This is a genomic window from Paraciimarium castrense LEGE 11436 (assembly GCF_056633055.1).
Genome location: NZ_JBSJOW010000003.1, coordinates 55,574 through 163,738, shown reverse-complemented (window position 1 = coordinate 163,738; position 108,165 = coordinate 55,574). Strand labels below are relative to the sequence as shown.

General features: G+C 69.6%; 113 protein-coding genes, 5 tRNA genes, 1 other RNA gene and 2 pseudogenes (2 of these 121 only partly in view). 66 read left to right on the top strand and 55 right to left on the bottom strand.

Annotated elements, in window-relative coordinates; all coding sequences use genetic code 11:
• Positions 1-517 carry the 3' portion of an ABC transporter ATP-binding protein gene (locus ACWJIO_RS06560; protein WP_480312220.1) on the top strand. It extends 197 nt beyond the left edge of the window, so only the last 517 of its 714 coding nucleotides appear in the window; its start codon lies off the left edge, out of view; its stop codon occupies positions 515-517.
• Here ACWJIO_RS06560 and ACWJIO_RS06555 read toward each other — a convergent pair.
• The 5 genes from ACWJIO_RS06555 to ACWJIO_RS06535 all read right to left on the bottom strand — a co-directional run bounded on the left by ACWJIO_RS06555 (position 514) and on the right by ACWJIO_RS06535 (position 5,101).
• Positions 514-1,767: a M23 family metallopeptidase gene (locus tag ACWJIO_RS06555; protein WP_480312218.1), complete on the bottom strand. Its 1,254-nt coding sequence runs from the start codon at positions 1,765-1,767 to the stop codon at positions 514-516. The genes ACWJIO_RS06560 and ACWJIO_RS06555 overlap by 4 nt on opposite strands.
• A gap of 131 nt (positions 1,768-1,898) precedes the next feature.
• Positions 1,899-2,633 carry a biotin--[acetyl-CoA-carboxylase] ligase gene (locus ACWJIO_RS06550; protein WP_480312217.1) on the bottom strand — a complete coding sequence of 245 codons (735 nt, stop codon included), beginning with the start codon at positions 2,631-2,633 and terminating at the stop codon, positions 1,899-1,901.
• A complete protein-coding gene (locus tag ACWJIO_RS06545) occupies positions 2,630-3,841 on the bottom strand; it encodes an aminotransferase class I/II-fold pyridoxal phosphate-dependent enzyme (protein WP_480312215.1) in 1,212 nt (403 codons plus the stop codon). The genes ACWJIO_RS06550 and ACWJIO_RS06545 overlap by 4 nt, the downstream gene beginning before the upstream one ends.
• Positions 3,828-4,160 (bottom strand): thioredoxin family protein, encoded by a 333-nt coding sequence (locus ACWJIO_RS06540; RefSeq protein WP_480312213.1) that lies wholly within the window; start codon positions 4,158-4,160, stop codon positions 3,828-3,830. Before ACWJIO_RS06540 ends, ACWJIO_RS06545 begins: the two co-directional genes overlap by 14 nt.
• Positions 4,161-4,321: 161 nt before the next feature.
• Positions 4,322-5,101, bottom strand: coding sequence for a PspA/IM30 family protein (locus tag ACWJIO_RS06535; protein ID WP_480312212.1), 780 nt, complete (start codon positions 5,099-5,101; stop codon positions 4,322-4,324).
• A 262-nt stretch (positions 5,102-5,363) separates the two neighbouring features.
• Between ACWJIO_RS06535 and ACWJIO_RS06530 the strand changes: the two genes are divergently transcribed.
• Positions 5,364-5,960: a DciA family protein gene (locus tag ACWJIO_RS06530; RefSeq protein ID WP_480312210.1), complete on the top strand. Its 597-nt coding sequence runs from the start codon at positions 5,364-5,366 to the stop codon at positions 5,958-5,960.
• Here ACWJIO_RS06530 and ACWJIO_RS06525 read toward each other — a convergent pair.
• Genes ACWJIO_RS06525 through ACWJIO_RS06515 form a run of 3 tightly spaced genes read right to left on the bottom strand, consistent with a single transcriptional unit; the run spans position 5,954 to position 9,870 of the window.
• On the bottom strand, positions 5,954-7,786 hold the full coding sequence (locus ACWJIO_RS06525) for an ArnT family glycosyltransferase (RefSeq protein WP_480312209.1): 1,833 nt from the start codon (positions 7,784-7,786) through the stop codon (positions 5,954-5,956). The two genes, ACWJIO_RS06530 and ACWJIO_RS06525, sit on opposite strands and share 7 nt — an antisense overlap.
• A gap of 24 nt (positions 7,787-7,810) precedes the next feature.
• The gene (locus ACWJIO_RS06520) at positions 7,811-8,935 is read right to left on the bottom strand and encodes a glycosyltransferase (RefSeq protein ID WP_480312208.1); all 1,125 of its coding nucleotides are present in this window, start codon (positions 8,933-8,935) and stop codon (positions 7,811-7,813) included.
• Complete coding sequence (locus tag ACWJIO_RS06515) at positions 8,935-9,870, bottom strand: DMT family transporter (protein ID WP_480312420.1); 936 nt, start codon at positions 9,868-9,870, stop codon at positions 8,935-8,937. Before ACWJIO_RS06515 ends, ACWJIO_RS06520 begins: the two co-directional genes overlap by 1 nt.
• Positions 9,871-9,933: 63 nt before the next feature.
• Here ACWJIO_RS06515 and sppA point away from each other — a divergent pair, with 63 nt between their 5' ends.
• From sppA to ACWJIO_RS06455, 12 genes are all read left to right on the top strand, one after another.
• Positions 9,934-10,746, top strand: a complete 813-nt coding sequence (sppA, locus tag ACWJIO_RS06510; protein ID WP_480312207.1) for a signal peptide peptidase SppA — start codon at positions 9,934-9,936, stop codon at positions 10,744-10,746.
• Positions 10,743-11,117, top strand: a complete 375-nt coding sequence (gene aroH, locus ACWJIO_RS06505) for a chorismate mutase (protein ID WP_480312205.1) — start codon at positions 10,743-10,745, stop codon at positions 11,115-11,117. The genes sppA and aroH overlap by 4 nt, the downstream gene beginning before the upstream one ends.
• 72 nt (positions 11,118-11,189) lie before the next feature.
• Positions 11,190-11,792 (top strand): DUF2808 domain-containing protein, encoded by a 603-nt coding sequence (locus ACWJIO_RS06500; protein ID WP_480312204.1) that lies wholly within the window; start codon positions 11,190-11,192, stop codon positions 11,790-11,792.
• 82 nt (positions 11,793-11,874) lie between these two features.
• A complete protein-coding gene (rpmH, locus tag ACWJIO_RS06495; protein WP_186697062.1) occupies positions 11,875-12,012 on the top strand; it encodes a 50S ribosomal protein L34 in 138 nt (45 codons plus the stop codon).
• 4 nt (positions 12,013-12,016) lie between these two features.
• Positions 12,017-12,400 (top strand): ribonuclease P protein component, encoded by a 384-nt coding sequence (rnpA, locus tag ACWJIO_RS06490; protein WP_480312203.1) that lies wholly within the window; start codon positions 12,017-12,019, stop codon positions 12,398-12,400.
• Positions 12,397-12,807, top strand: a complete 411-nt coding sequence (locus tag ACWJIO_RS06485) for a PH domain-containing protein (protein ID WP_480312202.1) — start codon at positions 12,397-12,399, stop codon at positions 12,805-12,807. Before rnpA ends, ACWJIO_RS06485 begins: the two co-directional genes overlap by 4 nt.
• A 61-nt stretch (positions 12,808-12,868) precedes the next feature.
• The gene (gene yidC, locus ACWJIO_RS06480) at positions 12,869-14,011 is read left to right on the top strand and encodes a membrane protein insertase YidC (protein ID WP_480312201.1); all 1,143 of its coding nucleotides are present in this window, start codon (positions 12,869-12,871) and stop codon (positions 14,009-14,011) included.
• Between the two features lie 82 nt (positions 14,012-14,093).
• The gene (locus ACWJIO_RS06475) at positions 14,094-14,720 is read left to right on the top strand and encodes a YceD family protein (protein ID WP_480312200.1); all 627 of its coding nucleotides are present in this window, start codon (positions 14,094-14,096) and stop codon (positions 14,718-14,720) included.
• The gene (locus ACWJIO_RS06470; RefSeq protein WP_480312199.1) at positions 14,717-16,234 is read left to right on the top strand and encodes an AAA family ATPase; all 1,518 of its coding nucleotides are present in this window, start codon (positions 14,717-14,719) and stop codon (positions 16,232-16,234) included. The genes ACWJIO_RS06475 and ACWJIO_RS06470 overlap by 4 nt, the downstream gene beginning before the upstream one ends.
• 70 nt (positions 16,235-16,304) lie before the next feature.
• Complete coding sequence (locus tag ACWJIO_RS06465; RefSeq protein WP_186697068.1) at positions 16,305-16,484, top strand: hypothetical protein; 180 nt, start codon at positions 16,305-16,307, stop codon at positions 16,482-16,484.
• Positions 16,485-16,700: 216 nt separating this feature from the next.
• Entirely contained in the window at positions 16,701-17,798 is a 1,098-nt protein-coding gene (locus ACWJIO_RS06460) for a hypothetical protein (protein WP_480312197.1), read from the top strand.
• Positions 17,799-18,962 carry an aminotransferase class V-fold PLP-dependent enzyme gene (locus ACWJIO_RS06455; protein WP_480312195.1) on the top strand — a complete coding sequence of 388 codons (1,164 nt, stop codon included), beginning with the start codon at positions 17,799-17,801 and terminating at the stop codon, positions 18,960-18,962.
• Here ACWJIO_RS06455 and aqpZ read toward each other — a convergent pair whose 3' ends face one another.
• The 4 genes from aqpZ to yidD all read right to left on the bottom strand — a co-directional run bounded on the left by aqpZ (position 18,963) and on the right by yidD (position 21,978).
• Entirely contained in the window at positions 18,963-19,706 is a 744-nt protein-coding gene (gene aqpZ / locus ACWJIO_RS06450; RefSeq protein WP_193912828.1) for an aquaporin Z, read from the bottom strand.
• Between the two features lie 108 nt (positions 19,707-19,814).
• Positions 19,815-21,338, bottom strand: a complete 1,524-nt coding sequence (locus tag ACWJIO_RS06445) for a UDP-N-acetylmuramoyl-L-alanyl-D-glutamate--2,6-diaminopimelate ligase (RefSeq protein WP_480312194.1) — start codon at positions 21,336-21,338, stop codon at positions 19,815-19,817.
• Positions 21,339-21,367: 29 nt separating this feature from the next.
• Positions 21,368-21,643 carry a glutaredoxin family protein gene (locus ACWJIO_RS06440; RefSeq protein WP_480312193.1) on the bottom strand — a complete coding sequence of 92 codons (276 nt, stop codon included), beginning with the start codon at positions 21,641-21,643 and terminating at the stop codon, positions 21,368-21,370.
• 74 nt (positions 21,644-21,717) lie between these two features.
• Positions 21,718-21,978, bottom strand: coding sequence for a membrane protein insertion efficiency factor YidD (gene yidD, locus ACWJIO_RS06435; protein WP_480312418.1), 261 nt, complete (start codon positions 21,976-21,978; stop codon positions 21,718-21,720).
• Between the two features lie 139 nt (positions 21,979-22,117).
• Between yidD and rpsD the strand changes: the two genes are divergently transcribed.
• Positions 22,118-22,726 carry a 30S ribosomal protein S4 gene (gene rpsD / locus ACWJIO_RS06430; protein WP_186697074.1) on the top strand — a complete coding sequence of 203 codons (609 nt, stop codon included), beginning with the start codon at positions 22,118-22,120 and terminating at the stop codon, positions 22,724-22,726.
• A gap of 289 nt (positions 22,727-23,015) precedes the next feature.
• Here rpsD and ACWJIO_RS06425 read toward each other — a convergent pair whose 3' ends face one another.
• The 7 genes from ACWJIO_RS06425 to ACWJIO_RS06395 all read right to left on the bottom strand — a co-directional run bounded on the left by ACWJIO_RS06425 (position 23,016) and on the right by ACWJIO_RS06395 (position 28,648).
• Positions 23,016-23,750 (bottom strand): sulfotransferase family protein, encoded by a 735-nt coding sequence (locus ACWJIO_RS06425; protein WP_480312191.1) that lies wholly within the window; start codon positions 23,748-23,750, stop codon positions 23,016-23,018.
• A 273-nt stretch (positions 23,751-24,023) separates the two neighbouring features.
• Positions 24,024-24,989: an amidohydrolase family protein gene (locus ACWJIO_RS06420; RefSeq protein ID WP_480312190.1), complete on the bottom strand. Its 966-nt coding sequence runs from the start codon at positions 24,987-24,989 to the stop codon at positions 24,024-24,026.
• 36 nt (positions 24,990-25,025) lie between these two features.
• Entirely contained in the window at positions 25,026-25,910 is an 885-nt protein-coding gene (trpC, locus tag ACWJIO_RS06415) for an indole-3-glycerol phosphate synthase TrpC (RefSeq protein ID WP_480312188.1), read from the bottom strand.
• Positions 25,911-25,950: 40 nt separating this feature from the next.
• On the bottom strand, positions 25,951-27,405 hold the full coding sequence (locus ACWJIO_RS06410) for a dihydrolipoyl dehydrogenase (RefSeq protein WP_480312187.1): 1,455 nt from the start codon (positions 27,403-27,405) through the stop codon (positions 25,951-25,953).
• A 64-nt stretch (positions 27,406-27,469) separates the two neighbouring features.
• The gene (locus tag ACWJIO_RS06405) at positions 27,470-28,294 is read right to left on the bottom strand and encodes a TrmH family RNA methyltransferase (protein WP_480312186.1); all 825 of its coding nucleotides are present in this window, start codon (positions 28,292-28,294) and stop codon (positions 27,470-27,472) included.
• Positions 28,295-28,304: 10 nt separating this feature from the next.
• Complete coding sequence (locus ACWJIO_RS06400; protein WP_480312184.1) at positions 28,305-28,553, bottom strand: hypothetical protein; 249 nt, start codon at positions 28,551-28,553, stop codon at positions 28,305-28,307.
• Positions 28,554-28,564: 11 nt separating this feature from the next.
• Positions 28,565-28,648, bottom strand: a tRNA-Leu gene (locus ACWJIO_RS06395).
• Between the two features lie 324 nt (positions 28,649-28,972).
• Here ACWJIO_RS06395 and murA point away from each other — a divergent pair.
• The 5 genes from murA (at position 28,973) to ACWJIO_RS06370 (ending at position 33,565) form a co-directional block, all read left to right on the top strand.
• Positions 28,973-30,334 (top strand): UDP-N-acetylglucosamine 1-carboxyvinyltransferase, encoded by a 1,362-nt coding sequence (gene murA / locus ACWJIO_RS06390; protein ID WP_480312183.1) that lies wholly within the window; start codon positions 28,973-28,975, stop codon positions 30,332-30,334.
• 12 nt (positions 30,335-30,346) lie between these two features.
• Positions 30,347-30,428: transfer RNA gene (locus ACWJIO_RS06385), tRNA-Leu, on the top strand.
• A 32-nt stretch (positions 30,429-30,460) separates the two neighbouring features.
• Positions 30,461-31,654 (top strand): acetylornithine/succinylornithine family transaminase, encoded by a 1,194-nt coding sequence (locus tag ACWJIO_RS06380; RefSeq protein WP_480312182.1) that lies wholly within the window; start codon positions 30,461-30,463, stop codon positions 31,652-31,654.
• Positions 31,647-32,915 (top strand): bifunctional folylpolyglutamate synthase/dihydrofolate synthase, encoded by a 1,269-nt coding sequence (locus ACWJIO_RS06375; RefSeq protein WP_480312180.1) that lies wholly within the window; start codon positions 31,647-31,649, stop codon positions 32,913-32,915. Before ACWJIO_RS06380 ends, ACWJIO_RS06375 begins: the two co-directional genes overlap by 8 nt.
• A 185-nt stretch (positions 32,916-33,100) precedes the next feature.
• Complete coding sequence (locus ACWJIO_RS06370) at positions 33,101-33,565, top strand: pentapeptide repeat-containing protein (RefSeq protein WP_225875945.1); 465 nt, start codon at positions 33,101-33,103, stop codon at positions 33,563-33,565.
• On the opposite strand, the gene ACWJIO_RS06365 is transcribed toward ACWJIO_RS06370, so the two are convergent.
• From ACWJIO_RS06365 to ACWJIO_RS06355, 3 genes are read right to left on the bottom strand one after another with little or no spacing between them, the layout of a single operon-like run.
• Entirely contained in the window at positions 33,562-35,028 is a 1,467-nt protein-coding gene (locus ACWJIO_RS06365; RefSeq protein WP_480312179.1) for an FAD-binding oxidoreductase, read from the bottom strand. The genes ACWJIO_RS06370 and ACWJIO_RS06365 overlap by 4 nt on opposite strands.
• Before the next feature lie 42 nt (positions 35,029-35,070).
• Positions 35,071-36,381, bottom strand: coding sequence for an amidohydrolase family protein (locus ACWJIO_RS06360; RefSeq protein WP_480312178.1), 1,311 nt, complete (start codon positions 36,379-36,381; stop codon positions 35,071-35,073).
• Positions 36,378-36,755, bottom strand: a complete 378-nt coding sequence (locus tag ACWJIO_RS06355; protein WP_480312177.1) for a DUF4359 domain-containing protein — start codon at positions 36,753-36,755, stop codon at positions 36,378-36,380. The genes ACWJIO_RS06360 and ACWJIO_RS06355 overlap by 4 nt, the downstream gene beginning before the upstream one ends.
• A 158-nt stretch (positions 36,756-36,913) precedes the next feature.
• Between ACWJIO_RS06355 and ACWJIO_RS06350 the strand changes: the two genes are divergently transcribed.
• A tRNA-His gene (locus ACWJIO_RS06350) sits at positions 36,914-36,986 on the top strand.
• A gap of 41 nt (positions 36,987-37,027) precedes the next feature.
• Here ACWJIO_RS06350 and ACWJIO_RS06345 read toward each other — a convergent pair.
• Together ACWJIO_RS06345 and ACWJIO_RS06340 are read right to left on the bottom strand one after the other, a co-directional pair.
• A pseudogene (locus tag ACWJIO_RS06345) lies at positions 37,028-37,957 on the bottom strand (DUF1611 domain-containing protein); the annotation flags it as partial.
• A 177-nt stretch (positions 37,958-38,134) separates the two neighbouring features.
• A pseudogene (locus tag ACWJIO_RS06340) lies at positions 38,135-39,196 on the bottom strand (dipeptide epimerase); the annotation flags it as partial.
• A 157-nt stretch (positions 39,197-39,353) separates the two neighbouring features.
• On the opposite strand from ACWJIO_RS06340, the gene glsA reads away from it, so the two are divergent.
• From glsA to ftsZ, 6 genes are all read left to right on the top strand, one after another.
• A complete protein-coding gene (gene glsA / locus ACWJIO_RS06335) occupies positions 39,354-41,195 on the top strand; it encodes a glutaminase A (RefSeq protein WP_480312176.1) in 1,842 nt (613 codons plus the stop codon).
• 61 nt (positions 41,196-41,256) lie between these two features.
• Positions 41,257-42,681 (top strand): tRNA (N6-isopentenyl adenosine(37)-C2)-methylthiotransferase MiaB, encoded by a 1,425-nt coding sequence (gene miaB / locus ACWJIO_RS06330; protein ID WP_480312175.1) that lies wholly within the window; start codon positions 41,257-41,259, stop codon positions 42,679-42,681.
• 29 nt (positions 42,682-42,710) lie between these two features.
• Positions 42,711-43,850 (top strand): D-alanine--D-alanine ligase family protein, encoded by a 1,140-nt coding sequence (locus ACWJIO_RS06325; RefSeq protein ID WP_480312174.1) that lies wholly within the window; start codon positions 42,711-42,713, stop codon positions 43,848-43,850.
• Positions 43,847-44,257 (top strand): hypothetical protein, encoded by a 411-nt coding sequence (locus ACWJIO_RS06320; RefSeq protein WP_480312172.1) that lies wholly within the window; start codon positions 43,847-43,849, stop codon positions 44,255-44,257. Before ACWJIO_RS06325 ends, ACWJIO_RS06320 begins: the two co-directional genes overlap by 4 nt.
• A complete protein-coding gene (locus tag ACWJIO_RS06315; RefSeq protein WP_480312171.1) occupies positions 44,254-45,069 on the top strand; it encodes a cell division protein FtsQ/DivIB in 816 nt (271 codons plus the stop codon). Before ACWJIO_RS06320 ends, ACWJIO_RS06315 begins: the two co-directional genes overlap by 4 nt.
• 266 nt (positions 45,070-45,335) lie before the next feature.
• Entirely contained in the window at positions 45,336-46,448 is a 1,113-nt protein-coding gene (ftsZ, locus tag ACWJIO_RS06310; RefSeq protein ID WP_480312417.1) for a cell division protein FtsZ, read from the top strand.
• Positions 46,449-46,546: 98 nt separating this feature from the next.
• Here ftsZ and ffs read toward each other — a convergent pair.
• Positions 46,547-46,643: signal recognition particle sRNA small type (ffs, locus tag ACWJIO_RS06305), an RNA gene on the bottom strand.
• A 52-nt stretch (positions 46,644-46,695) separates the two neighbouring features.
• On the opposite strand from ffs, the gene panB reads away from it, so the two are divergent.
• Positions 46,696-47,508 carry a 3-methyl-2-oxobutanoate hydroxymethyltransferase gene (gene panB, locus ACWJIO_RS06300; protein WP_480312415.1) on the top strand — a complete coding sequence of 271 codons (813 nt, stop codon included), beginning with the start codon at positions 46,696-46,698 and terminating at the stop codon, positions 47,506-47,508.
• Here panB and hemW read toward each other — a convergent pair.
• Positions 47,396-48,745 (bottom strand): radical SAM family heme chaperone HemW, encoded by a 1,350-nt coding sequence (gene hemW / locus ACWJIO_RS06295; RefSeq protein ID WP_480312169.1) that lies wholly within the window; start codon positions 48,743-48,745, stop codon positions 47,396-47,398. The genes panB and hemW overlap by 113 nt on opposite strands.
• 82 nt (positions 48,746-48,827) lie before the next feature.
• On the opposite strand from hemW, the gene ACWJIO_RS06290 reads away from it, so the two are divergent.
• From ACWJIO_RS06290 to ACWJIO_RS06260, 7 genes are all read left to right on the top strand, one after another.
• On the top strand, positions 48,828-49,994 hold the full coding sequence (locus ACWJIO_RS06290) for a PIN/TRAM domain-containing protein (RefSeq protein ID WP_480312168.1): 1,167 nt from the start codon (positions 48,828-48,830) through the stop codon (positions 49,992-49,994).
• A gap of 31 nt (positions 49,995-50,025) precedes the next feature.
• Positions 50,026-50,724, top strand: coding sequence for an ATP-dependent Clp protease proteolytic subunit (locus ACWJIO_RS06285; RefSeq protein ID WP_480312166.1), 699 nt, complete (start codon positions 50,026-50,028; stop codon positions 50,722-50,724).
• 61 nt (positions 50,725-50,785) lie between these two features.
• Complete coding sequence (locus tag ACWJIO_RS06280) at positions 50,786-51,388, top strand: ATP-dependent Clp protease proteolytic subunit (protein WP_480312164.1); 603 nt, start codon at positions 50,786-50,788, stop codon at positions 51,386-51,388.
• Positions 51,389-51,452: 64 nt separating this feature from the next.
• Positions 51,453-52,448: a ketol-acid reductoisomerase gene (gene ilvC, locus ACWJIO_RS06275; protein WP_480312163.1), complete on the top strand. Its 996-nt coding sequence runs from the start codon at positions 51,453-51,455 to the stop codon at positions 52,446-52,448.
• Between the two features lie 71 nt (positions 52,449-52,519).
• Complete coding sequence (locus tag ACWJIO_RS06270; protein ID WP_480312161.1) at positions 52,520-53,521, top strand: hypothetical protein; 1,002 nt, start codon at positions 52,520-52,522, stop codon at positions 53,519-53,521.
• 20 nt (positions 53,522-53,541) lie between these two features.
• Positions 53,542-54,555 (top strand): adenosylcobinamide-phosphate synthase CbiB, encoded by a 1,014-nt coding sequence (gene cbiB, locus ACWJIO_RS06265; RefSeq protein ID WP_480312414.1) that lies wholly within the window; start codon positions 53,542-53,544, stop codon positions 54,553-54,555.
• A 49-nt stretch (positions 54,556-54,604) separates the two neighbouring features.
• Entirely contained in the window at positions 54,605-54,847 is a 243-nt protein-coding gene (locus tag ACWJIO_RS06260; protein WP_480312160.1) for a hypothetical protein, read from the top strand.
• Here ACWJIO_RS06260 and ACWJIO_RS06255 read toward each other — a convergent pair.
• The 7 genes from ACWJIO_RS06255 to glyQ form a co-directional block, all read right to left on the bottom strand.
• Complete coding sequence (locus ACWJIO_RS06255) at positions 54,818-55,165, bottom strand: YciI family protein (RefSeq protein ID WP_480312158.1); 348 nt, start codon at positions 55,163-55,165, stop codon at positions 54,818-54,820. The two genes, ACWJIO_RS06260 and ACWJIO_RS06255, sit on opposite strands and share 30 nt — an antisense overlap.
• An 87-nt stretch (positions 55,166-55,252) precedes the next feature.
• On the bottom strand, positions 55,253-55,486 hold the full coding sequence (locus tag ACWJIO_RS06250; RefSeq protein ID WP_480312155.1) for a hypothetical protein: 234 nt from the start codon (positions 55,484-55,486) through the stop codon (positions 55,253-55,255).
• 265 nt (positions 55,487-55,751) lie between these two features.
• Positions 55,752-57,200: a YbaY family lipoprotein gene (locus ACWJIO_RS06245; protein WP_480312153.1), complete on the bottom strand. Its 1,449-nt coding sequence runs from the start codon at positions 57,198-57,200 to the stop codon at positions 55,752-55,754.
• Between the two features lie 94 nt (positions 57,201-57,294).
• Positions 57,295-57,379 (bottom strand) — tRNA-Ser (locus ACWJIO_RS06240).
• A 41-nt stretch (positions 57,380-57,420) separates the two neighbouring features.
• On the bottom strand, positions 57,421-59,493 hold the full coding sequence (locus ACWJIO_RS06235) for a ComEC/Rec2 family competence protein (RefSeq protein ID WP_480312151.1): 2,073 nt from the start codon (positions 59,491-59,493) through the stop codon (positions 57,421-57,423).
• 54 nt (positions 59,494-59,547) lie between these two features.
• Positions 59,548-59,739 carry a hypothetical protein gene (locus ACWJIO_RS06230; RefSeq protein ID WP_480312150.1) on the bottom strand — a complete coding sequence of 64 codons (192 nt, stop codon included), beginning with the start codon at positions 59,737-59,739 and terminating at the stop codon, positions 59,548-59,550.
• The gene (gene glyQ / locus ACWJIO_RS06225) at positions 59,736-60,656 is read right to left on the bottom strand and encodes a glycine--tRNA ligase subunit alpha (protein ID WP_480312149.1); all 921 of its coding nucleotides are present in this window, start codon (positions 60,654-60,656) and stop codon (positions 59,736-59,738) included. Before glyQ ends, ACWJIO_RS06230 begins: the two co-directional genes overlap by 4 nt.
• A gap of 174 nt (positions 60,657-60,830) precedes the next feature.
• Here glyQ and ACWJIO_RS06220 point away from each other — a divergent pair, with 174 nt between their 5' ends.
• On the top strand, positions 60,831-61,538 hold the full coding sequence (locus ACWJIO_RS06220; protein ID WP_480312147.1) for a hypothetical protein: 708 nt from the start codon (positions 60,831-60,833) through the stop codon (positions 61,536-61,538).
• A gap of 22 nt (positions 61,539-61,560) precedes the next feature.
• Here ACWJIO_RS06220 and ubiE read toward each other — a convergent pair whose 3' ends face one another.
• The 3 genes from ubiE to hisF form a co-directional block, all read right to left on the bottom strand.
• Positions 61,561-62,283, bottom strand: a complete 723-nt coding sequence (gene ubiE / locus ACWJIO_RS06215; RefSeq protein WP_480312146.1) for a bifunctional demethylmenaquinone methyltransferase/2-methoxy-6-polyprenyl-1,4-benzoquinol methylase UbiE — start codon at positions 62,281-62,283, stop codon at positions 61,561-61,563.
• Entirely contained in the window at positions 62,270-62,581 is a 312-nt protein-coding gene (locus ACWJIO_RS06210; protein ID WP_480312145.1) for a hypothetical protein, read from the bottom strand. Before ACWJIO_RS06210 ends, ubiE begins: the two co-directional genes overlap by 14 nt.
• 131 nt (positions 62,582-62,712) lie before the next feature.
• Entirely contained in the window at positions 62,713-63,516 is an 804-nt protein-coding gene (hisF, locus tag ACWJIO_RS06205) for an imidazole glycerol phosphate synthase subunit HisF (protein WP_480312144.1), read from the bottom strand.
• Between the two features lie 113 nt (positions 63,517-63,629).
• Here hisF and petP point away from each other — a divergent pair, with 113 nt between their 5' ends.
• Genes petP through ACWJIO_RS06190 form a run of 3 tightly spaced genes read left to right on the top strand, consistent with a single transcriptional unit; the run spans position 63,630 to position 67,049 of the window.
• Entirely contained in the window at positions 63,630-63,845 is a 216-nt protein-coding gene (petP, locus tag ACWJIO_RS06200) for a cytochrome b6f subunit PetP (RefSeq protein ID WP_193815085.1), read from the top strand.
• A gap of 8 nt (positions 63,846-63,853) precedes the next feature.
• The gene (chlG, locus tag ACWJIO_RS06195; RefSeq protein WP_480312141.1) at positions 63,854-64,834 is read left to right on the top strand and encodes a chlorophyll synthase ChlG; all 981 of its coding nucleotides are present in this window, start codon (positions 63,854-63,856) and stop codon (positions 64,832-64,834) included.
• Position 64,835: 1 nt separating this feature from the next.
• Positions 64,836-67,049, top strand: coding sequence for a transglycosylase domain-containing protein (locus ACWJIO_RS06190; protein ID WP_480312139.1), 2,214 nt, complete (start codon positions 64,836-64,838; stop codon positions 67,047-67,049).
• A gap of 39 nt (positions 67,050-67,088) precedes the next feature.
• Here ACWJIO_RS06190 and ACWJIO_RS06185 read toward each other — a convergent pair whose 3' ends face one another.
• Positions 67,089-68,609: a 16S rRNA (cytosine(967)-C(5))-methyltransferase gene (locus ACWJIO_RS06185; RefSeq protein WP_480312137.1), complete on the bottom strand. Its 1,521-nt coding sequence runs from the start codon at positions 68,607-68,609 to the stop codon at positions 67,089-67,091.
• A complete protein-coding gene (locus ACWJIO_RS06180; protein ID WP_480312136.1) occupies positions 68,539-68,880 on the bottom strand; it encodes an MGMT family protein in 342 nt (113 codons plus the stop codon). Before ACWJIO_RS06180 ends, ACWJIO_RS06185 begins: the two co-directional genes overlap by 71 nt.
• A 15-nt stretch (positions 68,881-68,895) precedes the next feature.
• On the opposite strand from ACWJIO_RS06180, the gene trmH reads away from it, so the two are divergent.
• The 3 genes from trmH (at position 68,896) to ACWJIO_RS06165 (ending at position 71,124) form a co-directional block, all read left to right on the top strand.
• Entirely contained in the window at positions 68,896-69,585 is a 690-nt protein-coding gene (gene trmH, locus ACWJIO_RS06175) for a tRNA (guanosine(18)-2'-O)-methyltransferase TrmH (RefSeq protein WP_480312135.1), read from the top strand.
• A gap of 413 nt (positions 69,586-69,998) precedes the next feature.
• Positions 69,999-70,349: a sll1863 family stress response protein gene (locus tag ACWJIO_RS06170; protein ID WP_480312134.1), complete on the top strand. Its 351-nt coding sequence runs from the start codon at positions 69,999-70,001 to the stop codon at positions 70,347-70,349.
• Positions 70,350-70,431: 82 nt separating this feature from the next.
• Positions 70,432-71,124: a fructokinase gene (locus tag ACWJIO_RS06165; RefSeq protein ID WP_480312133.1), complete on the top strand. Its 693-nt coding sequence runs from the start codon at positions 70,432-70,434 to the stop codon at positions 71,122-71,124.
• Here the strand turns inward: ACWJIO_RS06165 and ACWJIO_RS06160 are convergent.
• Positions 71,111-71,359, bottom strand: coding sequence for a hypothetical protein (locus ACWJIO_RS06160; RefSeq protein ID WP_480312131.1), 249 nt, complete (start codon positions 71,357-71,359; stop codon positions 71,111-71,113). The genes ACWJIO_RS06165 and ACWJIO_RS06160 overlap by 14 nt on opposite strands.
• Before the next feature lie 110 nt (positions 71,360-71,469).
• The gene (locus ACWJIO_RS06155; RefSeq protein ID WP_480312413.1) at positions 71,470-72,294 is read right to left on the bottom strand and encodes an ABC transporter permease; all 825 of its coding nucleotides are present in this window, start codon (positions 72,292-72,294) and stop codon (positions 71,470-71,472) included.
• 145 nt (positions 72,295-72,439) lie between these two features.
• On the opposite strand from ACWJIO_RS06155, the gene ACWJIO_RS06150 reads away from it, so the two are divergent.
• The gene (locus ACWJIO_RS06150) at positions 72,440-73,147 is read left to right on the top strand and encodes a response regulator transcription factor (RefSeq protein WP_480312130.1); all 708 of its coding nucleotides are present in this window, start codon (positions 72,440-72,442) and stop codon (positions 73,145-73,147) included.
• Here ACWJIO_RS06150 and ACWJIO_RS06145 read toward each other — a convergent pair.
• Positions 73,122-74,477, bottom strand: coding sequence for a sensor histidine kinase (locus ACWJIO_RS06145; protein WP_480312129.1), 1,356 nt, complete (start codon positions 74,475-74,477; stop codon positions 73,122-73,124). The two genes, ACWJIO_RS06150 and ACWJIO_RS06145, sit on opposite strands and share 26 nt — an antisense overlap.
• A gap of 143 nt (positions 74,478-74,620) precedes the next feature.
• Here ACWJIO_RS06145 and ACWJIO_RS06140 point away from each other — a divergent pair, with 143 nt between their 5' ends.
• Complete coding sequence (locus ACWJIO_RS06140; RefSeq protein WP_480312127.1) at positions 74,621-75,097, top strand: prepilin-type N-terminal cleavage/methylation domain-containing protein; 477 nt, start codon at positions 74,621-74,623, stop codon at positions 75,095-75,097.
• A gap of 168 nt (positions 75,098-75,265) precedes the next feature.
• Here ACWJIO_RS06140 and ACWJIO_RS06135 read toward each other — a convergent pair whose 3' ends face one another.
• The 6 genes from ACWJIO_RS06135 to lepA all read right to left on the bottom strand — a co-directional run bounded on the left by ACWJIO_RS06135 (position 75,266) and on the right by lepA (position 80,076).
• On the bottom strand, positions 75,266-75,865 hold the full coding sequence (locus tag ACWJIO_RS06135; protein WP_480312125.1) for a prepilin-type N-terminal cleavage/methylation domain-containing protein: 600 nt from the start codon (positions 75,863-75,865) through the stop codon (positions 75,266-75,268).
• Positions 75,866-75,874: 9 nt separating this feature from the next.
• Entirely contained in the window at positions 75,875-76,375 is a 501-nt protein-coding gene (locus tag ACWJIO_RS06130; RefSeq protein WP_480312124.1) for a prepilin-type N-terminal cleavage/methylation domain-containing protein, read from the bottom strand.
• A complete protein-coding gene (locus ACWJIO_RS06125) occupies positions 76,372-76,818 on the bottom strand; it encodes a hypothetical protein (RefSeq protein ID WP_480312121.1) in 447 nt (148 codons plus the stop codon). The genes ACWJIO_RS06130 and ACWJIO_RS06125 overlap by 4 nt, the downstream gene beginning before the upstream one ends.
• Positions 76,815-77,522, bottom strand: coding sequence for a hypothetical protein (locus ACWJIO_RS06120; RefSeq protein ID WP_480312119.1), 708 nt, complete (start codon positions 77,520-77,522; stop codon positions 76,815-76,817). The genes ACWJIO_RS06125 and ACWJIO_RS06120 overlap by 4 nt, the downstream gene beginning before the upstream one ends.
• 64 nt (positions 77,523-77,586) lie before the next feature.
• Positions 77,587-78,159: a hypothetical protein gene (locus ACWJIO_RS06115; protein ID WP_480312118.1), complete on the bottom strand. Its 573-nt coding sequence runs from the start codon at positions 78,157-78,159 to the stop codon at positions 77,587-77,589.
• Between the two features lie 108 nt (positions 78,160-78,267).
• A complete protein-coding gene (gene lepA / locus ACWJIO_RS06110; protein WP_480312117.1) occupies positions 78,268-80,076 on the bottom strand; it encodes a translation elongation factor 4 in 1,809 nt (602 codons plus the stop codon).
• Between the two features lie 209 nt (positions 80,077-80,285).
• Between lepA and ACWJIO_RS06105 the strand changes: the two genes are divergently transcribed.
• From ACWJIO_RS06105 to ACWJIO_RS06050, 12 genes are all read left to right on the top strand, one after another.
• Positions 80,286-80,867, top strand: coding sequence for a hypothetical protein (locus ACWJIO_RS06105; protein ID WP_480312116.1), 582 nt, complete (start codon positions 80,286-80,288; stop codon positions 80,865-80,867).
• Positions 80,868-80,957: 90 nt separating this feature from the next.
• Positions 80,958-81,218: a NifU family protein gene (locus ACWJIO_RS06100; protein WP_186697118.1), complete on the top strand. Its 261-nt coding sequence runs from the start codon at positions 80,958-80,960 to the stop codon at positions 81,216-81,218.
• 261 nt (positions 81,219-81,479) lie between these two features.
• Positions 81,480-84,329 (top strand): hypothetical protein, encoded by a 2,850-nt coding sequence (locus tag ACWJIO_RS06095; protein WP_480312114.1) that lies wholly within the window; start codon positions 81,480-81,482, stop codon positions 84,327-84,329.
• A complete protein-coding gene (locus tag ACWJIO_RS06090) occupies positions 84,329-84,970 on the top strand; it encodes a hypothetical protein (RefSeq protein ID WP_480312113.1) in 642 nt (213 codons plus the stop codon). Before ACWJIO_RS06095 ends, ACWJIO_RS06090 begins: the two co-directional genes overlap by 1 nt.
• A 14-nt stretch (positions 84,971-84,984) precedes the next feature.
• Positions 84,985-85,542, top strand: a complete 558-nt coding sequence (locus tag ACWJIO_RS06085) for a type II secretion system protein (RefSeq protein ID WP_480312112.1) — start codon at positions 84,985-84,987, stop codon at positions 85,540-85,542.
• A 1-nt stretch (position 85,543) separates the two neighbouring features.
• A complete protein-coding gene (locus ACWJIO_RS06080) occupies positions 85,544-86,179 on the top strand; it encodes a hypothetical protein (protein WP_480312111.1) in 636 nt (211 codons plus the stop codon).
• A gap of 76 nt (positions 86,180-86,255) precedes the next feature.
• On the top strand, positions 86,256-87,527 hold the full coding sequence (gene serS / locus ACWJIO_RS06075; RefSeq protein WP_480312110.1) for a serine--tRNA ligase: 1,272 nt from the start codon (positions 86,256-86,258) through the stop codon (positions 87,525-87,527).
• A 30-nt stretch (positions 87,528-87,557) separates the two neighbouring features.
• Positions 87,558-88,319, top strand: coding sequence for a pentapeptide repeat-containing protein (locus tag ACWJIO_RS06070; RefSeq protein WP_480312109.1), 762 nt, complete (start codon positions 87,558-87,560; stop codon positions 88,317-88,319).
• Positions 88,320-89,408 carry an RIP metalloprotease RseP gene (gene rseP, locus ACWJIO_RS06065; protein WP_480312108.1) on the top strand — a complete coding sequence of 363 codons (1,089 nt, stop codon included), beginning with the start codon at positions 88,320-88,322 and terminating at the stop codon, positions 89,406-89,408.
• Between the two features lie 12 nt (positions 89,409-89,420).
• Positions 89,421-90,074, top strand: coding sequence for an endonuclease III (gene nth / locus ACWJIO_RS06060; RefSeq protein WP_480312106.1), 654 nt, complete (start codon positions 89,421-89,423; stop codon positions 90,072-90,074).
• A 36-nt stretch (positions 90,075-90,110) separates the two neighbouring features.
• A complete protein-coding gene (gene rpsN / locus ACWJIO_RS06055) occupies positions 90,111-90,413 on the top strand; it encodes a 30S ribosomal protein S14 (RefSeq protein ID WP_480312105.1) in 303 nt (100 codons plus the stop codon).
• Between the two features lie 90 nt (positions 90,414-90,503).
• Complete coding sequence (locus ACWJIO_RS06050) at positions 90,504-92,630, top strand: polyribonucleotide nucleotidyltransferase (protein ID WP_480312104.1); 2,127 nt, start codon at positions 90,504-90,506, stop codon at positions 92,628-92,630.
• Between the two features lie 18 nt (positions 92,631-92,648).
• On the opposite strand, the gene ACWJIO_RS06045 is transcribed toward ACWJIO_RS06050, so the two are convergent.
• Together ACWJIO_RS06045 and ACWJIO_RS06040 are read right to left on the bottom strand one after the other, a co-directional pair.
• The gene (locus tag ACWJIO_RS06045; protein ID WP_480312102.1) at positions 92,649-94,091 is read right to left on the bottom strand and encodes a hypothetical protein; all 1,443 of its coding nucleotides are present in this window, start codon (positions 94,089-94,091) and stop codon (positions 92,649-92,651) included.
• Positions 94,092-94,139: 48 nt separating this feature from the next.
• Complete coding sequence (locus ACWJIO_RS06040; protein ID WP_480312101.1) at positions 94,140-95,066, bottom strand: 3'(2'),5'-bisphosphate nucleotidase CysQ family protein; 927 nt, start codon at positions 95,064-95,066, stop codon at positions 94,140-94,142.
• Positions 95,067-95,128: 62 nt separating this feature from the next.
• On the opposite strand from ACWJIO_RS06040, the gene rsmI reads away from it, so the two are divergent.
• The gene (gene rsmI, locus ACWJIO_RS06035) at positions 95,129-95,995 is read left to right on the top strand and encodes a 16S rRNA (cytidine(1402)-2'-O)-methyltransferase (protein WP_480312100.1); all 867 of its coding nucleotides are present in this window, start codon (positions 95,129-95,131) and stop codon (positions 95,993-95,995) included.
• A gap of 35 nt (positions 95,996-96,030) precedes the next feature.
• Positions 96,031-96,273 (top strand): hypothetical protein, encoded by a 243-nt coding sequence (locus tag ACWJIO_RS06030; RefSeq protein ID WP_480312099.1) that lies wholly within the window; start codon positions 96,031-96,033, stop codon positions 96,271-96,273.
• A gap of 16 nt (positions 96,274-96,289) precedes the next feature.
• Here ACWJIO_RS06030 and ACWJIO_RS06025 read toward each other — a convergent pair whose 3' ends face one another.
• The gene (locus ACWJIO_RS06025; protein ID WP_480312098.1) at positions 96,290-97,210 is read right to left on the bottom strand and encodes a hypothetical protein; all 921 of its coding nucleotides are present in this window, start codon (positions 97,208-97,210) and stop codon (positions 96,290-96,292) included.
• A gap of 92 nt (positions 97,211-97,302) precedes the next feature.
• Here ACWJIO_RS06025 and ACWJIO_RS06020 point away from each other — a divergent pair.
• Positions 97,303-97,376: transfer RNA gene (locus ACWJIO_RS06020), tRNA-Arg, on the top strand.
• Positions 97,377-97,458: 82 nt separating this feature from the next.
• On the top strand, positions 97,459-98,154 hold the full coding sequence (locus ACWJIO_RS06015; protein ID WP_480312411.1) for a putative 2OG-Fe(II) oxygenase: 696 nt from the start codon (positions 97,459-97,461) through the stop codon (positions 98,152-98,154).
• A 20-nt stretch (positions 98,155-98,174) separates the two neighbouring features.
• Here the strand turns inward: ACWJIO_RS06015 and ACWJIO_RS06010 are convergent, their stop codons facing one another.
• Positions 98,175-99,014 carry an MOSC domain-containing protein gene (locus ACWJIO_RS06010; protein ID WP_480312097.1) on the bottom strand — a complete coding sequence of 280 codons (840 nt, stop codon included), beginning with the start codon at positions 99,012-99,014 and terminating at the stop codon, positions 98,175-98,177.
• Between the two features lie 170 nt (positions 99,015-99,184).
• Here ACWJIO_RS06010 and ACWJIO_RS06005 point away from each other — a divergent pair, with 170 nt between their 5' ends.
• The gene (locus tag ACWJIO_RS06005) at positions 99,185-99,850 is read left to right on the top strand and encodes an SDR family oxidoreductase (RefSeq protein WP_480312409.1); all 666 of its coding nucleotides are present in this window, start codon (positions 99,185-99,187) and stop codon (positions 99,848-99,850) included.
• A 3-nt stretch (positions 99,851-99,853) separates the two neighbouring features.
• On the opposite strand, the gene ACWJIO_RS06000 is transcribed toward ACWJIO_RS06005, so the two are convergent.
• Entirely contained in the window at positions 99,854-101,071 is a 1,218-nt protein-coding gene (locus ACWJIO_RS06000; RefSeq protein WP_480312096.1) for a S8 family peptidase, read from the bottom strand.
• A gap of 416 nt (positions 101,072-101,487) precedes the next feature.
• Between ACWJIO_RS06000 and ACWJIO_RS05995 the strand changes: the two genes are divergently transcribed.
• On the top strand, positions 101,488-101,673 hold the full coding sequence (locus tag ACWJIO_RS05995) for a hypothetical protein (protein WP_480312094.1): 186 nt from the start codon (positions 101,488-101,490) through the stop codon (positions 101,671-101,673).
• On the opposite strand, the gene ACWJIO_RS05990 is transcribed toward ACWJIO_RS05995, so the two are convergent.
• The 3 genes from ACWJIO_RS05990 to ACWJIO_RS05980 form a co-directional block, all read right to left on the bottom strand.
• Positions 101,670-103,187, bottom strand: a complete 1,518-nt coding sequence (locus ACWJIO_RS05990) for a glycosyl hydrolase family 57 (RefSeq protein WP_480312093.1) — start codon at positions 103,185-103,187, stop codon at positions 101,670-101,672. The genes ACWJIO_RS05995 and ACWJIO_RS05990 overlap by 4 nt on opposite strands.
• A gap of 137 nt (positions 103,188-103,324) precedes the next feature.
• Positions 103,325-103,696: a hypothetical protein gene (locus ACWJIO_RS05985; protein WP_480312091.1), complete on the bottom strand. Its 372-nt coding sequence runs from the start codon at positions 103,694-103,696 to the stop codon at positions 103,325-103,327.
• 90 nt (positions 103,697-103,786) lie between these two features.
• Positions 103,787-103,960 carry a hypothetical protein gene (locus ACWJIO_RS05980; protein WP_480312089.1) on the bottom strand — a complete coding sequence of 58 codons (174 nt, stop codon included), beginning with the start codon at positions 103,958-103,960 and terminating at the stop codon, positions 103,787-103,789.
• A 103-nt stretch (positions 103,961-104,063) separates the two neighbouring features.
• On the opposite strand from ACWJIO_RS05980, the gene ACWJIO_RS05975 reads away from it, so the two are divergent.
• The 4 genes from ACWJIO_RS05975 to ACWJIO_RS05960 form a co-directional block, all read left to right on the top strand.
• Entirely contained in the window at positions 104,064-105,602 is a 1,539-nt protein-coding gene (locus ACWJIO_RS05975; RefSeq protein ID WP_480312088.1) for a class I adenylate-forming enzyme family protein, read from the top strand.
• A gap of 396 nt (positions 105,603-105,998) precedes the next feature.
• The gene (locus tag ACWJIO_RS05970; protein WP_480312087.1) at positions 105,999-107,030 is read left to right on the top strand and encodes a 2-hydroxyacid dehydrogenase; all 1,032 of its coding nucleotides are present in this window, start codon (positions 105,999-106,001) and stop codon (positions 107,028-107,030) included.
• A 102-nt stretch (positions 107,031-107,132) separates the two neighbouring features.
• The gene (locus ACWJIO_RS05965) at positions 107,133-107,426 is read left to right on the top strand and encodes a hypothetical protein (RefSeq protein ID WP_480312085.1); all 294 of its coding nucleotides are present in this window, start codon (positions 107,133-107,135) and stop codon (positions 107,424-107,426) included.
• 76 nt (positions 107,427-107,502) lie between these two features.
• Positions 107,503-108,165 carry the beginning of an FAD-dependent oxidoreductase gene (locus ACWJIO_RS05960; protein WP_480312084.1) on the top strand. Its footprint extends 1,578 nt past the window's final position, so the window shows 663 of its 2,241 coding nt (coding positions 1-663); the start codon lies at positions 107,503-107,505; its stop codon lies beyond the right edge, outside the window.

Genomic DNA, 108,165 nt, shown 5'->3' with positions numbered 1-108,165 from the left:
CAGCTACCGGCTCAACGGCACTCTGGTGAATCAGCTCAACGACGACCAGCTGGCCGATCTGCGCAACCGCGATCTGGGATTCGTGTTCCAGCAGTTCCACCTGCTGCCCCAGCTCTCGGCCCTGGACAACGTGATGCTGCCGATGGTCTACGCCGGGGTGTCGGCCCCCGAACGGCGGCGGCGCTCCGCAGAGGCCCTGGGGCGGGTGGGGTTGACCGATCGCCTGCAGAACAAGCCCAACCAGCTCTCCGGCGGCCAGCAGCAGCGGGTGGCGATCGCCCGGGCGATCATCAACCAACCCGCCCTGCTGCTGGCCGACGAACCCACGGGCGCCCTGGATTCCCGCACCACCGAGGAGGTGCTGGCCATCTTCGATGAACTGCACCGCGGCGGCATGACCGTGGTGATGGTGACCCATGAAGACGATGTGGCCGCCCGCGCCGACCGGGTGGTCCATTTCCGCGATGGCCGAATCACCGAGACGACCAGCCAGGCGCCGGCCCTGGCCGCCCCCTAGCCCGCTGGAGGGGCAGGGCTCAGGGGCGCGATCGGCCGCTCCAGGCTCTGCAGCAGCTGGCCCATCAGCAGGGCGATGGCATCGCTGCCGCCGGCCGCCTGGCCGGGGTCGAGATCGCCGGGATCAACCGCCATCCAGCCGCCATCGCCGGGCAGCCGCAGCTCGAAATGCAGGTGGGGGCCTGTGCTGAGGCCCGTGCTGCCCACCCGGCCGATCACCTCCCCCTGGCGCACCCGGTCGCCGGCCTTCACGTAGAGCTCGCTGAGGTGGCCGTAGAGCGTGCGCCGCCTGGGGCGCTCGTGCTCGATCTCGATGGCCAGCCCGTAGCCGCCCGCCACGCCGCTGCTGATCACCCGGCCGCTGAGGGAGGCCACCACCGGGGTGCCCTCCGGTGCCGCCAGGTCGCGGCCGGCATGCATGAGCCAGCTGCCGAGCACGGGGTGCATGCGGAAGCCGAAGCCACTGCTGGTCACGGCCGAGCCGATCAGGGGAAAGAGCAGCCTGCGGTTGCCGTTGCCACCGATCGGCGAGGGGCGAGGCGTGACCGCGAAGACATCGGCGAGCCGGAAGCCGCCTCCGCCTCCGGCCAGCAGGGCCGCCACGGGAACCGTGAGCGGGGTGGAGAGCGGGGCCCCGCCGATCAGCTGCTGTCCAGGGCCAGCCAGGCCGTTCTCGGCGCCGCCAAGCAGGCCACCAGAGCCCGAGAAGGCATGGCCAGGGCGGCCCCAGCCCCGCACCACCACGCCCCTGCGGCACTCCTGAGCCGAGAGGGCGCCGCTGCTGCAGGCCTGAACATTCGCCGGGCTGCTGAAGGGAATGGCACGGCTGCCGGAGCGCAAGCGCTCCCGTTCCGCCGGGGTGACAACACCCTCTCGCACCAGGGCGTCGAGGGAGGAATCAAAGCTGGCTGGTGGCCGGGAATCTTGGGCTGTGGCTGGTGGCGCCGAGCGGGGGGCCGGGGCCGTGGCGGCTGGCGTGCGCTCCGGGCGCAGCGGTTGGGCCGGGCGCAGCGGTTGGGCCGGGCGGGGGTTCACCCGGACACCGCCGCTGCTGGCCTCAGGTGCGGGGTCGTCGCCGCCGCCAGCAGGGAGGCCAGAAGCCTCGGCCGGCGCCGAGGGCTGAAGCGGCGGCGACGCTGCCGTGCTGGCCGGTGGGCGCTCCTGGGCGAGCCCTAGGCCCGCCAGGCCGAGCAAAGCCCCACCCGTCACCAGGACGGCAGGCAGAAAGTGGTGAGGGTACAAACGCGCCATGGAGCGGATCGAGCAGGCAGTGGGGCGAGCGTCGGTGCAGGCGAGAGCGGATCCCAGCAGCCCCTGGGAGCGCCCATTCTCACCCGTCAGCCGTCCTGGTGCCGCTGTGGGGTGTCGCCTGGAAGACGCGTTCAGAAGCTGCGGCTCAGCCAGGTAAGCGCCGAGCCCCGCTGCAGCCGCAGGCGACCATCGGGCTCCAGGCCGGCCACCTGCCAGGACTCCGCCCCCAGCAGCACCCCCTCGGCCGGTCGCCAGAGCCGCTGTTCGGCCTCGGCCCGCACCAGCTCAGCAGCAGCGGCCTGGGCCATCGCCCAGCCGAGTGCCCGCCGCACCCTGGCCTCCAGACGCCGGGGAGAGGCCTGGGGATGCCAGCGGCCCCTGCCGGGGAGGGGCCGCCGCCCGGGACGGGCCAGGGCCTGAGCCACGGAGATCGCGCCCGGCGGCACCCGGTTGGTGCCATTCAGACCGATGCCGGCCTGGGCCCAGAGCAGCCTGTCGCCGCGCCAGCGCAGGCGCGGCAGCAGGCCCGCCAGCTTGCGGCCATGCAGCAGCAGATCGTTCGGCCACTTGATCCGCACCGGCAGATCCAGGGCTTCCAATTCCCTGGCCAGCCCCACGGCCACGGCCAGGGCCAGGCTGGCCTGGGACTCCGCCGGCCAGGGGAAGGCGCAGCTGAGCCACACCCCACCGGGGGGCGCACTCCAGGGCCGCCCCCTCTGACCCCGGCCGTGGCGCTGCCGCCTGGCCACCACGGCCCGGCATGGATCGGGGCCCTGGGGGCCGGGAGGGATGTGGCGCAGCCAGCGATCGAGCTCCCACTCGGTGCTGGCGCACACGGGCAACCGCCGGATCTGCCAGCCGCTCACCGGGGCGCCCCGGCGGCCAGCCAGGTGCCGATGCGGGCGGCTCCCTGCTGCAGCCGCTCGGTGGGGTGGACCAGGGCCAGGCGGGCCCAGCCCTCGCCGCCGGGACCAAAGCCGTTGCCGGGAGTGAGAGCCACCCCGGTGGCCTGCAGCAGGGCGGCGCAGAAAGCTTCGGAGCCCTCGCCCTGCTGGCCCTGCCATTGGGGTGGGAGAGCCAGCCACAGATACAGCGCCATGCTGGGGCGCCGCACCGGCCAGCCCACCGCCTCCAGGGCCACGGTCATGTGGTCGCGCCGCTGCCGATAGGTCTGGCCCAGCTGAGCCGGCCAGTGGGAAGCCTGCTCCAGGGCCGCGATCGCCCCGGCCTGGAGGGCGAGGGACTGGTTGAAATCGACCACCCCCTTGAGCTGCCTCAGGGCGGTGATCAACCACTCAGCGCCGATGGCGAAGGCCAGCCTGAAGCCACCGAGGCACCAGCTCTTGGAGAGGGAAAAGAACTCGATGCCGTGGCTGCGCCAACCCGGGTGGCGCAGCAGGGCCGGGGCCTCGCCCTCCAGGGCCAGGTCCACGTAGGGATTGTCGTGGGCCAGCACCAGGTCGTGGCGCAGGGCCTTGTGCATGGCCGCATCCACCCAGGCCTGCTCGCCGGTGGTGGCGGTGGGGTTGTGGGGGAAGCCCAGCACCATCAGCTTGAGGGCCTCCCACTCGGCGGTGGACACCCGCTCGAAATCCGGCCGCCAGCCGCTTGCCGCATCGAGGCGCAACAGCTGGGGCCGGGCCGAGGCGAGCTGCAGGCCCCCCAGGTGGGAGGGGTAGTAGGGGTCGAGCAGCAGGGCGGCATCGCCGGGATTCAGCACCGCCAGCGGCAGGTGGGCCGTGCCCTCCTGAGAGCCCACCAGCAGCAGCACTTCGCGCTGCGGATCAACGGCCACCCCGAAGCGCCGCTGGGCCCAGGCCGCCGCGGCCTCCCGGAAGGGCAGCGTGGCGTTGTGGAGGCAGTAGGCCGCACTCGCGGGGGCAGGGAGGGCGCGCGCCATCGCCGCGATCGCCTCGGGCGGCGGCAGAAGATCGGTGGAGCCCAGGGAGAGATCGAGCAGGGGGTCCAGGCCGCTGTCGGCACCAGCGGCGCGCAGGCTGTAGGCGCTCTTGCGGCGATCGTTGCGGGCAAAGACGCCGCTGCCCAACTGGGCCAGGCGCTCAGAGATGGGCATCCAAAATGGCCTTGAGCTGGGCCTTGGCCATGGCGCCCTCGTGGCGAGCCACCGGGGCTCCGGCCTTGAAGAGCACCAGGGTGGGGAGGCCCTGCACCTGGAGGCGGTCGCGGCTGACAGGATTGGGATCGGCCTCGAGCTTGCCCACCTTGAGGCGGCCGGCGTAATCGCTGGCGGCCCAGTCCATCAGCGGTGCCATCAGTCGGCAGGGGCCACACCACTCAGCCCAGACATCCACCAGCACGGCTTCGCTGCAGGCGATCACCTCAGCCTCGAAGTTGGCATCGGTGAGATGGACGACGGACACAGCAGCAGCCACGGGAACAGCAGGAGGGGGAACGGGGGAAGTTGGGGGGCGGGCAACGCCCTGGAACCAGGGCTTCAAGCTAAGGGCACGCCTGCTCCCGACCGGGAACGGAACGCTGAGGGCATGGGAGCCGGGTGGGCCTGGCCCATGGCCCATCGCCCACAGGGCCCCGCTCAGAGCTTGTCGATTGAGCGCTTGAGCTCTTCGAGTTCGGCATCCACCTCGGCCACCTTCACCGGCTCCAACTGGGGCACGGGGTCGCTGTCTTTCGGCAGGGCCACCGGAGCGGGGCCGGCGGCGCCGGAGAGCCGGTTCTTGAGGGCGGCGAGCTCATCGTCCACATCGCTGCTCTCGAGGGCGGCGAACTGGCTCTCCAGGTCGGCACCGGCCAACTCGGCAGCGGCCTGGCTGCGGGCCTCCAGGTTCTGCACCTTTTCTTCCATGCGCTCAAAGGCCGCCATCGAGGAGTTGGTGCCGAGGTTGCCCACGGCGCTCTGCAGCTGCTCCTGGGCCTGGGCGGCCTGGGCCCGGGCCTTGAGCATGTCCTTCTTGGTCTTGGCCTCGGCGATCTTGGCCTCCAGGGACACCAGGGTCTTCTTGAGCGCGTCCACCTGGCCGGCCTGGCTCTTGAGCTGGGTGTTGAGGGCGGTGGCGGTGTCGTCGTAGGTCTTGCGGCGGGTGAGGGCCTCGCGGGCGAGGTCGTCCTCCCCCTTCTGCAGGGCCAGTTCGGCGCGCTGATACCAGGTCTTGGACTGGCTCTCAGCCTGTTCGGCCTGGTTGGCGATCCGCTTCTGACTGGCAATGGCCGTGGCCACAGCCTGGCGGAGCTTGATCAGGTCGGACTGCATGTCCGCGACGGACTGGTCAAGGATCTTGGAGGGATCCTCCATGCTGCCGATCGCCGCATTGGCGTTGGCACGGAGCAGTCGGCTGAGGCGGTCAAAAAAGCCCATGGCGCAGCTGGGGGCAAGGCCAGAGGCTAACCATGAACGCCACCAGCGTCTGATCGGCCCAGCACCAAGGCGCTCTGCATCGCCCGGGCGGCTCACGGCGTGAGGGCACTGGGGACCACCACTGAGGTGCTCCGGGACCAGGGGCGGCGGCGCGGAGCTGGTGGCAAGGGCGGTTGGTCAGCGGGATCTGGTTGCTGGCACGGTCAAGCGGGTGCCAGGTTCAGAGTGGTCAAGCGCTCCGGCTGATGGCAGGTTCAGGCTGATGGCACAAGAAGGCTCGAAGCGGAACCGGAACCGCAGCAGCGGCCAGGCCATGGGGCAGCGCCGCATTGGCAGCATCACGGTGATGGTGCCGGCCAGCCAGCCGCCGGCCACGGCCCTGGGCCAGTGCCTCGCTTCCCTCCAGCAGCAGTGGCAACGCCAGGGCAACCTGGGTGCGCTGTGGCAGCGCTGGCCCAGCCTGGCCGGCCCCCAGCTGGCCCCCCACTGCCGCCCCCTGCGCCTGCAGGGCTCCGTGCTCACGGTGGGGGCCGCCCCCGGCCCCTGGCTCCAGGCCCTGCAGTACAACCGCCACCAGCTGCTCGGCAGCCTGCGGGCCGCCGGCTTTGCCGTGCGGGAGGTACGCCTCACCCAGCACCATCCGGCCACCAAACCGGAGCTGGCCGGCGAGGAGACAGCGGGCAGCTGGGCCCGCCACCCCAGTCGGGTGGACGTGCATGGCATGGCCACCTGCCCGGCCTGCCACTGCCCTGCCCCAGCCGGCGAGATGGCCCGCTGGGGCAGCTGCAGCTTCTGCCGCCGTCGGATCCTCGCCGACAGCCCTGACGCCGACAGCCCCGACAGCGTCAGCTCTCAGTAGCGCTCGGGCCGCGGATCCTGCCAGTCGGGCCCCACGCCGGCGGCACGCAGCTGCGCAGCCCTGCGCTCCAGCCGCTGGCGATCCAGGCGCCAGAGCCGATAGATCCCGGCGGAGGCCAGCAGCTCGGGCTGCAGATCGCGCCAGTGGGGCCGCTGAGCCGTTTCGGCATCGATCACCAGCAACAGCGTGGGCTGCTCCTCCACTCCGCTTGGCTCCTGGCTGCGGCGTCGCTCCCGGGCCAGGCGATCGGCCAGGTTCACCAGCCCCGTGGCCGGTGCCCCCTCGTAGATCACCACGCGGCGGCTGTAGTAGTGAAGCGAGGGCTTCAACATGCCCACCATCGCCAGGGGCTGGGCTGGCGTCTGGTGCTGCCGCACGGCGCTGGCCATGGCCCGCACCGGCAGGCCCCGCAGCCGATCCCCCAGCTGCCAGCTGGGCAGCAGCACCAGCGGCACGAACAGCAGCAGCGGAACCTGCAGCGCCGCCAGCCCCGGTAGCGGGTTCAGCTGACGCCTCCACCACAACAGCGCCCCCACCAGGGCCGCCAGGCCATAGCAGGCGGCGGCGAGGGCCAGCAGGCCCGACGCCAGCAGCTCCTGGGGCAGCGAAGGCATCTCCGGCGTGATCACCAGGGGCAGCCACAGGGGGGCGGCGGCGAAAGCAAGGGCCATCGCCAGGCTCAGCAGCACTGTGGTGGCTGCAGCCCAAGTCCAGGCCCGGCGCTGGGGCTGGGCCCGCTGGGCCGCCAGGGCCACCAGCACCCCCGCCGCAGGCGTGGCGGGCAGCCAGTAACTGGGCAGTTTGGTGGCCGCCAGGGTGAAGAACAGCAGCACCGCCAGCAGCCAGCAGGCGCTGTAGCGCTGCAGCGACAGGGCCGGTGCCAACGGCGCCACCGGAACCCAGTGCCGGCGCCAGGGCCTGGGGCCCCTGAGGCCCTGCAGCAGGCCCAGCAGCAACACGGGGCTCCAGGGCAGGCTGGCCAGCAGCAGCACCGGCCCGAAAAACCACCAGGGCTGGGAGTGGTTGTTCACCGCAGCCGTGAAGCGCTGCAGGTTGTGGTAACCGAAGAAGCTGCGCCAGAACGGCTCCCCTTCCACCGCCAGGGCCAGGCCGTACCAGGGCAGGCTCAGGGCTGCCGTGATCGCCAGGCCCGGCAGCGGCCTCAGCCGGCACCAGAGCCGCGCCAGGTCACCCTGCAGCCAGCCGAACAGCAGCTGGGTGAGGCCGAGCAACAGCACCGCCACCGGCCCCTTGGTGAGCACCGCCAGGCCCAGCCAGAGCCAGCCCCACCACCAGCCGCGGCCGCCCGCGGCGTAGCAGCGCCAGCAGAGCAGCAGGCTGAGGCCCAGGCAACCGGTAAAGAGGCCGTCGCTCACCGCGATCCGTCCCCACAGCAGCACCAGGGGCGAGAGGGCGAAGGCCACGGCTGCCGTCAGGGCAGCCAGGGCGGCACGGCGGCCGTGCTGGGGCCAGCGCAGCAGGGTGTCGGCCAGGGCCAGCATCAGCCCGATCGAGGCCAGGGCTGAGGGCAGCCGGGCCGCCCAGGTGCCCAGGGGGTTCCACCACCCCTGGCCGGGAAGGGCATAGACCAGGCCCATCCCCCAGTACACCAGGGGCGGCTTGTCGTAGCGCGGCAGGCCGTTGACCCACGGAATCAGCCAGTCGCCGGCCTCGGCCATCGCCCGGGCCGAGGCGGCGAACAGCGGCGGCGTCTCGTCCACCAGGCCGCTGACCCCCAGCTGCCACAGAAACAGCACCACCCCCAGGCCAAGACAGAGCAGCAGCACCCGGCGACGCTGGCAGGTGGGAACTGGAGCAGGGGTCACAGGGCCCAGGGAACTGGGGCGACCCTATCTGCGCCGGCCGGGGCCACCCGCCGCTGCAGCACCTCCCCCCTGCAGCCCTGCCTCCCGCCACACCTCCTCCAGCCAGCCCTCGATCCGCTCGGCGAACACCGCCCGGGAGCAGTGGCGCTCCGCCCAGCGTCGGCAGGCCGCCCGCTCCACCCCCAGCGCCCGCTCGGTGGCCAGCGCCAGGGCCGCCCGGTCATCGGCAGCGGCCAGGGCGCCGTTGAGCCCCTCCTGCACCAATTCCCCCGGGCCACCTCGGGCATAGGCCGCCACCGGCACACCACAGGCCATGGCCTCCACCACCACGTTGCCGAAGGCCTCGTTCCACTTCGGGGTGTTGAGCAGCACCGCACAGCGCCCCAGCTCGCGCTGCAACTGCTCGGTGGGCAGAAACCCCCGCCACTGCAGTGTGCCGGGGGGCACGGAGCTCTCCACCCAGCGGGCATAGGCCGGATCCTGGGGCAGACCCCACACCGCCAGGGGAATCTGCAGCTGGGCCGCCACGGCCGCCGCATCCTCCAGGCCCTTCTCGGGGGCGATGCGGCCGGCCCAGCCCAGCAGCCGCTCCGGCTGGGAATTGAAGCCGTACTGATCCAGATCGAAACCGTTGCCCACCAGCCGCGGCGCTGCCGGCAGGCTGAAATCGGCGGCCTGGGCGGCGGTGTGAAAGGCCAGGCGCCCCGGCTGGCGGGCCGCCACCTCGGCGATCACCGCATCCATCGCCTCGCCCACCGATCCCATGCTGATCAGGTGGGCCAGGGGCGTGGACAGGTGGGGCGTGAGCCAGAGCGGCAGCCAGTCGTAGGCGAGGTTCAGGATCACATCGGCGCGATGCTGCTCGCTCAGGGCCCGTCGCCAGAGCCGGGGCAGCAGGCCATCGGCCGGGATCAGCACCGGGCTGTGGCGCTCCTGGTGCTGGCAGCTGGGCTGGGCCTCGCCCCGCTCCAGCCAGAGCTCAGCGCCGCCGCAGCTGGACGGCAGCCGGGAGCCCTCGGCGGCCAGCACCATCAGCTGGTGGCCGCGCTGCAGCAGCCCCGCCACCAGGGAGAGGGCCGTGAGCTCCACACCGCCACCGGCGCCGCTGCCCAGGGGGCCCATCGGGGTGTTCACCACCAGGATGCGCATCAGAGCGGTCCTCCCCAGAGCTGCTGGCGGCGGTTGATCAGCAGCACCGACACCATCGCCAGGCCGGCCCCCAGCCACTGCAGCGGCGAGAGCCGCTCCTGCAGCCACACCACCCCACAGAGCACGGCAAACACGGGAGTCAGGAAGGTGAGAGCGGTGAAGCCGGTGAGATCACCGCTGCTGGCAAACCAGAAGAACAACCCGTAGGCCAGGGCGCTGCCCAGCAGGCTGGCGTAGGCCATCAGGCCCCACTGCAGCGACGACCAGCCCGGCAGCCAGGGGCCACCCGAGGCCAGCAGCGGCGCCCCGTGGAGCGCCAGCAGCGGCACCCCTCCCAACAGCATGTGCCAGCCGGTGACCGCCACCGGGTCGCTGTGGCGCACGGCATAGCGGCAGAGCACCGTGCCCACCGCCATCGCCACCGCCGCAGCCAGCATCCAGAGCTCGCCATGGCTCCAGGCCCGCTCATCCAGCACCGGGGGGCCCTCCAGCCACCAGTGCCGCAGCACGGCGGCCGGCAGGCCCAGGCAGAGGATGCCCAGCAACCCCAGCACCAGCCCCAGCCAGCCCACCGGGTTGATCGCCTCGCCGAACAGGCTGCGGGCCATCAGGGCCACCAACAGGGGCTGCGAGTCGATCAGCACCGAGCCCAGGCCAGCCCCGGTCTGCACCAGGCCCCGGGCCAGCAAGCCCTGGAACAGGGCCCCGTCCACCAGGGCGAAGGCGAGCAGCCAGGGCCAGTCGGCGCGGTGAATGGCGAGGGGACGGCCCAGCAGCCGGGCCGCCAGCAGCAGCAGCAGGCCCGCCGGCAGCAGCCGCAGGGTGGCCACCAGCAGGGGGCTGCCGTCGCTGAGCAGGGGTCGCATCGCCGCCATGGCCGTGCCCCAGAGGGCAAACGGCAACAGCATCAGCAGCCAGCGCAGGGCCTGGGGCATGGGGGCAGTTTTCAAGGCCGGTGGGGGCTTCTTTTTAAGATCCGGCAACCACACAAGAGTTCCATGGTCTGGCCCTGGCGCCGCAAGACACGCCGCACCATGGCGCGAATCGCCATCGAAGGCCCCATCGGCGGGGGCACACGCACCAGGGTGCTCAAGGCCCTGCGCCAGGTGGAGCAACGGGAGTGCCCGGCCCTGCTGCTGCGGATCGACAGTCCCGGCGGCACGGTGGGCGACAGCCAGGAGATCCATGCCGCCCTGCTGCGGCTGCGTCAGAAGGGCTGCCGGGTGGTGGCCAGTTTCGGCAACATCTCCGCCTCCGGAGGCGTGTACGTCGGCGTGGCGGCGGAGAAGATCGTGGCCAACCCCGGCAGCATCACCGGCTCGATCGGCGTGATCCTGCGGGGCAACAACCTCTCGAAGCTGCTCAAGCGGATCGGCGTGAGCTTCGAAACGGTGAAGAGCGGCCTCTACAAGGACATCCTCTCGCCGGATCGGGCCCTCAGCGAGGCGGAACGGGAGCTGCTGCAGAGCCTGATCGACTCCAGCTACCAGCAATTCGTGGATGCCGTGGCCGCAGGGCGCCAGCTCGAGACCAAGGCGGTGCGGGCCTTCGCCGATGGGCGCGTGTTCAGTGGGGCCCAGGCCCTGGAGCTGGGTCTGGTGGATGTTCTCGGGGACGAGGAGGCGGCCCGCCGCCTGGCGGCCGACCTGGCCGGGCTGGATGCGGACAAGACCCGGCCGGTCCCCTTCGGCACCCCGCCCAAGCGCTTCGGCGGCCTGATCCCCGGCCGCGGCCAGGTGGAGCGCGTGCAGCAGCTGCTCAGCCTCGAACTGGGCTGGTGCGGCCAGCCCCTGTGGCTGTTCCGCCCATGAGCGGCGGGCTGCAGCTGAGGGCCCTGCGAGGGGCCACCACCAGCGAGGCGAACACGGTGGCCGCGATCGATGAGGCCGTGGCTGAACTGATGCAGGCGCTGGTGGAGCGCAACGGTCTGGAGGGAGATCAGGTGCTCTCGGTGACCTTCTCGGTGACCACCGATCTCGACGCCTGCTTCCCGGCCGCGATCGCCCGGCGCAGGCCTGGCTGGGAGCGCGTAGCTCTGCTCGACTGCCAGCAGATGGCGGTGGCGGGTGATCTGGAGCACTGCATCCGCCTGCTGGCCCACGCCTGGATGGATCCCGATCGCCAGCCCTGCCATCCCTATCTGCGGGGCGCGAGCCGGCTGCGTCCCGACCGCGCCAGCTAGCCCGCCGACCACCCCACCCCGCAGCACCGCGTCTGCTCTGCTGGGATGAAGAGATTGATCGGAGCAGGCCCCATGGGTTTCCACCCACCACGCCGCCCCCTGGCCCTCGCCCTGGCAGCGGGTCTCGGTACCGCCGCCCTCAGCGCCCTGAGCCTGCTGAGCCCAGCAGCCCTGCAGCCAGCGGCCCTGGCCCAGGGCACCCCTGGCCTGCTGGAGTTCCGCTGGGAGAACAACCGCGACTACCGCAAGCTCTACTTTTTCATGACCAACACCCAGCGCCTGCAGCGCTCGGAGTACTACCTGGTCTTGCGCCCGAAGGACCGCAAGACCGCCATCCTCAAGCTGAGCATCACGATCCCCGATCACTTTGACGCCAAGATCGATCCCAGCCGGGTGGAACTCTGCAGGATGAGCAAGGGCGGCATGCTGTCGCGCACGCGCTGCCTGGAGACCATCCCGGCCACGATCGAGATCGCCGAAAACGGCGGTGCCATCGAGATTTTTCCTGACACGCCGGTGTCCGACACCGACACCATTGGTGTGTACATGCGGCTGTTCAACCCCTTTGATGTGGGGATGTACCAGTTCAATGCCCTGGCCCAGGCCCCCGGCGAGGTGCCGATCTCGGGCTACCTGGGCAGCTGGCTGATCCAGATCGATCCCCCCAGCAACTGAGCTGCGGTCAGGCACCGCAGGGTGGCCTGATAACTTGATCCATCACCAGTAACCACGCGACGGAAGGAGCGATCAGAGAGCCATGACCAAGCGAACCCTGGGAGGCACGAGCCGCAAGCGCAAGCGAGTGTCGGGTTTCCGAGTGCGCATGCGCAGCCACACCGGCCGCCGTGTGATCCGCACCCGTCGTCGTCGCGGCCGCTCACGCCTGGCCGTCTGAGCCCATGGCCCTGCCCCGCCGCCACAGGCTCAAGGGGCAGCGGGTCTTTGACGCCCTCTACCGCCGGGGCCGCCAGCTGCACAGCCCCCACCTCTCGCTGCGTTGGCATCCGGCCAAGGCCCCGCTGGAGACCAAGGCCGACCGCGGCCACGCCCCGAGTTCCTGGCGCTGCGGCGTGGTGATCAGCTCCAAGGTGCACAAGCGGGCGGTGCGGCGCAACCGCCTGCGACGCCTGTTGCACAACCACCTGATCGGTGAGCAGATCGCCTCGCCCCAGGGGCCGGTGTGGCTGCTGCTCAGCCTCAAGCCCGGCAGTGCCGATCGCGGCGACGACGCCCTGCTGGAAGAATGTGAGCAGCTTCTGCAACGGGCAGGTCTGAGACGATGAGCAAGCAGAGCCCCACCGAGATCCAGGAAACGGTGTTCTACGAAGGGGGCCCGGCCAAGGGCGACCTGATCACCAACCTGCTCTTCGGCCTCACCGTGATTGGCCTGCCCTTTGCCGTGGGGGCCCTGGTGCGCGCCCTGTGGCTGCGCTTTCGCATCACCAGCCGCCGCATCGAGATCAATGGCGGCTGGCTGGGCCGCGACCGCACCCAGGTGGTGTACAGCCAGATCCGGGAGGTGCGCAGCGTGCCCCGGGGCTTCGGCGCCTGGGGCGACATGGTGCTGGTGCTCAACGACGGCGCCAAGCTCGAAATGCGCTCCATGCCCCGTTTTCGCGAGCTGGAGGCCTACATCGAGGAACGCCGTCAGGCCAGGCGTCCGGCAGCTCCCAAGGGCATGGCCGCCTGAACCCCCGCCTGCTCAGGCACACTGAGCCACGCCCTCCCTCCACCCCCAGGCCCCCTCCGCTGTGATCGGCTACATCTCCGACAACCTGCTCCTCCCGATCCTCGATTTCTTCTACGGATTGGTGCCGAGCTACGGGCTGGCGATCATTGCCCTCACGGTGGTGATCCGGCTCGCCCTGTTTCCGCTCAGCGCCGGCTCGATCCGCAACGCCCGCCGCATGCGCATCGCCCAGCCGGTGATGCAGAAGCGCCAGGCCGAGATCAAGGCCCGCCACGCCAGCAACCCCCAGAAGCAACAGGAAGAGCTGGGCAAGTTGATGAAGGAGTTCGGCAGCCCCCTGGCGGGCTGTCTGCCCCTGCTGGTGCAGATGCCGATCCTGTTCGCCCTGTTCGCCACCCTGCGGGGCTCACCCTTCGCGGATGTGCCCTACACCGTGAACCTCAAAGTGCTGCCCGCAGACCAGGTGGCCGCCATCGAGACCAAGCCCTTCAACACCGCCAGCCACTCGATCTTCGTCACCAGCACCAGCCATGTGCCCGTGATCGCCAGCCTCGAGGCCGGCAACAAGCTGGCGGTGGGCAGCAGCGAAACCGTGACGCTGCACACCAAGACCAACGAGAGCTTTGCCTCGGTACTGGCCGGGGTGGAGAACGGCGACGCCTTCCGGCCCACCTGGAGCGTCTCCAAGGGGGACGAGGTGGTGCGGGTGGATCAGAACGGCACCATCACCGCCCTGGCCCCAGGTGACGCCACGGTGGAGGCCAAGATCCCCGGCCTGGCGGCCCGCAGCGGCTTCCTGTTCATCAAGGCCCTGGGCCAGGTGGGCTTCATGAGCGACGGCCAGGTGAACTGGGACATCGCCGGCCTGGTGGCCGGCTTCGGCGCCACCCTGTTCATCTCCCAGATCCTCTCGGGGATGGGCATGCCGGCCAATCCGCAGCAGTCCACGGCCAACAAGATCACGCCGGTGATGATCACGGCCATGTTCCTGTTCTTCCCGCTGCCGGCAGGGGTGCTGCTCTACATGGTGGTGGCCAACATCTTCCAGGCGCTGCAGACCTTCCTGCTCAGCCGCGAGGCCCTGCCCGACAACCTGCAGGCCATCCTCGATCAGCAGAGGTCCCAGCAGGCCGTCACCGTGACGGCCGGCGGCATCGGCGAGCGGGGCGGCCGGCTTCCGTTCGAGCCCAAGGGCAAGAAATGATCCCGCGCCGGTGATGCCAGCGGGTCCCCTGCAGCGGCATGGGTGGCTGCGGCCGCCGGTGCTCCCCGCCCCACCACCCCCCATGGACTCTCCCCACACCATCCCCCCAGCCCCGGCACGGCTGCGGCCCGTGCCGATCCGTGAGCTCCAGGCCGTCAAGGGCGGCCTGGAATGGCGTCTGGAGCAGCATCTCGAGGGCTTGGACAGCCTCACGCCGGTGAGGGGCCTGGTGAGGGCCGTGCACCGGGGCGAAGCCCTGGAGGTGGAGGGGGAGGCCAGCACGATCGTGACCCTCTGCTGCGACCGCTGCCTGGGCCACTACAACCACGGACTGGAGGCCCAGGCCAGGGAGCTGATCTGGCTCGGGTCGGCAGACCCCCAGAGCCTGGAAGCGACCCTGGCCATGGCGCAGGAGGTGAATCAGCGCCTCGATCTCGACACCGACAGCCTCGGCGAATCGCTTGATCCCCGTGGCGATTTCGACCCGGCCCACTGGATCTTCGAGCAGCTGAGTCTGCAGCTGCCGCTGGTGAACCGCTGCGGTGCCGACTGCCGGGGCCCGGCCCACTGGGGCAGCAGCCCACCCCTGGGGGAGCCAGGTGGCGAAGTGGCTGGCGAGCCAGCAGGCGGCGACCCCCGCTGGGCGGCCCTGGCCGCCCTGCGCCAGAACCCCGCCCAGGCATCCAGCGCAGCCGAGCCCCAGCCATGAGCGAAACCAGCTGGGCTGACCACCTCGACCTGATGATCCGGGCCCGCACCCCGATCCTCTGGATCCGCAGCCTTGAGGAGCAGCGGGTCGAGGCCCTGCTGGAGCAGGCGGCGCGGCGGCTGGGCAACCGCACCCTGCTGCGCTGGGACTTCGTGGACGGCCTGCGCGGTGCCCCGAACCGGGAGGGCGAGGCCAGCCGCAATCCGATGGCGGCCCTGAGCTGCCTGGATTCCCTGCCCGCTGAGCAGGGCGCGATCCTGCTGCTGCGCGACTTCCACCGCTATGGCGAGGATGCCGGCATCTGCCGCCGCCTGCGCAACCTGGCCGGCAGCCTGCGCCAGACCCCCCGCACGCTGATCATCACGGCGCCGGAGTGGAAGGTGCCGCTGGACCTCGATGACTGCATCACCCTGCTGGATCTGCCCCTGCCGGACGCCGACGAGATCGGCCAGCTGCTGAGCTCGATCGCCGCCGCCAGTGGCCGGGCGCTCGATCCGCCGGTACTGCGCCAGCTCACGGCAGCCTGCCATGGGCTCAGCGAACAGCGGGTGCGCCAGCTGGCAGCCCGGGCTCTGGCCCGCCGCGGCCAGCTGGGGGCTGACGACCTGGCCGAGGTACTGGAGGAAAAGCGCCAGGCGATCGCCAAGAGCGACCTGCTGGAGTACTGCCCCAGCAGCTCGAGCCCCGCCGACATCGGCGGACTCGAATCGCTCAAGCACTGGCTGGAGCAGCGGCGCCGGGCCTTCAGCGAGGAGGCGCGGGCCTATGGGTTGCCCCTGCCCCGCGGGGTGCTTCTGGTGGGACCTCAGGGAACGGGCAAGTCGCTCACGGCCAAGGCCATTGCCCACAGCTGGTCCATGCCCCTGCTGCGGCTGGATGTGGGGCGGCTGTTCGCCGGGCTGGTGGGCGCCTCGGAGGCCCGCACCCGCGACATGATCCAGAGGGTGGAGGCGATGGCCCCCTGCGTGCTCTGGATCGACGAGGTGGACAAGGGCTTCGGCCTCGGGGCCAGCAGCGACGGCCGCAGTGATGGCGGCACCAGCCAGCGGGTGCTGGGGACCGTGCTCACCTGGATGGCGGAGAAGACCAGCCCGGTGTTCGTGGTGGCCACGGCCAACGCGGCCGAGCGGCTGCCCCCGGAATTGCTGCGCAAGGGACGCTTCGATGAGATTTTTCTGCTGGCACTGCCGGGGCCGGAGGAACGGCGCGCCATCCTCGACCTGCAATTGCGCCAGCGCCGGCCCGGCCACAGCCTGCCGCTGGAGGTGCTGGTGGATCGAACCGCGGGCTTCTCCGGGGCTGAACTGGAGCAGACGGTGATCGAGGCGATGCACCTGGCCTTTGCCGAGCAGCGGGAGTTCGGCGAGGCCGACCTGATCGCCGCCGCCAGCCAGGTGGTTCCCCTCAGCCGCACGGCCCGGGAGCAGCTGGAAGCCCTGGAACAGTGGGCCAGCACGGGGCGAGCCCGCCTCGCCTCCAGGTTGCGGGGCGTAACGAACTCCGACGCCAGGTAACAAGCCCGTGGCCACGGCTGGGTGGGCCAGTCCACCCCCCCTACGGTCTGCTCACGACCTAGGCACCGCCATGACCCCCAGCCCCACGCCTCGTGACCGCGGTGAACTGTTCACCCAGCTGGCCGTGGCTTGCATCGGTGCAGGGGTGGTGACCACGGTGGCGGTGGCCCAGGGCCAGAACCCGATCACCGCCCTGGGCATCACCCTGTTCTCGGCCATCGCGGCCGTGGCCCTCGGCCAGGTGCTCTGAGGCCGAACGCCGCTGAGTGGTGGGCCTCTGCGGCTGCCACGCAGCAGCGTTACTTCAGGACACAATCAGCACCACCTTGAGAACTGGAAAGCCGCGGTTGTCAAGCCCTCACCAGGCTGTCCATAGTGACTTCATCGCCAATTGGACCTTGGCATGACACTCCGCTCAAAACACAGGACTGGTCTCAGCCTGCCCGCCATCAGCATGGCGTTGGTAATGGCCTGCGGCACCGCCCTGCCCTCCATGGCTGCACTGCGGCAGTCCCAACAGCAACCCGCTGCCCAACGGGCCAACCCTGCCATGGTGGCTGGTGGCGATAGCGGACCAGTGCTGATCGCCAAGGAGAAAGACAAGGACAAAGACCGAGACAAGAAAAAGAAGAAGAACCGCGATCAGAAGTCTGAGAAGCGCCAGAAGAACGACCGCAAGACAAGCGACAGGAATCAGAAAAACAACGGCAATCGAAAGACCAGCAACAACCAAAAGAACGATCGCAAGGAGCGAGCCGAGCGCAAAGAGCGAGCCGAGCGCAAGGAGCGAGCCGAACGGAAGCAGAAAAACGATCGAGCCAGGGATCGGAACGCCCAAAACAACAACAACGGCAACAACAAAAAAGACAGAACCCCAAGATCTGATCGCACCCTCACCAAGGCGGAACGGGATCGCATTTATCGCCAGGGTCTGCGCGAAGGCAAGGACCGTGGCTACAACAAGGGCGTCAAGACCGGCTACCGCGAGGGGGTCGACAAGGGCCGCAAGCGCGGCTACGACCGGGGCTATGACCGCGGCTACCGCAAGGCCGAAAACCGCTACAGGGACTGGGACAGCAACCGCTGGCGCAGCTACAACCGCAGCAGGCGGAACCAATGGAGCCGCCCGGTGGTGGTCAACAACTACTACGGACGCGGCGGCTGGGCCCGTAACCGCAGCTGGTACAACTACCGCCCCTGGGGCGGTGGCTGGTACGGCGGCTGGTCCAGTTCCCCACCGTGGGGCTGGTGGGTTGGTCAATCCGTGGTATGGGGCGTTACTGCCCTCACCACTGCGGCGATCATCAACAACTCCATTGATCGGGCCATCGAGCGCCGTCAGCCCACCGTGCTTGTGCCCGATACCAATTGGCAGCTCTATTACGGCAGCGTTGAACCTGTGGAAGACACGGGAGTCACGTTTGCCGTCTACAACGGTTCGGGCACCTATGAGATGGAGGCCGACTGCGAAGAGGGGCTGCTGAACGGCGAGGTGCCCACCACACCGGCGGAAGCCCAGCTGATCAATGCGGCCTGCCAGGTGACCTTCGGCACCCAGGCCTGAATGGGCAGCGGGTTTCGCGACCAGCTGCCGGCCCTGGCCAACAAGACCTACTTCAACTACGGCGGCCAGGGCCCCCTGCCGACCGCGAGTCTGGAGGCCATGGTGGCGGCCTGGGCCCGGCTGCAGGAGCTGGGGCCGTTCACCGGGGATGTGTGGCCCTTCGTGGAGGCCACGGTGACGGGCCTGCGCAGGCGCCTGGGCCGCTGGCTCGGGGTGGCGCCGCAGCGCCTGGCCTTCACCGAGAACGTGACCAGCGGCTGCGTGCTGCCCCTCTGGGGCTTGCCCTGGCAGCCCGGGGATGTGCTGCTGCTGAGCGATTGCGAACACCCCGGGGTGGTGGCGGCCTGCCAGGAGCTGGCCCGACGCCAGCAACTCACGATTGAGCGCTTCAAGGTTGCTGACCTGCGGCAGGCCCCGGCGGCCACCGACGCCGCAGTGCTGCAGCGGCTGGAGAACGCCCTCCGCCCCCGCACGCGGCTGGTGGTGCTCTCCCACCTGCTCTGGAATACTGGACAGGTGATGCCGATCGCTGCCGTGGCCAGCCGGCTAGGCCAGCACCCACAGCAGCCTTGGCTGCTGGTGGATGCGGCCCAGTCGCTCGGCAGCATCCCGGTGGAGGAGGCGGCCCAGGCGGCCGACATCTACGCCTGCACGGGTCACAAGTGGTGCTGCGGGCCGGAGGGCCTGGGCGTGGTGGCCCTCTCTGAGCGGCTGCTGGCGGAAGCCCAGCCCACCCTGATCGGCTGGCGCAGCCTCAGCCATGAGGGCAGCGCCACCAGTGGCTTTCACACCGACGGGCGCCGCTTTGAGGTGGCCACCTCCTGCATCCCCCTGTTCGCCGGCCTGGATCGCTCCCTGGAACTGCTGGAGGCGGAGGGGTCGCCGGAGCAGCGGCTGCAGCGGATCGGCCTGCAGGCTCGCCGCCTCTGGGAGTCCCTGGCCGCCCTGCCAAACCTGAAGACCGCCCTGCAGACACCGCCTCCTGCCGGCATTGTGAGCTTCACGCTGGAAGGGGAACAGCCTGGCGATGTGGTGCGATGGCTGGGGGAGCGGAGCCTCTGGATCCGCAGCCTCGATCAACCGGCTTGCCTGCGGGCTTGCACCCACGTCTGCACCCTTGAACAGGACGGCGACAGGCTGGTCGCCGCCCTGAGAGAACGGTGATCAGTCGGCAGCTGGGTCGCTGAGCATGGTGCTGTAGACCCAGCCGGCGAGCAGGGCACCGACGATCGGGGCCACCCAGAACAGCCAGAGCTGACCAACGGCGGCTCCGCCCACCCAAACGGCAACGCCAGTGCTGCGGGCCGGGTTCACCGAGGTGTTGGTGACCGGGATGCTGATGAGGTGAATCAGGGTGAGTGCCAGGCCGATGGGCACCCCGGCAAAGCCGGCGGGGGACAGCTTGTCGGTGGCACCGAGGATCACGAGCAGGAAGAAGAAGGTGAGCACCACTTCCACCACCAGGGCGGCGAAGAAGCTGTAGCCACCTGGGGAGTTGGCGCCGAAACCGTTGGTCGCAAGGGCGTTGGCACCCTCCACCACGAAGCCGGCGCGGCCGCTCGCCACCAGCTTGATGACGCCGCCGGCAATGACGGCACCGACCACTTGGGCCGCGATGTAGGGGAGGAGTTCAGCCTGCTTGAAGCGCCCGCCGGCCCAGAGGCCGAAGCTCACCGCGGGGTTGATGTGACAGCCCGAGATATGACCAATGGTGTAGACCATGGTCAGCAAGGTGAGTCCGAAGGCCAGGGACACCCCCAGGAAGCCCAGTCCCAGTGGGTTCGCTGCAGCGTTGTCATAGGGGAAGTTGGCCGCCAGCACGGCACTGCCGCATCCGCCCAGCACAAGCCAGAACGTGCCGAACATCTCGGCGAGACATTTTCTAGACAGTGGAATGGCTCGGGCCATTGCATCAAAAGTTACAACTCTGAAAACTTACCGGTCCATGGGTCATTTGCGCTCACTCTGTGATCAATCAACGATCAATCAACACCATGCCGTAACAGGCACCCCGACCTAAGCCTCAGCAAGATGCTCCGCCGCCAGCCTGGAGCCAAGGGCCTTCTGGGCCTCCTCCCTGTCATCGAAGTGGATCTTGGTGGTGCCCAGAATCTGGTAATCCTCATGGCCCTTGCCAGCGATCAGCACCAGATCCTCGGGCTGCGCTGCCCTGACCGCCGCGGCGATCGCCCGGGCCCGGTCGCCTTCCACCTCCAGGTCGGTGCCTGCGGGGATGCCGGCCACCACGTCGTCGAGGATGGCCTGGGGATCCTCCGTGCGCGGATTGTCGGAGGTCACCACGACGCGATCGGCCAGGCGAGCGGCGATGGCGCCCATCTGGGGCCGCTTGCTGCGGTCGCGGTCACCACCGCAGCCGAACACGCAGATCAGCTGCCCCCTGGTAAAGGGGCGGCTGGCCTGCAGGGCATTGTCCAGGCCATCGGGCGTATGGGCATAGTCCACCAACACCACCGGCTGGGGCTGGCTGCCGGCGGCGCTCACCCGCTCCATGCGTCCGGGCACCCCGCGGAAACTGGCCAGTCCAGGCAGCAGCAGGTCGAGGGGGATCCCCTGCTGCACCAGGGCTCCCACGGCCTGCAACAGGTTCATCAGGTTGAAGCGGCCCAGCAGCGGCGACTGGAAGCGGCCCTCCCCCAGGGGCGTCACCAGCCGGCCGCGCACGCCGCTGCTCTCCATCTCGAGGGAATCGATGAACAGCTCGGCGCCGGGGTCGAGCAGGGAGCTGCGCCAGCAGCGCTGCCCCAGCTGGCGGGCCAGCTGGGCGCCCCAGGGGTCGTCGCCATTGACCACCACCGTGGGGCTGGCACTGGCCTTGAGCAGGGGGGAGGCGAACAGCAGCGCCTTGGCGGCGAAGTAGGCCTCCATCGAGGCGTGGTAGTCGAGGTGGTCCTGGGTGAGGTTGGTGAACACCGCCCCGGCGAACTGGCAGCCGGCCACCCGCTGCTGATCGAGGGCGTGGGAGCTCACCTCCATGGCACCGATCCGGGCGCCGGCCTCGACTGCGCGGGCCAGCTGGGCCTGCAGCAGATCCGCGAAGGCGGTGGTGTGCTGGGCCGTGACGCTGTAACCGGGCCAGCGGTTCTCCAGGGTGCCGAACAGGGCGGTCGGCAGACCCGCCGCCCCCGCCAGGTGCTCGATCAGATGGGTGGTGGTGGTCTTGCCATTGGTGCCGGTGACCCCGATCAGGCCCAGGCGGGCGCTGGGCTGCCCCCAATAGGCGGCCGCCAGGGCTCCGGCCCAGCGGGCCACGGGTTCCTCCACCACCAGCACCGGATCGCCGTCGCCGGGGCGGTCGTCGAGGATCGCCCCGGGGCCCACCACCGCCAGACAGGCCCCCGCTTCCAGGGCGGCGCGCCAGTAGCGGCCACCATCCACCTGGGTGCCGGGCAGACCGATGAACAGGGTGGCGGCACCCACCCGGCGCGAGTCACAGCTGATCGAGCGCACGCTGGCGTCGGGAAGCCCCTCGGGCACCTGCAGTCCCACTTCGCTCAGCAGGGGGTGAAGCAGGGTGGGCATGGCGGGGCAACGGGTGGGGTGGCGCCGTTCTAGACGCTTCCCCCAGGAAAACCGTTCTTGCCCAACCAAACCAGCAGGGCCGTGTCCACCAGCCGAGGCGGCACCCGGGGCAGCAGCTGCTCGCCCGTGGCCGTGCGCCAGCCCAGCACCGGCACCTCCAGCCCGAAGCGGGCCTGCAGGGAAGGATCGTCGTCCACATTCACCACCGCCAGGGGTGGTGGCGGCGTCAGCCGGCGCAGCTTCTCCTCCAACCCCTCACACAGGCAGCAGCCCGGGCGGGAGTAGAGCACCAGGAGATCGGCCATGGGGGACGCAGGGCGAGACAGGAAGGGCGAAACAGGAAGGGGAGAGCAGGGTTGGGAGGAGCCCTCGGGCCGGTTCAGTCGGGTACCGGATCACAGCCGCAGGGCGTGAACGGGTGGCAGCGCAGCAGCCGCCGCAGGGTGAGCCAGCCGCCGCGCCAGGGCCCATGGCGGCTGATCGCCTCCAGGCCATAGGCACTGCAGCTGGGAATGAAGCGGCAACGGGGGCCCAGCAGGGGGGAGAGAAAGCGGCGGTAGAGGCCGATCAGCCCCAGCAGCAGCCAGGCCAGCCAGCGGGAGGGGCCCGCAGGCGCAGGCAGCTCAGGGGATGGGTCCAGTCCGAGGGCCACGGGGCCAACCGATAGGATCGATCGTTGGCGCGTCAAGGCGCGGGCAGCGGACTTGATCCAGCATGCCCGAGCTGCGGCCGCCATGGGCCCCACCTGGGTTCCCGTTCCGTCCCACCACCTTGTTTTCATGTCTCGTTACCGCGGCCCTCGTCTGAGGATCACGCGGCGCTTGGGAGACCTTCCCGGTCTCACCCGTAAGTCCGCCAAGCGGTCTTATCCCCCCGGTCAGCACGGCCAAGCCCGTCGCAAGCGCTCCGAATACGCCATCCGCCTGGAAGAGAAGCAGAAGCTTCGCTTCAACTACGGCATCTCCGAGCGCCAGCTGGTGCGCTACGTCAAGAAAGCGCGAGCCCAGGGAGGCTCCAGCGGCACCAACCTGCTCAAGCTGCTCGAGAGCCGTCTCGACAACATCTGTTTCCGCCTCGGCTTCGGGCCCACCGTGCCCGGCGCCCGCCAGTTCGTGAACCATGGCCACGTGACCGTCAACGGCCGGGTCGTGGACATTGCCAGCTTCCAGTGCAAGCCCGGCGACGTGGTCGCCGTGCGCGAGCGCAAGCAGAGCCGCAAGCTGGCGGAGGGCAACCTGGAATTCCCGGGCCTGGCCAACATCCCGCCCCACCTGGAACTCGACAAGGGCAAGTTCACCGCCAAGGTGATCAGCCGCTGCGAGCGTGAGTGGGTCGCCCTTGAAATCAACGAACTGCTGGTGGTTGAGTTCTATTCCCGCAAGGTGTAAGGCTCTCCCAGTCCCAGTCACTGAAAGGGTTCTGGGAGCTGTGGTCAGCCTGCTCATCGGGCAGCGCTGACCATGGCTCCTCGGCCCTGTCGCATGGATCAGGTGCCAGTTTCTCCACAGAACCACTGCATCGACCGAGGCGTGAGCAAGTCCGGCTGGTTCTTCTCCTGACCTCGAGAGCAGACAACCCTGCGGCCACCAGCGCCAAGGCACTGCTTAGGAGTTGCCTCCCGCTTGTTGCCCTCTGCAGCCGGGCGAGCTGCAGTTGGGGTTGAGGTGGATCTCCAGATCACCACTTCCAATAATCCTTTGGCTTACCGATGTAGGGGAGAAAGGCTTCCGCATCAGGACGGAGCCGTTGAATCACTGATGCACGCATCGGGCTCGGCCAGTCGGGCTCCGATACATGGGCACGGCCCTTTTGTCCCACCTTGTTGAGCTTGGGCAACTCTCCTGCTTCCAGAATGCTGTGCGTCTGAGGCGGAAGCCCCAGAAAAACCAGCAGCTGCCCGAGCACGGCAGCAGGATCAGCGATCAGATCCTCAAACGTCAAGCAATGGATCTGCTGATCCGGGAAATATTTTCGATAGGCGTTGATTCTTTCGTAGTAACTGGAACAACCGATCAACAGGCGGGCGGCTCGACGATCGGAAAGAATTCGCTCAAATGCCACATAGTCAGGGCATCGTCCTTTGACGTGGCGCCACTGAGACACGAGCCGATCAAGCGGATGACGCACGACATAGACGATTTTCATTCCTGGAAAGTATCGATGCATCAGCCCAGGAGCATCCCGAAATTCCCTCAGCGGGCTGGCATACATTGTGCTCGCCTCACCGCGCCAGGCAAAGCCCGATCCGGCCCTGAAGAGGCCCCGATACCACGACCAGCCCTTACCGTAATGGCGCCCAAAAAACTTCGGCTCTTTTGGCCTGCTGATGAAAATATCGGCATGGCTGGAGAGCACGGCTGCAAGTGTCGTCGTGGCCGACTTGGCGGCACCGATGATGATGAAATTAGGCAAGTATCTCCTGCCCATTCTCACCTGTCTGGCGTGTAACCCAGCAAGACCATCTGCAATTTCGGCGTAAGGCTTCCCATCAAGTCTTAATCCCATAAGGCCCCCCGACGACTCATTGCCACAATGGCACTCCAGCCAGGACTCTCAAGCGTGGAATTTTATTCCCGCAAGGTCTGATCTCCGGGATCAATCCGAGCCTGTCTTGTTTCACCTCGCCCCGCCTCCGGCGGCTTTTTTCATGGGCGAGCAGCCAACACCTGTTCAAGCCCCGGCCTCTCATCCCAGGCGCAGGACGCGCCGCGCATTGGTACAGCACACCCTGATCCGCTGGTCTTCTGTGATGGCAGCCTGCTCGATCCAGTCAGCCGCCAACTGAATGTCTTCATAGGGATAATCGGTGGAAAACATCACCGCGTGGTCGCCCATGGCTTCAAGGGCGCAACGCAGGGGGGCATCCGCACAGACTCCAGATGTCGTCACCGTGAGATGACGCTTGAGGGTCTCTGATGGGGGGCGGATCAAGGCGCGACCGACGGTTGTCACCGCAGCCCGGCTGTCCAAGCGCCAGAGCATGTAGGGAAGGGTTTCCCCCATATGACCCAGGATCAGCCTTGCCCGAGGGTGGCGATCCAGCAGCTGAGCAAACACCAGACGGAGTAAGTGGGTGGCGGTGTCACAGGTCCAGCTCCACACGGCACCTTCGAGCTCTGGATGGCCGCGGAAAGCCGCATCGTGCTCACTCAGCAGGCCAGGGTGGAGATAAAGCGGTACATCAAGCTGCTCCAAGGTATGCCAGAAAGGAGCAAAATGGGGCTCGTCCAAGTAGACGCCATTAGTGGCACCGTTCACAAGCACGCCGACAAATCCAAGTTCCTGAATACAACGTTTGAGCTCGTTGCAGGCGGCATCCACATCCTGTAAAGCCACACACGCGAAGCCACGAAACCGCGCCGGGGCCAGCGCCATGCGTGTGTGCAGGAAATCATTCACCCGTTGGGCAAGCTCCACCGCCAGGGCTTTATCCCTGATGGACTGCACACCCGGTGCCGTCTGGGACAGCACGGCGATCGCGATGCCTGCCCTGTCCATGGCGAGGAGGCGCTGTTCGGCCAGCTCCGGCAAAGCCGCCTCAATGCCCGCAAGCACCCCGGGATCAAAGAAGGCCACCTCGTTGATCGTTGGCTCAAGGCCCGGGGCGCTGAAGTGTTCCTCCAGAGCAATCTTGTTGAGGATCCTTGGCATGGGGTGCAGTGCAGCAGAGACCTGAACAGGCCGCCTTCAGCCGCCGATCAGGGCCTCCAGCGCGGCGGTCACATCGTCCTGGCGCATCAGCGCTTCGCCCACCAGCACCGCGTCCGCCCCGGCGCTCTGCACCCGATCGAGGTCATCGCGGCTGAACAGGCCCGATTCGCTCACCAGCAGGGCGCCCTTGGCGCGCAGCGCCGCGCCGTGGCGCGCCATCAGCTGCTCGGTGGTGGCCAGGTCGGTGTGGAAGCTGGCGAGATCCCGGTTGTTGATCCCGATCAGCCGCACCCCCTCCAGGGCCAGCACCCGCTCCAGCTCGGCCTTGTCATGCACCTCCACCAGCGTGGCCAGGCCGAGGCCGCGGGCCGCCTTGAGCAGGTAGGTCAGATCCTGATCCGTGAGGATGGCGGCGATCAGCAGGGCGGCATCGGCGCCGGCGGCGCGGGCCTGGTAGAGCTGGTAGGGGCTGAGGATGAAGTCCTTGCAGAGCAGGGGCAGCTCCACCACCTGGCGCACCTGCACCAGCACATCAAAGCCTCCCTGGAAGAAGGCTTTGTCGGTGAGCACCGACAGACAGCTGGCCCCTCCGGCGGCGTAGCCGCGGGCAAGGGCCTCGGGGTCGAAGTGCTCGCGGATCACGCCCTTGCTGGGGCTGGCCTTCTTGATCTCGGCGATCACGGCCGGCTTGCGGCAGCTGGCCCGCAGGGCGGCCTCGAAGTCGCGGGTGGGGGGCAGATCGGCCACCTGGCGGGCCAGTTTCTGCAGGGGCACCCGCTCGCGGGCCGTGGCCACCTCCCGGTCCTTCTCCCACACGATCTCCTCGAGGATGTGGCGCGGCGCCGCCTCGGCGTGGGGCACGCCGTACTCCAGGAAGGCCACCTTCACCTTGGGGTTCGGGGGGCGGCGACGAATCTGCATCGATCAGCGGACGAGGGGAAGGGACAGAAGGGAGCGGCCCTCAGGCCACGGCCATGGCGGCCTGCTTGTAGGCCACCTCCACCACCTCACTGAGGGTGGGATGGGTGTGCACCTCGTTCACCAGTTGCAACACACTCTGGCGACGCGCCACCGCGTTGGCGATCTCCTGGATCAGGTCGGCGGCGTGCAGCCCGTAGATGTGGGCGCCGAGCACCTCGCCGGTGCTCTTGTTGAACAGCAGCTTCATCAGCCCGTCGCTCTCCAGCTCCGCCAGGGCCTTGGAGTTGGCCTTGAAGTAGCTGCGCACGCTGCCCAGCGCGAAGCCCTCAGCGGCCGCCAGCTCCTTGGCCTCAACCTCACTCAGCCCCACCGAACTGATCTCCGGATGGGTGAAGGTGGCCGCGGGAATCGAGCGGTAATCGATACGGCGGACATGGCCCAGGATGTTGTCCACCGCCACGCTGCCCTGGGCTGCGGCGGTGTGGGCCAGCATCATCTTGCCGGTCACATCCCCCACGGCCCAGAGGTGGGGCACGGGCTCGCCGTTCAGCAGCACCTGCATCCGCTCATCCACGGGGATGAAGCCCCGGTTGGTCTCCACCCCTACGGAGGCCAGGTTGAGCTGCTTGCTGCTGGGCACCCGGCCAGTGGCCACCAGCACCGCATCCACCTCCAGGGTTTCCACCAGCTCGCGGCTCTGCATGTCGGCCAGCTCGATCGTCACCGGGCAGCCCGGCGTCACCTTGCGGGCCAGCAGGCCGGCGCGGGCATCGATGTCGCGGCCGTCGATCAGATGGCGGGCGGCGATCTTGGCGATGTCGGGATCGAAGGTGGGCATCACCCGATCCAGGGCCTCGATCATGGTGACCTCACAGCCCAGGGCGGTGTAGACGTCGGCGAACTCCAGGCCGATGTAGCCGCTGCCCACGATCGCCAGCCAGCGCGGCAGCCACTCCAGGCTCACCGCCTCGTCGCTGGTGAACACGGTGCGGCCGTCGGTCTCGATGCCGGGGGGCACGAAGGGCTCCGACCCGGTGGCCAGGATCACGTCGCGGGCGCTGTAGGTGCGCTCCACGCCGCCACCGCTGGCCCGCACGGTCACCTGCTGGCTGCCGGCGAGGCGGCCCTGGCCCCGCAGGATCGTGGCGCCGGCGCGCTCCAGGGTCTTGGTGAGGTTGGTGCGGATCGTGGCCACCAGCTGGTTGGCGTGGTCGGCGATCTTCTGGCGCTCGAAGCGCACCGGCGCGGCGTGGATGCCGAAGCCGGCCAGGTGCTCGGCATCGGCCAGTTCCCGCACCCGGCCGCTGGCGGCGAGCAGGGCCTTGCTGGGCACGCAGCCGCGGTTCACGCAGGTGCCGCCCATCTCCGCCGCTTCCACGATCGCCACCGCGAGGCCATGCTCGGCGGCGTGCTTGGCCGCATCGAAGCCGCCGTAGCCGGCGCCGATCACGATCAGGTCGAAGTCGAAGCTGAGGTCGTCAGGGGCGTCGCTCACCAGGGGCCGTGCACAGATGGCGGCATTCTCCCTCGCCAGTGGCCGCCTGTCTGCCGCTCGGGCCTCAGGCCGTGAGCCGCTGGCGCCCACGTTCCAGCAGCAACGGCGCCGCCGCCACAGCCACGTTCAGCGACTCCACCGCCGGGCTGTGGGGAATCGTGACGCAGATGCTGGCGCAGGCCAGCAGCTCCGGCGCCAGGCCCGAGCCCTCCTGGCCCAGCAGCAGCACGGTGGGGCGTTGCCAGTCGAGCTGCCAGTAGGGCAGGGCGGCGGGGCCGGGGGGCACAGCGGCCACCACCTGGGGTGCCTGCTGGCCTGGATGGTCGGCAGCGACGGCACCGAGCTCCTGCAGGCGAGCCAGCAACTGATCGCGGCTGCAGCGCTGCAGCGGCAGGGCCAGGGCGGCGCCGGCCGAGGCGCGCAACACCTTGGGCTGGAACGGGTCGGCCCCCTCCACCAGCCACAGCGCCTCCACGCCGCTGGCCAGGGCGGTGCGCATCAAGGTGCCGAGGTTGCCGGGATCCTGAAGCCGATCCAGGGCCAGCACCAGCGACGGGACGGGCGGCCCCCAGCCGAGCCCTGGCATGGACAGGCTGAGCACCACGCCATCGGGGTGCTCCGTGGTGGCCACCGCCGCCAGCACCTCCGGCGTCACCGGCACGGGCTGCAGGGGCAGCGGCAGGCTGTCGAGCCAGCGCCGGTGAATCTCAATCCAGGCTTGCGTGGCCAGCAGGTCGATGGGCTGCAGGCTGAGGCGCACGGCCTCCTGGAACAGGTGGGTGCCCTCCAGCAGCAATAACTGCTGCTCCCTGCGGCCCTTGCCAGCGTGCAGCTGGCGCAGACGGCGCACCAGGGGATTGCGGCGGCTGCTGATCAGCTCCGGGGGCAAGCGGCCGGCCTCAGAAGCGCTCGTGGCGCCGCACCCGCATGGCGTCCTGCATCACGATCTCGGCCTCCTCCAGCTCCATCCCCTTCACCGCCGCCACTTCACCCTTGATACCCTCAGCCCTCAGGTTTTCAATCAGCTTGCCCATCACGATGTCCTCCACCGTGGTCTGATCCATGCTGTCTGGCGTGAGACTCTCTAGAAACTTACCGACCTTCGAAGCAACAACTTCTGAGGAATTGGTGATTTTGAGAAGAATCATGGAATCTGAAATGCGGATGGGGAGACTTGAACTCCCACGACATTGCTGCCACTAGTACCTGAAACTAGCGCGTCTACCAATTCCGCCACATCCGCGTGGCCGCCGCTCTGCGACTTGGGAACCATACGGCATCGCCGCCACAGCCCAGCCCCCGGGCCGCCGCGCCAGGACCTGCCCACACCCCAGTGTGCGAAGGCGCACCACCACTGGGCCAGGGCCGGGCAGCCCAGTCCGCCGGCAGCGGCAGCCCGGAGGGCCAGCAAGCCTGATGGGGGAAGGCTTGCACCGGATCAGCCCCTAGCCAGGCTGCTCTCCTGTTGGCTATGAACCTGGTGCAGTTCCGGCAGCGGCCACCTAGACGATCTGACTTTTTGTTGTCAACATGCCCAGACAAAAAGGCCGGGGACGTCCGGGAACCCATGACCGCCCCAGCCGTGCCGCCCCTCCCCACCGAGCTCACCAAGGCCGAACCCCAGCTCCAGATCACCGGTGGCCGGCGCCTCACCGGCGAGTTGCGCGTGGATGGTGCCAAGAATTCGGCCCTGGTGCTGATGGCGGCCTGTCTGCTGACCAGGGATCAGATTCGGCTGCGCAACGTGCCGCCGCTCACCGACATCGTGGGCATGGGCGAGATGCTTCAGAGCCTGGGCGGCCGCGTGAGCCGTGAGGCTGACAGCCTTGTGCTGGATGGTTCCCGCATCCACAGCACCACAGCTCCCTACGAGCTGGTGAACAGCCTGCGGGCCAGCTTCTTCTGCATCGGCCCGCTGCTGGCCCGTATGGGCATGGCCAAGGTGCCCCTGCCCGGCGGCTGCAAGATCGGCACCCGGCCGGTGGAAGAGCACGTCAAGGGGCTCAAGGCTCTGGGAGCCCAGGTGACCATTGAGCATGGCGTGGTCACAGCGGTCGTGCCGGGCCGCGGCCAACGGCTCACCGGTGGACGCATCTATTTCGACTGCCCCAGCGTGGGCGCCACAGAGACGCTGATGATGGCTGCGGTGCTCGCCGAGGGCGAGACGGTGATGGCCAACGCCGCCCAGGAGCCCGAGGTGGCCGATCTGGCCGGCCTGTTGATCGCCATGGGCGCCCGCATCCGTGGCGCCGGCACCCAGACGATCACCATCACAGGGGTGGAGCGCCTGCACGGCGCTGACTACGCCGTGATTCCCGATCGCATCGAAGCGGGCACTCTGCTCCTGGCCGCTGCGATCACCCGCTCCCGCCTGCGGGTCACGCCGGTGATTCCGGACCATCTCGGAGCCGTGCTCACCAAGCTGGAGGCGGCAGGCTGCCGCCTGGAGCACGACGGCGTCGGACTGACGATCGAGGCCAGCGACATCCAGGCCGTGGATCTGCGCACCCAGCCCTTCCCCGCCTTCCCCACCGATCTCCAGGCCCCCTTCATGAGCCTGCTGGCCACGGCCCGCGGCACCAGTGTCGTCACGGAAAACATCTTCGAGAATCGGATGCAGCACGTGGCCGAGCTGCAGCGCATGGGGGCCGCCATCCGCCTCCAGAGCAACATCGCCTTTGTGGAGGGGGTGGCCCAGCTCAGCGGCGCCCCTGTGCAGGGCACCGACCTCAGGGCTTCAGCCGCCATGGTGCTGGCCGGCCTGGCGGCTGAGGGGGTCACCAGCGTGCGCGGCCTGGAGTACCTCGATCGCGGCTACGCCGGCCTGGAGCACAAGCTGGCCTCCGTGGGCGCCTGCATCCAGCGGATCGGCGGGCTGCCTGCGCCGACCGGGCTCCATCTCCAGACCCAGGGGAGCAGCGCCGCCTAAGCTCCTCGCCAGGGGAGCGTGCCGGAATTGGTAGACGGACTCGACTCAAAATCGAGCGCCTTCGGGCATGTGGGTTCAAGTCCCACCGCTCCTATTGCCACGGCCACCGACCCTGGGTCGCCGTTGATGGAGACCTACGCCCGCCTGCCGGTGAGCCTCTGCCGCGGCCGGGGTGTGTGGGTGTGGGACAGCGAGGGCAGGCGCTATCTCGATTGCGTCGCCGGCATCGCGGTCTGCACCCTGGGCCACAGCAACGGGCGTCTGCGGCGGGCTCTGGCCCGCCAGCTGGGCCGGCTGCAGCACGTGTCCAACCTCTACCGGATTCCGGAACAGGAGCAGCTCGCCGCCTCAATCACGGCCCGCAGCTGTTTCGATCGGGTCTTCTTCTGCAACTCCGGTGCCGAGGCCAACGAGGCCGCCATCAAGCTGGCCCGCAAGCACGCCCAGGTGGTCCGGGGCCTGGTGGGCACGGTGGAGCGGCCGCCGCTGATCCTCACGGCAGAGGCCAGTTTTCACGGCCGCACCCTGGCCACCGTGACCGCCACCGGCCAGCCCAAATACCACCAGGGGTTCACCCCGATGGTGCAGGGCTTCCGCTACTTCCCCTACAACGACACCGCCGCCTTCGAGGCCCTGCTTGAGGCCTCCGAGGCCGAGGGACCAAGGGTGGCGGCCGTGCTGCTGGAGCCCCTGCAGGGGGAAGGGGGCGTGCACCCTGGTGAGCGGGCCTTCTTCCAGCGGGTGCGCCAGCTCTGCGACGCCCATCAGATCATGCTGATCTTCGATGAGGTGCAGATCGGCGTGGGCCGCAGCGGCCACCTCTGGGGCTACGAGCGCCTGGGGGTGGAGCCCGATGCGGTCACCCTGGCCAAGGGCCTGGGGGGCGGCATCCCCATCGGTGCCCTGGCCGTGAAACGGGCCGTGGATCATTTCCGCCCCGGCGACCACGCCAGCACCTTCGGGGGCAACCCCTTCGCCTGCCGGGCCGGCCTCACGGTGCTGGCCGAAATCGAGCGGCGGCAACTGCTGCAGCACGTGCAGGCGATGGAGGCGCTGCTGTGCCAGGAACTCTCCGCCCTGGTGCAGCGCCACCCACACCAGCTGACGGGCGTGCGCGGCTGGGGCCTGCTGCAGGGACTGGTGCTCAGCGGGGCAGGGCCCAGCGCTCCGGAACTGGTGAAGGCCTCCCTGGCCCAGGGGCTGCTGGTGGTGGCGGCGGGCCCAGGCGTGGTGCGCTTCGTGCCGCCGCTCACCATCCGCCCCCGGGAGCTGCGACAGGCCGTGGCACGGCTGGAGCGGGCCCTGCTCAGCCTTGCCTGACGCCCCTCGAGCCGGGTCCGCCGGGACCCTGCCCGGCTCCGATCCGTTCGCCGACCTGATCCAGCCCTTCAGCCACCGGGGCGTGGACCTCGGCCTGGAGCGCCTGCAGGCGGCCCTGGCCGATCTGGGCCACCCGGAGCGCCGCTTCGCCGCCGTTCAGGTGGCGGGCACCAACGGCAAGGGGTCGATCTGCACCCTCGTGTACGCCGCCCTGCTCGCCGCAGGCATCCGCGCCGGCCTCTACACCTCGCCCCACCTGAGCAGCTGGACGGAGCGGATCCAGCTGGGCGGCGCACCGATCTCAGGCACCCAGCTGCGGACCCAGCTGCAGGCGGCGCGGCCCGTGGCCGAGCGCCACCGGCTCACCCCTTTCGAACTGGTGACGGCCGCCGCCTTCCTGGCCTTCGCTGAGGCGGACCTGGAGCTGGTGGTGCTGGAGGTGGGCCTGGGGGGCCGGCTCGATGCCACCAGCTGCCATCCGGATCGGCGCGTGGTGGGCTTCGCCAGCATCGGCCTCGATCACCTGGAGGTGCTGGGCCCGGATGCGGCCAGCATCGCCCTGGAGAAGGCGGGCGCCCTGGGGGCGGGGGTGGAAGCCGTCAGCGGCCCCCAGATGCCGGCGGTGGAGGCGGTGCTGCGGCAGCAGGCGGCCCGGCTGGGCGTGCGCCTCAGGTGGGTGACGCCCCTCGATGACAACCCCTGGAGGCTGGGGCTGCCGGGGCAGGTGCAGCAGCTCAATGGCGCCGTCGCCCTGGGGATGCTGCAGGCCCTGGGCCGGCAGGGCTGGGATCTGCCCGAGGCGGCGATCCGGGAGGGCTTTGCCGCGGCCCGCTGGCCCGGACGGTTGCAGCGGCTCCAGTGGCAGGGCCTGCCGCTGCTGATCGACGGCGCCCATAACGCACCGGCGGCCGAGCGGCTGAGGGCAGAGCTCGATCAGCACGGCCCTCGCCACGGCCTGCCCCCCGGTCCCCGCCGCTGGGTGCTGGGGATGCTGGCCAACAAGCAGGGGCCGGAGATCCTCCAGGCCCTGCTCGGCCCGGGGGATCAGGCCTGGATCGTGCCGGTGCCCGGCCATGCCGCGTGGCGCCAGAGCGAACTGCTGGGCGGTCTGGGCCCAGGCCAGGCCGCCAGGCTGCACAGCGCCCCAGACCTGCCCACCGCGCTGCGGGCCGCCGCCCGGCAGGGCCGGGGGCCGGTGCTGGTGGCGGGATCCCTCTACCTGCTGGGCCACCTGCTCGTCAGCGCGGCAGCGCCAGGGTGACGGCAACGTCCCGTGGGCCCAGAGTGAAGACCACCGCCCCGCTCGCCATGGCCCCCCGCCTCCTGACAATTTCACCGGCAGGGCTGTGGGACCAGGGGCTGAGCCAGCTGCTGAGCCGTTGCCACCAGCTGCTGCAGCCATGGCGGCGGTGGCCGTTGCTGCGCATGGCCCTGGGGCTCGGCCTGATGCTGGGCCTGCTGGCCGGCGGACTCACGGCCGGGGCAGGGCCAGCAGCAGCAGAATTCTCCGGGGTGGATTACACCCTCACCAACCAGAGCGGCAAGGACTTCAGCGGCCAGGACCTGGCCAACACCTCCTTCGCGGGCGCCTCCGGCCGCCAGGCCGACTTCTCCGGCGCCAACCTGCACGGCGCCATCCTCACCCAGGCCGCCTTCCCCGAGGCCAGCTTCGCCGGGGCCGACCTCAGTGGCGTGCTGATGGACAAGGTGGACTTCAGCGGCGCCGATTTCAGTGGCGCCAACCTCAGCGACGTGATCGCCGCCGGCAGCAATTTCAGCGGCGCCACGGTGACCGATGCCGACTTCAGCGGCGCCCTGCTCGACCGGGTCGACCAGCGCCTGCTCTGCCGCGACGCCGAGGGCACCCACCCCGTGACCGGCGCCGACACCCGGCTCAGCCTGGGCTGCTAGGGCTGGGGCTGCTGGCGCTGACGCTCCAGCCAGCCCCTGAGCTTGCCGGGGTTGAGCAGGCCGCCCGGGTCATAGGCCGCCTTGGCGGCCACCTGGTCGGCGTCGATGGCGCCCAGGCCGCCGTCCTCCACCGTGATCGCATGGGGGTTGAAGATCACCGCCCCCAGCTGCCGCGCCTGCTGCATCAGGGCCGCCAGGGGTGCTTCCCCCTGCCAGCGCAGCAGGGGCAGAGCCGCCAGCCGGGCCCGTCCCTGCTGGCGCACCGCCTCCAGATGCCAGAGCAGGTCGTCGCCCCAGCGCTCGCTGAGGGCCGCCAGGCAGGCCACTTCTGGCTGGGGCAACAGCATCTGCAGGTAGGTCCAGCCCTGCTGCTGGGCGCGCCAGTGCAGGGTGGTGTGGTTCCAGCTGAGCTCGCGCAGGGGCAGGCCCCGGCTCTCCCCCTGGGGGGCCTGCCAGCGCAGGCAGCCGCCCCTGGCCTGCAGCCAGCCCGGCAGCAGCTCCAGGCTGTCGGGCGCGGCCAGCAGCAGCAAGCGGTGTTCCCCGGGCGCCGCGGCCGGGCAGCCCGCCGGCCAGGGGGAGCGGGCCGCAATCGGTGCCTCCAGCAGGGTGATGGCCTGGAGCAGCAGGGCGGTGCCGGCCAGAGCGGACGCCGCCGCCACGGCCTGCTGCCAGGACTCGAAGCCCACCACGAGCTGCTGCCAGGCCAGAGCTTCGGTGGTGGGCAGCCGCAGGGCCGTGAGGATGCCGTTGGTGCCATAGGCGTGGTTGAGCGGCTCGCTGGCCGCCGCATCCAGGCGCAGCAGCCGCGGTTCAGGCTCCACCGTCACCACCTCCAGGCCCAGCAGGTTGCCCGGATCCCGCAGGAAGCCCCAGCGCAGCGAGCCGATCCCGCCGGATCCCCCCGCCACGAAGCCGCCGATGCTGGCGCTGCGGGCGGTGCTGGGCTGCAGCCGCAGGGCCCGGCCATGGGGAGCCAGCTGCTGCTCGAGGGTCGCCATCACCAGGCCCGCCTCCACCTCGATCACGCCGCTGCGGGGGTCCAGGCTGCGCAGGCGATTCAGCCCCATCAGCTCCAGCACCACGCCACCGGCCAGGGGCACGCACTGGCCGTAGTTGCCGGTGCCGGCCCCCCGCACGGTGAGGGGGACTCCCAGGCGAGCGCAGCCGGCTGCCACGGCCCGCACCTGCTCCACCGAGGAAGCCCGCACGGCGAGCTGGGCCCGCTGACCCTGGAACACCGGCACCAGCAGGGGGGAGTAGTCGAAGAAATCGCGCGAGAGGCGCTCGAGCTCAGCCGGCTGACCGTCCCCCACCAGCTCCAGGGGGGAGCCAGCAACGGCCTGCTCCGGGGCCAGTGCAGCAGCCAGCTCCTCAGCCAGCTGGGCGATCACCGTCGGTTCCGGCCGCGGCGGCAGGTCCCCGACGCACAGGGCCGATCCAGCATCCAGGGAAGGTGATGACATCACAACGCAACCGAGGGAAACACACAGGCCCTGACCTCAGCATCATCGGCGCTGCGGCAGCCCCAGCGCGCGGAGCAGGGGGGAAGGCTGCTCCCTGGACGGCGGCTCCAGCCACACGCCAGCCCGCAGCACCCGGCGCTGGGGGCTGCGGGCCAGCACCTCGCTCCAGCTGCGCGCCGCCAGCACCACCAGGTCGGCCGGTGCCCCGGGCCGCAGCACCCCATCCCACTCCAGCCCCAGCAATGCAGCGGCCCCGGTACTGAAAGGCGCCAGGCCCTGGCGGCGGGTAGGCACCACGTGGCTGGTGAGAGCAACCAGGCGCAGCAGCTCGATCGGATCGAAGTCGCCGCCTGGGAACCAGGGGTCCTGGACGTTGTCGGCTCCGATCGCCACCTGCACCCCGGCCCGCTGCAGGGTGGCGATCGGAGCCTGCACCCTTCGGTGCGGCGTTCTACCAGGGCGCCGGCCCAGCAACCAGAGGTTGGTGAGCGGCAGGGCCACCACGCCGATGCCTGCCTGGGCCAGCTGCTCGGCCAGCCGGTCGGCGCGGCGATCCGACAGCAGGGCCAGGCTGGCGGCGTGGCTGCAGACGATCGGCACCTCACAGCGCTGCTCCAGGGCCTGGCGCACCACCAGCTCCACCCCCCGGGCGGGCTCCGTGTCCGCCTCGTCCACGTGCAGATCCACCGCCGCCCCATGGCGCTCGGCCAGGGCCAGCAGGGCGGCCAGGGCCTCGCGGTCGGAGAGGCTGGCGCCATAGGGCGGGCCCAGCACGCCGCCGAGCACCCCGCCCCGCTCGGCCACCCAGCGGGCCAGCTCCTCGCCCTGGGGGGTGAGCCAGTGGAGCAGGGGCGTCAGGGCCACCAGCTGCAGTTCCACCCGATCGGCCCAGCGGCGGCGGATCTCGAGCAGGGCCTCCCAGCTCGCCTCGGCCCCCGGACCGACGCTGTCCACATGGCTGCGCAGGGCCCGTATCCCCTGGCGCCAGGCCCGTTGCAGGGCGGACTCGGCCCGCTCCAGCACCTGGGCCTCGCTGCGCTGGCCGTACTCCCTCTGGTTCTGAGCCAGGGCGCCGGCCATGGTGCCGTCCCAGTTCGGGAAGCGCTGGGCCGAAAAGGCCTTGTCGAGGTGGGCGTGGGGCTCCACCAGGGGTGGCAGACCCAGGGGCAGCGGCTGGGCAGCGGCCTCGGCCCCCAGGGGGCGCAGGCCACTGACCCATCCCTGCCGCCAGCTGAACTCCACGGCCACCAGGCCCTCGTCATCCACGGGGCCGAGATCCTGCAGCCGGGCCTCCACCAGTGCCCGGGGCAGGCGCAACTCCAGCCGGCCGGCAGCGGGCTGCTGGGCGCTCATGGACCCGGCTCCCGCGCCTTCACGATCACGAACTGGCCGGCCACACCCACGGTCGTGGCCTCAAAGCGTGGCACCCGCCAGCGCAACACCTGCTGGCCCCCCAACTGGCTGTGATAGATGCTCAGAACTCCGAGATTGGTGCGGCGGGTCTGCCGCTGCACCGCCGCGCCCAGGGCCGTCCGCTGGGAGGCCACCAGGGCGGCGCAGTCGGCCAGCGCCAGCCCCAGCACGGTGGGCAGGCCGCTGCTCTCACACACCCGGCCGGAGAGCTCCTCCACCAAGCGGTCTCCAGCGAAGTCGGCGAACTCTGCGGGGCCGGGGTTGGTCCAGGCCAGCATGCCCCCGGCCGTGGCAAGCAGGACCGCCCCCCCCACCAGGGGGACGTACCAGGCGGAGCGGCACAGGGCAGGCAGGGCAGAAGGAGCTGAGCTGCCGCCAGCCTGGCATCAGGGCGCAGCAGCCGGCGGGCCCCGCAGGGCCCTGTCCAGCCCTGGAGAGCCGCCCACGACTTGGTACATTGGCGCCGACCATGGCGGGCGTCGCCAAGTGGTTAAGGCAGCGGCTTGTGGCGCCGCCATTCGGGGGTTCGAATCCCCTCGCTCGCCCTTCCATCCCCGCTCAGGGGGGCCATCAGGAGGCCAGGAGATCAGCCCCGGCTGACCCCATCGAGCGCCTCCAGAAGCATCCCGGCGCCCTGGCGCACGGGATCGGCGCAGGGAAGCCCCAGTTGCTCCGCCGTGCGGGCGGTGGCCTCAACGGCCTCCTGCGCCGACAGCTGCGCAGTGTTGAGGGCCACCGCCCGCACCCTGGGACGCAGGCCATCGCCGCGGCCCAGGGCCGCCAGGCCCTCCACCACGGCGATCAGCTCCTGCAGCGGTGGGATCGCCTGGTGGGGCAGACCCTTGATGTGGCGCTGGCCGGCCCGGTGCACCAACAGCAGCTCGGTGGGCTGGCTGCCCCGCAGCAGGGGCAGGGTGGCGGTGGAGCCCGGGTGGCAGAGGGAGCCCTGGCCCTCCACCAGCAGCAGACCGTCCGGGCCCAGCCCAGCGCCCGCCTCCAGCACGGCGGCCTCCACGGCACCGGCGGCATAGTCCACCCGCACTGCGTCCAGGGGCACACCGCCACCGGCGATCAGGATGCCGGCCTGGCCGGTGCCCACGAAGCGCGCCGCGCGGCCGCGCCGCCGGGCTGCCGCCAGCAGCTCCAGGCAGGCGCTCATCTTGCCCACGGCCATGTCGCTGCCCACGGCCAGCAGGCGCCGGCAGGGCAACGCCGCCGCCCTGGCGCTCGCCACCACCAGCCCTGGCGGCTCCTGGCGCAGATCCCAGATCCACGCCCCCGGGGCCCGCAGGGCCGCCAGCCCGGGGTCGTCGCCGATGCGGCTGTGCAGCCCGCTCGCCACCGACCAGCCCGCCCCCAGGGCCGTGGCCAGGTCGGCCCGCAGCGCCGGCGGCAGCTGCCCCCCGGAGGGCGCCAGCCCCACCACCGCCACCGCGGGCCCCAGGGGCAGGGCCGCCGCCACGCTCTCCAGCACCGGCACGGCGCGATCGATGCCGGTCACCTCCTTCAGGCAGCGGCCGGCGTGGGCCGGATCCACCACGGCCAGCAGCGGCCCCTGCCGGTAGCGCAGCATCGCCAGACCGGTCTTGCCGGAGAGGTTGTCGAGACCGTCGTGGAGCAGCAGCACCACCGGATCCTCGGGCTGCAGGGTGGCGGCGGCGGGCTGCGCTGCCGACCAGGCCGCCGGCACGCCGATGCCCAGCCCCGGGCCGCTGGACAGCACCAGCTGATCGCCGCGGCAGTCGAGGCCCGTGAAGGGGTCGTCCACCAGGTTGAGGTGGCTGTCGAGATCGGGCCAGCGCACCAGGGGAAGCAGCTGGGCCGCGGCGCCGTTCAGCAGGGCGCCGTCGGAGTAGCAGCCCAGCATCACCCCCAGCCCCAGGCGCCGCGCCGTCTGGGCCATCAGCAGGGCCTCCGTGAGCCCGCCGCTCTTGAGCAGCTTGATGTTGATCCCATCGGTGTGGGGTGCCAGCCGCAGCAGATCCTCGAGGTTCCAGCAGCTCTCATCGGCCACCAGGGGCATGGGGCAGTGGGGATGCAGGGCCGCGAAGCCGGCCGTGTCGCGCTCCGGGTCCAGCTGCGGCGCCAGCGGCTGCTCCAGCAGCACCACCCCATGGGCCTGGAGCTCGGGCAGCAGGCGCAGGGCGTCCTCCAGGCTCCAGCCCCCGTTGGCATCCACCTGCAGCTCACAGGCCGCGCCAGCCTGCTGCCGTTTGCGCTCCAGGGCCTCCGCCACCGCCTGCAGCAGGGCGCGGTCGTGATCGAGGCCCTCCGGGCTGCCCAGCTTGAGCTTGATGCGGCTGGCGGGCAGCTGCTGCCACCAGCGCTCGAGCCGCGCCAGCACCGCCGTGGGGGTGCCCAGCCCCAGGGTGACGCTGGTGGCGACACAGGCGCCTGGATCCAGGCCCCAGAGCCGCCAGAGGGGCTGGCCGAGGCGCTTGCCCCGCCAGTCGTGCAGGGCCAGATCGAGGCCACAGCGGGCGGGGGGCGAGAGCTGCGCCAGCAGCGGTTCCAGGCTCTGCGACACCAGGGGTGAAGCCCCCTGCAGGTGCGGGGCCAGGGCCTCCAGTTCGGCGGCGACGGCGGCGGTGTCGTAGTGGCGGTGGCCGGTGTCGAAGCCGCCGGCTTCCCCCAGGCCCGTGAGGCCCTCGTGGCTCACCTCCACCAGCAGATGCTCCACCGCGCTGGTGCTGCCGCGGCTGATCGCCAGAGGCACGGCTTTGGTGAGGCGGAACGGGCGCAGGCGGCAGCGCATCGGTTCGAGCCCCTGGCAGGTGCGGCGTTGAAACCACGCTGGCACGGGCTCGGTCGCACCGAAGCGCCTGCGGGCCAGCGGGGGGGTGAGGCTGGGCGGCGCTCCAGACTCCTGGCGTCGGCCGGCCCCGGCATCGGCCCCTCCCCGCAACCTCGCGATGGCCCCGTCCAGCGTCAACGCCACAGCGATCCAGGAGATTCTCGAGGAGGCCCACGCCCGCTTCTCAGACCTGAGGGATGGCCAGCCGGCCCGCTACATCCCGGAGCTGGCCAAGGCCAACCCCGACCACTTCGGCATTGCCCTGGCCACCACCAACGGCCACGTGTACAGCGTCGGAGACACCGCTGAGGCCTTCACGATTCAGTCGATCTCCAAGCCGTTCTCCTACGCCCTGGCCCTGAAGCTGCTGCCGGCGGAGCAGCTGCTGCAGACGGTGGGGGTGGAGCCCTCGGGGGATGCCTTCAACGCCATCAGCCTGGATGGGGGGTCAGGCCGGCCGCGCAACCCGATGATCAATGCCGGCGCGATCGCCACCACAGCCCAGGTGATGGCCCAGGCCCCCGGCCGGGCCGAGGCCCTGCTGCTCGACTTCTATTCCAGCCTGGCCGGCCGGCCCCTGGCGGTGGATGAGGCCGTGTTCCGCTCCGAGCGGGACAGCGGCCACCGCAACCGCGCCATCGGCCATCTGCTGCGCCAGTTCGGGATCATCAGCAGCGACCCTGAGCCCAGCCTGCAGCTCTATTTCCGGCAGTGCGCCGTGTCGGTCACCTGCGTCGATCTGGCCAGCATGGCCGCCACCCTCGCCTGCCAGGGCCGCCATCCCCGCACCGGCCTCAGCGTGATCGAGCCGGAGATCACCACCAAGGTGCTGGCCGTGATGGGCAGCTGCGGCATGTACGACTACGCCGGCCAGTGGCTGCACGATGTGGGCATGCCGGCCAAGAGCGGCGTGGCCGGCGGCCTGCTGGCCGTGGTGCCCGGCCGTCTCGGGCTGGCGGTGTACTCCCCGCCCCTGGACAGCCTGGGCAACTCGGTGCGGGGCGTTGCGGTGTGTGAGTGGTTGTCCCGGCAGCTGGATCTGCACCTGTTCAACCAGCCCGCCCCGGCGGGGCGCTGCCTGCGCTCCAGCAGCGACGGCTGCCGGCGCCATTCGCGCCGCTGGCGCCACCAGGGGGAGCGCGACTGGCTCGATCGCCAGGGCGCCCGGCTGAGGCTGCTGGAGGTGCAGGGGGTGCTCGATTTCGCCGCCGGCGAGGAGCTGCTGGCGGAGATCGACCGCCAGGGCACGGCGGGATCCGTGCTGGTGCTGGACCTGGCCCGGGTCAGCAGCCTGACCCCCGTGGGCGCCAGGTTGATGCGGCAGCAGCTCGGCAGCCTCGGCCCCCGGCACAGCACCGTGTTGCTCTGCATGGGCAGGCATGGGGAGGCGCTGTGGCCGGAAGGCCTGGATGTGCCGACGCCAATCCCCTGGCTGAAGACCTTCAGCAGCCTGGATGAGGCCTTGGAGCACGCCGAAGAGCTGCTGTTGGCGGAGCGGCCCGCCCCGGCCGCGCCGCCCCTGGAGCAGCGGCCGGGGCTGCTGGAGCGCTTGCCGCAAGCGAGTCGCAAGGTGCTCGAGCCCCTGCTGCAGCGGCGGCAGTTCCAGGCCGGAGAGCTGGCCTGCCGCGGCGGGGGCCCCGGCAGTGATCTGTTTCTGATCGAATCGGGCCGCTTCAGCGTGCTGAACGCCGCGGGCTCCGACGGGCGCCAGGAGCGCCTGGCCAGCTTCGGCGCCGGCTGCTGGTTCGGAGAGGTGGCCTTCCTGGGCAGCGACGAAGGCAGCGCCGATGTGCTGGCCGAGGCCCCGGGAAGCTGCCTGGTGCTGGGCCGCGAGGGCCTCGTGCAGCTGGAGCGGCAGCATCCCGCCGCGTTGATCCAGCTGATGCGGATGCTCCATGGCGAGCTGGCCTGCAAGCTCGAGCGCACCAACCAGGAGCTGCTGCTGCTGGAGGAGGGCTGAGGCCGGCCCTGGCCGCCGAGGGTTGAGGGCGGTCGTGGCGGCCATGCGGGAAAATGGGGCGATGACGGCAACCCACTCCTCCCAACTGGCGTCCCCCCCTGCACCAAGCGCCCCGGTGCCGGGGCGGGGCAGCTACTGGATCACCACTTTCGGCTGCCAGATGAACAAGGCGGATTCCGAGCGGATGGCGGGAATCCTCGAGACCCTGGGCTACCGCCAGGCCAGCGCCGAGCTCAGCGCCGATCTGGTGCTCTACAACACCTGCACCATCCGCGACAACGCCGAGCAGAAGGTGTACAGCTACCTGGGCCGCCAGGCCCAGCGCAAGCGCCTCAACCCCCACCTCACCCTGGTGGTGGCGGGCTGTGTGGCTCAGCAGGAGGGTGAGGCGCTGCTGCGGCGCGTGCCCGAGCTGGATCTGGTGATGGGCCCCCAGCACGCCAACCGGCTCGACACCCTGCTGGCTCAGGTGGAGCAGGGCCAGCAGGTGGTGGCCACCGGCGAGCACCACATCCTTGAGGACATCACCACCGCCCGCCGCGACAGCGCCGTGTGCGCCTGGGTGAACGTGATCTACGGCTGCAACGAGCGCTGCACCTACTGCGTGGTGCCCTCGGTGCGGGGTGAGGAGCAGAGCCGCCGGCCCGAGGCCATCCGCCTGGAGATGGAAGGGCTGGCGGCCCGGGGCTTCCGCGAGATCACCCTGCTGGGGCAGAACATCGATGCCTATGGCCGCGACCTGCCCGGCATCACCCCCGAGGGCCGCCGCCAGCACACCCTCACCGACCTGCTGCACCACGTGCACGACGTGGAGGGCCTGGAGCGGATCCGCTTTGCCACCAGCCACCCCCGTTACTTCACCGAGCGGCTGATCGACGCCTGCGCCGCCCTGCCGAAGGTGTGTGAGCATTTCCATATCCCCTTTCAGAGCGGCGATGACGCCGTGCTGAAGGCGATGGCCCGGGGCTACACCGTGGAGCGCTACCGCCGCATCCTGAGCCGCATCCGTGAACGCATGCCCGATGCGGCGATCAGCGCCGATGTGATCGTGGCGTTTCCAGGCGAATCCGACGCCCAGTTCCGCCGCACCCTGGCCCTGATCGAGGAGATCGGCTTCGATCAGGTGAACACCGCCGCCTACTCGCCACGCCCCAACACCCCTGCCGCTGACTGGCCTGATCAGCTCAGCGAGCCCGTCAAGGTGGAGCGTCTGCAGGAGCTCAATGCCCTGGTGGAGCGCACGGCGCGGCGGCGCAGCGCCCGCTATCAGGGCCGCCTCGAGCAGGTGCTGGTGGAGGGCCCCAACCCCCGCCAGGCCAGCCAGTGGATGGGCCGCACCCGCACCAACCGGCTCACGTTCTTCAGCGCTGATCAGCGGGCCGGCGCCGGGCCTGGCTCAGGGGCTCCGGCCGTCCAGGCCGGCGATCTGGTGAACGTGCGCATCGAGGAGGTGCGGGCCTTCTCGCTGAGCGGCACACTGGCCTGAGTTTCAGCCTGGGATGGCTGCCCGCCGCGATGACCCCTGCCCCAAGCCAAGGCCGGATCCATGTGGGCCTGATCTTCGGCGGGGCTTCCGGGGAGCACGCCATCGCCATCCGCTCGGCCGCCACCGTGGCCGGCGCCCTGCGCACCGAAGCCAATGCCGCCCGCTATGCGCTGAGCTGCTTCTACATCGATCAGCGCGGTCGCTGGTGGGGACCGGAGCTCGCCGACCAGGTGCTGGCCCAGGGCACGCCGGCCGCCCCCAGCCAGCTGGCCGCCGGGCCGGATCGCTCTGGATTCCAGGGGTTTCCCGATACAGCCCTGGCGGTGGACGTGTGGTTCCCGGTGCTGCACGGCCCTAACGGTGAGGACGGCACAATCCAGGGGTTATTCACCCTCATGCAAGTGCCATTCGTGGGCTCAGGGGTGCTTGGCTCGGCCGTGGGCATGGACAAACTCGCCATGAAGGCCGCCTTTGCCGCCTCAGGTCTCCCCCAGGTGCCCTATGCCGCCGTGACCGCCCCTGAGCTCCAGAGCCGAGCTGGGGCCGAGGCCGTGCTCGATCGGCTGGAGGCCCAGCTCAGCTACCCCTGCTTCGTGAAGCCCGCCAACCTGGGCTCCTCCGTGGGCATCAGCAAGGCCCGGGATCGGCCCTCCCTGCTGGAGGGCCTGCGCAGCGCCGCCATCCTCGACCCCCGGGTGGTGGTGGAGCAGGGCGTCACGGCCCGGGAGTTGGAGTGCGCCGTGCGGGGCGGCGGCCCCAGGCCCTTCAGCGCCTCGGTGCTGGGGGAGATCCGCTTCGACGCCGACTGGTATGACTACCAGACCAAGTACAGCGATGGCAGGAGCCAAACCCTGATCCCTGCACCGGTGCCCGAAGCGGTGGCCTCCCAGGCCCGCAGCATGGCCGTGCAGGCCTGCGAGGCCCTGAATGCCTCGGGGCTGGCCCGGGTCGATTTCTTCTACGCGGAGGGCGAGGCGGGGGGCGGCAGCCTCTGGCTCAATGAAATCAACACCCTGCCGGGCTTCACCAGCCTCAGCATGTACCCGATGCTGTGGCAGGCCACCGGCGTCGCCCTGGACACCCTGGTGGATGAACTGATTCAGGCCGCCCAGGAGTGGCCCCAGCCTGGAGGCCCAGCTCCAGGACGGTTCGAAGGAGGTTCCACATGATTCACGGCTTGCTCTGGCTTCCGCTGCTGCTCGTCTTCCTGCTGCTCACCTCCCTGGGCTGGCTGGAGCGACGGCGGCAGCGCCTGTTCAGGGACTGGGCCGAGGGGTCCGAACTGGCCAAGCTCGACGGCTGCGGCGCCGCCAGGTTGGTGGACGGGGTGCTCAGCTGGAGCACCTTCCATGCCGGCGCCCTGGTGGAACAGGGCTGCTTCAGCATCAAGCAACTGGAGCTCGTGGAGTTGCTGGCGCTCGGATCGGGCGAGGCACCCCTCACGGAGGAATCCCAGGGGGCCTGCCGGCTGCGCCTGGTGGGGGGCGGCGAGCAGAAGGATCTCCCCTTCGCCGACGCCGAGCGGGCCCGGCGCTGGATGGATGAACTGATGGCCAGCTCCCGCTGTGAGCTGTGAGTCCGGCGCGGCCCCTTCCCCCAGGAGCTGAGCGCCGGCGCCAGCTTCGCCTTGAGCGGCGGCGCGAGCGGCTGCGCAATGCCTGGCGGCTGCTGGTGCTGCTCGGTCTGGCTGGGGGCCTGGGCTACGTGCTGCTGCGCCAGGGCTGGACCCTCAGCAGCCCGCAGCAGGTGGAAGTGGAGGGCAGCAAGCAGCTCGGCCCTGAACAGGTGATCGAGGCTGCCGGGCTGACCTTCCCCCAGCCCCTGCTCAACCTGGAGCCCAGCCGGGTCGCCGCCACCCTCGCCGAGACCCTGCCCGTGGAGGAGGTGCGAGTGACGCGGCTGATGGCACCGCCGCGGCTGCGGGTGAAACTCACCGACCGTCAGGCCGTGGCCCGGGCCCAGCGCCGCACCGCCAAGGGCAGGGAAACGGGCTTCGTGGATCGTTACGGCCACTGGATGAGCAGCCGCCAGGGCGCCCTCATGGCCAAGGAGGCGGCTTCCGGACTGCTGGTGAGCGGCTGGCAACCGCGCCATCGCCCGGTGCTGGCTGAGGTCCTGGAGAGGCGCGGCGGTCTGGGCAGCGACCTGGTGGAAATCCGTTTCTCCCCGGAAGGCGCCCTGTGGCTGCGAAGCGCCAGTCTGGGTCTGGTGCGCCTGGGTCCCGCCGACGCCCAGCTCCCCCGCCGCCTGGACGTGCTGGCCCACCTCGTCAAGACCCTGCCGCCCCAGCTCAAGGGGAAGCCGCTGAAAACTCTCGACCTCACCGATCCGGAACAGCCCGAGCTGGCCCTGCAGCAGGCTCCGAAAGCCACACCCCCCTCCCCTTAAGCGGCCCCTAAGCAGGCGTTAAGCAGGCCTTGAACCATCCTTGGCCGTCGCAGTTGCACGCCCGTTGCGTGGGCAAAAGGGCAAAGGGTCGCAATCAAACAAACCTAGAGTGGCCTCCTGCGGACATAATGCGCCCAGCTCACCGGCACCCCAGCCCCATGGCGCAAGACGACGGCCCCAATTCCGTGCCGCCGATCCAACCGGGTGATTCGATTACGCTGCCCGCCAGCCCGACGGCCAATGGTGCCTCCGCCAACCGCGACGCGATGACCCATAGCTCGACCCACGCCGCCGGCATTGTTCCCAGCCAGACGGCCCGGATCGAGGTGATCGGCGTGGGTGGAGGCGGCAGCAATGCTGTGAATCGGATGATCGCCTCGGAACTGCACGGGCTTGGCTACAGGGTGCTGAACACCGATGCCCAGGCGCTGTTGCAGTCTGCGGCCCAGAAGCGCACCCAGCTGGGGCAGAAGCTCACCCGCGGCCTGGGGGCCGGCGGCAACCCCGTGATCGGGCAGAAGGCCGCGGAGGAATCCCGGGCTGAGCTGCAGGAGTCGCTGCAGGGCGCTGATCTCATCTTCATCGCTGCCGGCATGGGCGGCGGCACCGGCACCGGCGCCGCCCCGATCCTGGCGGAGGTGGCCAAGGAGGTGGGGGCCCTCACCGTGGGCATCGTCACCAAGCCATTCGGCTTCGAGGGCCGCAAGCGCATGCGCCAGGCCGAGGAGGGCATTGCCCGGCTGGCCGAGCATGTGGACACCCTGATCGTGATCCCCAACGACCGCCTGCGGGACGAGATCGCCGGCGCTCCCCTCAATGAGGCCTTCCGCGCCGCCGATGACGTGCTGCGCATGGGCGTGAAGGGCATCAGTGACATCATCACCAAGCCGGGCCTGGTGAACGTGGACTTCGCCGACGTGCGCTCGGTGATGGCCGATGCCGGCACCGCCCTGCTGGGCATCGGCGTGGGCTCGGGTCGCAGCCGCGCCAGCGAGGCAGCCCAGGCCGCCATGAGCAGCCCGCTGCTGGAGTCGGCCCGCATCGATGGCGCCAAAGGCTGTGTGATCAACATCAGCGGCGGCAAGGACATGACCCTGGAGGACATGACCACGGCCTCGGAGGTGATCTATGACGTGGTCGACCCCGACGCCAACATCATCGTGGGCGCCGTGGTGGACGAGCGGCTGGAGGGTGAGATCCATGTGACGGTGATCGCCACCGGCTTCGAAGGTGGCACCACCTACCGCCCCGAGCGGCCGGCGGTGAGCTTCGCCACCAGCCCCCCGTTCACCCCCAGTCCCACAGCGGAAGAGCGCGGCGCCAAGATCCCTCCCTTCCTGCTGAACCGCCAGGGGCGGCCAGGTGATCACGAGAGCTGAGGCCCTAGCCGCACTCCCTGAGGATTCCAGCTGGAATCAGCTCCGGGCTGCGGTCGGCCAGCGCCGGCTGCTCGCACTGGGGATCCAGCCCTGAAGGGGGTGACCCGGATTCCACGCCTGCCCTGAGCATCCCGTGTGGCTGCTGCCTTCCGGTCCTGACCAGGTTTGGGCGTCGGGGCCGCGTGGGTCCGAGTCCTGCGGATGCTAGCAATGGGCCCCCTCCCCCTTGCCCTTGCACCCCGTGCCCCTGCGCCCCGCCGATCTGGCCCGTCGCAAGCAGGCCGGCCTGCCGATCAGCGTGCTCACCGCCTGGGATGCCCTCTCGGGTGCCCTCGTGGCCGAGGCGGGGGCTGATGCGGTGCTGGTGGGCGATTCCCTCGCCATGGTGGTGCTGGGCCACCCCACCACCCTGCCGGTGACCCTCGACGAGATGCTGCATCACTGCCGCGCCAGCGCCCGCGGCATGGCCAGCGCCTGCTCGGCGGGCCATGAACCGCTGCTGATCTGCGATCTGCCCTTCCTGAGCTACCAGTGCCACCCCGATGACGCAGTGGCGGCCGCCGGCCGGGTGCTGAAGGAGAGTCCGGCGGCGGCGGTGAAACTGGAGGGTGCTGAGCCCGAAACTCTGGCGGTGATCGACCGCCTGGTGCGCAGCGGCATTCCGGTGATGGGCCACGTGGGGCTCACGCCCCAGTCGGTGCATCGCACCGGCTACCGGCGCCAGGCCACCGATGCCGCCAGCCGTGAACGGCTGCGCGGCCAGGCCCGTGCCCTGGAGCAGGCTGGCTGCTTCGCCCTGGTGGTGGAGCATGTGCCGGCGGAGGCAGCCACGGAGCTCAGCCGTAATCTCGCCATCCCCGTGATCGGCATCGGTGCCGGCGACGGCTGCGACGGACAGGTGCGGGTGACCGCCGATCTGCTCGGGCTCACCAGCAGCCAGCCGCCCTTCAGCCCGCCGCTGCTGCAGGGTCGCTCCCTGGCGGTGGAGGCGCTGCGCCTGTGGCTCGCAGCCCAGAGTCGTCCAACCAGCACCACAGCTCCCGCAGCACCGCATTGCTGAGGGCCAGGCCCTGGGGATCGCTCAACCGCCAGCGCTCCCCTTCCAGCAGCAGCAGTCCCCGCGCCAGCCAGGGCTGCAGCCGTCGCCTGAGCCGGCCCAGCTCGGCCCTGATCGCCTCCTCCTGCCAGCCTTCTGCCCGCAGCAGCTGGGCTGGCCGCACGCCCTCCCGCCGCCGCAACCCCACCATCAGGCGCTCATCAAGGGGCATCCCCGCCGTCTGGAACGCGCTGGCCTGGCCCAGCGGCCCGACCTGAGCCAGCGTCGCGGCCTGTTCCAGCCAGCGGGCGTAGGCCTCCCGCGTGCGGGGCCTGGCCTGGCGCTCCCCCCAGGGGGCCGCCGTGGCCCCCATGCCAAAGCCCCACCAGCCCGCCCCGCTCCAGTACACGCGGTTATGGCGCGAGGCGTGGCCCGCCAGGGCGTAGTTGGACACCTCGTAGTGGCCATAGCCGGCCGCCCCCAGCGCGGCGCTGCTGAGCTCCATCAGGTCGGCGGCCAGATCGTCGTCGGGCAGGGCCAGCCGGCCCTGCTCCAGGCGCCTCGCGAACACGGTGCCGGGCTCGATCGTGAGGTCGTACACCGAGAGGTGGGGAGCGCCCGTGGCGACCGCCTGGCCCAGCTGGTCTCGCCAGCCCTCCAGGTTCTGGCCGGGCACCGCCTGGATCAGATCCAGGCTCCAGCTGGCCAGGCCGCCGTCGCGCCGGGCCTGGGCCAGCCAGCGGCAGGCCTGGCGCAGGTCGTGGCCGCTGTGGCGTCGCCCCAGCTGCTGCAGCACGGTGTCGTCAAAGCTCTGGCCACCGAGGCTCACCCGGTTCACGCCGGCGTCGAGATAGGCCAGCAGGCGGGCCCGGTCGAAACTGGCAGGATCCAGCTCCAGGCTGATCTCCGCCCCTGGCACCAGGCCGAAGCGCCGCTCCAGGGCCCGCAGCAGCGCCCCCACCTGCTGGGGCTCCAGCAGCGAGGGGGTGCCGCCGCCCAGATACACCGTGGACAGTGGCGGCGGTGGCGGGCCTACGGGCCAGGGGGCCATGGCGATCTCCCGCCGCAACAGCTCCAGGTAGGCCGCAATCGAGGCTGAACCGGGCTGGCCCCGCGCCGCCCCGGCCCGGTCGCCCAGGGGCACCACCGGGAAGTCGCAGTAGAAGCAGCGACGGTGACAGAAGGGAATGTGCAGGTAGGCGCTGCGGGGGGGCAGTGGCGGCGACCCCACAGGCCGCGCCAAAGGTGTGGAGGCGATCAAGTGCGGTTACCTCCGCAGGCCAAACCGGCGGGTTTCAGCCATGCTGCGCACTGGATCGCCCGGAGCTCGCCACACAGCGTCAATGGTGGACTCCCTCATCCTCATCCTGTTCATGATCTCCGGTGCCGCCGCCGGATGGCTGGGGGTGGACCTGCTGCCCAAGGCCATGCTGGCCGAGGTGGACAACCCCGAGGGTCTGCGCACGGTGCTGGGCGGCTTCGGGGCCTTCTTCGGGCTGATCGCCGGGGTGTTCTTCGGCCAGCTGCGCCGCAGCCTGATGCGCCAGGTGCGCAGCATGCCCACCGACCTGCTGGTCAGCCGCGCCGTGGGGCTGATTCTCGGCCTGCTGGTGGCCAACCTGCTGCTGGCGCCGATCCTGCTGCTGCCCCTGCCCTGGGAGGTGGTGTTCGTGAAGCCCCTGGCGGCGGTGCTGAGCAACGTGTTCTTCGGCGTGTCGGGCTACAACCTCGCCGAGGTGCATGGCCGCACCCTGCTGCGCCTGTTCAACCCCAGCAGCACCGAGGCCCTGCTGGTGGCCGAAGGGGTGCTGCAGCCAGCCAGCGCCAAGATCCTCGACACCAGCGTGGTGATCGATGGCCGCCTGCGCGGCCTGCTCGACTCCGGTGTGCTGGAGGGCCAGGTGATCGTGGCCCAGTGCGTGATCGACGAACTCCAGGCCCTGGCCGATTCCAGCAATGCCGAAAAGCGCGGCCGCGGCCGCCGCGGCCTGAAGCTGCTCACTGAGCTGCGCGAGCAGTACGGCCGCCGCCTGGTGGTGAACAGCACCCGCTACGAGGGCAAGGGGGTGGACGACAAGCTGCAGGCCCTCACCGCCGACACCGGCGGCACCCTGCTCACCACCGACTACAACCTGGCCAAGGTGGCCGAGCTGAAGAGCCTCAAGGTGCTCAACCTCAGTGAGCTGGTGATCGCCCTGCGGCCCGAGGTGCAGCCCGGCGATGAGTTCCAGCTCAAGATCGCCCGGGAGGGCAAGGAGGCCGACCAGGGCGTGGGCTACCTGGATGACGGCACCATGGTGGTGGTGGAGGGAGCCCGCGAGAACATCGGCGAGCGCCTGCCGGTGGTGGTCACCGGCGCCCTGCAGAACCCAACCGGCCGCATCGTCTTCGCCCGGCGCGAGCCCGTGCTCCATGCCACCGCCACCGAAGCGGGCAGCCATGGCAACGAGCGGGGGGGGGAGCGATCCACACCTCCCGCCAGCAAGCGCAAGCCGAGGGCCTCCCGCTAGGCTCCGATTCAGTGCCTGTCAGGGTCAACGGATGTCGGTGTCAGCTCCTTACTACGGCGATTCCGCCGTGATGCGCACACCGCCGCCGGACCTCCCCTCCCTGCTGCTCAAGGAGCGGATTGTGTATCTGGGCTTGCCGCTGTTCAGCGACGACGAGGCCAAGCGCCAGATGGGCATCGATGTGACCGAACTGATCATCGCCCAGCTGCTCTATCTGGAATTCGACAATCCGGACAAGCCGATTTTCTTCTATATCAATTCCACCGGCACATCCTGGTTCACCGGCGATGCCATCGGCTTTGAAACCGAGGCCTTCGCCATTGCCGACACGATCAGCTACGTGAAGCCGCCGGTGCACACGATCTGCATCGGCCAGGCGATGGGCACCGCCGCCATGATCCTCAGTGCCGGCACCAAGGGCCAGCGGGCAGCCCTGCCCCACGCCACGATCGTGCTGCACCAGCCCCGCAGCGGCGCCCGCGGCCAGGCCAGCGACATCCAGATCAGGGCCCAGGAAGTGCTGAACAACAAGCGCACCATGCTGGACATGCTGGCGGCCAACACCGGCCGCAGCGTGGAGGAGCTCTCCAAGGACTCCGACCGCATGACCTATCTCACTGCTGCCCAGGCCCTCGAGTACGGCCTGATCGACCGCGTGCTCACCAGCCAGAAGGACCTACCCAGCGGCATCCCCCTGGCCGCCCAGCGCAGCCCCGCCGGCATCGGCTGAGCCTGGCCAACCAGGTCCCCCCCCCTTTCTCTCCACCCCCACCACTCGCCGCCTCCCAGCCATGCCCATCGGCACCCCCAGCGTTCCCTACCGCCTGCCCGGCAGCCAGTACGAGCGCTGGGTTGACATCTACACCCGGCTCGGTGTGGAGCGGATTCTGTTTCTCGGCTCCGAGGTGAATGACGCGGTGGCCAATGCGCTGGTCGCCCAGATGCTCTACCTGGACTCCGACGACAACTCCAAGCCGATCTACGTCTACATCAACTCCCCGGGGGGATCGGTGACGGCGGGCCTGGCCATCTACGACACGATGCAGTACGTCAAGAGTGACGTGGTGACCATCTGTGTGGGTCTGGCTGCCTCCATGGGGGCCTTCCTGCTGGGCGCCGGCACCAAGGGCAAGCGGCTGGCCCTGCCCCACAGCCGGATCATGATCCACCAGCCCCTCGGGGGCACCAGCCAGCGCCAGGCCAGCGACATCGCCATCGAGGCGAAGGAGATCCTGCGGATCAAGGACATGCTCAACCACAGCATGGCCGACATGACCGGCCAGGACTTCGAGAAGATCCAGAAGGACACCGATCGCGACTACTTCCTCAGCGCCGCCGAGGCCAAGGAGTACGGCCTGATCGATCGGGTGATCTCCCACCCCAGCGAGGCCTGAGCCGGCCGGTCGGCGGCCCTTGCGTAAGCTCAAACCCTGCTCCCCGCCCTCAGCCCCAGCCCGGATGGCCCAGCTCTTCTACGACTCCGACGCCGATCTCAGCCTGCTGCAGGGCAAGACGGTGGCCATCATCGGCTACGGCTCCCAGGGCCATGCCCACGCCCTGAATCTGAAGGACAGCGGCGTCGCCGTGGTGGTGGGCCTCTACGAGGGCAGCCGTTCCGCCGAGAAGGCCAGGGTCGATGGCCTTGAGGTGCTGAGCGTGGCCGATGCCTGTGCCAAGGCCGACTGGATCATGGTGCTGCTGCCCGATGAGATCCAGAAGACGATCTACGAGACGGAGATTGCTCCCCACCTCAGCGCCGGCAAGGTGCTGAGCTTCGCCCACGGCTTCAACATCCGCTTCGGGCTGATCCAGCCCCCGGCCGAGGTGGACGTGGTGATGATCGCCCCCAAGGGCCCCGGCCACACCGTGCGCTGGGAATACCAGAACGGCATGGGGGTGCCGGCCCTGTTTGCGGTGCAGCAGGACGCCAGCGGCAACGCCCGTGCCCTGGCCATGGCCTACGCCAAGGGCATCGGCGGCACCCGCGCCGGCATCCTGGAGACCAACTTCAAGGAAGAGACCGAAACCGACCTGTTCGGTGAACAGGCCGTGCTCTGCGGTGGCCTGAGCGAACTGGTGAAAGCGGGCTTTGAAACCCTCGTGGAGGCGGGCTACCAGCCCGAGCTGGCCTATTTCGAGTGCCTGCACGAGGTGAAGCTGATCGTGGATCTGATGGTGAAGGGCGGCCTCACCGCCATGCGCGATTCAATCTCCAACACCGCCGAATACGGCGACTACGTGAGCGGTCCGCGCCTGATCACTGCCGCCACCAAGGCCGAGATGAAGCGCATCCTGGCTGACATCCAGGACGGCACCTTCGCCCGCAACTTCGTGGCCGAGTGCGACGCCGGCAAGCCCGAGATGACCAAGATCCGCCAGCGGGACGCTGAGCATCCGATCGAGCAGGTGGGCACGGGTCTGCGGGCCATGTTCTCCTGGCTCAAGGCAGCCTGATTCCCCCCTCCCTGCTGTGGGGCAGCGCCCAGGCGGGCGGCAGCCTCACCCTGGCCTCCACGGCCTGGCTGGTGAGCGGGCTCAGCCCCTCACCGCTGCTCAACAGCCTGCTGCCGGCCCTTGGCACCCTGCCGGCCCTGCTGCCGCTGCGGCGCCGGGCCTGGGGCTATGGGCTGCAGCTGCTGGCGGTGCTGGGGCTGCTGGCGGTGGCGGCGGCCCAGGCCCTGGGATGGCTGCCTGCGCCCTGGCTGCTGGGGGCGTCACTGCTGGGAGTTCTGCTGTTCGCCCTCGGGGCTGAGCTCTCCGAGCTGCCACTGCAGCGGCGCCTGCTGCGCCATCCCGGCAGCTCGATCGAGCAGCTGCGGCGCGGCTCGGATCTGGGCTCCCTGGTGGGCTACCTGCTCACCGCCCTGCTGTTCCCGGCAGCCCTGCAGTTCGGGCCTGCCCTGCTGCTGTTGCTGCCACTGGGGCTGCTGCTGGCCGTGCGGGGCCGGGGCCGGGCGGTCGGCGAGGCTCAGCGCCCGAAGCCTCCGGCGGCGACGCCAGCGGCCCAGGAGCCTCCTGCTGGCCTGGCTCCGGCTCAGACCATCCCCTTCAACCGGCTCTGCGCACTGCAGGGGTTGCTCTTCGGCGGACTGTTCGCCCTGTTGCCCCTGTGGGTTCGGGCCGTGGGAGAGGGCGAGTGCTTTGATTTCGCCATGCTGCTGGCGGCCTACGGGCTCGGCCGGGGCTTGACGGGACTGCTGCCGCCCCTGAGCGGGCCCCTGCGCTACGGCCTGATGGCGGCCCTGCTGGGAGCTGCCCAGCTCGTACCTGGCTGGACGGCGGTGCTGCTGTTCCTCCCCTTAGGGGGGCTGGCCGCGGCCAGTGATGCCGCCCTGGTGGGAGCCCTGGGCCCCCTGGGAGATGCCCCCTTGCGCTGGACGGTGCTGCAGCGCTCCGGGGCGGTGGGCGGCCTGGCCGGCAGCCTCGGCATGGGTCTGCTGAGCCAGCTGCTCGGCCTGACGCTGGCCCTGCCGCTGCAGATGCTGGCCTTCGCGGCGCTGGCCTGGCCCCTGGGCCGATCCCGCTGACCTTGCTGCTGCCGCTGCTGATGCCGCTGCTTCAGGTGTTGGAGGTGCTGGCAGCCGCCCTGCTCGATCGCGGCCTGGGTGATCCCCAGCACTGGCTCCATCCCGTGCAGGTGATGGGCTGGGGCATCGGCCGCCTGCGGCGGCTGGCCGAGGGCTGGGCCGCAGGTCGCCCTGGCCGGTTGCGCTGGGCCGGTGGGGGCATCACGGCGCTGGTGGTGGGGCTCAGTGGCTCTGCCGGCTGGCTGCTGGAGCATTGGGCGGCTCACAGTGCCCTGGGGGTGGCGCTGCTGGTGGTGGGACTGGCCAGCGCCCTGGCCGGCCGCAGCCTCGACAAGGCCGTGAACGGGGTGCTGGAGCTGCTGGCGGCGGCGGATCTGGAGCCCGCCCGGCGGCAGCTGGGGCGCATCGTGGGCCGCGACACCGACCAGCTCAGCCGCGAGGAGATCCTGCGCGCCCTGGCAGAAACCGCCAGCGAGAACGCCGTGGACGGCCTGTTCGCGCCGCTGTTCTGGATGCTGGCCGGCGCGGTTGTGAGCCCGTTGGCGCAGGGGCTGCCGGGCCCCCTGGCCCTGGCCTGGGGCTTCAAGGCGGCCAGCACCCTGGATTCGATGCTGGGCTACCGCCGCGGCAGCCTGGCCTGGCTGGGCACGGCCGGAGCCCGGCTCGACGACCTGCTGGTGTGGCTGCCCTGCCGCCTGGTGGCCCTGAGCCTGCCGCTCGCCGCCGGCCAGGGCCTGGCCGGGGCCTGGCGGGGGCTGGGCCTGGCCCTGCGGGATGGGGCGCCCGATCCCTCGCCGAATGCGGGGGTGTCCCAGGCGGCCTATGCCCATGCCGTGGGGGTGCAGCTGGGGGGCAGCAACCGCTATGGGGGCAAGCTGCGGCGTAAACCGCTGCTGGCGGCGGGCCTGCCGGCAGCGGATGCCGCCGCTGTCAAGCGGATGCTGCGGCTGTCGCTGCTGCTGCAAGGGCTCTGGCTGGCCGCAGCCTTCCTGGTGGCGGGGCTGTCCCCTTTCATCACGAAAGCTCTCAGCTGATTGCCCGGATGGGCGGATCTGCCGAAGCTGCGGGCACGTCCCAGGGCCCATGCCGATTCGCGACCTCCTTGAAGAAGCCCTCCAGGAGCCGGACATCGGGACCACAGCCTGCTTCCGATGGCATGCCACTCCAGTGGGTATCGCCGCGCTCTGGCACGCCGGTACCGCCCCTGCAGCCCCGCCCTATGAGGACGCCCTCAAGGAAGCCCTGCAGGTGGGGCTCGACCTCAGCCGCGAGGAACGGGAATTCCACCAGATCAGCTCAGGGCTGGTGCTGCTGTTCCATTCCTGAGGCGGCCGCGGAGGCAGGAGGCGGCACCGGGGCGGGAACGCCGAACACAGGAGCCCATTCGTGCAGGGTCCAGCTCACACACCCCTGCGCGATCAGGGGGTCGTGGCGCACCAGCCCGGAGGCCTCATCCCAGCACTCGGCCCAGAACAGCAGCATGCCGCCGGCACCCTCAGCACCACGGCGGTCGGCCCAGTAGCCACTCACGGGTCGATGGCCCTGGGCTTCGAGCTCGGCCAGCCAGGCCAGATGCAACGGCACCACCGCATCGAAGTGGGCCTTGTCCACCAGACCCTTCTCCAGCTTCACAAACCAGGGCATCGCTGCGCCCACGTGCGACTGGGGGCACTCTGCACCCCCATGTCCCAGTCCAGGCGGCGACCTTTCGAACTGCCTGATGGGGCCCGATCAGAGCTCGCCCACCTCATCGGAGCTGGCCGGATTGGCGATGGCCTGGCGGCTGGCCGGGCTGCGCAGACCCTCCAGCAGATCGGCCAGCAGGGACGTCATCTCAATGGGCAACGGCACGGCGGGCTCCGCATCGGCGGCCAGCACCACCACCGCGCAGGCATCCATCAGCCGGGAGGCCTCCTGGGCGCTGAGGGACATCAGGAACTGACCGTCGCACTTGGTGATGCGCATCGCCCTCGACGAGCAGCCTGACCATTCAGAAGCTAGGGCGTTCAGCAGGAGGGCGCCACGAGAGGGCCGATCCGCCAGGGCCCACCCCAAAGCAGCTTGCCGAGATCAGCTCCACCCTGGGGTGGGCCAGATCCTTAGAAAGCCCGTTCACGCTCTGTAATAAGATATTTGATAAAGACGTTCCTCGGGCGGGCACCCTCTTGGGTACCGCCTTTTTTCTTGCATGTTCCTTGGACGCCGTGGGGCATGCCCCACGGTCCTGGACTCAGGGGGCTGGTGGGGCTGGCTTGAACAGCAGCAGCGTGCGCCCCTGACCGTCCTGGAGCATCAGGTTGCGCTTGCCGATGCTCCAGCGGCGCACCCGTCCCAGTGCCTCCACGTAGCGCTGCTCCATGGCCATCAGCGCCGGCGGGCAGGCCATCTGGGTGCTGGCCAACTTGGCAAAGCTGAGTTGTGCGCCGTCAAGCTGGAAGCCGCCGATCAGCCGGTTGCAGCCGCCGCTGCCGCTCACCCGGTCGGCGTCGGCATCGAGCTGAAGTTCCAGCGGCCGGCCCGGGGGCTTGCTCAGCGAGGGGCTGCCCCCATCCTGCAGAGCCTGGAGCTGCCAGCGCGTGCCCTTCAGGGTGGGCCTGGGCGCAGAGGAGGCTGAAGGTTTTGCAGGGTCGTCCGTCTTCGGGCAGCCCTCCCCGGGGTGCACCCCCACGAAGCGCTCCACCACCAGGGTGCGCTGCGGTCCCCGACCCGGCTCGGCCGAGGGGCGCTGGCTGATCTGGCCCTCCAGATTCACCAGCAGCGGCTGGCCGGCCGATCCGGCTGGCTGGGCCTCCAGGTAGGCCCGCTCCAGCGGCAGGTAGTCGGCCTCCATCGCCACCGGCAGGCGCGCGCCGGTGGCGCAGAGCCGGATACTGGCGGCATCGGCCAGGTAGCGGAACATCCCCTGCAGATGGAGGCGGGGCTCGATCGGCTCCGCTGCCGGCAGTCGCAGCAGGCGATCGTTCAGGGAGGAGCGGATCGGCTCGCCCTGCAGGTCAAGCTTGCGCAGGGCGGCACCGCCCTCCACGGGTTGCAGCAGCACGGCTGCCTCCCGGCCGCCCCGCAGCACCAGGCGGGGCCCTGGCTGCTCCAGGCGCCAGCGGCCGATGTCATCAAAGCTGTTGGGGGCGGGGCGATCCAGAAAGGTCTGGCGCTGCTGGAAGCTGCCATCGCTGAACAGATCCACCTGCCAGCGGCTGCTGCCACCCGCATCGGGCAGATCGCCACGCCAACTGGCCGGCAGCCGGCCCAGGGCTCCCTGCCGGGATGGCTGGCGGCCAGCCCCCACCCGTACCAGCCGCAGGTTCAGCGGTTGGCTGGTGGTGCCGTCGAGCACCGGGGTGACGGTGTCGGTGCTGAACAGCAGCCGCTCACCCTGGCTCACGGTGGCGCGCACCGCGTAGCGGCCCTTCGGGCTCAGGTCGTCCTCGCTGTAGGGGATGGAGAAGCGAAAGGGCGGCTGGCCGGCGGGCTCCAGGCGCACCCTGCTCAGCACCGTGGCGGGGGCATCGGGCCGGGCAATGTCCACGATCACCACCTCAAACACCGCATCGGGCGGCAGGGCGATCCGTTCCCGGTAGCTCGCCGTGCCCGAGAGCGTGCCGGCCTGGGCGGGGGCCTGCAGCAACAGCGCCGCCGTGAGGATCCCTCCAGCCAGGCAGGCAGGGCTCAGATGTTTCATGGCCAGGCCAGTGAATGGCAGTCCACAGCCTGCAACATCGTCCCGCCGCTGGAGAGCGGGGCCTCGGAGAGGGGCCTCGGAGTCAGGTGGGAAACGGAGAGGGTGGGATTCGAACCCACGGAAGGTTGCCCTTCAAACGATTTCGAGTCGTTCGCTTTCGACCACTCAGCCACCTCTCCAGCCAGGAGCCCGAAGCTCCGGCCACGACTTTACGGACCGCTCAGCCCCAGCCCTGCTGCAGCCAGCCCCCCGGGCCGCTGGCGCTCCAGCCCGGCGGGACATCGGCCGGCTCGCGGCCGCTCAGCCAGATGGCTCCCCGGCTGGCGGCGGTCACGGCCTGGCGCTCGGGCCGCCGCGGCAGCACCCCCAGCCAGATGCCGTCCCAGGCCTTGGCTTCGGTGGCCCGCCAGGCCCTGAGGGCCTGGCGGTCGGGTAGCAGCAGCCAGCGCCGCTGCCCCAGCACGAGGCTGATGGCCCGGCTGTCGGCGCTGAGGGGCTCGGCCACCAGCCCTGGGCTGCCCAGCCACTGGCCGGGCTGCAGCGGCAGGCTGCCATCGGCACTGGCCAGCACCAGCCCCGCCTGGGCCTGCCAGCAGGCGGGCTCGGCCGGGGCCACGGGATCCAGCAGCAGAGCCCAGTCCAGGCGGGGGATGCCGAAACCGGTGGCGAGCTGGCGGGCCTGACGGCAACTGAAGCCATCGGCCTGGAGGCTCACCAGTGCCGCCCGGCCCTGGTGGCGGGCCAGCAGCAGGTCGCGGTGGCCCTGATGCACCAGCACGAGCTGGTCGGCCCGCAGCAGGGCCAGGTGGCCCAGGGCCGCCAGCAGCAGCAGCGCCGGCGCCAGCCGTCGGCCCAGCCGCGGCAGGCCTGCGGGGCCAGGCACACTCAGCCCCAGCACGCCTGCGGCGAGCAGCAGCACCAGCAGGGGCTCCGGCCTGCCCAGCTGCCACTGGGCCATCGGCAGCGCCGCGAAGCCCTTCACCACCAGCACCAGCAGGCCGCAGCACCAGGCCACCGGCGGCAACAGCAGGCCGAGCAGGGGAGGCACCAGCACCGCCACCAGGGCCAGGCCCATCGCCCCCAGGGTGAGGGGGGTGAGCAGCGGCGCCGCCACCAGATTGGCCGGCACGGCGTAGAGGGGCACCACGCCGAAGTGGAACAGCTGCAGCGGCAGGGTCCAGAGCGAGGCGGCGAGGGGCACGGCGCTGGCGGCGGCGAGCCAGCCCGGGCACCAGGGCGGCAGCCGGCGGCGCAGGCCCTGCTCCAGGGGAGAGGCGCAGACCACGAGGGCGGCCGTGGCCACCACGCTGAGCTGGAAGCCCACATCGGCCAGCCACTCGGGCCGCCACAGCAACAGAATCAGGGCACTGGCCATCAGGATGCCGAAGGGCCGCCCGCGGCCGCCGCTCTCCAGCACCGCCAGGGCCAGGCCGCCCATCAGCACGGCCCGCAGCACCGAGGGTTGCGGGCCGGCCAGCAGCACGAACAGCAGCATGGCCGCGCCGGCCAGACCCAGCCGCGGCCAGCGCGGCAGCCGGCGCCCCAGGGGGAGCACCGCTCCCAGCAGCACGCTGAGATGGAAGCCGGAGGCCGCCAGGGCATGGGAGAGTCCCGCGGCGCGGAAGGCCTCCTTGAGCTCCGGCGGCAAGGGCACCCGGGCGCTGCCGAGCACCAGGGCCGCCAGCACGCCGCCCCGCTCCGCTCCCGCTCCTGCCAGCAGCCGCTGGGCCAGCTGGCGGCGCAGGTCGGCCAGGGGAGTTGGGGGACGGGCCAGCACCGTGGCCTGCTCCACCTGCAGCTGGGTGGCCGCCCCCTGGCGCCGCAGCCGCTCCGCCGGCCCCGCCAGCAGCGGGTGGGGAGCCGGCTGAGGTTGTCTGAGCCGGCCACGGGCCTCGACGCGCCAGCCCTGCTGCAGGCCCCCGCAGGAGGCCAGGCGCAGCTCGGTGCGCCCCTGGGCCAGCTGCAGCAGAGCCCGGCAGGCCCCGTCCGGCCCCGCCGGCTGGGGATCACTGAGCAGGGTGCCGCGCAGGGTCACCACCAGTGGAGCGCCGCTGCCAGCTCCTGGGGCATCGAGCTGCCACACGGGATCCCCGGGGGCCGCCAGGGGCGGCATGAGCGACACCCACAACGCCCGCAGCAGCACCAGCGCCACCAGGGCCGCCCAGACGATCCGCCGCCGCCTGGGGCGCGACCGCGATAGCGGCGCTGACAGTGGCGCTGACAGTGGCGCCGACAGCGGCGGTGGCACGGGCAGTGGCACGGGCTCTCGCAGCGGGCCTGAGGGCAATCCCATGGCCCCAGCGTTGCCACAGCAGCGTCATGCCCTCTGCCGCCCCCGGGCCAACCCTCAGCCGCCGGGCAGCCGCAGCAGCAGGTCGCACAGCTGCTCGCTGGGGAGCTCCCTCTGCAGCAGGGGCTCCACCAGGGCGGCCAGGGGCCGCAGCCGGCAGGGCCAGATCTGGCGCTCGCTGCTGCGCCCCAGCTGGAAACTGCCCAGCAGCAGCACCGCCAGCAGCAGGCGCCGACGCAGGGGCGTCACGCCACGGGCTGCGGAGCCTCCTGGGCCTCGAGCCAGGCCTGGCGCCGCTCGGGGCTGAGCAGCGGAAAACCCAGGGACTGGCGCTCCGCCAGCCAGGCCTCCGCCACCTGGCGGGCCAGCAAGCGGATGCGGCCGATCGTGGCCGTGCGCTCGGTCACCGAGATCACGCCGCGGGCCTCCAGCAGGTTGAAGGTGTGGCTGCACTTGAGCACGTAATCCAGCGCCGGGGCCGGCAGGCCCCGGGCCACCAGGTCGCCGGCCTCGGCCTCGTAGAGGGCGAACAGCTGCTGCAGCCGCTCGGGGTTGGAGGCCTCGAAGTTGTAGGTGCACTGGCCCTTCTCAAAGGGCAGCCAGATGTCGCCGTAAGTGCGCACGCCGTTCCAGGCGAGATCCCAGATGCTCTCCACGTCCTGCAGATACATGGCCAGACGCTCGAGGCCATAGGTGATCTCGATCGACACCGGCCGGCAGTCGAGCCCGCCGCACTGCTGGAAGTAGGTGAACTGGGTCACCTCCATGCCATCGAGCCACACCTCCCAGCCCACGCCCCAGGCGCCGAGGGTGGGGGATTCCCAGTTGTCCTCCACGAAGCGGATGTCGTGGTCGGCGGCGCGGATGCCCAGGGTGTCCAGGGAGGCCAGGTAGGTCTCCTGGATGGCATCGGGCGACGGCTTGATCAGCACCTGGTACTGGAAGTAGTGCTGAGCCCGGTTGGGGTTGTCGCCGTAGCGGCCGTCGGTGGGGCGGCGGCAGGGCTCCGGGTAGGCCACGGCCCAGGGCTCGGGCCCGATCGCCCGCAGCACCGTGTGGGGGCTCATGGTGCCGGCGCCCTTCTCGGTGTCGTAGGGCTGCAGGATCAGACAGCCCTGCTCAGCCCAGAAGCGGTTGAGGGTGCTGATGATGTCCTGGAAGTGCATCGGCGGCCTGCTGCCCGGCGGAGGGGGCAGAGAGGGAAGGGACTTGGCCAGCGAACCGGCGCGGCACCACGGTGCCATGGCGCAGCACCCGCTGGAGGCGGCGCCAGCCGGGGCAGCGATTTGACAACGGCACGCCGGAGCTCGACAGTGACTCCAGCAGAGCCGCGCCCAGCGTTGAAGTTCGTCGTCGGCACCCACCACAAGACCGGCTCGAAATTCTTCAGCAAAACCCTCAAAACCCTGAAGCGCCTGACGGGCTTACGGGTGTGGTTCGACACCAAGCACAACCAACGCGAGTTGCGGCTGCCGGAGCGCTGGGATTGCTATTTCCAGAACAACTGCCACTGGCGCCTCGATCTCGACACTCTGGAGTTCAGGGGAATCCACAGCAGCCGCAACCCGGCCCGGTTGATTCTCTCCTCGGTGCGCTACCACCTCAGAACCGAGGAGCGCTGGGCCCATAAGCCCCAGCAGGAGTTTGCAGGCCTCACCTATGCGGAGAAACTCAGGTCCCTGAGCTGCCTGGACGACCAGATCTGCTTTGAGATCGAGCATGTGGCCGGCCGCACCATCCGCCGCATGCTGGAGATGAACGCCGATCCGCGCTTCCTGCATGTGGATCTCGATCGCATCTCCAGCGATCCCGAGATGGAGCAGCTGAAGGCCTGCCACAGCTTCTGTGGCCTGCAGCGCTGGTTTGCGCTGGACACCTGGCTGGAGGCCTGCCGGCCCCACTGCCTCTGGGCCATGCAGAGCCTGCCCAGCCATGTGACCTCCAGCCCCGCTGGCCTGGCCGAGAGCCTGGAGCAGTTCGGCCCCAGGGCCCGGGCCGGCTTCCGCAGCGCCTTCGGCGATCCGCTGTTCCAGCGGGTGTTCGACTGAGCCCTGAGGGGCAGCAACCGATTCAGCCCTCCAGCTCCAGCAAGCCCATCAACCCGCCAGCCAGGGGCCGGTGGCGTACCCGGCGGAAACCGAGCCGGCGGGCCAGGCGCTCCTGCTCGGCGCCGGTGGGCAAGCGGGCCAGGCTGGGCTCGAGATAGGCGTAGTGCTCCTCCAGGCCGGCCAGGCTGGCGGCCGGCACCACCAGGCCGCGCAGGCAGAGCCTCTGCAGGCCCGCCGTAAGCCGCCCCTGCAGGCTGGCGCCGTCGGGGCGGTTGAAATCCAGGACGGCGGCCCGCCCTCCGGGCCGCAGCAGGCGCCGCACTTCTGCGAGGCCCGCGGCGGGATCCGCCAGGTTGCGCAGCCCGTAGGCCATCGCCACGCCCGCCGCCATCCCGTTCGGCAGCCCTGTGGCCAGGGCATCGCCCTGGCGCCATTCCAGGGGCAGCCAGGGGACGCGGCAGGATCGCTGGGCCGCCAGCTGCAGCGGCGCCGCGGCGGCATCCAGGCCGATCACCCTGCCGGCCGGGCGCACCCTCGAGGCCAGCACCAGGGCCAGATCGCCCGTGCCGCAGCAGAGATCGAGCAGGATCTGGCCAGGCTGCGGCCTCAGCCAGGCCACCGCCTGGCGCTTCCACACCCGGTGCAGGCCGAGGCTGAGCAGGTCATTGAGGAGGTCGTAGCGCGGGGCAATCTGCTCGAACAGGGTCTGCACCTGCTCCGGCTGCCCCGGCTCAAAGCTGCCCATCCCACGGGAACACCAGTGAATCCGGCAGCATCTCAGGCAGCGACACGGCATCGAGGCTGACGCCACCGGGCCCCGGCGACTCCAGGCTCAGAGCCGGCAGCCGCTGGGGGGCCGTCACCATGATCACGGTCACGGTGGCCAGGCCAACGGCGGCGGAGCACACCATGCAACCGGCCAGCATCAAGGAGAACTCCTGGCGGTCGTTGGCGGCCTGCATCAGCTGCAGCGCCCAGGCCACCAGGGCGATCACCGCGGCCAGCATGACCAGCGGCAGCACGGTGGCATAGGGATGTGGCAAGGGGTGGAAGAACATCTCTGGTGCCGGCCTGGCATGGAGGGAAGCACGAGCAGCTCGCCCCACCAAGGACCTCTACCAATGTAACGAGCCATTACGTCAGTTCGTGAAGCTCCGGCTCGGAGGCTGCTGGTTCAGCCCACGGGCACACCCAGCTCCAGGGGCCGGATCGGCAGGCCCCTGGCCAGCAGATCGGCCTTGATCGCCTCCACGCTCAGCACGCCGTCGTGCAGCAGGGAGGCCAGCAGGGCCGCTGAGGCGCCCCCACCCTCCGGCCCCTGGGTCAGCGCCGCGGCGATGTGGTCGAGGCAGCCGGCCCCGCCGGAGGCGATCACCGGCACCTCCACCGCCTCGGCCACGGCGCGGGTGAGGGGCAGGTCGTAGCCGGCCTGGGTGCCATCCCCATCCATCGAGGTGAGCAGGATCTCGCCCGCCCCCAGGGCCACCACCCGCCGCGCCCAGGCCAGGACGTCAAGGCCGGTGTTCTCGCGGCCCCCCTTTACGTAGACATCCCAGCCCGGCGGCTCAGCGGCGCCGCGGCGGCGGGCATCGATCGCCACCACGATGCACTGCACCCCGAAGCGCTCGGCGCCGCGGCTCACCAGCTCGGGATCCCGCACCGCAGAGGAGTTGAGGCTCACCTTGTCGGCGCCGGCCCGCAGCAGGGCCGTGATCCCCTCCACGCTGGCGATGCCGCCGCCCACGGTGAAGGGGATCGTCACCGCCTCGGCGGTGCGCTGCACCAGATCCACCAGGGTGGAGCGGCCCTGGTGGCTGGCGGCGATGTCGAGGAACACCAGCTCATCGGCCCCGGCGGCGCTGTAGCGGCAGGCCAGCTCGACGGGGTCGCCGGCGTCGCGCAGGCCGACGAAATTGATGCCCTTCACCACCCGGCCATCGGCCACGTCAAGGCAGGGAATGATGCGCTTGGCAACCATGGCGGAGGAGCAGGCCGGAGAGTGCGCACCATGCTGGGCCAGGGCAGCCTCAGGGCAGCGGCCAAGCCACTCCTCGCTGTTAAGGTTGCGGAACTTTGACTGTCCCGACGGCGATGGTGCAGGCAGCCCCGATCACGATCGGCTCCAAGGTGCGCGTGCTGCGTGTGCGTGATCGCATCCCCGCCGTTCTGGTCGAGGCGCTCAAGAGCGACCCCACCGGCACCGTGACGGGCTTCCGCACCGTGGATGGCCAGGGCATCGGTCTTGTGGTGGATCTCGGTGCCGGCCAGAGCGCCTGGTTCTTCGACGACGAAGTCACCCTTGCCTGAACCCGGCTTTGACCAACAGCCCCAACCCTGAGGCCCCAAGGGGTTCGGCAGCGCGCCAGCTGCTGGGCATGAAGGGTGCTGGAGGCAGCAGCAGCATCTGGAAGATCCGGCTGCAGCTGATGAAGCCCGTCACCTGGATTCCCCTGATCTGGGGGGTGCTCTGCGGCGCGGCGGCCTCGGGCCAGTTCAGCTGGACCCTGCCCAATGTGGCCGCTTCGATCGCCTGCATGCTGATGAGCGGCCCCCTGCTGGCGGGCTACACCCAGACAATCAACGACTACTACGACCGCGACATCGACGCGATCAACGAGCCCTACCGCCCGATTCCCTCCGGCGCCATTCCGCTGCCCCAGGTGAAGATTCAGATCTGGGTGCTGTTGCTGGCGGGCCTGGCGGTGGCCTGGGGACTGGACCGCTGGGCCGGCCACACCACGCCGGTGCTGCTGCTGCTGGCCCTGGGCGGCTCCTTCGTGAGCTTCATCTATTCCGCCCCGCCCCTCAAGCTCAAGCAGAACGGCTGGCTCGGCAACTACGCCCTCGGGGCCAGCTACATCGCCCTGCCCTGGTGGGCCGGACAGGCCCTGTTCGGCCACCTCACCTGGACCACTGCCCTGCTCACCCTGGCCTACTCGCTGGCGGGCCTGGGCATCGCCGTGGTGAACGACTTCAAGAGTGTGGAGGGCGACAGGGCTCTGGGGCTGCAATCCCTGCCCGTGGTGTTCGGCATCACTGGCGCCAGCTGGATCAGCGCCGCCATGATTGACCTGTTTCAGCTGGCCATGGTGGCGGTGCTGATCGCCATCGGCCAGCACTTCGCCGCCGTCCTGCTGGTGCTGCTGATCGTGCCCCAGATCACCTTTCAGGATGCGTGGCTGCTGCGCGATCCGGTGGCGTTCGATGTGAAGTATCAGGCCAGCGCCCAGCCGTTCCTGGTGCTGGGCATGTTGGTCACAGCCCTGGCCATCGGCCACAGCGCTCTGGTGGCATGAGGTGAGCAGCGCCGTTCCTGCCAAAGCACCCCAGCGCCGTCGCTCCGGCGGCAGCAAGCGGAACCTGGTGATCACGGCCGTGGTGGCCACCACCCTCGGCAGCGGCGTGGCCGTGGGCCAGGCGGCGCTGGTGGCCAGCTTCGACAGCCTGCTGCCGGACGCCCGCGGCATCAACCACTTCAACCGGCCCGGCACCCTCACCATCCTCTCGGCCGATGGCCAGGTGGTGCACAAGGTGGGGCCGGTGTCACGGGAGAAGCTCTCCGCCAGCTCGATCCCGCCCCTGGTGGAACAGGCCTTCGTGGCGGCGGAAGACCGTCGCTTCTACCAGCACGACGGCATCGATCCCACTGGCATCGCCCGGGCCATGGTGCGCAACATCTCGCGCGGCTCGGTGGAGGAGGGGGCCAGCACGATCACCCAGCAGCTCGCCCGCACGGTGTTCCTGAGTCAGGACCGCACCATCGTGCGCAAGCTGAAGGAGGCGGCCCTGGCGGGCAAGCTCGAGCGCCAGCTCAGCAAGCGCCAGATCCTCACCGAGTATCTGAATCTGGTGTACCTGGGCTCCAGCGCCTACGGGGTGGCGGATGCGGCCTGGATCTACTTCTCAAAGGCCCCCAGTGACCTCAACCTGGCGGAGGCCGCCCTGATCGCCGGGCTGCCCCCCGCCCCCTCGGTGTACTCGCCGCTGGTGAACCCGGACCTGGCCCTGCAGCGCAGAGCGATTGTGCTGCGCCGCATGCGCGAGGAGGGCTACATCACCCAGGCCCAGCAGATCGAGGCCGAGGGCTCACCCCTGGCCCTCAGACCGGCCGACCCGAAATACTGGGTCAGCCGCGCCCCTTATTTCAGCAGCTGGGTGCAGCAGGAGCTCACCCAATTGCTCACCCCCGAGCAACTGGAGGTGGGAGGGGTGACGGTGCGCAGCAGCGTCAATCTCGACTGGCAGGACCAGGCCCAGAAGGCGATCACAGCCTCCACCCCCGGCGGCCTGGAGGGGGCCCTGGTGGCCATGGAGCCTGGCACCGGGCTTGTGCGCGCGCTGGTGGGGGGCCGGGATTACGAAGAGAGCCAGTTCAACCGCGCAACCCAGGCCCTGCGCTCCACGGGCTCCACCTTCAAGCTGTTCGTGTACCTCACAGCCCTCAAGGAGGGCATGCGACCGGAGCGCACGGTGGAGGACCGCAAGCGCTGTTTCGCCGGCTATTGCCCCAAGAACTTCAGCAAGGGCTTCATGGGCAAGATCACCATGGTGCGGGCCTTTCAGAACTCCGTGAACACCGTGGCGGTGGGGCTGCTGCAGGAGGTGGGCTTCGACAAGGTGATCGCCACGGCCCGCAGCCTGGGCATCACCCAGCCCCTGGGCAAGTTCTATCCCCTCGCCCTGGGCGCCGAGGAGGACACGGTGCTCGACATGACCGCCGCCTACGCCGCCGTCAACAACCGGGGCGTGTTTGTGAAGCCCACGCCATTCGAGGAGATCCTCGGCCCCGATGGTGAACTGCTCTGGAGCCGCCGCACCGATGGGGATCCGGGTCGCAGGGCCGTGGACAGCACCATCGCTGACGCCATGACCTGGATGCTGCAGCAGGTGGTGCGCGGTGGCACCGGCGGCCCCGCCTCCCTGGGGAAGCACCCGGTGGCCGGCAAGACCGGCACCTCGGAAGGGGGCCGCGACCTCTGGTTCATCGGCTCGATCCCCCAGCTCACCACCGGCGTGTGGCTCGGCTACGACAACAGCCGCGAGACCAAGAGCACCAGCGTGGTGGCCGCCTATGCCTGGCGGCGCTTCATGGCCGGGATCACCAAGGACCTGCCGGTGCAGGCGTTCCCGCCCAAACCAGCCCTCGCCGACACCTTCAAAAAGCCCGCCAAGCCGGCCCGGCCGAGCACCAGCCCGCGCCAGGCCCCCAGGCCCAGCGCGCCGGCGGAGAGCAGCCCGAGGGATGAGCCCTCGCAGGATCCCGCCACCACGGGCGAGCCCGAATCGTCCTGGACTCCGCCACCCCGTTCGGCCGAGCCACCTGACCGTCCGGCTCCCCGCCAGGAAGCAGAGCCTGCGCCAACCCCTGCTCCGGCACCAGCTCGTACCCCTGCTCCGGCACCAGCTCCTGCCCCAGCCCCTGCGCCCGCCCCTGCTCCGGCGCCCGCCCCTGCTCCCGCACCACCGCCGCCGCCGCCACCTCCGGCTCCAGCGCCGCCACCGCCGCCCTGAGCGGAGCTGCCCCTGCAGCCGATTGAGCGTCAAGGCTGGTCAGCGCTGCTGCTCGGGTGCCCGCAGCAGCGCCGCAAAGAATCCATCGCCGCCGCCGGCCTGGGGCCAGGCCTGCCACTGCTGCTGCAGCTCCCAGCCCGGATGGGCGGCCAGCAGGGCCTTCACCTGCTCGTCGTTCTCGGCCGGATGCACGGTGCAGGTGGCGTACACCAGCCGGCCGCCGGGCCGCAACAGCGGCAGCACGCCTTCCAGCAGGGCCCGCTGCAGCCTCACCAGCTCGGGGATCGCGGCGGGCTGCAGCCGCCAGCGGGCATCGGCGTGGCGGGCCAGGGTGCCCAGCCCCGAGCAGGGGGCGTCCACGAGGATGCGATCAAAGTGGCCCAGCCAGTCGGGACGCACCACCGCCAGCTCGGTTGCATCGGCCGCCAGGCTGCTGACACAGCCCAGGCCCAGCCGGGCGGCATTGCGCTCCAGGCGCTCCAGGCGGGCCGCCGAGCGGTCGATGGCCCACACCTGGCCCCGATCACCGATCCGCTCCGCCATCTGGGTGCACTTGCCGCCAGGGGCCGCGCAGGCATCCAGCAGCCGCTCGCCGGGCTGGGGATCGAGCAGCGCCACCACCTGCTGGGCGGTACGGTCCTGCACGCTCCAGTGGCCCTCCTGAAACCCCGGCAGGCGGCGCAGATCCCCCACGCGCCCTTCCAGGGCCAGGCCGCCCTCGATCCCCGGCAGCGCAGAAGCCGCCAGCCCCGCCGCCTCCAGGGCCTGCAGCAGAGCATCCCGGCTGCAGCGCAGGGGATTCGCCCGCAGGTCGAGGCCGGGAGGCTGGTTGGCGGCAAGGGCAAAGGCCTCGGCCTGCTCGGGCGGCAGCCACTGCAGCAGCAGCTCAGCCAGCCAGGCGGGCAGGGAGTGGCGCAGGGCCAGGCTGGCGGCCGCCTCGGCGGGCAGCTCCAGGCCGCTCCAGGGCTCCCGCTCCAGGCCCGGCCCTCCGGCTCCAGCAGTGCCAGCTGCAGCTCCACCAGCCCCCCCCCCGGCGGCCCCGGCCCGGCGGCGCAACAGCTGGCGCAGCATCCCGTTAACCACCGGCGCCAGGCGGGCCAGGCCGCCGCGCTTGGCCAGTTCCACCGTGGTGCTCACCGCCGCCGAAGCCGGAACCCGCCCACTGAACAGCAGCTGGTAGAGCCCCAGGTGCAGCAGCCAGCGCAGCCGCGGCGGCTGCCGCAGCGCCGGCACCCGGCCGAGGGCATCGAGCCAGGCATCCAGCAGCAGCCGCTGGCGGATGGCGCCGTAGGCCAGCTCGGTGGCCAGGGCCCGGTCGATTCCCTCCAGGCTGCTGCGCTGCAGGGCCCGCTCCAGGGCCACATCGGCATAGGCGCCACCGCCCACGGCCAGCAGCACCTCCCAGGCCAGCCGGCGCGACGCCAGACCGGCCACCGGGGCGGCGGAGTCGGCCGGGACAGCGGCGTCAGCCGGGACAGCGGAGACGGGCTCAGGCAAGCAGGGGTGGGTCGAGGGGGGGCACCCACAGATAGCGCCCCAGGGGTAGACGGCCTTCGCCATCCACCGGGATGCCCTCGGCCAGCAGCAGCTGCCGCTGGATCCAGTCGCTCCCCTCACGGCTGGGGTTGAAACTGACCCGCCCCTGGGCGTTCACCACCCGGTGCCAGGGCAGCTCGGAGGGCAGGGGCAGCCGGCGCAGGGCCCAGCCCACCTGGCGGGCGCAGCCGTAGGCACCGATCGACTCGGCGATGTGGCCGTAGGTGGCGAGGCGCCCCTCGGGGATGCGGGCCACGGCGGCGTAGACGCGCTGGTCGAAGCTGGGAGGCTCCATGCCGCCATCCTGCCCATGCCGCTGCTGCCCCGCCGCTTCGAGCGCCTCAAGGCGGTGCTGAATCACCGCATGGCCGACCTCACGGTGTTGCTGGAGCAGGTGCACAAGCCCCACAACCTCTCGGCGATCCTGCGCAGCTGCGATGCGGTGGGGGTGCTGGAGGCCCACGCGGTGTGCCTGGAGGGGCGCCTGCCCCTGTTCAACACCACGGCCCAGGGCAGCCAGAAATGGGTGCCGCTGCAGCGCCACGCCAGCGCCGCCGAGGGCCTGCAGACCCTGCGGCAGCAGGGCTTCCGCCTCTACGGCACCCACCTCAGCGCCACGGCGGTGGACTACCGCAGCTGCGACTTCAGCGGCCCCACCGCCTTCGTGCTGGGGGCCGAGAAGTGGGGGCTGAGCCCGGAGGCGATTGCCCTGGTGGACCAGGCGATCGTGATTCCGATGAGCGGCATGGTGCAGTCGCTGAATGTGAGCGTGGCCACGGCCACGCTGCTGTTCGAGGCCCTGCGCCAGCGCCAGGCCGCCGGGCTGGTGCCCAGCCAGGGCGAGGGGGTGGGGCCGGAGCGCTACGGGCGGCTGCTGTTCGAGTGGGCCTACCCGGAGGTGGCCGCCTGGTGCCGCCAGCAGGGGCGGCCCTATCCCCCCCTCGATGCCGAGGGCGCCATCAGCGAAGCCCTGCCCCGCACGGTGCGGCTGCGCTATTAGGTGTTGAGCGAACAAGTGAGCTGGCTTGTGATGGGCGCCCTGCACAGAGCTGGAAGGATTGCTCAGAGCAACTTTGCTGGCCCGCCGAGATAGCTCTGCTCACAAGCGATCTGCGCAGAATGACGAGCTCGGAAATCCACTCATCAGGCGCTGGAGTGTTGACAGGCATTGATTTTGTGTTATGTTGGAAATAACGGACGCAATGTTCGCTGCCGATTTAAAGTATCAATTCCAAACCGTCAACCTGCGCTTGCCAAAAGCTCTGGCAATGCCCCGTGGACGTTGGATTTCGGAAGTGAATCTCCCCTCTCTGCCATCACGCCTTCTGGCGCTGTTCTGGCCTTTCCATCCAGGCACTGCCAAGCAAGCGAGGCCAGGGGTGCATCCGTTGTTGCACTTCAGGAGAACCATCCATGACCCCCACCAACACCTCGATGACGACCGCCCGCAGCGAGCTGGATCAGCGCCTCGCCAATGCGCAGCTCCGCCAGGCGATCCTCGACAAGAAGCAGGCCCAGGTTGAGGCCTGGTCTGCCCAGATCGAGCAGCTGCAGCAGGGCCTGCAAAGCGCTGCCGAAAGCGTTCGCGCCGAAACCGGGCAGCGGCTTGCCGAGCTGCGCCAGGCCCGTGACCAGGCCCGCGTGCAGCTGGAGGGCCTCCAGCAAGCCACCCAGGACAGCTGGGACTCCCTGCTGCAGCAGAGCGACAGCTTCTTCCAGGATCTCGCCGGCCGTTTCCACGCATTTGTGAACAGCCAGAGCTGAGCATCCAGTGCTGTCCGCTGGCGCTGGGGTGACCCCAACCCGCCAGCGGCTGCCCTCTCGTTCTCATCAGCTTGCGTTCACCATGTCTTTTCCTTCCACAACCACCCGCTCGGCCCAGGCCGATCGACACAGCCCGCTGTTCGATCTCACCCAGGCCCTGCAAATCGGCTCAACCACCAACAGCCCAGCCGCCCTCACCGAGGCCCTGCTGCCCCAGATCCGCGCCTCCTTCTGGTTGCTGGTCTCCAGCAATGCCTTGATCGATGCCCGGCACATGCAAGCCCTGAGCATGATTCTGGAACGGGCCGTTCCCAGTGGCGTCTCGGTGGCGCTAGATCTGGACTGGCAACCCCAGCGTTGGCAGCTGCCGCCCCAGTCGCCGCCGAGCGCCGAAGTGCTGCGTCGTGTCCGGCCGCTGGCCTGGGCCGCCCAGCTCATCCGTTGCAGCAGCGAGGAGGCCGAGGCCTTCTTCGGCAGCGCTGATCCGGTGCGGGTGCACTGCCACGACACCCTCCCCCAGCGGCCCGCTGTGCTGATCCACGCTGCAAGCGGTGGCCTGGACTGGTGCATCGGCGGGCGTCGCGGCAGCCTGGAGGCCTCGTTGCTGCAGGACCACGACGTGTTTCTGACCCGGCTGCTCGGCAACCTCTCCAACCATCCCCAGCTACTGGGTCATGGCGGCCCGGGCCTCGACGCCGTCGCCGACCCGGATGGCCTGGCCGAGCAGCTGCTAGAGGCCGCCGGCGCTGCTGCCGCCCCCCTCAGCGACGGCTGACACGGGCGGCATCGCTGCTGGAGAGGCGGCGGCTGCCGGCGCTGGGGAGCCAGAGAGCCACCCCAAGGGCCAGCAGCTCCAGGAGGATCTGACGCCCGCCCAGCAGCACCACCGCCACCGACACCACCGCCAGCAGGCGCTGCAGCAGGCTCCAGACGTCATCGCGATCGGCACTGCCGCTGAACCAGAGCGTCGCGGCGAGGCTGAGCAGCACCAGATCCAACCACCAGGGCATCGGCAGCGCCCGATCCGGGCCACGCAACAGCTCAAGTCTGACGCCGGTTGGCCTCTGGCGCTGCGGGGGGGAGTGCCGCCTTGCCGGGCTGGGCTCCAGCACTCTGGATCTCAGCGCGCCGCGCGGCCGGCCTGGGCATTGCCGCTCAGCCAGCTCTCCAGGCCCTCCCCCAGGAACGACAGCCCCAGCACCAGCACGAACATGGCCAGACCGGGGTAGAGGGCGGTCCACCAGATGCCGGTGGGCAAGGCCGTGAGGGCCTGTTGCAGGTCGCCGCCCCACTCGGGAATGGTCTCCGGCAGGCCCAGCCCCAGAAAGCCCAGGCCGCCCAGCACCAGCACGGCATCAGCCGCGTTGAGGGTGAGCAGCACCGGCACCGAGGTGATCACGTTGCGGAACAGGTAACTGCGCAGAATCCAGGCCGGCCCGGCCCCCAACGAGCGGGCCGCCTCCACGTAGAGCTCGGCCTTCACCTGGGCGCTCTGGTTGCGCACCACGCGGAAGTACTGGGGGATGTACACCACGCAGAGAGCGGCGGCGGCATTGGGCAGGCCCCGGCCCAGCAGGAAGGCGAGCACCACCGAGAGCAGCAGCACCGGCAGGGTGTAGAGGGTGTCCATCAGCAGCACCAGCAGCCGGTCGACCCAGCCGCCCAGGTAGCCGCTCACCATGCCGAGGGGCACGCCCACGATCAGCGCCACCACCAGGGCCAGGGCCACCACCTGCAGGGCCACGCCGCTGGCCGAGAGGGTGCGCACGCACACGTCCCGGCCGAGCCGGTCGGTGCCGCACCAGTGGGCCGGCGAGGGCGGGGCATAGATGGGGTTCTGCAGGCCGGCGTTGGGGTCCGGCAACCAGCCGAGCTGCACCAGCAGCGGCGTGAGCACCGCCACCAGGGCATAGGTGAGCACGATCACCACCCCCCAGCGGGCCATCCGCGCCGAGAGGGTGGTGGGTTGCCAGCGGAACGGCACTCAGGCGGGGATCGGGTGGGCCCATTCAACCCCCGCCCGCCAGGAGCCCCGGGCAGAGCGCACCGCGGCCAGGCAGAGTAGGCAGGCCTTCGCGCTCCTGGCCGGCTTGAGTGGCTACCGCCTGCTGATCGTCGACGACGACCCCGCCCTGCGCCAGTTCCTGCGCTCGGAGCTGGAGATCGATGGCTACAGCTGCGGGGAGGCGGCCACGGGCCAGCAGGCCCTGCTGCAATTGCGCTCGGAAAGCTGGCAGCTGGTGCTGCTCGACTGGGCCCTGCCCGACTTCAGCGGCGTGGAGGTCTGCCGCCGCCTGCGGGCCACGGGCGACACCACGCCGGTGCTGATGGTGACGGCTCACGACGACATCCCTGAGCGGGTGGAGGCCCTCGATGCCGGCGCCGACGACTACATCACCAAGCCCTTCTCGATCGAGGAACTGCTGGCCAGGGTGCGGGCCCGGCTGAGGCGCCACCAGGCCGAGGCCCAGGAGCCAGGTCAGGAGAGCACCCTGCGCCTGGCCGATCTGGAGCTGCAACCAGCCCGCCATGAAGTGAGCCGCGGCGGCCGGGCGGTGAACCTCACCAACACCGAATACGAGCTGCTGTTGCTGCTGCTCAGCCAGCCCGAGCAGGTGCACCGCCGCAGCGACCTTCTCCATGCCGTCTGGGGGGAGACCTGGACTGGCGACGACAACGTGCTGGATGTGTACATCCGCTCGCTGCGCCGCAAGCTGGAACCCGCCGGAGCCCCCACCCTGATCCAGACGGTGCGCGGTGTGGGCTTCATGCTCAGCGAGGGGGCTCCGAAGGGCTGAACGGCGGCAGCCGCAGCTGGAATTCCGCGCCGCCGCCGGGGGCCTCCTCCACCCGCACCGCTCCGCCCATGGCCTGCATCAGCAACTGCACCACGGCCAGGCCGATGCCGCTGCCGCGCTGGTCGCTGGCGCTGGCGGCCGCACCGCGCACGAAGCGCTCGAAGATCCGCTGCCGTTCCGCAACCGGCACGCCGGGGCCATGATCCTGCACCCAGAGCACCAGCTCGCCCCCAGGGCCTGGGCTCGCCCCCACGCTCACCGGGGCCGATACGGGGCTGTAGCGCAGGGCATTGTCCACCAGGGCGGTGAGGCACTGTTGCAGCCGATCGGCATCGCCGGCCGCCACGGGCAGGGGTGCCTCATCCTGAACGGCCAGCCGCAGACGGCCGCCGCTGCTGGGGGCCATGCGCTCGTGCAGGGCCAGCAGCACGTCTTCGGCGATCAGGGGCTGGCGGCGCAGGCGCAGGCGGCCGGAATCCTGCCGGGCCAGATCAAGCAGATCCGTCACCAGGGTGCCCATGCGGCCTGATTCCTCCTGGATCAGCCGCAGGGAGGGCTTGATGGCTGGGTCGTGGCCATCCCGCAGCAGCCGCTGGGCGTGGCCCGAGACCAGGGTGATCGGGGTGCGCAGTTCATGGGCCACGGAATCCACGAAACTGCGCTGCCGCTCCCAGGAGGCGGCCAGCCGCTGCTGCAGGGCATTGAAGGCCAGGGCGATCGGGCGCAGCTCCTCCGGCTGCTGCTCCACCGGCAGCTGATCGCCGGGCAGGGGCGGCGCGTGGGTGCCGCTCAGCTGGCCAACAAGGGCCTCCAGCGGCCGGGTGAGGCCCAGATGCAGCACCAGCCGCAGCAGGCCGCTGATCAGCAGGCTGACCACCCCGGCCGCCACCACCAGCAGGGCCAGCCCGAAGCTCTGCCGCTGCACGGAGTCGGTCACGTCCTGCCCGACCAGGAAGAGAAAGATCTCGCCGTCGGCCTGGGGCAAGGCCATCGTGCTCACCAGCCAGGTGCGCTGTCCCCGCCGCTGCTGTTGCAGGCGGGGTACAGGCAAAGCGGATGAATCAGCGTAAAGGGAGCCAGCGGCGGAGTCTGCAGTGCCGCCCCCCATCGGCGTGAGGCTCAGACCCGGGATGCTGTCAAGGGTCTGCAGGCGCTGCTGCAGCTCGGAGCGGTCGCCGCTGTACTCCCCCAGATCGACCAGCACCTGGGCCGCCAGCTGGCGATGGGCCTGCTGACGCTGCAGGATGGAAAGGCTCTGGTGCAGCACCAGCAACACGCCATAGCCCGCCAGCACAGCCAGCAGGGAGGCGCTCTGGATCCAAAGCCTCAACCGATTGATCCGCATCGCCGCCCTAGCTCCGGGTTACTCTCTCAGAAGATCCTCATCGGATTTGCCGTGAGGGCGGTATTGGCAAATGCGCCGCAGCTGGCAATAATTCACGTTGTACATACTGCCCAAGGCAACCAGCTCCCATGTCCACATCCCTGCAGGCCAGGTTGCTAGCACAGCGTGCCCTGATCCACAGCCTCAACACCAAGGACAAGAGCCGTAGGGGCATGGCCGCAGGCTTCACCCTGATCGAATTGCTGATCGTTGTGATCATCATCGGCGTGTTGTCGGCGATTGCGATCCCCGCCTTCCTCAACCAGCAGGGCCGGGCGCGCATCAACGCCGCCCAGACCGCTGCCATGGACGTGGCCCGAGCCTGCGCTGCGGCCCAGGTGACCGGGGAGCAGGCTTCGTTGACCAACCCCACCAACGTCACCGGCGGCCCCTGTTCAGCCGCAGGCACCGCAGTCACGTTCACCGCATCGGCTGCAGACTTCGGCGTTACCACAGCCCCCGTTGCCACGGTGACATCCGGTGGCCAGGCCAGCCTCACCACCTGCGCCGCAGCAGCGGGCTGGACGGGTGGCACGGCTCCTTCCTGCATCCCCACCCGCAGCTGATCCCTCGCCGGTTTCACTGCATCTAGGCCTGACGCGACCGGTGGCCACCGGTCGCGTCAGGCCTTCTCGATGCCTGCTCCCCAAGCAGGGCCTGGGTCACGGCCTGCCTGGCGCTGGAACCGCCGCAAGCCGTGGCCAGGTTTCTGCTTCGATGTCCGCGCCACTTTCTCACTCCCTGGCGCCCTCACTCAGCTCGGCTTGCATCCCGATCGCTCGGATCAGCTGGCTGCCCCCGAGCCGATCCAGCCGCACCTGCACCACGCCCTGCTGCGATGCCGCCGCCAAACCCTCGCCGGGCCGCAGGGCATCGATCAGCACCCGGGGCTGGGGGGTCGCCGAGCTGAGGGCTCCCTGGCGGTCATAGGAGGGGCCGCAGCGCCACACCACCTCTCCCCGCCAGATGGGATCGGCGGCAACGCCCCGGGCATAGGTGATCGTGCCGGCGGGGGAGTGGACCTGCAGCACCAGCTGCCGCCCGGCCCTGGCGCAGCTGCCGGCCATGTCGGCCTGGATCGCTGCGCCCAGCCGCACCTCCCGGGCCTGCTGCAGTTCAGCGCGGATCAGCTGCAGGGCCCGCGTGCTGGCCTGCCGCTCCCGCAGCAGCCTGGCCAGCTTCTGGCCGCTTCTGCCCTCGCTCAGCAGCAGCTGCAGCATCAGGGCGCTGAGCAGCGAGCCCAGCAGCAGCGTCAGCGAGAGCTCCACCAGGGAGAAGCCCCGCGCCGAGCGGCGGGCGCGGTGGCTCTGGGGGCGGCGGCGGCGCACGGACATGGCTCAGGCTCAGAGGCTGGGGTCGGGCAGGCAGGCGTCACTGGCCAGGCCGCCGGGATCGCCGTGGTACCTCCCCACGCGCACGATCCCCAGGGGCGGGGACATCACCAGACAGCGGCGCAGCTCGGTGCCGGCGCTGCCGATCACCACGGTGCCGCCATCAATGGCCAGGCCGTTGGCCGTGAAGCGGAGCTGCGTGGGCAGGGTGTGGTGAAGCTGCAGGCTGGCGTCACCCGCCAGCACCTGCGCCTCGAGGCCAGCCTCACCGTGCAGGGGCAGATCCAGCGGTTGGCGGCTGCCCTCGGCCCGCTCGCGGCTGTGCTCCAGCAGGGTGCCCAGCCGCCGGGCCGCCGACTCCACCTTCACCGCTGCCAGCTGGCGGCGGCCGCTGTCGATCAGCAGCACCGCCAGCAGGCCCAGCAGGGTGAGCACCACCAACGCCTCCACCAGCGAGAAACCGGCGGCGGGGGAGCCGGAGCTGCCGAAGCGCGGCCGCCAGAGGCCCCTCATCCCAGCTGCTCCTGCTCAGCCGGGGGGGCCGCAGCGTCGTCGTCGGGGTCCACCGCGCCACAGAGGCCGTAGGCGGCGGGGTCGAGCTGGCGCTCGCGGCTGAGGCCGGAGCCCGGGGCATGGGCCTGCACCTGCAGCCTCCCCTCCTGGTCGGCGTGGCTCACCGTCACCTGCACCGCCTCACCAGCCAGAGCATCCGGCCGCGCCGCAGCGGCCATCAGCAGTGACTGGGTGGCACTGCGGCAATCCGTTTGCCGATGCGGCCCCGCCCGCTGCTGCAGGACGGCCTCCACGGCGAGCAACTGCTGATCGAGCTGCTGCTGGGCCTGCAGCTGGCGCTCAGAACCCAGGCTCCAGCGGCTGGTGGCACTCCACAGCTGCAGCGAGCAGCTGGCCGAGGCGGTGAACAGCACCGCCGACACCATCAGTTCCACCAGGCTCACGGGTTGCCCTCCGAGCTCGCCAGGGGGCAGGACGGCAGCGGCGCCCCGGCGCTGCGCAGCCCCAGGTGCTGGAAGCCCCGCAGCCGCGGTATGGGGCCTGGCCCCCAGCTCCACAGCAGCCTGGAGGCGGAGCGATAGGCGGCCCCGTCCGCCTCGATCTCGAGCAGCAGCTCGGCTTCCAGCAGCGGCTCGGGCGTCGGGGGCGGTTGTGGTGCCAGCTCCAGTGCCGAAGTGGCATCGGGGTCTTCAGACGCCAGGGGCGGCGGGGGCGGTTCGGCCACCTGCGGGCAGTACTGCAGCAGGGTGTAGCGACCGCTCACAGGCTGAGGTGCCCCTGCAAGCGACTGGCCTGTGGTCAACGCTTGAAGCTCCCCTGCCTGGGCGCAGCCAGTGGCCTGCTGGCTCTGCGCCACCCAGGCCGATTGCGGCAGGGCAATCAGGCAGCGGTGGCGGCGTTGCAGGCCGCCGGCCACGGCCTGGGCAGCGGTCAGCAGCCGATCTTCGCGCGCCTGCAGGCGTTGGCGCACGGCCAGCTGGCGCCGCTCCTGCAGGGCCATGGCCTGCAGCGACAGGCTGCTCAGCAGCAGGAACAACGAGGCCGTGCTGGCCAGCGGCAGCAGAAAGCCCGCCGAGGCCGCCGCCTTCTGGGCGGGCAGCCAGCGGGGGCAAGCTGGGCGAGATCGCCGTCGCGAACAGAGAGCCACGGGCGAGCGGAGCGCAGGGCGCCACTCAGCGTTGCCACACCCCGGGCGCGGCCCTGCAGCGGCTTCAGAGCCCTGAGATCGGCACCACCCGCAGCTTGGTGGGATCCACGCCGGCGAAGCCCATCACGCCATTGCCGTAGGACACCAGATCGTTGTAACCAAAACTGCGGCCGATGTTGCGCAGGGTAACCCGATCTTGGCGGCCGAAGTTGCGAATCACGTAGCGCTGCATGTGGTTGAACGGCCCGTGAGTACGGGTGTTGTTGGTGAAGAAGAAGCGATCACGCACCTCATCTCTACCGAAATTGATCACGCTCTGGGAGCGCTTGGTGATCGCCCCGGCAGTCGACTGAAAGTCGATCAGATCGCTGCCCCTGGATCCCTGGAAGATCCAGTTGCGGGCCATGGCGTTGTTCACCCGGAAGCCCGTCACGATGTCGCGGGGATTCGCCCTGCCTTCGGCAGCAGCTTGCCGTTGCTTCAGCGACGACACCTTCATGGTGGCGCTCCAGGAAACCGGCTGATTCAGCCAGCTGGAGCCTCCTGTGAGCTGAATGATCGACGATTTGCGGCCTTTGACCCGTTGGGCCGAGATCCAGTCAGGCTTGCTGACGAAGGTGGAGAGTGCGGCAGACACGCATGGCGTCCAGTGGAGCCGAAGTTGTAACGCCAGCGGCACGACTGGCAAGCATCGCCGCGGCCAGATCGGGAACTGACCGCTACCTCTTGCGCCAGGGTCAGACGATCAGCTGTTCAGCTTGAGCACGGCCATGAAGGCCTCCTGGGGTACCTCCACCTTGCCCATCGCCTTCATGCGTTTCTTACCCTTGGCCTGCTTCTGCAGCAGCTTTTTCTTGCGGGAAATATCTCCCCCATAGCACTTGGCAAGCACATCCTTGCGCATGGCGCTGATGCTCTCTGAGGCGATCACGCGGCTGCCGATCGAAGCCTGGATGGGGATCTTGAATTGCTGGCGGGGAATCAGTTCCTTCAGCTTTTCCACCAACCCCTTGCCCACGTTGTAGGCCTTGTCGCGATGCACGATGGTGGTGAGGGGATCGGCCTTCTCGCTGTTGATCAGCACATCAAGGCGCACCAGCTCATTGCGCCGGTAACCGATCAGCTGGTATTCCATGGAGGCGTAGCCCTTGGTACGGCTCTTCATCTGATCGAAGAAATCCGTCACCACCTCAGCCAGCGGCATCTCGTAGTGGAGCGTCACCCGATCTGTGGTGATGTACTTCATGTCCACAAACTCGCCGCGCCGTTCCTGGCAAAGCTCCATCAAGGTGCCATTGTAGGTGTTGGGGGTATAAATCTCAAGCTTCACATAGGGCTCTTCGATCGATTCCCGCTTCTGCGGATCCGGCAGTGTGGCGGGGTTGTCCACCATCACCATGGAGCCATCCAGCAGGTTCACCTGATAGATCACCGAGGGGGCCGTGACGATCAGATCGAGGTTGTATTCCCGCTCCAGCCGCTCCTGCACGATCTCCATATGCAGCAGCCCGAGGAAGCCGCAGCGGAAACCGAAGCCCATGGCACTGCTGGTTTCCGGCTCGTAGCGCAGGGCCGCATCGGAGAGCTGCAGCTTGTCGAGGGCCTCGCGCAGATCGGGGTATTGATCGGCATCGGTGGGGAACAGTCCGCAGAACACCATCGGCTTCGCCTCGGTGTAGCCCGGCAGGGCCGCCGCCGCCGGGTTGGCCGCCAGGGTGATCGTGTCGCCCACGCGAGCGTCGGCCACGGCCTTGATCGAAGCGGCCAGATAGCCCACCTCGCCGGCGTGGAGGCTCTCCACCTGGCGCTGATCAGGCGCCATCACACCCACCTCATCGAGCTCGTAGCTCTTGCCAGAGGCCATCAGCAGCACCTTGTCCTTGCGGCTGATCGAGCCGGCCATCACCCGGAAGTACACGATCACGCCGCGGTAGGGGTCGTAGTAGGAGTCGAAGATCAGGGCCTGCAGCGGCTCGGCCATCCGGTCGGCCGGAGGCGGCACCCGCTCCACCACCGCCTCCAGGATGTCGGGCACGCCGAGGCCGGTCTTGGCCGAACAGGCGATCGCCTGGGAGCAGTCGAGGCCGATGATCGCCTCGATCTCCGCCTTGATCCGCTCCGGATCGGCACCGGGCAGATCGATCTTGTTGAGCACCGGAATGATCTCCAGATCGTTCTCCAGCGCCAGATACACATTGGCCAGGGTCTGGGCCTCCACGCCCTGGCTGGCATCCACCACCAGCAGGGCACCCTCACAGGCCTGCAGCGAGCGGCTCACCTCGTAGGAGAAGTCCACATGGCCGGGCGTGTCGATCAGGTTGAGGATGTATTCGGTTCCATCGGCGGCGGTGTAATCCATCCGCGCCGCCTGCAGCTTGATCGTGATGCCCCGTTCACGCTCCAGTTCCATGTTGTCGAGAAACTGCTCCTGCATGTCGCGGGCGGCCACGGTGCCGGTGTCCTGCAGCAGTCGATCGGCCAGGGTGGACTTGCCGTGGTCGATGTGGGCAATGATGCAGAAGTTGCGGATGCGGGAAACAGAAACGTCGGTCATGCGCGCGGATCGGGCCGCTCCCGCAGGTCGAAGCCAGGGGCGGAGGCAGGCCGATCCTAGGCAGGGGCAGCGGCGGCCCCCGAGATGGCCCCGCTTAGGATTTTTGGATCGGGTAGGGGATAGCCGCCATCAACCGCCAGCCACCCCCGGGCCACCCTCCTGAACCAGGCTCCAGCGCCGAACCAGCCTGCGCAGGCCCGGATCCAGCCGTGGAGCCTGAGCGTCACGCCGGCAGCCGGGAGGCGGAGGAGCAGCTGTTGTTTGGCGCTGCCCGCGACATCGCCGGCTTCGAGGGCCACCTCGCCGACCCGGCCGTGGCCAGCTTGGAACACGCCAGGTTCACCGCCAGCAGCTGCACCCTGCGCCAGGCCAACGGCGATCTGATCGCCCGGATCCCTCTGCAACAGGTGCGCGGGCGGCTGCGGGAGCGGGTCGCCATCGCCCGGCAACTGCTGGCCCGGCCGCTGGCCGACCTGCCCTCCCAGACCGGTAAGCCACCCCAGCTCGAGGAAAGCCAGCTGCGTTTGCTGGATCAGCCGTTGCGGGCCCTGGCCTGGGCAATCGGCTCAGGCGAGCCCTTCCCCCAGCTCGTCCCGCAGGCCCGTCAGCGGCTGATCACCGCCGGCCTGCTGCTGGCCTGCGTGCTGCCGGGGCTCTGGTATCTGGTGCAGCGGCGCCGCCACGCCACCGCCTATCAGCAGGAGCTCCAGGCCCTGGTGGAGCGTTGGCGCAGCGAGGGCCGCCCGGTGCCGCCGGAGTCGTTCCTGGCGCTCTACAACAGCGGGAGTTGAAGTGGTTGCCGCTCTGAACCCTCCTGGGCGCAGGCTGCGGCCAGCCCGGAGAGGCCCTCCTTAGAATGGCCTCAACCACGACCCCATGCCATGACCACCGAAACCCCCACCCTGGATCCCCGCGCCCTCACCGTTGAGAACGTGGAGCGCACCCTCGATGAGCTGCGCCCCTACCTGATGGCCGATGGGGGCAACGTGGAAGTGGTGGAAATCGAGGGACCGATCGTGAAAGTGCGGCTGCAGGGCGCCTGCGGCAGCTGCCCCAGCAGCACCATGACCCTGAAGATGGGCATCGAGCGCAAGCTGCGCGAAGCCATCCCCGAGGTGAGCGAAGTGGTCCAGGTGCTCTGAGCCGTGCCGCGGCTGCGCCATCGGTCGACTCTGCTGGCGCGACTCCGGAAGCACGGAGCAAGCTGAATATGGTCTTTGGGTTGCATGAAGGCCTGAAGTACAGCCCCCTTCCCTGGGCTGCAAGCATCGTTGTTGGGGCTTGGCCACTACTCCTCAGGCCCGATGATCGAGGGCCAGAGGGGCTTCTCAAGATCGTTGAAGCTCTACCTCTGGGTGCTCGGCGTTGCTCTATTGTTTCGGTGATAGAAGGGGGTGTTCCCCATGAGTCGACGTCGCAGTCGCACAAAGCTGCTTGCCCAGTTGCAGGCCACCCTTAGCCCACGCCAGGACACCGGAGCCATTTCGTTGGCGGCAGGTCTGGTGGCCTCCGTGGTGTTGGTGCTTGGCGCCAGTGCCATGGTGCAGCTCACCGGCGGTAACCTCCGCGGGGTGTTCGCCTCCTCGGAAGCCCGTCAGGCCCGGGCCAGCGCCGAGGCCGGCTCCGACCAGTTGATCAACAGCTGGAACCAGCCCCAGAACCGCAAATTGCTGGTGTCCGGTGCGGACCCAGCCAGCTGGAGTGCCACCGATACCAACCTCAGGAGCCCTTGCTTCAACACGGTGAGCGGCGGCCGTCCCGGGCCCAGCAGCACCGGGTTGCCTGATGCCGCCGCCGTTGCCCTGGGCGATGGCAGCTGGCGCGATGTGGTCACGGGTAACCAGGCCACAGCCACTCAGGATGGGCGTCAGTACCGGCTGGTGGGGATCACCTACAGCGCCCCAGACGGCAGCGGCGGCAGCAATCCCAACACCCGGGCCCTCAGGCGCAGCGCCGTACCCGGCAGTGGCGTCACCGGATCTGCTCTGCCGAGTGGCTTCAGCAGCTGGGATCAGCTGATCAACCTCAGTGACCCCGACGGCTCCGGCACTGCCGGTCCTGGTCGCAACAGTGGCTTCATCCTGCTGGAGCTGGAAGGCCGCGTGGTGCGTGGTGGCCGCGTGGTGGCCAACTCGCGGATTTCGCGGGAGTTCGAGGTGCTGCCCAAGTGCTGCGGCGCCTCCCTGGGCAGCAACCTCTCCGGTGGGGCGAACTACGCCGGCACCAGTGGATCACTGGGATCCGACAGCCGCCTCTGCAACCTGCAGTACGGCATCGTCACCGGGTTCAACGATGGCTGGCACTGGTCGTACTTCGCCAACGACCAGTTCACCCAGCGGAATGCCGCCACCAATGCCGTGGAGCGTTATGGCCCCATTCTCGGTGTGGTGCAAACCGCCGGTGATCTGTTTGAGCGAGAAAACTGCCGCGTGCGCCCCGGCCGAGGCAAGCTCGCCAGTGGCAATTGCCCCAACACCTTTGAGCCCGGGGATCCGCGTGGCAGCGACAACGGCCGCAACACAGACATCCGCAACGCCGGCACTCCCACCGCTGCGGAGCAGATCTGCAGACAGCCGGATAACGTCTTCAGCTATTTCTCCGGGCCCGATAGCGATATCCGCGGCACCTCAGCCTCCTGTTCGCCGATCGTGGCCCTGGAAGCCACTGCCTTCCCAGCCATTTCCACCTTCAACTACCCCTTCACTGCCAACTGGGGCCCCAGCACCATCCTGCAGCGGGCAGCATTGATCCCCACGAACAAACTTGCCAACGTGGCACTTTGGCCCCTGCTGAGCACGGACAACGGCCTCGGCATGGGCACCGGCAGCGCCAACCCCCCCGACTCCGACGCCACGATCCGCCTGCGCACCAATGACCAGACCGGTGCCGAACGGGTAGAAATCTGCGTGGTGGATCTCAATCGAGGCAGCACCGCTGACAACTGCGATGACGACACCTGGCTGAATGTGACCAGCCGCGGGCCAGCTAATCTGGCCACCAATTATCAAGATGATTTTGCATCCGGGACCACCGATTTTCAGGTCAACAGCGGCAGCGCGAATTTTTCTCCAGAGTGGTTAAGAACCGGATCCGCAGGAGTGCCTGCTGCAGTCGAAATGACCGGCTCTGGGGCCAATCGACGCATGCGCCTCAACGGGGGCAGAACCGCCACGGCCAGGCGCGGCGCCGACACCTCGGGCCTCAGTGTGCCCTATCTCTCGTTTCGGGCCGACCGTGACAACTGGGGTTCAGCCAATTTGGACTACTTGGACGTGGAAGCCTGCACCGATTTCAACGATGCCAATACCTGCAGGCTGTTCAAGCGCATTTATCGTGATGACATCTCAACAGGAAATGATTACATCAATCTAGCCCTCCCCTTCACCGGTGCAACCTTCGGGATCCGCTTCAACGCGGAGGCCCTTGAAGGCGGCGAACGCATTGACATCGACGACGTGCGGATCGAGTCGGGCAGACCCATCCTGGCCCAAACTGCCGGCTCTAACAACACCAACAACAGACCCGTCGACACGGCATTTCGAGGTGCCTGGTGCGAATTTTCCAGCAGCTCGCCGATCACTCTGGACGATGGCTTCCACTGTCTCGGGCCCACCATCAATCAATACGATGGCGGCCGGGTGTTCATTGACACCAGCGGTGGCCCGATCAGCTTCTACTACACCCAACCCACCAACGTCGATCTGCGCTTCGGCCCCAACACCGTCAGCACGCCAGAGAATTTTATTTATCTCTCCAGAAATCCAGCCGAGTTGGCTCACGTTGTCTGCCCAGACATTGTCAACCCCGTGATCAGTAACGACTGTGAAACCCCGATTGACGATGAGAACTACGTCTTCGCCCCCGTAGGCGAACCGGATCGGCTCAACTTTTTCGGGCGCGACACCGGCTCAGCCGGCCAGGAACAGAACGTGCTGATCACCACACCCTTCGGAGGCAACGCCAAGATCGGTGGGGTGTGGTTCTACCTGCCCCAGGGCTGGGTGGAGCTCACGATCACCGACAGCGGTGCCAGTGCAATTCCTGTGGGCTTTTACACCAACAACGAAGACAACTGGAGCTTCTTCGGCAGGATGTGGGTCAAGAACTTCAAGCCCTACGGTGCCTTCCACTTGCGGGTTCCCAATTCCACCCTCACCAGCAGCACCTCCGGCGGTTCCAATTCAGCCCAGTTCGTGGATTGGAATGGCATTGACTGGGTGGCTCGGGCCACGACCAATTCCAGGCTGTGGTGATGGGCGGCCGTCGACGACGGCGGCCCATCGGCCGGCCCGGGCCCAACCCGGAAGAGCGGGGCAGCCTGATGATTGAGGCCCTGGTGGTGAGCCTGCTTGTTTCCATCGCTCTGGTGGGCTCGATGGCAAGCTGGAATCTTTCCACCGCCCAGCGCAACCGCGCCGGCCAGCGCAACCAGCTCACCGCCGCCATCGACGCCGACCTCGCCGCCATCGAAGACCTGGCCGCCGGCCTCACCTGCTGCAGCGGCGCCTGCACCCTGGGCATTCCCACGGGCATCACCCCGGGGGCAGCTTCCCCCTGCGCCACCGCCAACCGCCGCGACGACCGCTACTTCTTCCCCCAGTTGGACAATCCAGCAACAACCGCCCTGGTTGAGCCGGCTGCCGTGGATACCCTCTGCACCTCCACCAACGGCATCCTCAGCACCGCCGTGCTCACCGCCTTCAATGCCCTCGCCGTGAACCCCTCGCTCACCGCCGGCGGCGGCGTGCGCCAGCCCATTGTGCGGCTCTCCAGCGTGAACGCCGCAGCTGGCAACCAGAACGTGCTGCAGGTCACCTACACCGACAGCAACGCAGCCAACGCCGTGGTGCGGGTGGCCCGGGTCGTGCCTCCCATGGCGCTCTTCTGTCCATGAAGAGGCCGCATCCGTTGGCCTTGGGCTCCCGTTTCGACCAACCAGGCCAGGCCGCATACACCCTGATCGAGCTCCTGATTACCGTGGTGATCCTGGGTGTGGTGGCGGCTGTTGGCGTCAACTCCACCGTCAACCTGGCCCGCCGTGAGCGGGCCAACACCGTGGCCACCGCCCTGGCGGGCTGGCTCGACCAGGTGAACCGCGACGCCGGCCGCTTCAACGCCCAGTCCGGCGGCACCCCCTGCACGGTGACTCTCTCCACCGGCTCCCTGGCCCAGGGGGCCCAGATGGCGGAGGTGCTCCCGGCCGCCTGCGCCAACCAGCCCACCCTGGTGGTGCCCGATCTGGGCCTGACCGCCGCCTCGGTGCAGGTCACGGCCAGCCCCGCCAGTTTCGTGTTCACTCCCCGGGGCACCGTGGCGGCCACAGCCGATCCTGTGGCGATCACTCTGGCCGTGAACAGCCAGCGGCCCCTGCGCTGCCTGCGTCTCAGCGGCATCCTCGGCGCCCTTGAGGTCGGCCGCAACAATGCCGCCAGCGCGGGCAGCTGCAGCGAATGGGGGCGGATCTGAGATGCGCCGCCCCTGGCGATCCCGCCTCCGCCCCAGACCTGCCGAAGCCGGTGTCACCCTGGTGGAGCTGCTGATGGGGCTGCTGATCAGCTCCCTGTTCGTGCCGCTGCTCTGGAACGTGGTCCGCAGCACAATCGTGTTCTCGGAGTCCACGGTGTGGCAGGTGCAGCTGCAGCGCGATCTCGATCGCCTCACCACCCTGCTCAACTCCGAAGCCGAGGAGGCCTGCCTGTTCGGCACCACCGCCGATCCCTCCGTGACCTGCTTCCCCACCGGTTCGGCTGCCTGCAGCACGGTCACCAGCAATGAGCTGCGGCTGCGCGTGCCCCTGCTGAACGCCAGCGGCGTTCCTGCCGGCACCGCCGTGATCCGCTACTTCCGCACCGGCACCAACCTCTTCCGCACCGGACCCGCCGTGCTCGCCAGCGGCAGGCTCAATCCCAGCAGCACCAGCAGCAACCAGCTGGTGATGCGGGGCGTGACCGGCTTCACGGTGACGCCAGCCTCCGGCTGCACCCGCGCCAACCTGGCCCTCACGGTGGCGTCGGTGGCCGGCACCTCGATCCCAACGGCCGCCGTGACCCTGGGCCCCCGCGACCTCAGCCTGCGCGCCGGGGTGCAGCCCTTCATCGACTGAAGCTGCCGGGGCCTGACCAGGCCCTGCCAACCCCGGCCAGGCCTGCTTTTAGGCTGCCTCGATCCGCTCCCCTGCCGTGCTCGATCAGCGCCTGCTGCGCAGCCATCCCGACCAGATCGTGAGCCAGCTGGCCCGCCGTGGCCTGAGCGTGGATCTGATCGGCCTGCAGCTGGTGGCCACCGAGGAGCGCGACCTCGAGCAGCGCCGCAGCGGCCTGCAGGCCGAGGGCAACCGCATCGGCAAGGAGGTGGGCCAGCTGATCCGCGGCGGCGCCGATCCGGGCGGGCCGGAGGTGGCGGCCCTGCGGGAGCAGGGCAACCGGGTGAAGCAGCAGGTGGCGGTGCTGGAGGAGGAGGAGAAGGCGCTGCAGAGCCAGCTGCGCGAGCAGCTGCTCACCCTGCCCAACCTGCCAGCCCCCGAAGTGCCCGCAGGCCGCAGCGAGGCCGACAACGTGGAGGTGAAGCGCTGGGGCGAGCCGCGGCCCCCCGCCGGCCTGCAGGAGCACTGGCAGATCGGTGAGCGCCTGGGCCTCTGGGAAACCGAGCGCTCGGTGCGCATCGCCCAGAGCCGCTTCATCACCCTGCTGGGCGCCGGCGCCCGCCTGGAACGCGCCCTGATCAGCTTCATGCTCGATCACCACACCGCCTGCGGCTACACCGAGGTGCTGCCGCCGATCCTCGTCAACTCCGCCAGCCTCACGGGCTCGGGCCAGCTGCCCAAGTTCGCCGAGGAGAGCTTCCAGTGCGCCAGCGACGACCTCTGGCTCACCCCCACCGCCGAGGTGCCGCTCACCTCCCTGCACCGCGATGAGGTGATCCCCGCCGAGCAGCTGCCCCTGCGCTACTGCGCCTACACCCCCTGCTTCCGCCGCGAGGCCGGCTCCTACGGCCGCGACACCCGCGGCCTGATCCGCCTGCACCAGTTCAACAAGGTGGAGCTCTACTGGTTCTGCCATCCCGACGAGTCGGCGGCGGCCCTGGAGCTGATCACCGCCCAGGCGGAATCGATCCTGGAGGCCCTGCAGCTCCCCTACCGCCGCATCGAGCTCTGCGGCGCCGATCTCGGCTTCTCCGCCGCCCGCACCTTCGACCTGGAGGTGTGGCTGCCCGGCGCCGGCGCCTACCGCGAGATCTCCAGCTGCTCCCTCTGCCACGACTTCCAGGCCCGCCGCTCCGCCATCCGCTTCAAGCAGGGCAAGACCACCCAGCTGCTGCACACCCTCAACGGCAGCGGCCTGGCCGTGGGCCGCACCATGGCCGCCCTGCTCGAAAACGGCCAGCAGGCCGATGGCTCGGTGATGCTGCCCGCCGCCCTGGCGCCCTACTTCGGAGGCGAGCGGATCGCTTGAGCCGCAGGCACCTGAACAGCCCCCCACGCCATGAGACAGAGGCCCACCAGCACCTGGTACGACCAGCAGCAGCGGCGCCGCCGCTCGCCCTTCTTCCGCCAGCTGGATCGCTCCTTCCAGTTCCGGGTGCTGATCGCCGCGGCCTGCTCCTTCTTGCTGTTGTCGGCGGTGAACCGCTTCGAGAACTGCCATCGCTCCCGGCTGGAGCCCGATTGCCTCACCAGCAACTATCTCGAGATCATCAGCATCGACAACGCCGAGGCGTTCAGCATCGTGGCCGCCGCCTTCGTGTTCATCTTCGAGGCGGGCAAGCGCCGCGAGCGCGAGCACCACGAGATGCTCGATCTGCTGCTCGCTGACCGACAGGCCGGCACCACCAACAGCCTCGGCCGCATCCGCGCCCTGGAGGATCTCTCAGCTGCCGGGCTCTGGCAGGACGACTTCGATCTGCAGCGCGCCAACCTCGAGGGCCTGCACATTCCCTTCAGCCGCTGGCGGGGCGCCAACTTCTCCGGCACGGTGCTGCGCCATGCCGACCTCCACGGCGTGGACCTGCAGGGGGCCGATTTCAGCGACGCCGACCTCAGCGGTGCCGATCTCTCCGCGGCCGATCTCCGTGGCGCCAGCTTCCTGCGGGCCCGGCTGCACCAGGCCGATCTGCGCGGCGCCCGCCTCACCGGCACCGACTTCCAGGATGCCGATCTCAGCCAGGCCCTTTCCGATCAGCCACTGCCGCCAAGCGGTGCCGCCGCCAGCGGCCCCACAATGGATGTTCTCAGCGATACGACCTGAATGGGCGTTCTCACGGCACTGGCGATCCTGGCGGGACTGATCGTGGTGCACGAGGCCGGCCACTTCTTCGCGGCCACCTGGCAGGGCATCCGGGTGAGCAGCTTCTCGATCGGCTTCGGGCCGGTGCTGCTGGAGCGTCAGCGCCGGGGTGTGCAGTTCGCCCTGCGGGCCATCCCCCTGGGCGGCTTCGTGGCCTTCCCCGACGACGACGAGGACAGCCCGATCGCCAAGAACGATCCCGACCTGCTCACCAACCGGCCGCTGCACCAGCGCGCCCTGGTGATCGCTGCCGGCGTGCTGGCCAACCTGCTGCTGGCCTGGCTGGTGCTGGTGGCCCAGGGCGTGGTGGTGGGCCTGCCGGCCGGTTTCAGTGCCACCCCGGGTGTGCTGGTGTCCGGCGTGCTGCCCGGCCAGCCCGCCGCCGTGGCCGGCCTGCAGCCGGGCGATCGCATCGTGGCCCTGGCCGGCGAGGAGATCGGCGGCAGCCAGCAGGCCGTGGCTTCCCTGGTGGAGCGGATCAAGGCGGCGCCGGAGCGCGATCTCAGCCTCGTGGCCGAACGCGGCGATCAGCGCCTGGCCCTGCGGCTCACCCCCACCGATCTCGACGGCGTGGGCCGCATCGGCGCCCAGCTCCAGCCCAACGGCACCGAGCTGTTCCGTCCGGCCCGCAGCCCCCTGGAGGTGATGGGTCAGGCCAGCCGCGACAGCTGGCTGCTGCTCAAGCGCACCGCCGGCGGCTTTCTCACCCTGGTCACCCACTTCGGCGAAACGGCCTCCCAGGTGTCCGGCCCCGTGAAGATCGTGGAGATGGGCGCCAACCTGGCCCAGCAGGGTGGCAGCAGCCTGTTCCTGTTCACGGCCCTGATCTCGATCAATCTGGCGGTGCTCAACGCCCTGCCCCTGCCCCTCCTCGATGGCGGCCAGCTCGCCCTGCTGCTGCTCGAGGGCGTGCGGGGGCGGCCCCTGCCGCACCGCTTCCAGATGGCCTTCATGCAGTCGGGCTTTGTGTTCCTGGTGGGCCTCAGCATGCTGCTGATCGTGAAGGACACCTCCCAGCTGCCCGCGGTGCAGCAACTGCTCGGGCGCTGATCGGGCCACCCCATGCCGCGCCTCGCCAGCGCCCGCCAGCGGGCGCCCCAGATCCTGGAGCGCCTCGGCGCGCTCTACCCGGAGGCCACCTGCTCCCTCGACTGGCGCACGCCCTACGAGCTGCTGGTGGCCACCATGCTCTCGGCCCAGTGCACCGATGAACGGGTGAACCGGATCACCCCGGCCCTGTTCGAGCGCTTCCCCGACGCCGCCAGCGCCGCCGTGGTGGATGCCGCCGAAGTGGAGCCCTACGTGCACTCGGCAGGGTTCTTCCGCAACAAGGCCAAGAACATCGTGGCCGCCTCGCGGCTGCTGATCGAGCGCCATGGCGGCGACGTGCCCCGCACGATGGAGGAGCTGCTGGAGTTGCCGGGCGTGGCCCGCAAGACCGCCTCGGTGGTGCTGGCCTGGTGCTACGGCATCAACGCCGGCGTCACGGTGGACACCCACGTGAGCCGTCTGGCCCAGCGGCTGCGCCTCAGCCGCCACAGCGAACCGCGCCGCATCGAGCCGGATCTGATGAAGCTGATCCCCCAGCCCGAGTGGCAGACCCTCTCGATCCGGCTGATCTTCCATGGCCGCGCCGTCTGCACGGCCCGCAGCCCCCGCTGCCCCAGCTGCCCGATCGCCGACCTCTGCCCGATGGGGGCAGGGGCCACGCGGTAGGCTCAACGATCCCTGACCGCTACCACTCCGGCCCGCATGGCGAAGAAGTCGATGATTGCGCGCGACGTGAAGCGCAAGAAGATGGTGGAGCGCTTCTCCGTCAAGCGCTCTGCCCTGAAGGCCGCCTTCGAAGCCGCGGCCGATCCGATGGAGCGGCTGGAGATCCACCGCAAGATCCAGTCCCTGCCCCGCAACAGTGCCCCCAACCGGGTGCGCAACCGCTGCTGGGCCACCGGCAAGCCCCGCGGCGTCTACCGCGACTTCGGCCTCTGCCGCAACCAGCTGCGCGACCGCGCCCACAAGGGTGAACTGCCCGGTGTGGTCAAGTCGTCCTGGTGAGCCTCACTCCCAGCCGTGCTGGCGGGGCGTGGCCCCAGCTCAGCACGGCTGAATGCGAGAATGGTCGTTGACAAAGAGAGATAAGGCCAAGTGCAAGGACAAACTCAGTCGATCTCCTTCGATGGTCGGGAGATCCGGCTGACCACCGGGCGATTTGCTCCCCAGGCAGGGGGTGCCGTGATGGTGGAGTGTGGTGATACTTCGGTTCTGGTGACCGCCACCCGCTCCAAAGGCCGTGATGGCATCGATTTCCTCCCCCTGATCTGCGACTACGAGGAGCGCCTCTACGCCGCCGGGCGCATTCCCGGCAGCTTCATGCGCCGCGAATCGCGCCCCCCCGAGCGCGCCACCCTGATCTGCCGCCTGATCGACCGCCCGATGCGGCCGCTGTTCCCGAGCTGGATGCGCGACGACCTCCAGATCGTGGCCACCTGCCTCTCGCTCGATGAGCGGGTGCCACCCGATGTGCTTGCCGTGACCGGCGCCTCGATGGCCACCCTGCTGGCCAAAATCCCCTTCTACGGCCCCATGGCCGCCGTGCGGGTGGGCCTGCTGGGCGACGACTTCGTGCTCAACCCCACCTACCGCGAAACCGAGCGCTCCGAACTGGATCTGGTGGTGGCCGGCACCCCCCAGGGCGTGATCATGGTGGAAGCGGGCGCTAACCAGCTGCCCGAGCAGGATGTGATCGAGGCCATCGACTTCGGCTACGAAGCGGTGTGCGAACTGATCAAGGCCCAGCAGAACCTGCTCAAGGATCTGGGCATCGAGCAGGTGTTCCCCGAACCGTTGGAGGAAGACTCCGCCCTGCCCACCTTCCTGGCGGCGGAGTGCAGCCAGCCGATCGGCGAGCTGCTCAAGCAGTTCAGCCTCAGCAAGGCCGAGCGCGACGAGAAGCTCGATGCCATCAAGGCCGAGGTGGGTCAGAAGATCGCCACCCTCGGTGACGACGACCCGATCCGCAAGGCCTCCGGCGGCAAGGCCCTCGGCAACGCCTACAAGCGCCTCACCAAGCAGTTGATGCGCGCCCAGATCGTGGGCGAAGGCAAGCGCGTCGATGGCCGCAGCCTCGATGAGGTGCGGCCGATCCAGGCGGCCGCCGGCGTGCTGCCCAAGCGCGTGCACGGCTCGGCCCTGTTCCAGCGTGGCCTCACCCAGGTGCTCTCCTGCGCCACCCTCGGCACCCCCAGCGACGCCCAGGAGATGGACGACCTCAACCCGTCCACCGAGAAGACCTACCTGCACCACTACAACTTCCCCCCCTACTCCACCGGCGAAACCAAGCCGATGCGCTCCCCGGGGCGCCGCGAGATCGGCCACGGCGCCCTGGCGGAGCGGGCGATCATTCCGGTGCTGCCCGCCAAGGAATCCTTCCCCTACGTGCTGCGCGTGGTGTCGGAGTGTCTCAGCTCCAACGGCTCCACCTCCATGGGCTCGGTGTGCGGCAGCACCCTGGCGCTGATGGATGCGGGTGTGCCCCTGAAGGCCCCCGTGAGCGGCGCCGCCATGGGCCTGATCAAGGAGGGCGAGGAGGTGCGCATCCTCACCGACATCCAGGGCATCGAGGACTTCCTCGGCGACATGGACTTCAAGGTGGCCGGCACCGAGAAGGGCATCACCGCCCTGCAGATGGACATGAAGATCACCGGCCTGGCCGTGAGCACCGTGGCCGAGGCCATCAACCAGGCCCGTCCGGCCCGGCTGCACATCCTTGAGAAGATGCTCGAGGCGATCGACAAGCCCAACCAGAGCCTCAGCCCCCACGCCCCGCGCCTGCTCAGCTTCCGCATCGATCCGGAACTGATCGGCACCGTGATCGGCCCCGGCGGCCGCACGATCAAGGGCATCACCGAGCGCACCAACACCAAGATCGACATCGAAGACGGTGGCGTGGTGACCATTGCCAGCCACGACGGCGCCGCCGCCGAGGAGGCCCAGCGGATCATCGAGGGCCTCACCCGGCGCATCTCGGAAGGGGAGGTGTTCAGCGGTGACGTCACCCGCGTGATCCCCATCGGCGCCTTCGTGCAGATCCTGCCTGGCAAGGAGGGCATGATCCACATCTCCCAGCTCAGCGAATCGCGGGTGGAGAAGGTGGAGGATGTGGTCAACGTGGGCGATCACGTGACCGTGCGGGTGCGCGAGATCGATAACCGCGGCCGCATCAACCTCACCCTGCGCGGTGTGCCCCAGGCCGACACCCCGGTGCCCGTCTGACGGGCCGGGGGCCCTTGTTCAGAAGAACAGCAGACAGCCGTCGGCACCGGTATTCACCAGGTCTGACGGCTTGAAACCCACTCCCTCCGGCACCACCGCCGACACGAGGATCATCAGCACCCCCATCAAGGCCAGCAGGCGATAGGTACGGCCGGACCAGGCGAAGCGCCGCAGCACGGGGGCCAGCCGGGCCGGCACCGGCCAGCCATCCACCGCCCCGTCCGGCAGCAGGCCTGGCAGCAGCACCAGCAGTAACGCCAGCGACAGGGGCCTCAGCCAGATGTCGTCCACCAGCTGATAGCTGAACAGCGCCGCCAGCAGGGGGCCTGCCATGGCGTTGTGGCGGAAGCCGCTCCAGCGCCGCGGCACAAAGCCGGTGGCCAGCAGCGTGGCACCGGCCGTGCCCAGCAGACCCACCCAATAGAGCAGGGCCAGCGGCAGGTTATGGGGTCCGCAGAGGGTCGCTCCCCTCGGAATGGCCTGAATGCCCACGCCCCACAGGGGTGAACCCAGGCTGGCCCGGGCGAACACCATCCAATTGTCCAGCCGCATCGGCGCCTCAGCGCCCCCCTCAAGCAGCTCGGCACTGTTGCGCTGCACCACCTCCGCAAAAAAGTTGCCGCCCCCCAGCAACACCGTGAGCCCAGCGGCAATGGCCGCGCTCAACAGCAGCCACACCAGGGCCGTGGCATAGAGCCGCCGCCGTTCACCGCCGCTGCGCCAGGCCAGAAGCGCCACCATGGCGGTGCCGATGGCGGCAGCCAGCATCGCTCCATCGCCCTGGCTGGTGCCGATCTGCAGCAGACACAGCAGCGGCACCAGGGCGCAGAGCGGCCACCAGAAGCCCCGCCAGCGGCGGATCCGGCCGCTCTGCAGCTGTTGCAGCAGGGGCAGAAAGGTCCAGAGCATCAGCACGCTGATCTGGTTCGCCCAGCGGGCGTTGAGAAACAGATACGGCATGTCGAACGGGCGACCATCGGCCTGCAGCCGACGCTCCCAGCTGTAAGGCTCCAGGCCATTGAGATGGCTCAGGAGCCAGAACCCCACGTCGAGGCCCACCACCGCCACGGTGAACAGGGCCAGCAGCCGCAGGGTGTCGGCGCCGTGGGTTCGCCAGGCCGGCTGCAGCAGGGGCAACAGCCCGAACTGCAACAGCACCAGCCCCAGAAAGCCCAGCGAAATCCAGGGCAGGGAGCCCACCGCCCCCCCCAGCAGGGCCATGGCGGTCAGGCCGCTCAGGCCGAGGCCATACCAGCCGCTGATGGCGGCGGTGTCGAAAAAGTGGCGCGACTGGCCGCGGAAACACCAGGCGAGCAGGCCGCAGGCCGCCAGCACCTCCGTCAGGCGTTGCGTCTGGAACTTCAGAAACGGGTCTGGATCCAGCAGGCTGATCAGCAGTCCCACCAGCAGTGCCACCAGGTACCAGCGCAGCGGGCTGGCCCGATCGGCGGGAGGGATCATGCGGGCGCATCAGCTGGCTGGACGCTAGCTGTGCCCTTCCCCCGGGGCCTAGAGCGGGAAGCCGGGGTCGATGCGGGCCATGGCCGCCGCAGTCCGCTCACACAGTGCGCCATGGGCGGGCCCATGGCTGGCGATCAGGCAGCCGGCCTGGCGCACATCGCCGCTGTTGTAAATGAGCGGCGCGCCATCGGCATGGCTGAAGCTGCCGCCGGCCGCCCGCAGCACCGCCTCGGGCGCGGCCATGTCCCAGTCCTTGGGGGCACTCTTGCCCGAGAGCGAGATGTAGAGGTCGGTCTCGCCCCGCAGAATGGTGGCCACCTTGCCGCCCACGCTGCCGATCGCCTGGGTGTCGCCCAGCTCCAGCGCAACCAGCAGCTGCTCCAGCCTCTGGTCGCGGTGGTTGCGGCTGGCCACCAGCACCAGCTCGCCCAGTTCACGCCGCCCGCTGAGCCGGGCCGGGCTGCGCTCACCGCTGCGGTTCTCGCACCAGGCCTCACCGCCATCGCCGGCCACCACGCCGATCCAGAGCTCCTCCATCTCGGGCAGCAGCACCACCCCCAGCACCGGGGCGCCAGCGCGCACCAGGGCCAGGTGCACGGCGTATTCGCCGGTGCCCTGCAGAAAGTCCTTGGTGCCATCGAGGGGATCGAGGATCCAGATCCACTCGGCCGCCAGGGGCTGGCCCGCGGTGAGCTGCTCGCTGGCGGTCTCCTCGCTGAGCAGGGTCCAGTCGGCGTCAGGGAAGGCGCTGCCCAGGCCATCGAGCAACCAGCGGTTCACGGCCAGGTCGGCGGCACTCACCGGCCCCTCGCCGCCGGAGTCCACGCTGAGGGCGGCGGCAAAGCCGTAAGGGGGCTGCTCGCCCCGGGCGTAGGCCCTCAGGATGTCGGCCGCGCCCCAGCTGAGCCGGCGCAGCACCGCCAGCAGCTCCTCAAGGGCGATGCCTGAAGGCAGGGCGAGGGTGGCAGCCATCATGCTGGAGTTGCAGGGGTCATTGTGCAGGAGAACCCAGCTGATCCCAGAAGCGGCCTGATCCCGTGAACCCACATCTGGAACCGGCGCCGGGGGTGCTCTACCTGGTGGGCACCCCGATCGGCCATCTCGGCGACCTCTCGCCCCGGGCCCGGCAGGTGCTGGCGGGGGTGCAGCGCATCGCCTGCGAAGACACCCGCCGCAGCGGCCTGCTGCTGCACCAGCTGGGCCTGCGCGGCCGCGACCACGGCCCGCGGCTGCTGTCGTTCCATCAGCACAACCAGGCCGCCCGGCTGCCCGAACTGCTGGCCGCCCTGCAGGCCGGTGAGGCCATCGCCGTGATCAGCGATGCGGGCCTGCCCGGCATCTCGGACCCCGGCGAGCTCCTGGTGGCCGCCGCCCGCGCCGCCGGGCTGGCGGTGATCTGCATCCCCGGCCCCAGCGCCGTGACCACCGCCCTGGTGAGCAGTGGACTGCCCTGCGGCCGCTTCTGCTTCGAGGGCTTCCTGCCGCCCAGGGCCAGCCAGCGCCGCCAACGCCTGCAGGAGCTGGCCCAGGACGAGCGCACCCTGGTGCTCTACGAAGCGCCGCACCGGCTGCTGGATCTGCTCGAAGACCTGCTGGCCACGGTCGGAGACCGGCCCCTGCAGGTGGCTCGCGAACTCACCAAGCGCCACGAGGAGCAGGTGGGCCCCACGGTGACCGCGGCCCTGGAGCACTTCCGCCGCACCCCTCCCCAGGGGGAGTGCACTCTCGTGCTGGGTGGCGCCCCGGCGGCGGCTCCAGCCGCCTGGGATGAAGAGGCCCTGCGACAGGAGCTCGCCGCGCTGGTGGCCGGCGGCCTCAGCGGCAGGGATGCGGCCCGAACCCTGGCGGATCGCAGCGGCCACAACCGCCGCGATCTCTACGCCCTGCTGCACCGCGGCGGCTGAGCAGGCAGACTCCTGCACAATCGCGCTCCGCTGCCATGCTCGTGCGCCTGCGCCTGGTGCTGGCCAGCCTTTCCAGCGGCGTTCTGCTGCTGCTGCTGCTCTGCCTGGGCGCCCAGAACCTCGAGCAGCGCCCCAAGCTGTGGCTGGGCGCGGGCAGCACAGCCCCCCTGCCGGCCGGCTTCCTGGTGGGGCTGGCCCTGGTGGCCGGGGTGATCAGCGGTGGATGCTCCGCAGCCCTGCTCTGGCCGGGGGGAGACGGGAAGCGGCTGGAGGGCTAGAGCCGCGGCCAGGGAGTTACGGCTCGGGAGGGCCGGCAGACTGGGCAGGGGCCTGCGGCACGGCCTCGGGCAGGGCGTAGAGACTGCCATCAATCACGACGCGGCTGATGCCCTGGGCGCTCAGGTAACGGGTGGTGAGCAACAGCAGGCTGGGATTCGGCAGCGGGATCACCCGCTGGTTGCGGCCGCAGTGGCGCTTGGCCTGGCGCTGGTTGCCGAACACACCCACCGCCTGCAACTCCTCCTCCTCCTGGGGGAGGGGCCCCAGCTCGGTGAACTCCCGCAGGGGCCTGGCCAGCAGCTCCACCATCTTGTCCACCAGCAGGAAGGCGGTGCTGGGCAGCTCCGCCTCTGACAGCGGCCGGCAGGTGATCGGCTCGGGCGGGTGGTCCAGGGCAAGCACCGGCACGGTCACGAAGGTCTCGGCAGCGTCGTCCTCGCTGTCGTCGTCGTCGCCGTCCTGGTCGTCGGCGTTGGTGTCGTCGGTGTCGGGATCGTCGCTGAAGTCGTCGGCGTCGTCGATGGCCCACACCCGCCGTCGACCCCCGTCCACCGGGTCTTCGTCTGGATCGAAGATGCTGGGTTCTGGGTTGAACTGTGGCTCGGAAGCGAACTCAGGAGCGGACTCTGGATCGGCTTTGGACTCGGACGCGGCGGCGGGCTCGACAGCTGGTGAAGCTTCGCCCTCGGTGGGCTTCTCCGGCCAGCGAACGGGCGCAGCGGTGGCGGCAGGCGCCTGGTGCACTTGGGCAGGGGCCTGCTTGCCGCGCCGCTGCTTGAGCTGCTCGTACTCGGCCGGATCGAGGCACGCCTTCAGGGTGCGGCTGATGGTGTTGGCACTGCAGCCAAACAGCTTGCCCAGCTCCGTGCTGGTCTCCCCCGCCCGGTAGCGCGCCACGATCTCCTTCTTCTGGCCCTCGGAAAGCCGGCTAGCCACCATCCACCGTCCATCCAGAGCAGCAGACCACTTTAGGGGCCTTGCCGGGAGCGGCTGGCACAATGTCCCCAGCCGGCCCGCCGGGCCGACCTGCTCCCTTAGCTCAGCTGGATAGAGCAGCTGCCTTCTAAGCAGCCGGTCGATGGTTCGAATCCATCAGGGGGCGTTGTCGCAGCTCGGGCCCCGCCCCCCCCCAGGGGGATCTGCAAGAGTTCTGCGGGATGCCCCGCAGCACCATGGAACCCCGCATGGAGGTGTTGAGCCTCTTCCCCCGCCACCTGCTCAAGGGTGAGTTGCCCGGCCCGCTGCTGTCGGACCTGCAGCAGCTGGCCCACAGCGTGCGGGCCGAGCCCGGCGTGGCCCCGGATGCCTCGGTGAAGCTGGCCGGCCAGCTGGCCCTGCAGCGGGAGCTGGGGCCCCAGTATCCGCCGGTGGTGGAGCTCTGTGCCCAGGTGCTGTTGCCGGCCTGTGAGCGCTGGATCCGCCATGTGGTGGACCAGCAGCCGCCCGAGGCCCACGGCCCCTGGGCGCGGGGGCGCTACCAGCTGCAGCTTGTGGATGTGTGGCTGAACGTGCAGCGGGCCGGCGATTACAACCCCACCCACACCCACGGCGGCACCTTCTCGGGTGTGGTGTTTCTGGAGGTGCCCCCCCAGATCACGGCGGAGCGCTTCGACGGCCAGCTCTGCTTCTACGGCCCGGAGGACTGGCACATCCAGAGCTTCCGCACCGGCATGGCCCACTACGTGGTGCCGGTGCCGGGCGAGTTCTACGTGTTCCCCGCCTGGCAACCGCACTCCGTCGCCCCCTTCCGGGGCGAGGGGGATCGCCTGTCTCTCGCCTTCAACGTGGTGGCCGTGCCGCCCCAGGCCAAGGCGGCGCCGGCGCCGGTGGGCAATGTCTCCCTCTCCACCAGCCGCAGGAAACCGGGGGGCTTTCGCTGAGGCTGCCGCTGACGCCTCCCTCAGCTGAGCAGCACCGGATCCCCCACGGCGACGGCCCCCGGCTCCAGCACCGAGAGGCGAACCCCGGCCACCACCTTGTTGTGGCGAGCCGTGGCCCGCAGGATCTCGAGCTCCTGGGGCAGGCCGCCCTGGGCCAGGGTGGTGACCACGCAGCGGGGGCAGCCGCCATCCACCCGCAACAGGGCCCCGCGGCCCAGGCGCAGATCAGCGCCGATCCAGTCCTGCTCCACGAACCCCTCGCCCGGTCCGCAGGGGCGGATCAGCAGGTTGGGGCGAAAGCGCTCCACGGCGAAATCGAGCTGGGGTTCCAGCTGCCGCAGCCGCTCCAGGGTGGCGGTGGTGAGGGCATGGATGGGGCAGGCATCGAAGAACGTGCCCTCCGGCAGCGGCAGCTCGTTCACCACGTTCTGAAAATCCCGCTCCGGCACATCGGGCCAGTACTGGTCGAGGCTGGCCCCCGCCGGGGCCTGGTGCAGCAGGCTCACCTGCCGCCCCAGCAGCCGGGACAGGGCGGCATCGATGCCGGGATCGCTGCTCAGCAGGGGGGCGGCCGCTGGGGCGCCAGCGCTTGGCTGTTCCGGCGCAATCGCCAGCGCCGGCAGGGGCTCACCCGGCTGCGGTGGTGAGCCATAGCGGGCGCGATAGCCCAGCAGGGCCTGCCAGATCAGGGGGTTCTTGGCGCTGGCCACCCGCTGGGTGGCGTGGTCCCAGAGGGCATAGGCCCGGTCACCGCAGATGCCGCCGGCGGTCACGTCCACCTGCACCGGGCGTTCGCCCTGCATCGATTTAAGCGGGTAGCGCCACAGCGCCTCCACGTGGCCCACCAGGCGTTCGGCCATCGCTGCGAGGGGCTGGGGGGCTCCATTGAACCCCCCGATGCCGGCATGAACCGTTCACCCGGCACTGCCAGGCGTAGCCAGGGCCCAAGCAGAGCGGGGAGGTCTTGGCTGGGGCGAGGGGAGGTGAGAGGGTGCGGCGATCTCCCTCCTCCCGCCGCCGGGGTTCCGCCATGGCCACCTGTCTGATCACCGGCGCCAACCGCGGCATCGGCATGGCCTACTGCCGCCAGCTGCAGGCCCGCGGCGACCGCGTGATCGCGGTGTGCCGCACGGCCTCGCCGGAGCTGGAGCAGCTGGGCGTGCGCATCGAGGCGGGGGTGGACCTCACGGTCGAGGAGGCGGTGGCGGATCTGGTGCGGCGTCTGGAGGGCCTGCCCCTCGATGTGGTGATCCTCAACGCCGGTGTGCTGGAGCGCACCAGCCTGGAGCGCCTCGATCCCGCCAGCCTGCGGCGCCAGTTCGAGCTCAATGCCGTGGCGCCGCTGCGGCTCACCCAGGCCCTGCTCAGCCAGCTGCAGCGGGGTTCGAAGCTGGCGCTGATGAGCAGCCGCATGGGCTCGATCGCCGACAACAGCTCCGGCGGCTCCTACGGCTACCGGATGTCGAAGGCGGCGCTGGGCATGGCCGGCAAGTCGCTGGCCCACGACCTGGGGCCCCGTGGCATCGCCGTGGCGATCCTGCACCCGGGCCTGGTGAGCACCCGCATGACGGGCTTCACCAGCCAGGGGATCAGCGCCGAGGCGGCAGTGGAGGGCCTGCTGCAGCGCATCGACGCACTCACCCTGGAGAATTCGGGCAGCTTCTGGCATGCCAACGGCAGCCTGTTGCCCTGGTGATCCCTACGGGGCCTGCACCATGCCGTCGCCGCGGTCGAGCACGTCCTGATCCGGGGCGAGGCCATCGAGGCTGGCCATGGCCCGCAGGCGGGCCTGCACCGCACCGGCGTTCACCGGCACGCCGCGCTCCCGGATCGCCTGCCACCACAGGGCCGCCACGCCGGCCACGTGGGGCGCCGCCATGCTCGTGCCGTTGAGGGCCGTGAGCCCACCGCCCGTGGCGGCGGACACCACATTCACCCCCGGAGCGGCCAGCACCGGGTTGGTGTTCGAGAACGAGGCCACCGTGAAGCCGGTTGGCCCCTCCCCGAGGGCGCCCACCGACAGCACCCCCAGGGCCGCAGCCGGCACCGACGCCGAGAGCTCGAACTGCGGCCGCCTGGACTCGTTGCCGCTGGCCGCCACCACCACGGTGCCGCCGTTGAAGGCGGCGCGGGCTTCCAGCATGGCCAGCAGACGATCGAACATGCGCAGGTTCATGCGGTAACCCTCCAGGGCCGCGCTGGTGGCCAGGGCCTCGGGCCAGCCCTGGCTGATCAGGTTGGCCGCCAGGCCGGGGAAATCAAAGCCGAGCGACATCGACAGCACCTGGGCGTTGTTGCGGATGGCCCACTCCATGCCGTTGAACAGCATCTCGGAACCGCCGCCGCCCTGATCGCCCAGCACCTTGCCGATCAGCGCCGTGCTCACGCCCCGGGCCACACCGATGCGCTGGCCGTCCACGTCGCGGCCAAACACTGTGCCGGCGCAGTGGGTGCCGTGGCCGTTGACATCGCCATCGCCGTCGCCACTGAAATCCAGCTCGGTGATCGCCATTCCCGCAAAGGCGGGGTGGTTGCGGTCGATGCCCGTATCGAGGATGGCCACGCTCACCCCTGAGCCGTCGAAGCTGCTGCGGTCAGCCCCCACGGCCCGCACGCCCCAGGTGGGGCCCGTGGCCGCGGCCGCGGGTGCACCGGGGGCATCCGACGGTGTGGGGGAGATCAGGCGCGTGGGCATGGAGCGGGCCACGCCAAGCACGTCGGGGTCGCGGGCTGCGTCGCGCAGGTCCGCGGGGCTGAGCGTCTCCAGGCTGATCGCGGGGTCGGGGGGCAGGTCGGCGGCCGGTTCGAGGCCAAAACTGCGCACGCCCGGGTAGGGCAGGGAAGGGCTGGACAGGCCGGTGAAACGGCGCCCTTGATTGAGATCCCGAAGCAGAATAAAGTGTTGTGACGTACTCATGAAGCTATTCCGCCAAGGTTGCATCACTGATGGCATCCAGGCATGCCAGCTGGATTCCGTCAACTGACGCAAGACGCCTTGGCCAGGGCCGTTTTGTGCCACCCACAGGAGGGCTGCGGGACCAAGACAGTAACCACTCGAACAACTCTTTACGAGGGCACCCGCAGGCCGCCTGCGGTCTCCATGCCGCAACGGTGCTCTCAGGGAAGTTGTTCAGATCGTGATCGGGAGACTTGCTTCAAGGGGATCTAGTGGAGCTGAATGAGTTCATGCTTCCTGGATCAGGTCATCTGTCTCAGCGGGATTTGAAGGACATCTGTTTCAGGGGGACCTACCCCGGGCTCCACCCCTTCGGTGCTGCATGACACTGCAGCTGGACCCCGGCTCCGGTAGCCAGGACGACCCTGGAGATGCCGATGAGCCCCCTGTTCGCCTGTTCGGGCTGCGGCGTTCAGATCGAGCGGTCGGTGCGGCTCTATCGGGAACAGAAAGGGCGGCTGCTGTGCTCCACCTGCAAGGACAGGCTGGAGCGCAGCGCGGGGGGGTCGCCGGCACCGGGTGCCGACGAAAGCCATCGGCCGCCCCTGGCCCCTTCCTCCTAATCAGCCCCTTGGTGTTGCACGAGGCCAGGGGCGGCGGCGGCATCGAGGGCGGCCTCACCGCGCCGGTGGATCTCGCGGGCGTAGTCGGTCCAGATTCCCTGGCCCCAGTAGCGGAAGCAGCTGGTTTCCAGCAGCAGCAGGTGCAGCAGGGCGTTCTGATAGAGCGCGGTGCTGGTGACGGAGGGATCCTTCTTCACCAGGGGATCGAACACCTGGTGGAAGCGGGCGCTGAGGCGCTGCATCGGCTCCAGCACGTTGGCGTAGCCCTCCACCCAGCTGAGATCGTTGGTCCAGGAGGCTCCCGCCATCGAGAACTGGGGATCGCTGGCCAGGAGCGCGGCGATGGCGGCTTCGGTGGCCTCGGGGGTGGGGGGTCCGCCCGCCGTGCGCTCGTCCACGGCCTGCCACAGCTTGTGGTGACAGATCGCCTGGAGTCTGGGGTAGTCCGCTGAGCTGACCCCGGCCGCGGCCAGCAGTTCGAGGTATTCGCTGCCGTTGATGGCCAGCGTGGCCGGGCCAGGGCCCGATTCGCTGCCCTGGGCGGCAATCCTGTGATGGGCCTGGATGAAGGCGGAGGGGAACTCGTTCATCATCACGCCACCATTCTCCCCATCGGCAATCTGGGACACCAGGGCGGGAATTGTGGTTCCCGCCAGGTGGAGAGGCTCCAGCCCAAGGGCCTCATAACAGGGCTGCATCTGCCCCACCAGCTTGGTATCGGAGCCCTGGGTTTTGATCAGAACCGTGATGGACAGCGCAGCGCCAGAGGAGTTGCATGCCACCAGCTGATTGGGGCCGTACTTCTGGCCGTGGCTGAGGCTGGAGCCGTCCAGGTTTTCCACGCTGTGCTCCTGAACCAGCAGCCACGTGTAGCCGCACTCCCGCAGGGCCTTCACCAGTTCATAGAGGCTGTCGGGATGGTTGGGCAGGTGCATCTCCGGCAGCGAGAACCCCTTCACCCGCTGCAGGGCCTCAGCGCCAAACAGGGTTTCAAAATGCTGTTGCCAGGCCAGGATCTGGAGCTTGAGGTCGGGAATCGGCGTGGACGGGGCAACGGCATGGCTCCAGAAGGTGCCGAGCCATTCCACGTGGGGCTGCAGGCCGGGATCACAGCTGAGGCGTTCCAGGGCCTCGAGGATGTCGCGGCGGCCCATCTGCTCAAAGCCCCAGAGCAGGTTGCCGGAGTAATCCAGCATGATCCGGGGATTGCAGCCTTCTTGAATCAGCTGGGGGATGATCTCAGCGAGGCGCCTGTAGCACTGGGCAAAGGGCTCTGCGTTGTGGTTATCGCCTTCCCCCGGATGCTCCAGCATGGACTGGAGATGGGAGATGAGTGCACCATCAACGCCGGCTGGAATCGTGGGTTGGTGCATGTGGAGGGCACAGGCAAAACCGGAGCGGATCTGCTCCAGGCTCCGCCCCTGGGGAGATCGAACAGCGGGGCCGCGTTGCTGCACCAGGGCAAGGATCTCGGCTTCTCGGCCCGCGATCGGGGGCAGGGATGGGCTGGTCATGGCTGTGGTGTCTTGCTGAATCACCAGGCCAACGGGGGCGTTGAGCAGGTCTTGCGGTCTGAGTCTGAAGGCAGATGTCGGCTCAGGAGTGCAGAGGCGTGGGAACCAACAAGACCACGCCTCTCGGCAAGATTGAATTAGGCCCAGCGCTGGACGGCTGCAGTGGTATCAAAAGGATTCGAATTAAAGCAGATCTTGCTATCGGGCGAATAGTCATGGATCAAATTAATCAATTCTTCAAACAGCAGCAACAGGTTGGGATCCGTACGCAGCCCGGCGCCGATAGCGACCACCATGTAGGAACGATTGATGAGTTGTTCCTTCACCACGTCTGCTGCTGTCTCGCCAAGATCTGTCAAGCACCACTCAGGAGTGAACCCGAGCATCTGAAGCTGATTGACAACATCCTTGAAGCCAGCGTTCAGTTTTTCGGCGCTTAAGCCTGGCCACTGGGAGAAGTCCACCACCTCGGGCTTGAGCCCAATGAGCAGCACGTGTTGATTGGGCATCTGGTTGTTCACTGGTTTGGCTCAGATCAGGCCATGAATCGGCCACGTTGATTCCAGTTTCCAGGTGACTGGCTCACCCTGAGCGCGGCTCTACCGGCTCAGCGCCTTCCAGAGCCACCAGGCAGCCACAGCCACCAGCACCCAGGGCAGCAGGGGTCTCAACACCAGCAGCACCGCCAGCACCACCAGGGCCGATACCGCCGTTCTCCTGGTGAGGGCCTTGGCCTCATCGGTCATGTAGCGCCAGCGCGGCAGCAGAGGCATCGGCAGGAACTCTCTGAAAGGCTCAGTTGAATGCCAGCCTAGAAAACCCCCTGGGGGCCGGCCCTGGGCCAGCCCTCGGCCACTCCCCTGCCGGGCCGAGTCCATGCCCTTCCACGGCCCCGAGCTGACACGGCCGGTCCCCATCGACAACCCCCTGGCGCTCGGGTTGGCGCGGGCTCCCCACGAGCCGGCTCTGCGGGATCTGCGCCACAGCCTGAGCTGGACCGAGCTGGAGCGGGCCACTGAGCAGCTGGCGCGGGCCTACCGGGCCCTGGGCCTGGGGCCCGGCGACCGGCTGGCCTCGCTGGTGCCCAACGGCGTGGAGCTGGTGGTGCACTACCTGGCCGGGCTGCGCAGCGGCCTGGTGCTCACCCCGCTCAACTACCGCTATGTGCCGGCCGAGATCGACCATGCCCTGGCGGTGAGCGGCGCGGCGGCCCTGGTGTTCCACCGCGAGCGGCAGGCGGATGTGGCGGCCAGCACCCGGGCGGGCGAGCTGCCCCTGGGCACCATTGAGTTCGACGACCCGTGCGGTTTCGCGGCGCTGCTCGAACGCTGTCCCGGCAGTGACGCTCCCTGGCCCGAGCTGCCAGGTGATGCCCCCTGCGTGATCTATTTCACCTCCGGCAGCACCGCCAAACCGAAGGGCGTGACCCACAGCCGCGCCAGCCTCGGGACGCTGCTGGCGTCGCTGGCGCAGGCCCTGGAGCTGCGGCCGGGGGAGCAGGTGCTGGCGGGCTGCTCCCTGGCCCATGTGGCCGCTTCGGCCCTGTGCCTCGGTGCCCTGGGGGCGGGGGCGGGGGCCGTGATCGCCAACACCATCGACAGCCCCAGCGTCGAAACCCTGCTGCGGCGCCTGCGGCCCGAGGTGATGCTGATGCTGCCCGCCCCCCTGTTTGGTCTGGTGCGCGATGGCGGACTGCAGCGTCAGGATCTGGCCTCGGTGCGGCTGTGCATCAGCGGCGGCGACAAGGTGCCGCACCAGCTGCAGCAGGAGTTTCAGGCCGCCACCGGCTTCTGCATCCACGAGAGCTACGGCCTCACCGAGTGCGCCTACGCCACCCTGGCGCCGCCCTCGCAGGCTGGCCGGATCGGCTCGGTGGGCCCGCTCTCGCCGGGGCTGAGCGGCTCGATCCGCAACCCCGAGGGCCAGGAGGTGGAGCCGGGCGAGGCCGGCCGACTGTGGCTGCGGGCCCCGTCCGTGATGACGGGCTACTGGGCCAATCCCGCCGCCACAGCCGACAGCATTCAGGACGGCTGGCTCGACAGCGGCGATGAGATGCGCCTGGACGGCGACGGCAATCTCTGGTTCTGCGGCCGACGCAAGCAGATCATCGTGCACGACGGCTCCAACATCTGCCCCCAGGACGTGGAGGAGGCCCTGGCCGAGCACCCGGCGGTGGAGCTGGCCGGGGTGATCGGCATCCGCGATCCGCTGCATGGCGAGAACGTGCGCGCCTATGTGGCGCTGCGGCAGGGCCACAGCACCCCGGCAGCAGCCGAGCTGATCGCCTTTGCCCGGCAACGGGTGGGCTACAAGGCCCCTGAGGACATCCGTTTTCTGGCGGCGTTGCCCCTGAATCCGGTCGGCAAGGTCGACCGCATCGCCCTGAGCCAGCTGGCCCAGGGCGATGCGAGGTGAAGGGCGCGGCCACGGGAACGGGTTGATCAGCTCAGTGCTCCATGGCCAGGTGGACCTTCCACTCAGGCAGCATCTCGGTCCAGAAAGCCTCTGGATTCAGGAAACATCTGTGTTCTGGATGCATCTGCGTTCAGGAAGAGTCTGCGTTCAGGAAGAGTCTGTGTTCAGGAAGAGCCTGTGTTTCGGTGGATGTTGCGGCGGAACCATTTCTGCGGGAAATAGGCTGCCGCCCTCAACGCAATCCGGCTGACAACGAAAACTTATCGTCATGGGAATCGGAGCCGGAAGGGGACGGCCGTGACGCCATCAAGAGCTGAACATTTCCGGCTTTCCTGACGGGCCGGGGCCAGAGCCGGTGGCCTGACGACACCTGGCTAAGGTGCCTACGTCATGCCCATGCCGCCCCCCACAACCTTCATGCAGAGGACGCAATGCTCTGTGGCGGTCTATGACACAAAGCCCTACGACCTGCTGCATCTGCCGGCGGCCGCGGGCCCTGATGTGGATCTGCGCTTTCTGAACTTTCGCCTGAGTGTGGACACGGCTGGCACCGCCGACGGGGCGCGGGCTGTGTGCGTGTTCGTCAATGACGCGATTGACAAGCACTGCCTTGAATCCCTGGCCAGCCGCGGTGTCGAGCTGGTGGCCCTGCGCTGCACCGGCTTCAACAACGTGGATCTCGAGGCGGCCCGCGCTCTCGGCATGGCCGTGACCCGCGTGCCCGTCTACTCCCCCAATGCTGTGGCCGAACATGCCGTGGCCCTGCTGCTGACCCTCAATCGCCAGGTGCACCGTTCATTCAACCGGGTGCGGGAACACAATTTCTCCCTGCAGGGCCTGGTGGGTTTTGATCTCAATGGCCGCACGGCGGGCATTGTGGGAACGGGCAAGATCGGGCGGATCCTGGCCAGGATCCTGCGGGGCTTCGGCATGGTCGTTGTGGCCTACGACCCCTTTCCCGATCCGGCCTGGGCAGCCCGAGAGGGCATCACCTATGTGGATCCGATCACTCTCTCCAGCCTCAGCGATGTGATCTCCCTCCATGTTCCCCTGACAGCCGAAACCCACCACATCATTCGCCGGGAGACCATTGACTGCATGAAGCCCGGTGTGATCCTCGTGAATGTGAGCCGGGGTGGCCTGATTGATACCGTGGCCCTGATCGAAGGCTTGAAATCAGGGCGCCTGGGTGGGGTGGCACTGGATGTGTATGAGGAGGAAGAAGGAGTGTTTTTCGAGGATCTTTCCGGAACGGTGTTACAGGATGATCTGCTGGCACGGATGCTCACGTTTCCCAATGTGCTGATCACGGCCCACCAGGCCTTTCTGACCCATGAAGCCCTCAACGACATCGCTCGCATCACCGGCGCAAACCTCCGCTCTCTGGTGGTGGGAGAGCCCTTTGTGGAAGGTTCCCTGCTCACCTAGGGATTGCCCGCAGCTCCTCTTGCCAGACATCGGCCTCCAGGTCCTGCCGCAGCCATAGGTTGAGGGCTCTGTCCCCCGCAGCCACCAAGGGCCCGTGGTCTGATGCCTGCTCTCCTCCAACCCCGATCGCTCGCCCTACTGGTTGGCGGTGTCGTCCTGGGCCTGCTGCTCAACCACCTGCTGGCGGGGGCCGGTTTCACGCCCGTGAGCTCCTGCCTGCCGCTGCGCGCCCTGCTCTGGCCGGGGGCAGCGCTGGGGAGTGCCGCCCTGCTGGCCCGGGCCGTGGTGGTGGTGGCCCGGCTGGGCATCAGGGTGGAGATCTTCACCCGCAGCCCGATCGACATCGCCACCCGGCGCCGGCCCATTCAGGCGGAAGTGACCCGGGTGCGCCTCTGAGCAGAGCTCGAGGGAGCCAACAGCCCCCGAATCCACTCCTGCGCCCCGAAGGTAGAGAGGAAGACCGCCAGCTCCCATGACCCCCCCTTCTGAAGGATCTCCCTCCGGCGACGACACCCCTGAGCCGGAGCAGTCCGGCGGCCGCTGGCGCAAGCTCTCGCTGCTGGCCGCCATCGCCCTGGTGGTGGCCCTGTTCTTCGGCTTTGGCCTGCAGCGCTTCCTGACGCTGGAGGCCCTGCAGCAGGCCCAGGGTTCCCTGCAGGCCTGGCGTCAGCAGGCGCCCCTGCAGAGCGCCCTCACCTACATGGCCGTGTACGTGGTGGTCACGGCCCTGTCGCTGCCGGGGGCGGCGGTGCTCACCCTGGCGGGCGGCGCCCTGTTCGGCCTCGGCCTGGGCACCCTGCTGGTGTCTTTCGCCTCCAGCGCCGGCGCCCTGCTGGCCTTCCTGCTGGCCCGCACCCTGCTGCGCGATCTGGTGCAGCGGCGTTTCGGGCGCCAGCTCGCTCCGATCGAAGCGGGGGTGCGGCGCGACGGCGTGCTCTACCTGCTCACCCTGCGGCTGGCGCCGGTGTTCCCCTTTTTCCTGGTGAACCTGCTGATGGCGCTCACCCCCATGCGGGCCGGGGCCTACTACCTCACCAGCCAGCTGGGCATGCTGCCGGGCACCTTGGTGTACGTGAACGCCGGCACCCAGCTGGCCCAGCTGCGGGGCCTCGGCGGCATCCTCTCGCCGCCCCTG

Bases quoted from the DNA above. Each gene is read 5' to 3' on its own strand.
- ACWJIO_RS06555 (WP_480312218.1), bottom strand. From the start codon at position 1,767: ATGGCGCGTTTGTACCCTCACCACTTTCTGCCTGCCGTCCTGGTGACG.
- ACWJIO_RS06545 (WP_480312215.1), bottom strand. From the start codon at position 3,841: ATGCCCATCTCTGAGCGCCTGGCCCAGTTGGGCAGCGGCGTCTTTGCC.
- ACWJIO_RS06535 (WP_480312212.1), bottom strand. From the start codon at position 5,101: ATGGGCTTTTTTGACCGCCTCAGCCGACTGCTCCGTGCCAACGCCAAT.
- ACWJIO_RS06530 (WP_480312210.1), top strand. From the start codon at position 5,364: ATGGCACAAGAAGGCTCGAAGCGGAACCGGAACCGCAGCAGCGGCCAG.
- ACWJIO_RS06520 (WP_480312208.1), bottom strand. From the start codon at position 8,935: ATGCGCATCCTGGTGGTGAACACCCCGATGGGCCCCCTGGGCAGCGGC.
- ACWJIO_RS06515 (WP_480312420.1), bottom strand. From the start codon at position 9,870: ATGCCCCAGGCCCTGCGCTGGCTGCTGATGCTGTTGCCGTTTGCCCTC.
- sppA (WP_480312207.1), top strand. From the start codon at position 9,934: ATGGTCTGGCCCTGGCGCCGCAAGACACGCCGCACCATGGCGCGAATC.
- aroH (WP_480312205.1), top strand. From the start codon at position 10,743: ATGAGCGGCGGGCTGCAGCTGAGGGCCCTGCGAGGGGCCACCACCAGC.
- ACWJIO_RS06500 (WP_480312204.1), top strand. From the start codon at position 11,190: ATGGGTTTCCACCCACCACGCCGCCCCCTGGCCCTCGCCCTGGCAGCG.
- rpmH (WP_186697062.1), top strand. From the start codon at position 11,875: ATGACCAAGCGAACCCTGGGAGGCACGAGCCGCAAGCGCAAGCGAGTG.
- rnpA (WP_480312203.1), top strand. From the start codon at position 12,017: ATGGCCCTGCCCCGCCGCCACAGGCTCAAGGGGCAGCGGGTCTTTGAC.
- ACWJIO_RS06485 (WP_480312202.1), top strand. From the start codon at position 12,397: ATGAGCAAGCAGAGCCCCACCGAGATCCAGGAAACGGTGTTCTACGAA.
- ACWJIO_RS06475 (WP_480312200.1), top strand. From the start codon at position 14,094: ATGGACTCTCCCCACACCATCCCCCCAGCCCCGGCACGGCTGCGGCCC.
- ACWJIO_RS06470 (WP_480312199.1), top strand. From the start codon at position 14,717: ATGAGCGAAACCAGCTGGGCTGACCACCTCGACCTGATGATCCGGGCC.
- ACWJIO_RS06465 (WP_186697068.1), top strand. From the start codon at position 16,305: ATGACCCCCAGCCCCACGCCTCGTGACCGCGGTGAACTGTTCACCCAG.
- ACWJIO_RS06460 (WP_480312197.1), top strand. From the start codon at position 16,701: ATGGCCTGCGGCACCGCCCTGCCCTCCATGGCTGCACTGCGGCAGTCC.
- ACWJIO_RS06455 (WP_480312195.1), top strand. From the start codon at position 17,799: ATGGGCAGCGGGTTTCGCGACCAGCTGCCGGCCCTGGCCAACAAGACC.
- aqpZ (WP_193912828.1), bottom strand. From the start codon at position 19,706: ATGGCCCGAGCCATTCCACTGTCTAGAAAATGTCTCGCCGAGATGTTC.
- ACWJIO_RS06445 (WP_480312194.1), bottom strand. From the start codon at position 21,338: ATGCCCACCCTGCTTCACCCCCTGCTGAGCGAAGTGGGACTGCAGGTG.
- ACWJIO_RS06440 (WP_480312193.1), bottom strand. From the start codon at position 21,643: ATGGCCGATCTCCTGGTGCTCTACTCCCGCCCGGGCTGCTGCCTGTGT.
- rpsD (WP_186697074.1), top strand. From the start codon at position 22,118: ATGTCTCGTTACCGCGGCCCTCGTCTGAGGATCACGCGGCGCTTGGGA.
- ACWJIO_RS06420 (WP_480312190.1), bottom strand. From the start codon at position 24,989: ATGCCAAGGATCCTCAACAAGATTGCTCTGGAGGAACACTTCAGCGCC.
- trpC (WP_480312188.1), bottom strand. From the start codon at position 25,910: ATGCAGATTCGTCGCCGCCCCCCGAACCCCAAGGTGAAGGTGGCCTTC.
- ACWJIO_RS06400 (WP_480312184.1), bottom strand. From the start codon at position 28,553: ATGATTCTTCTCAAAATCACCAATTCCTCAGAAGTTGTTGCTTCGAAG.
- murA (WP_480312183.1), top strand. From the start codon at position 28,973: ATGACCGCCCCAGCCGTGCCGCCCCTCCCCACCGAGCTCACCAAGGCC.
- ACWJIO_RS06380 (WP_480312182.1), top strand. From the start codon at position 30,461: ATGGAGACCTACGCCCGCCTGCCGGTGAGCCTCTGCCGCGGCCGGGGT.
- ACWJIO_RS06370 (WP_225875945.1), top strand. From the start codon at position 33,101: ATGCTGGGCCTGCTGGCCGGCGGACTCACGGCCGGGGCAGGGCCAGCA.
- ACWJIO_RS06365 (WP_480312179.1), bottom strand. From the start codon at position 35,028: ATGTCATCACCTTCCCTGGATGCTGGATCGGCCCTGTGCGTCGGGGAC.
- ACWJIO_RS06360 (WP_480312178.1), bottom strand. From the start codon at position 36,381: ATGAGCGCCCAGCAGCCCGCTGCCGGCCGGCTGGAGTTGCGCCTGCCC.
- glsA (WP_480312176.1), top strand. From the start codon at position 39,354: ATGGCCCCGTCCAGCGTCAACGCCACAGCGATCCAGGAGATTCTCGAG.
- miaB (WP_480312175.1), top strand. From the start codon at position 41,257: ATGACGGCAACCCACTCCTCCCAACTGGCGTCCCCCCCTGCACCAAGC.
- ACWJIO_RS06325 (WP_480312174.1), top strand. From the start codon at position 42,711: ATGACCCCTGCCCCAAGCCAAGGCCGGATCCATGTGGGCCTGATCTTC.
- ACWJIO_RS06320 (WP_480312172.1), top strand. From the start codon at position 43,847: ATGATTCACGGCTTGCTCTGGCTTCCGCTGCTGCTCGTCTTCCTGCTG.
- ftsZ (WP_480312417.1), top strand. From the start codon at position 45,336: ATGACCCATAGCTCGACCCACGCCGCCGGCATTGTTCCCAGCCAGACG.
- ACWJIO_RS06290 (WP_480312168.1), top strand. From the start codon at position 48,828: ATGGTGGACTCCCTCATCCTCATCCTGTTCATGATCTCCGGTGCCGCC.
- ACWJIO_RS06285 (WP_480312166.1), top strand. From the start codon at position 50,026: ATGTCGGTGTCAGCTCCTTACTACGGCGATTCCGCCGTGATGCGCACA.
- ACWJIO_RS06280 (WP_480312164.1), top strand. From the start codon at position 50,786: ATGCCCATCGGCACCCCCAGCGTTCCCTACCGCCTGCCCGGCAGCCAG.
- ilvC (WP_480312163.1), top strand. From the start codon at position 51,453: ATGGCCCAGCTCTTCTACGACTCCGACGCCGATCTCAGCCTGCTGCAG.
- cbiB (WP_480312414.1), top strand. From the start codon at position 53,542: ATGCCGCTGCTTCAGGTGTTGGAGGTGCTGGCAGCCGCCCTGCTCGAT.
- ACWJIO_RS06260 (WP_480312160.1), top strand. From the start codon at position 54,605: ATGCCGATTCGCGACCTCCTTGAAGAAGCCCTCCAGGAGCCGGACATC.
- ACWJIO_RS06255 (WP_480312158.1), bottom strand. From the start codon at position 55,165: ATGCCCTGGTTTGTGAAGCTGGAGAAGGGTCTGGTGGACAAGGCCCAC.
- ACWJIO_RS06250 (WP_480312155.1), bottom strand. From the start codon at position 55,486: ATGCGCATCACCAAGTGCGACGGTCAGTTCCTGATGTCCCTCAGCGCC.
- ACWJIO_RS06245 (WP_480312153.1), bottom strand. From the start codon at position 57,200: ATGAAACATCTGAGCCCTGCCTGCCTGGCTGGAGGGATCCTCACGGCG.
- ACWJIO_RS06235 (WP_480312151.1), bottom strand. From the start codon at position 59,493: ATGGGATTGCCCTCAGGCCCGCTGCGAGAGCCCGTGCCACTGCCCGTG.
- glyQ (WP_480312149.1), bottom strand. From the start codon at position 60,656: ATGCACTTCCAGGACATCATCAGCACCCTCAACCGCTTCTGGGCTGAG.
- ubiE (WP_480312146.1), bottom strand. From the start codon at position 62,283: ATGGGCAGCTTTGAGCCGGGGCAGCCGGAGCAGGTGCAGACCCTGTTC.
- hisF (WP_480312144.1), bottom strand. From the start codon at position 63,516: ATGGTTGCCAAGCGCATCATTCCCTGCCTTGACGTGGCCGATGGCCGG.
- petP (WP_193815085.1), top strand. From the start codon at position 63,630: ATGGTGCAGGCAGCCCCGATCACGATCGGCTCCAAGGTGCGCGTGCTG.
- ACWJIO_RS06185 (WP_480312137.1), bottom strand. From the start codon at position 68,609: ATGGCGAAGGCCGTCTACCCCTGGGGCGCTATCTGTGGGTGCCCCCCC.
- ACWJIO_RS06180 (WP_480312136.1), bottom strand. From the start codon at position 68,880: ATGGAGCCTCCCAGCTTCGACCAGCGCGTCTACGCCGCCGTGGCCCGC.
- trmH (WP_480312135.1), top strand. From the start codon at position 68,896: ATGCCGCTGCTGCCCCGCCGCTTCGAGCGCCTCAAGGCGGTGCTGAAT.
- ACWJIO_RS06170 (WP_480312134.1), top strand. From the start codon at position 69,999: ATGACCCCCACCAACACCTCGATGACGACCGCCCGCAGCGAGCTGGAT.
- ACWJIO_RS06165 (WP_480312133.1), top strand. From the start codon at position 70,432: ATGTCTTTTCCTTCCACAACCACCCGCTCGGCCCAGGCCGATCGACAC.
- ACWJIO_RS06160 (WP_480312131.1), bottom strand. From the start codon at position 71,359: ATGCCCTGGTGGTTGGATCTGGTGCTGCTCAGCCTCGCCGCGACGCTC.
- ACWJIO_RS06155 (WP_480312413.1), bottom strand. From the start codon at position 72,294: ATGGCCCGCTGGGGGGTGGTGATCGTGCTCACCTATGCCCTGGTGGCG.
- ACWJIO_RS06140 (WP_480312127.1), top strand. From the start codon at position 74,621: ATGTCCACATCCCTGCAGGCCAGGTTGCTAGCACAGCGTGCCCTGATC.
- ACWJIO_RS06135 (WP_480312125.1), bottom strand. From the start codon at position 75,865: ATGTCCGTGCGCCGCCGCCGCCCCCAGAGCCACCGCGCCCGCCGCTCG.
- ACWJIO_RS06130 (WP_480312124.1), bottom strand. From the start codon at position 76,375: ATGAGGGGCCTCTGGCGGCCGCGCTTCGGCAGCTCCGGCTCCCCCGCC.
- lepA (WP_480312117.1), bottom strand. From the start codon at position 80,076: ATGACCGACGTTTCTGTTTCCCGCATCCGCAACTTCTGCATCATTGCC.
- ACWJIO_RS06100 (WP_186697118.1), top strand. From the start codon at position 80,958: ATGACCACCGAAACCCCCACCCTGGATCCCCGCGCCCTCACCGTTGAG.
- ACWJIO_RS06095 (WP_480312114.1), top strand. From the start codon at position 81,480: ATGAGTCGACGTCGCAGTCGCACAAAGCTGCTTGCCCAGTTGCAGGCC.
- ACWJIO_RS06090 (WP_480312113.1), top strand. From the start codon at position 84,329: ATGGGCGGCCGTCGACGACGGCGGCCCATCGGCCGGCCCGGGCCCAAC.
- ACWJIO_RS06080 (WP_480312111.1), top strand. From the start codon at position 85,544: ATGCGCCGCCCCTGGCGATCCCGCCTCCGCCCCAGACCTGCCGAAGCC.
- ACWJIO_RS06070 (WP_480312109.1), top strand. From the start codon at position 87,558: ATGAGACAGAGGCCCACCAGCACCTGGTACGACCAGCAGCAGCGGCGC.
- rseP (WP_480312108.1), top strand. From the start codon at position 88,320: ATGGGCGTTCTCACGGCACTGGCGATCCTGGCGGGACTGATCGTGGTG.
- nth (WP_480312106.1), top strand. From the start codon at position 89,421: ATGCCGCGCCTCGCCAGCGCCCGCCAGCGGGCGCCCCAGATCCTGGAG.
- rpsN (WP_480312105.1), top strand. From the start codon at position 90,111: ATGGCGAAGAAGTCGATGATTGCGCGCGACGTGAAGCGCAAGAAGATG.
- ACWJIO_RS06045 (WP_480312102.1), bottom strand. From the start codon at position 94,091: ATGATCCCTCCCGCCGATCGGGCCAGCCCGCTGCGCTGGTACCTGGTG.
- ACWJIO_RS06040 (WP_480312101.1), bottom strand. From the start codon at position 95,066: ATGATGGCTGCCACCCTCGCCCTGCCTTCAGGCATCGCCCTTGAGGAG.
- ACWJIO_RS06030 (WP_480312099.1), top strand. From the start codon at position 96,031: ATGCTCGTGCGCCTGCGCCTGGTGCTGGCCAGCCTTTCCAGCGGCGTT.
- ACWJIO_RS06015 (WP_480312411.1), top strand. From the start codon at position 97,459: ATGGAGGTGTTGAGCCTCTTCCCCCGCCACCTGCTCAAGGGTGAGTTG.
- ACWJIO_RS06010 (WP_480312097.1), bottom strand. From the start codon at position 99,014: ATGGCCGAACGCCTGGTGGGCCACGTGGAGGCGCTGTGGCGCTACCCG.
- ACWJIO_RS06005 (WP_480312409.1), top strand. From the start codon at position 99,185: ATGGCCACCTGTCTGATCACCGGCGCCAACCGCGGCATCGGCATGGCC.
- ACWJIO_RS06000 (WP_480312096.1), bottom strand. From the start codon at position 101,071: ATGAGTACGTCACAACACTTTATTCTGCTTCGGGATCTCAATCAAGGG.
- ACWJIO_RS05995 (WP_480312094.1), top strand. From the start codon at position 101,488: ATGAGCCCCCTGTTCGCCTGTTCGGGCTGCGGCGTTCAGATCGAGCGG.
- ACWJIO_RS05990 (WP_480312093.1), bottom strand. From the start codon at position 103,187: ATGACCAGCCCATCCCTGCCCCCGATCGCGGGCCGAGAAGCCGAGATC.
- ACWJIO_RS05985 (WP_480312091.1), bottom strand. From the start codon at position 103,696: ATGCCCAATCAACACGTGCTGCTCATTGGGCTCAAGCCCGAGGTGGTG.
- ACWJIO_RS05980 (WP_480312089.1), bottom strand. From the start codon at position 103,960: ATGCCTCTGCTGCCGCGCTGGCGCTACATGACCGATGAGGCCAAGGCC.
- ACWJIO_RS05975 (WP_480312088.1), top strand. From the start codon at position 104,064: ATGCCCTTCCACGGCCCCGAGCTGACACGGCCGGTCCCCATCGACAAC.
- ACWJIO_RS05970 (WP_480312087.1), top strand. From the start codon at position 105,999: ATGCCGCCCCCCACAACCTTCATGCAGAGGACGCAATGCTCTGTGGCG.
- ACWJIO_RS05965 (WP_480312085.1), top strand. From the start codon at position 107,133: ATGCCTGCTCTCCTCCAACCCCGATCGCTCGCCCTACTGGTTGGCGGT.